The organism is Roseovarius sp. MBR-51 (assembly GCF_053628575.1).
Genome location: NZ_JBRJGQ010000002.1, coordinates 56,847 through 168,076, shown reverse-complemented (window position 1 = coordinate 168,076; position 111,230 = coordinate 56,847). Strand labels below are relative to the sequence as shown.

The window sequence follows — 111,230 nt, the reverse complement described above, 5'->3', positions numbered from 1 at the left end:
GCAATCCGCGGCTTCAAGGCCGAGGGCAAGGCAGTGATCGTCGTCGCTCACCGCCCCGCCGCAATCAAGGAATGCGACATGCTTCTGATGCTCGAAGGTGGTGTCATGCGCGCCTTTGGCCCTCGCGAAAAGGTACTCAAGGAAGTGCTCCAGAACCATGAACAACTGGCCAGTGCGACCAGTGCCGGAGGTGTGCAATGAGCGCCCCCGCCTCCGGTGCATGGTCCGCCCGCAAACCGCTGATCATCGGGCTGATCGGGCTTATTCTTCTCGTGGGTGGATTCGGCACATGGGCGGTCTTCACCCAGATTTCCGGCGCGATCATCGCACCGGGCCGCATCGAGGTAGATCAGAATCGTCAAGTCGTCCAGCATCCCGACGGCGGCGTGGTCTCCGCCATCGAGGTCAAGGAAGGCGACCGCGTTAGCGCCGGTCAGGTGCTCGTTCGCCTTGACCCCACCGACCTGCAATCCGAACTCTCGATCATCGAAAACCAGCTTGCCGAACTCATGGCACGCCGAGGCCGCCTCGAGGCAGAGCGGGATGGGCGCGACACGCTGAAATTCGATCCGTTGCTGATCGAAATCTCGGCCCAGAACAGTGACGCTGACGATCTCATGGCCGGGCAAAAGACCCTCTTCGACGCGCGCGCCCAGACCGTCGTCGCCGAGATTGACCAATTGCACAAACGCCGTAGCCAGATCACAAATCAGATCGACGGCATCGACGCGCAGCAAGTGGCGCTCGCACGGCAACTCGAGCTGATCGAACTGGAGTTGACCGACCAGCAATCACTTTTGGATCGTGGCCTCGCACAAGCCAGTCGCGTCCTCAACCTGCAACGCGAACAGGCGCGGCTCAGCGGCACGATGGGCGATCTTGCCGCACAAAGAGCCGAGGCAGAGGGCCGCATCACCGAAATTGAGATCACCATCCTCAAACTCGGCACCGACCGGCGCGAAGAAGCGATTACCACCCTGCGCGATCTGCAATTCCGCGAGTTGGAATTGCGCGAACAGCGCCGCGCCCTGATCGAACAAATGGGACGGCTCGACATCCCGTCCCCGGTTTCGGGCGTGGTCTACAACCTTCAGGTCTTTGCCCTGCGCTCTGTGATCCGCCCGGCTGATCCGGTCCTTTTCATCGTGCCACAGGACCGCCCTTTGGTGATCAACGCCCGCGTGGACAGCATTCATGTCGACAAGCTCTTTGTCGGGCAGGAAGTGACCCTGCGCTTCTCAGCACTCGATCAACGCACCACGCCAGAACTTTTCGGGCGTGTCACCCAGATTTCCGCTGATGCCTTCGAGGACGAGGCGACGCGCGCCAGCTATTACCGCGCTGAAATCGTGCTGAGCGAAGGCGAACAGGCCCGTCTGCCCGAGGGCACCGCCCTCATTCCCGGCATGCCGGTCGAGGCGTTTATCCGCACCGCCGACCGCACCCCGATCGCCTATCTGGTCAAGCCATTCACCGACTATCTGGCCAAGGCGTTTCGAGAGTAAAAGCGACGTTGTGGCGGCAGGTTGTGACCTGAAGGTGACATTTGCCCCAATCGCTTCCGCGCGGAGTCAATCCCGAAGGGCAGCGCGCAAGTCAGACAGAGTCAGGATTTTCGATTTCCTTCCCCGCGCTCTGCGGCTAGCGTCGCCGCGACACATCCACAAGGGAGACAGAGAGATGAGCCAGTTCGAGAAAAAACTTGCCGAAATGGGCGTGACCCTGCCCAAAGCCCCGGCCCCTGCCGCAAATTACGTGCCCTATGTTCTGGCGGGCGACATGCTCTTTGTCTCAGGCCAGATCGCCAAGGACGGCGACACTTTGCTAACCGGCAAACTCGGCGCTGATCTCGATATACCCGCCGGGGCCGCGGCGGCTCGCGCCTGCGCGATTGCCCTTCTGGCTCAGGTCAAGGCGGCCTGCGGTGGCGATCTCGACCGTCTGGTGCGCGTCGTGAAACTCACAGGTTTCGTCAATTCCACCGCCGACTTCACCCAGCAACCTGCCGTGATCAACGGCGCGTCCGATTTCATCGGCGAGGCGTTGGGAGAGGCGGGCAAACACGCCCGCGCCGCTGTGTCCGCCCCTTCGCTGCCCTTTGGCGTCGCGGTGGAAATCGACGGGATATTCCAAATCAAATGAGCGCCCTCCCCGACGCGTTCCGTCGCCTTCCCCTCGCCCATCGCGGGTTGCATGATCTGACCCAAGGCCGTCCTGAGAATTCCCGCGCAGGCCTCACGGCGGCCATCGCCGCAGGCTACGGGATAGAGATCGACCTGCAACTCAGCCACGACAACCGGGCGATGGTGTTTCACGACTATGACCTTGGCCGCCTCACCGCTGCAAAAGGCCCCATTCGCCAACGCGACGCCGCTGATCTGGCGCGGATTCCGCTCTTGGGCGGCGACGAGGGCATTCCCGACCTGCCCGAAATTCTCAGCCTTGTCGCGGGTCGCGTGCCGCTGCTGATTGAACTCAAGGATCAGCACGGCCAGATGGGCGAGAGCTGCGGCACGCTCGAGGCCGCGACCGCCGCGGCCCTCACCCACTATGACGGTCCCGTCGCCGTCATGTCTTTCAACCCGCATATGGTGGCGCGGATGCTCTCGCTCGCCCCGGACATTCCGCGCGGCATTGTCACCTGCGGCTATACCGCCGAGGATTGGCCCCTCCTGCGTGCTGACACCCGCGACCGCCTGCGCGACATTCCCGATTATGACGCCACCAGCGCCTGCTTTGTCAGCCATGACATCGCCGATCTGGACAGAGCCCGCCTTGACGCTCTGCGCTCTGACGGCTCGACACTCCTTTGCTGGACCGTCCGAAGCCCGCAAGCCGAGTCAGAAGCCCGCAAACGTGCAGACAATATCACCTTTGAGGGCTACCTGCCGGATTTCCCCGCTTGAACCGCCTCCCGCGCGGTCCAGATAACCCAGCGGGCAATGGCAATCGGGGCAAGGGCAGTCACCGCAGATGACGAAAGATCAAATCACCATCACCCTGCACAATCGCCTGTCCGACATAGGGCAGGCGGAATGGGACGCCTGTGCCTGTCCCGAGGCCGCAACCCGCAGGCCAGAGGACCCTTTCACCACCTACCGCTTTCTCGCGGCACTGGAAGACAGCCGCTCGGTTGGGACGGGCAGCGGGTGGCAACCCCATTACCTGAGCGCCGAACAGGACGGCCAGATCATCGCCGTAGCACCGCTTTATCTGAAATCCCATTCTCAGGGCGAATACATCTTCGATCACAACTGGGCCCATGCCTATGAGCGTGCGGGCGGGCGCTACTATCCAAAATTCCAGATCGCCGTGCCCTTCACCCCGGCCACAGGCCGCCGCCTGCTGACCCGTCCCGGCTTCGAGGAAATCGGCCGCGCCGCCTTGATCGAGGGGGCCTTGGATGTGGCGACCCGCAATGGCCTGTCGTCCCTCCACCTCACTTTCTGCACCGAAGAAGAGGCCAACGCAGGCGCAGCCCATGGCCTCCTGCCCCGACGCACGCAGCAATATCACTGGCTCAACCGGAACTACCTGGATTTTGACGCCTTTCTCACCGATCTTTCGTCGCGCAAACGCAAGGCGATCCGCAAGGAACGCGCCCGCGCCGCGGATTTTGGCGGCCAGATCCTGACCCTCACCGGCGATCAGATCCTTCCGGAGCATTGGGATGCAGTCTGGACCTTTTATCAGGATACGGGTGCGCGCAAATGGGGCACGCCCTATCTCACCCGCGCATTTTTCAACCGCGCCCACGAGACCTTACGCGATGACATCCTGCTGATCCTCGCACTGCGCGATGGACAGCCCGTGGCCGGGGCCATGAACCTGATCGGAGCATCGGCACTATATGGCCGGTATTGGGGCTGTATCGAGGATCACCCCTGCCTGCATTTCGAACTCTGTTATTACCGAGCCATCGAATTCGCCATTGAACAGGGGCTTCAAAGAGTAGAGGCTGGCGCACAAGGAGAACACAAACTGGCGCGCGGCTACCTGCCTGTGGTCACGCATTCCCTGCACTGGCTGCGCGATCCGGGTTTTACCGAGGCCGTGGCGCAGTATCTCAAGGCCGAACGTGCCGCCGTCGACGAGGATATCGAGATCCTCACCACCTATGGGCCCTTCCGCAAGACGACACAGGAGGATCACGAATGACCGAAAAACTCAGCGACACCGCCCGCAAGACCACCCTGGAGCCCTTGCTCGGGAATGGCTGGGCCATGACCGAGGGCCGCGACGCGATCCACAAAACCTATAAGTTTGGCGATTTTGTCGAGGCCATGGGCTTTATGACCCGCGCCGCCCTCTGGGCAGAGAAATGGAATCACCATCCCGAATGGTTCAATGTCTACAACCGGGTCGAGGTGACGCTCACCACCCATGACGTGAGCGGTCTCAGCAGCTTGGACGTGAAACTCGCCCGCAAGTTCGATGGGTTGGTGGCGCAGACCTAAAACGAAAACGCCCCGGCACTTGGCCGGGGCGGATCATTTCGTGGTTCAGACAGGCCCCCCTGCCCGGACCTCAATGCTTGCGCAACTTCCGGATTGCCTCCAGTTCCGAGGCACTGATCCCGGTATTGCGTGTGATGGCATCGGGCTTTTGCCCAAACCGCGCCATGTCGATGGCCTGCTCGATCATACGGTCACTCACCAGCCAGTCGAAATCACGGCGCATCTCGTCCATCCGGTCCGCGATGCTGACCAAGGACGCCTCTTCGCCCAGCCCAAGCCGGTTCCCCAAGCGACGGGCGATATGCTCGATCTCGGCCTCGCTCAGCCGAAGCACCTGACCGCTCAAATGCGCCACCATCCGCGCCATCCGGAGCGACACCGCAAGCAAGAGCGGCAGCGCGATCATGCAAAGCACCGTCAGCGCATAGAGGGTAATCTCAAAATTAGTCATGTCTGCCCTCGTCTCAGCGCATCATCGCGCTGTAATCCTGAAAAATACTGTCGGCGATGCGCTTGGCATCCACCGGATAGTTGCCATTGGCGACCGCGTCCTTGATCCGCGAGACGCGTTCGGCGTCAAACGGCGGGCCTTGGTCGACCATCCGCTCGATCACTCCGATCGAGGCAGAGGTGCTGAGCTTGACGGAATCCACGGAACTCACAGGCTGATGCGCTCGCGTGCCGCTGGCACCGCCCGGCGCGCTCTCGGTCGAAACCGGCATCAGCCGCGGTCGCGCGGCGTGGGAAGAGTTGACTGAATCGACCATTGGATCTCTCCGGTGGGACGCCATCGGGGCGCGGTTCTTATAGTCAAGAACGGCGGGGGCTCAGCGGATGTTAGGCCGCACCGTCACTTTGTTGCGCCCCGTCACCGTCACATGCACCACTTGCCCGCTTGCGGCATTGGTCACACGGATTGCCTGCCCCTCCTGTCCGGGCTCTAGCGCGACACCGGCCGCCTCGATCCGAATGCCGCCCACCCCCGTGACGATGGTCACGGGACCGCCCTCCTCCACCTGCCAGTCATGCTCCAGATGTCGCACCAAGAGAGGTTGCCCGGCACCCAGATTGCTCTTGAGGCGGCGACCGATCGCCGTTTCAACGGCCTCCACCAGATCACCCTGAACCTTTGAGGCGATCTCGGCCTCGCGCAGATGCTCTGCCCGCAACACCGTGCCGCGTGGCAGGCTCTCGGCCAGCACCAGCGCGGCCCGCTGCTCCCTGCCGCCAGAGGCGCCCGGCAAACGCGGCGCTGCCTCTCCATCCTCAATGCGGATCACGCGCGTCCAACCGCCCGGCCCGTCACAGCTCAGGCTCACCGCCTGCCAGCCGCCCTGATGCGGTGCAATCTTCGGCGCAACCGGACAGGGGGGATAGGCGCGATGCACCGACAGCACCGGCCGCCCCCCCTGCCCAGCCGCCGTCAGCGCCTGCTCGACAAGCACCTGCACCTCGCGCCCTTCCAGGGCCATAGCCGCCATTGGCAAGAGACACGCCACAGCCAACCCAAATCCGATCCGGATCATAAGCCCGTCTCGACGAAATAGACCCGCAAACCGTTGAAACTCGCCAGCGTGCGGCTTGGGTCCAGCGGACGCAGCGTGGTCCGGCTCTTGTCCAGCGCAACCACTTCCAAGAGACCAAAGCCGTCATTGGGATCATCCACAAACGCAAGGCTGGCCCGCGTCAGGCCATGCCGCCGCCCCAGCGGCACGCTCAGCCCCTCAGACCCGAGCGCCAGACGCGCCTCGGCGGGCTGACAGGCCAGACCATCGAGCATCGCGCGCACCTCCTGCAACACGCCAGCGGTAAGACCCGCCTCGGCACTGCTGCGATTCTGCCCGGCAACAAGACCCGCGACCCCACCGCGCGGCACCGCCGCCTGACGCTCAATCCGGCGTCGCACACCATTGCCATCCGGCCCGATCACCGCCACCTCCAGCGTCAGACGCAGCGTCTTGCCCTGTCGATCCACAGTGATGCTCTGGTTCATCTGATGATCTCCCGCAGCAGGCAGCGATTGGCCGCGCGTGAGCGTGTTATAATCCAGCGACGCCGCCACAGGTGCCGTGGACAGTGGCGCGATCCGCTCCAGATCCGTGTCGGGATGGGCACGCAGCAGCTCCATCAGATCGCGCGCCAATCCCTGCGCCAAGGGCTCAGCCCAGGCCGAGGCCTCAGGCGTCACCCGGATTTGCGGCGGCGTTGCGCTGACTGTCATGCGCCGGCGCGACGCACAGGCCCCGACCGGCATCGGCCCGACCTCTGCCGAGACCCGCACCACCCATTGGCCGTCCTGCAAGGCCGCAGATAGAATCCGATGTGTCAGGATGCGGCCCGTCGGGCGCAAGATCGTCAGATCGGCCGTGATCCGGCCCTTGTCCATGGCGGTATGGCCCTTCAGGCTTGCGCCCCCCGCAAGGGCCGCCGAGACCAGCGCCTCGCCAATCGCGCGGCGACGGGCGGCATCCTGATCAGCGGCAGAGGAGACATAGGCCCGCCCCTCCGCCTCGACCCATAGTGTCGCGTCCTTCGCCTCTGCCGCCGTACAGAACACGGCTCCCAACAGGACCAGAAACCAGAACTGCAAGCGTGTCACATGCCCCCACATGCCTCAGCCTCGCTGACGCACGGCGCGCAGGATATAGCTGACCGTATCGGGATCGAGCGCCATCACCACTTCAAAGGAATCGTCGCCTTTGGGCGTGATCCGCAGTGTGCGCGCGCCCCGGATTTCACCGGCCACCAGCCCGCGCACGGTATCGCTGCGCAACACCTGATCGCGCAACGCGCTCTCGGAGCTGATCTGGAGACCGTGAATTTGCTCGGTCAGATCGCGCATCGCCTCCAGCCGCGCGGCACGGATCGCCATCAGGCGGCGCTCGTTGATCGACGTGCCGGGCTGGGTCGAGACCTGCGACAGACCCAACCCGGTGAATTGCACCGCTTGGGGTACCGTGCCTGCGGCGCTGACCGGCGCACCTGACAGATCGTCCTTGAGTTGCGCCACCGCTTGGGTGCGCGCACTGGCATCATCCGGCAGGGCATCGACCGCGCGCGAAGGGGCCATACAGGCCCCAAGCGGCAACAATGCCAGCGGCAACAGAATGGAACGGAGCATCTTGGGCGACATGGGGAACCTCTTTCGACAGGACCGGACGGGCCGGGTTTTCATCCCTTTGCGTGCAAGGCTCGTGCCACCCCTGAAACCGCCTGTCTCGCGCCCACTCCAACCGCCCGATTTGGCACGCGATTTGCACCCATCCTTGCGATGCGACGCAACACAAGGATCACCCAATGGCCGCGCTGAGCCGTGCCTCACACCGCCCGAATTTCGGGGCTGGCCTGCTGCCCGTGGGGATTCTCGCCATCGTGGCGATGATGGTGCTGCCGCTGCCCTTGGCCCTTCTGGATATCTTCTTTGTTTTCAACATCCTGCTCTCCCTTTTGGTGCTGATGGTCTCGCTCTACAGCTATCGCCCGCTGGATTTCTCATCCTTTCCCTCGGTCCTCTTGATCGCCACCGTGTTCCGCCTCGCGCTCAACGTGGCCTCGACCCGTATCGTTCTGACCTCCGGGCACGAGGGCAGCGGGGCTGCGGGCAAGGTGATCGAAGCCTTTGGCAATTTCGTGATCGCAGGCAATTTCGCCGTCGGTCTGGTCGTCTTTGTCATTCTCGTGATCATCAACCTCATGGTCATCACCAAGGGGGCCGGCCGCGTGTCCGAGGTTTCGGCCCGCTTCACCCTCGACGCCATGCCCGGCAAACAGATGGCCATCGACGCCGATCTCAACGCCGGGATCATGACTCCTGAACAGGCCCGCGCACGCCGCGCCGAAGTCGGCGAAGAGGCTGATTTTTACGGTGCGATGGACGGTGCCTCGAAATTCGTCAAAGGCGACGCGGTCGCCGGTATCCTGATCCTCGCCGCCAATATTCTGGGCGGCATCGTCATTGGCACGTCGCAACACGGGCTCTCGCTCGGACAGGCGGCGGAAACCTATGTGCTCCTGTCCATCGGGGACGGCCTTGTGGCTCAGATCCCCTCGCTCTTGCTCTCCATCGCCACGGCTGTGATCGTCACCCGCGTGGCCTCGACGCAGGATATGGCAGGCCATATCGGCACCCAGATCGGCATGCACCGGGCATGGCTGCCGGTGGCGGCGGTCATGGCCATCATGGGTCTCATTCCCGGCATGCCCAACCTCCTCTTCATCGTGGCGGCTCTCGCAGCAGGCGGCGTGGCCTGGGCCACCCGCAATCAACTCGCCCCCGGCGAGACCGCCGCTCCCGCTCCCGCCCTCGGCGCACCGCCCCGGCGTGCCGCCCTGCCCGCCCCAAGCGGCGCAGGCGCGGGCCAGCCGGGCGCGCGCCCCGACACCAGCGGCGCCATCACCGCCGAAGAGGTGACGGATTATGCCCCCATCACCATCCAGATCGGCTTTGGCCTCATTCCCCTGATCGAAGAGGGCGCAGGCGGCGCGCTCGTGTCGCGCATCACCGGCATCCGGCGCGAGGTCTCGACCGCGATGGGCTTTGTCATCCCCGGCGTCCGCATCCGTGACGACATGAGCCTGCCCGCCAACGCTTACCGCATCCGCATCCGTCAGGCCATCGTGGCCGAGGATCTCGCCTATCCTGACCGCAAGCTGGCGCTGCCCGGCAGCGGCACCACCCGCAAACTGCGCGGAATCGAGGTCAAAGACCCCTCCTTCGGCATGGATGCCGTCTGGATTCAGCCCCATCAACAGACCGAGGCAGAGGCGGATGATTACGTTGTGGTCGAACCCGCCTCCGTGGTCGCCACCCATCTCAGCCAGATGCTCTATGCCCATGCCACCGACCTCTTGGGTGCGGATGATGTGCAGGGTCTCTTGGAGAACCTCGAACGCTCCGCCCCCACGCTGGTCGAATCCGTGGTGCCTAAACTCGTGCCGCTGCATGTTCTGACCGCCGTTCTGCGCGCGCTCTTGCGCGAACGCATGCCCATCGCCGACCTGCCCCGCATCCTCGAGGATCTCGCCGGCATGTCGGCCCGCCTCAGCGAACCACAGGACATGGCCGAGGCGCTGCGCCCTGCGCTCGCCCCGCAACTCCTGCAACAGATCGCGCCGCTCAAAGACAGCCTTTACCTCATCACCCTCGCCCCCGATCTCGAAGATCTGCTGACCCGCTCGCAGCACGACACCGCCGGGTTGATCGTCGAACAGGGGCTGACCCGCCAGATTCTCGGCCAGTTGAACGAGGCCCAGGAATCGCTGGCCGGTCAGGGCCGTCAGGCCGTCGTGGTGGTCTCCGCCGCGCTGCGCCGCGCCTTTGCCGCCTTCCTGCGCACACATGGCGTCGATGCCGTCGTGATGGCCGTCTCCGAATTGCCCGACAACCGCCGTGTCGAAATTGCCGCCAGCATTGGCAGCGCCAGAGCCACCCCGCCCCGGGCGGCAAGCTGAGGATGTGACAGATGAGCACGATAACCTTTCGCGCCCGTGACAGTGTAACCGCTCTTGAACAGGTGCAGCGCCGGTTGGGACCGGATGCGCTGATCCTGTCGAACGACCTGATTGACGGACAGGTGGTGATCACCGCCAGCGACGACGCACCCGAGAGCTTCGCACGGCCGATACCGCGCGTTCGAGCCGTCCCACAGGCGGCTTCGGTCGATCTGATGGTCGACGACCCGATCGCGCCGCCCGCCCCCGGCGTCACAGCGCCAGCCCCGCGGGTCGCAACCCGCCTGCCCAGCTTTCTCAGCCCCAATGCCCCGAACGCCTTTGACCGGATGCTGGGCGAGGCCAAGACGGCAGAGCCCGTGCTCCAGGCACCCGATATCCCGACCCCGATCCCGACCCCGATCCCGCGTCTGCCCGATCCGCTGATCCTGCGCGACCGCCTGCTGAACACACCACGGATCGTCCTCATGGGACCGGCCGGCGCAGGCAAATCGCAGGCGGCGCTGCAATTGGCCTTGATGCGATTGGCCCGCAAACCCGGCACAATCGTAGAATTCTGCTTCTGTGGCACAGGATCGCATAGCGACGGGGCCTTCTTGGCACAGAAATCGCATCTGCTGGGTATGGAAACCCTGTTTGACACCCCCGACCACCTCGCCGCCCCCCAAGGCGGCACTGTCCAGATCGTCGTGATCTCGGGACGCGGTGGCGATGGCCCGGCCCTTGGCCGCGCTGCGCTCTCGCTGCCTGAGGCGCGCGCCGCGCTGGTGATGCCGGGCGGTCTGCGCGCGGACCGGATCACGGCCCTGCACCGCCAATGGGCAGGCCTGACCGAGGCCGCGATCCTCACCGACACACAAGACACGGCGCAGGACGCCGAGGACCGGGCCGCCCTCACCGCCGGTGGGCTCGTACCGCTCTGGGCGTCTGCGCCCGACCAGCTGGTCGAGGGTCTGCGCGTGCTCGAGGATGCCGCCCCCGCCGAACCTGCGAACATCCCCGACCCGATTGAAACCCCGAGCCCGTCCGTCCTCTTTCGCCGTCACGGCTCAGAGCCGGAGGCCCGGTCATGATCGCCCCGCACAGCTATGCTGAACAACAACCCAATCCCAACCGACTGGTCGAGCAACACATGCCGCTGGTGCAGCGGTTGGCGTGGCACTTTCATGGCCGCGTGGGGCGCTTCATCGAAATCGACGATCTACTTCAGGCCGGATATCTGGGGCTGATCGACGCCTCCCAACGCTATTCGGTCTGCGATGGGGTCAGCTTTGCGGCCTATGCCGCGATCCGTATTCGTGGCTCGATCATCGACCATCTGCGCCGCAACTCCAACCTCTGCCGCAACTCGATCACCATGCGCCAAAAGATCGAGGCCACCCGCCGCAAACTCTCGCAAAGACTGGGCCGCGAACCCGAAGTGCCTGAACTGGCCAAATCGCTGGAGATGTCCACCGAGACCTTTCAAGACTGGGAAAACCGGTTTCAAACCAATCAGCTGCAGTCGCTGGACGAGGTCTATACCGATCACTCGATCCTCTTCAGCGACAATGCCGCGACCCCCGAGGACGAGGTTGAGCATCTGCAACTCAAGGCGCTCTTGAAGAACGCGCTCGAAGATCTCCCCGAACGCTCGGCGCTCGTTCTGCAACTCTACTATGTCGAAGAACTCAACGTCTATGAAATCGCCGCGATCCTTGATGTGACCACCGGGCGGGTTTCGCAGATCAAAAAGGCCGCGATCAACCAGTTGCGCGATCTGATGCAGGCACGGCTGCACAGCCACGCGGCGGAATGATCCCACCGGGTCAAACCGCCAGACAGCAGGCTTGGCTCAGCCCGTTTTCCGGGCCTCAGGTTCTGACAATTCCTCGGGCCAGAGGCCCAGAGCAGCCCGCGTTTCGCCAAGGCTCAGACTTGGCCCAAGACGCGGATAGGGCCTGTGCGCGTACCCCGCCGCCGCCAATGCCACACGGACCTCGGCGCGCTGCTCTGCGTCAAGCCGCGCAAGCGTCCGCTCGCAGGGATAGAGACTCTCGACCGCCGCCCCATTGGCCAGGATGAGCGCCTGACGATCCAGCAAAATACAATGATAACCCAGCATCCCAATCAGATGAGCGCGGCGTATGCCCGGCATGCCGACAAATCCCGCGGCAGGGCCGGTGGTGGGTGCCGCCTCCCCTCCCTGATCCGGCAGCGGAAGCCGGTGCTGCGGCGACAGCTTGAGCGGTCGCATGGGATGGCCCGCGCCCAGCGCGCCCACCTCGAACCGGACCGGTGCGACACTGTTTGAGGTGTTCAAATCAAGATCCACCTCCTGCGCTCCAACCCAGATCACCACGCGCTCCTGCCCCGAAGCATCCAGAACATGATCCCCCGCAACCAAAGACTGCACCTTGCTCTCACCCGTCGGGGTCAGGATTGAGGTGCCCGTGACAAACGACAGCGGGGCGTCGGCATCCAGCCGGTAACCGACGGGCGTCACGTCAACCACAAGCGCCATCATCCCGGGCGCATCGGGCACAACATCGGGATAGAGAAACACGGTGTCGCCGCTCATGTCATTCCGAACCATCAGCAGATCCCGCGCCTCACCCGTCAGTTCGAGAACCCCGAAGAGCGACATCCCCGGCTGCGCGCGCCCGGACCCCAGCACGGTGTACCGCGCGCCGTCCAGCACAACATGCGTTCCCACTCCGATGACCGGACCACGCTCCCACAGCACCCCTAGGTGCACACCGCCGATGTCATCCGTCGAGATCGTCGCTTGGGCTAGATGTGGCTGCGCGCCCAATGGCACGCCGTGATAAGTTTGATAGGCCACTTCATAGTCAGCCATGGCAGGTGCCTTTCCGATGTTGAGATGATTGCAGAGAGGTCAGAGCATGGCCGCAACTCACGCTGTGCAAGGCGACCAGTCCGATCAACCAGAGGCGCTCGTCTGCCGGTCACCTCAGTTGTCAGAGTTCCATCCGTCAATCAGGTTTTGCAGATAATCGCCGGTCGAATTGAGCTGCGTGACGATCAATTCCATCTGTGTGAACTGGCCAAGATAGCGCGTGCGCACCTCCTCCGCCCGCAAATCCAACGCCTCAAGTGCGGTGGTCTCGGTGGCAATGGAAGAAGTCAGAGAGCGCTCGCGCTGCTCCAACGCATTCCCATCCGCAAGAAAACCCGACAGATAGGATTGCAGACTGCTGACCATGCTCGGGGCAAAGTCGACCTCAGCCAGATCCGTTTCGGCTGACACCGTCAGCGTGAGACCTCGCATCGGCCCTGATGGCACGCGGTAAGTCCAGTCGCCATTCTCTTGCTCTGCGCCAAACAATGTCACCCCCGACAGGGTGGCAATCCCGGTGGCCGGATCGCGCAACAAGGCAAAGCGACCGGCCTCCGACGTCGTCGCAGGCGTGCCGCTGATCCGCACAGTCTGCCCCGTCAGATCATCACGGATCAACGGATCGAGAAGGGACGGATTGGCCGTCAGAGCCTTGGTGAAACGGTCCGCATCAAGCGTGAGACTCCCGTCGCGCTCGGTCTGAATACCGATATCCGCCAAATGCGTGCCCCGCTCCCCGAACCCCCGTGACAGGACCCGCTCGATCCCGCGCAGCACCCCATCGGCCAGACTGTCGCCCGCCAGATCACCCGCAACACCCGCCTCGCCAAATCCGCGCGCGGTCAGCGTTTTGACAAGGGTCTGCGTCGCATTGATGATATCGACAAAACTCTGCATCACTTCCAGCGAGCCTTCGGCATTGGGACGCGCCGACACCGTGGCATTCACCGTCGTTACCGCAGTCAGGTTCACCGAGAGGCCGGGCAAGAGATCGTCGATCTGATTGCTGGCACGGGTCACGTTGATCCCATTGAAACTCAGTTGTGCATCCTGCGCGCTCTGCACTTGAATTGCACCCGGCCCGGCGCTGATATCAAAGCTGGCGAGCGCCGCATCCGCCCCCGCCGCGACACTCAAACGCAAGGCATTCTGCTCGCCGGTCTCGGATATGATCCCGAGCGAGAATGTCCCGTCCCCCACATCAATCACCCGCGCCGATACGCCCTCAAACGTGCTCAGCGCTTCGGCGATATCGGCCAGGCTGCTGCCGGCCTGAAACGTCACGGTCTGCCCCGGCCGCGCACCGGCGGTGAACACCGGCGGGACATCGTCGGTCCACGCTCCGAAATCAACGGTCAGAACGCCCGCGCCAATCTCTGCCGCAGCGTCGGTAAAGCCGCCAAATTCCAGAACCTGCGCCTGCGCCAACTGCGTCACACCAATTTTCGCAGTCGTCAAATCAACCGCTGCCGGATCGCTGATCGTGACCGATACCGCGCTGGTATCGCTGCCAACAGTGCGCGGCGACAGGTTCCGCATGAGGTCCAAGGCTTCGGTCATCCGATCGGCCTGACCGCGCAACCGATCATAGCCCGACAAGCGCAGCTCGGCCCGGTCGATCCGGTCGGTGATCAACTCACGCCGGGGCGAAATCTCGGCCTGCGTCAGCGAGTCGGACAACTCCGCGATGTTGATGCCGGTGCCGCCTCGATTCAGAGACGTCAGAATATCGTTTTCCATGATATACCCTCTTCGCCCCTGACAACGGCACGATGCCGCAGGCTGTTAGCCCTGCCGCCTCAATAGGTGATCTCAATCTCGATCCGGCGGTTCAACTCGCGGCCTTCAGGTGTCTCGTTGTCGCTGACCGGCATCGATTCACCCCGGCTTGTCGCAGTCAGGCGCTCGGGCTCGATCAACCCCGACCCAGAAAGCTCGCGCACCACCGCAGAGGCCCGCGCTGCGGCCAGCCCCCAATTGTCCTGATAGGTTGATCCACCGCCAAGCGGCACCGTATCGGTATGCCCCGTCACGACGATATTGCTCGCCTCACCCATCGCCGCAAAGGCCAGTCGCGCCATCACATCGCGCGCCCCTTCGGTCAAGTCCGCCCCGCCGGATGGAAAGGCTCCGCCAGCCCCGACAGTGATGATCACCTTGTCTTCGCGCTGCTCGACCGTCACCAGCCCCTCGCCGATTTCCTGCCGCAACGCGACCTGCAATTGCGCATCGGCAATAGCGGCGCTGCGTTCGGCCTTCCCTGCTTCTGCTTGGGTGTCGGCCTCTTTCTGCGCGGCCTCTGCCATCTGCGGCAATGCCTCGGCCAATCCCTCCAGCATCACATCAGAGGTGGATTGCCCCGTGGCCTCTGCGGCCTGCTGCAAGGCCTCGGCCGCCTCGGTCAACTGCGACGGCAGGCTCTCGCCATCGGCCGCCTCAAAGCTCATGACCACCGTGCCATCGCGCGTTTCCACCTTGACCGTCCCCTGCTGCAAGGCCTCTTGCAGCGCTTGCGCCAATTCTGTCGCCTCGGCCTGACCCGGATCGTCGGCGCCCTCGCCTTCGGCAGCCCCCTTGCCCTGCTCCTCCGTCACTGGACGGTCGATTTCGGGGTTCTCGGTCTCGGTCGTGTCCTGCGTCATCTGCTCTGTCACCGACATTTCCGGCGACGGGCTGAACGACAGATCAAGGATCGTCGTGCCCTTGGGCTGCTCCATCACCGGCACCTGCCGCTGGACGCCAAAGGCCATGCTGAGCGATCCCGCCACCATTTTGAACTTGGGCTGGTTGAACTCGGCAAAGGACAGGATCAGAACGAAAAACGCCATCAGGAGCGTGGCGATATCGGCAAAGGTCGCCATCCACGCAGGCGCACCCTTGGGCGGGCATTTCGGACAGTCATCGGGTGGAGATTCGATGGGAACCGGCAGGGGGATGGGTTTGCGCGCCATGGGTCACACCACCTCAGGCTGCCAACAACTTGAGCTGCATCTTGGGCGGCATCACCGCAACCATCTGCTCTTGCACATTGCGCCCGGATTCGCCGCGCGCGATATTACGCAATCCCGCCAAAACCATGTCGCGATAGGCGGCTTCACTCTCGGTGTATCCTTCGAGTTTCGACAGAACCGGGCCAACCATGACATTGGCGATAAACGCGCCGTAAAGCGTGGTCAAAAGCGCCACCGCCATCGCAGGACCGATCGCTTTGGGGTCGGCCATGTTGCCCAACATCTGCACCAGACCAATGAGCGTGCCGATCATGCCCATCGCCGGGGCAATGTCGATCCAGCCGCGCAGCGCCTCATGCACCTCGCCATGACGCACCTTCATCGCCTTGATCTCTTCCGACAATTGCTTGACCAACTTCGACTCATCCGCACCATCGACCAGCATTTGCAGACCCTTGGAAAAGAACTTGTCCGGCACTTCCTGATTTTCAAGCGCCATCAGCCCGCTCTTGCGCGCGACATCCGACAGCTCGACCATCTTGGTGATCAGCTCCTCTTTGCTCGGCGCCTTGGGCATGAACGCCTTGCCCATCGCACCAAAGCTGCGCAGGAAAACCGGCATGGTGCATTTATACATGACCGCAAAGAACGTCCCGCCAAACACGATCAGAATCGAGGCTATGTCGATGAACGGCCCCAGACCACCCGCAGCCAACATCGAGCCAATCACCATTCCCACCGCACCGATCAATCCGATGAGCGAAGCAATATCCATTGGCGGGACTCCCTGAGCAAGCGTGGCGACCGGCAACATACCGGGCCTCGGCAGGGATGGGGCAAGAACCATACCAAGCCAAACACGATTGAGAGAAAAGTATTATATTGTTTTAAATCATATGCTTGTAAGAATTTACCAGAATTCCTGCTCAACATTTTCCGGGGCCGCCGTTGCTCTTGTCAAGCGCTGGGCAGCGTACACCCATCTAGCGCTGGCAAACGTAACAAGCCAAGTCAGGAGACTGAATATGACCACAATTAATACGAACATCAGCGCGATCACTGCACAAGCGAACATGAGCCGCGTCAACGACGATATGAATGCCGCGATGAGCCGCCTGTCCTCAGGCCTGCGCATCAACGCCGCCAAGGACGATGCCGCCGGCATGGCCATCGCGGAAAAGATGACCTCGCAGATCACCGGCCTCAATCAGGCGGTCCGGAACGCCACCGACGGCAAGAACCTGCTGGACACGACCGAGGGCGCACACTCGGAAGTCTCGAACATGCTTCAGCGTCTGCGCGAACTGGCCGTTCAGTCTGCGAACGATACCAACACTGCCTCCGACCGGTCCAACCTCGGCGCAGAAGCCAAGCAGCTCGTGACCGAAATCAACCGCGTCGCCAAAGACACCACCTTCAACGGTATGAACGTCCTCGACGGCTCCTTCTCGGGCAAGCAATTCCAGATCGGCGCTGACTCGGGCCAGGTGCTCAACATCAGCGTGGACAGCGCCGCCGCCACCGATATCGGCGCCCATACGATGATGTCCAACGTGTCACTCGCCGCTGGGGCCGGCACCGCAGACACCGGCATCACTGCCGCATCGACCATCAACATCACCGGCTTTGCCGGTAGCGCCGAACTGACCACCACAGCCGGTCAATCGGCTCAGGAAATGGCCGCTGCCATCAACAACGTCAGCGCCTCGACCGGCGTCACGGCATCCGCCGAGACCAACATGGAACTGTCGGGATTCTCCGCTGCGGACACGGTCACCTTTGACGTCAACGGCGTGAACATCGGCACGATTGCAATCTCCGACACCGGCGACCTGCGCGGCATTGCCAATGCGATCAACAACCAGACTGGCCGGACTGGCGTCACTGCAACGATGGGCGACGACAATTCGACGATCAAACTGACCGACGCCACCGGCGCCGACATCCTGATCGAGGATTTCACAACCGGCACCGGCGCGACCACAATGGCCGCAACAGCGATCAATTCTGACGGCACTGCCGCCGGCGCAACCGCGGGCGTCCATACGGCAACGCTCGACGACACCGACAATGACATGGCCGTCAGCGGTCAGGTGGAACTCAGCTCGACCAAGCAGTTCTCGGTCGGCACCGATGAGGTGACAGCAGGCGAAGTGTTCTTTGAAGGCGCGGCCAACACCTCCGAGCTCAGCTCGGTTGCCGAAATCGACCTGACCACCCAGACCGGCGCCGCCGACGCCCTCAAGGTGATCGACGTCGCTCTGCAAAAGGTCAGCCAGGCCCGGTCCGACCTCGGTGCCGTGTCCAACCGTCTTGACAGCACGATCTCGAACCTGACCAACATCACGGTCAACGTTCAGGCCGCGCGGTCGGGCGTCATGGATGCCGACTTTGCCAAGGAATCATCCGAGATGGCGCGGTCGCAAATTCTGTCCCAGGCCAGCACCGCGATGCTCGCACAGGCCAACCAGTCGGCCGAAGGCGTGCTTTCGCTGCTCCGGTAAACGTCGAAATCTCGACAGTATCGAAAGAACCCCAACGGTATCGTTGGGGTTTTTTCAATTTAATCAAAGAGGGTTACGCGATTTTTCCGCCATTGGATCGACACGCCCGCCAGCGTCGAATTCCGAGTCTTCAGTCTAACGACAAGCCAGATAGGTATTTAAGCAAGAGATTGGAGAAAATACGATGAACATGCAAATTTCTCAGCGCACCGCCCAGACTCAGGGGCTTGTGATGACCGGCCACATGCAACAGGCGATTGCCCTGCTGCAACTGTCCAACACCGACCTGCAGCGCTATATCGAGCAGGAAGCCGAGGAAAACCCCTTCATCGAAGTCGCCCGCTCCGAACGCGCCCTTCCCAGCCTGCCGCATTCCGGTGGTAAGGGCAATGACGGCGACGATGCCAGCGGCCGCATCGCAGATCACCCGCTCTCGCTCTATGCCCATGTCGCGGCCCAGTTCGACCTGATGTTCAACACCGCTCACGACCGCCACATCGCGGATCGCTTTCTCGAGGCGCTCGACGAAAACGGCTGGTTGGGCGAACCGCTGGAAGAGATCGCCTTTGCCTGCGCCCTCGACATGGACGAGGCCGAGCATATGCTCCATGCGGTGCAGGCGGTCGAACCGACCGGCCTCTTTGCCCGCACTCTCTCCGAATGCCTTGCCCTTCAGGCCGAGGATCTGGGGCTGATGACGCCCATCTTTCGCGCCGTTCTCAACAACCTGCCGCGCCTCGCCGCCGCTGATCTCACCGGATTGGCACGGGTCTGCGCCTGTTCGATGGACGATCTGCGCACCACGCTCAAACACCTCCGAAGCCTCAATCCCAAACCGGGGGCCGATTTCCTTATCGGTGACCTGATCGAGCGCGAGCCCGACCTGATCGTGACCCGAAGCGCGACCGGCTGGAGGGTTGATCTCAATCGCTCCACCCTGCCCGCCGTTCTGGTGAACGAGGCCAGCGCCGCCGCCGCCACTCAGGACAAACGCGCCCGCGACTATGTCGGCGAACGCCTTGGCGTCGCCCGCTGGCTGCGCCGCGCAGTCGAGCACCGCAACCAGACCGCCCTAGCGGTCGGTGCGGAAATCGTTCGTCGTCAGGCCGCCTTTCTGGAACATGGCCCGGCCCGCATCGCCCCGATGACTCTGGCCGATGTGGCACAGGCCATCGGCGTGCACGAGAGCACCGTCAGCCGCGTGACCACCGGCATCCTGATGGTGACGCCACAGGGCACCATGGGGCTCAAGCGGTTCTTCAGCACGGCACTGGCCGGGGATGCCGATGGCGAAGGCGGGGCCTCTGCCGCCGCCGTCCGCTACCGCATTCAAAGGATGGTCGCCAACGAAGACCCCGCCAATCCCCTCAGCGATGATGCCATCGCCCAGATGGTCAGCGCCGATGGTCCGGTGCTGGCCCGGCGCACCGTCGCGAAATACCGCGACATGATGCACATTCCCTCGTCGTTTCAGCGCAAACGGCAGGGCAAACTGAACGCGATGTAAAACGCGGCCGGGGCGTCAGCGCGCCTCGGCAAGATCAGGCCGCCCGGCGGCGTGAAAGAACCGCAGCTCCGGGGCCAGCGCGACCATCTGACGATGCAGGTCTCGCTCTGACCGGGCCGCAATCACCCGCCAGAGACGGAATCCGCGCGCCATACGATCCGCACGCACCAGCATCGGTGCCGCGCGCCAGAAATAGATGCAGATCAGCGCCTGAAGCGCGCCCCCCGCCCCCCATCCCAACGGCACACAGAGCACCGACAGCGCCGCCCAGATGGCCAGAGGCGTCCAAAGTCGCATCTGAAGCATATAGAGCGGCGGCACGAGGGCCAGAACCGAGGGCTTCTGCGGTTGGGCATCATAAATATCGTCCGGCCCGACCATCACATCATAATTGCGCAACCGCGCCGCCAGCAATGGCTCGGGCAAGCGCGCGGCTGCATCGGGCAAAGGCATGGCCCGCCACCGTCCAAGGATTGCCGTGCGCGCCAGCACCGGCCAGACCTTTGCATCGCGCCGCATCCAGAGCACGCGCGGGCGCTCGGGGTGTTCCTTGAACCGGGCCAACAGATCCTTGGTCTGCCCATCAACGGCATGTGTATCGACGCGCAGCAGAATGTCACCGGGCCGCAACCCCAGCGCCTTGCCCTGCGGATTGGCCGACGCGAGCGCCAGCACGCCGGGCGCCTGACCTTGGCGCGGGATGTCTATGGGACTCATGTGCAGGTCATCCTATGGAAAGCCAAAGGGATTGGGCTCAACACGCGCCTGCGGCTTCTTGCGCGATGGGGTCTTGGCTACGGATTTGGCCGGCGCGACACTGCTTTGCGCCGCAGATCTCGTCACCTCCGGGCGTTCCGCCAACATCCGGGTCATCGCCAGTTGCAGGTCCGACAGTCCTTGGGCAAATGCCTCGCGCGTTTCCACATGACTGGCTTGCAGGGCCTCCGAGAGACTGCGCAGCATTTGCGGCGCGGCGGGATCTTCTGCCCCGTCGCTCGCTATTGCCTCGCCAAGACGCGCAGCCTCTTGCGTCAACACTGCTTCAAACCGCTCGATGCCGGCGGTCTGTGCCGCCTCAATCGCTGTCACGCTGTTCGACAATCCCTCCAACGCGGTCATTTGCGCCTGCAAATCGCCGACAGATTTGGAAAATACCGTCAGGGCTTCGATCTGGGTGGCGGTCGCCGTGCGCATGTCCGACAAGGTGCGCAGATAGACCAGCCCCGCCAAGGCAACGCAGAGTACCGCAGCCGCCACGACGCCCAGCATCAGTGGCTTCATCCCCTTGGCAAACTTGTCCAGCCGCGCGGCGGCGGCCAAGGTATCGGATGACAGGCGCGCCACGTCCTCGGCGCTGTCATTCGCGGCAGTCGCCGCCTCAAGAGCCAATTGAATGCTGTGTTCCAGCTCGGCGGGTGTGTTGCTCATGCCGCGTTCCTTCGGGTGTTGCAGACGCCGGACACTCCGGCTTTGACCTCACCGTGCAGAGTTCATGCCAAGTCACGCCCTAAAATCTCAGCTCGACAGGCCGTTGACTCAATCAGACCCCAACCCTCGATCGAGAACACAGAATGCATAGCCACACACATATGACCGACACCTTTGCCCCCCGTACCGATAGTCAGCCCCGTTGCGCCAGCCATGGGCATGTCTGTCGTGCCGAGGCTCCTTTCGCACAGGTCTCGATCGGATCACGCAGCTATGAAATCGCCGAGGCCCTCAGAGAAGGGGACCGCCTCGCCTTTCGCACCCATGGCCAACAGGAATGGTGCGCCCTCGACCGGCGCGTGGCCGATGGCTGGGTCGCGATTGCCTCTGACATCCTCTTGCTCGACCCCGATGTGTTGTTCGATTTTCTCCATACCCACGCCGTGCGCGTCAGCACGTCCCAGGAACCGCCCTATGATATGGAATTCGACACGCTCGGGATCAAATGGACAGCACGGCTCTTGCAGGACCGCGATGGCGAGGTCAGCTTTGGTGGCGGCCTCTGGCATCACGCCCGTCTGGGTCTCAAGGCGCCGTCTGACGGGCGCGCCCGCGCGATCATGGTCCTGCTGGCCGCCATGCCCGATGCCCGCCTCCGATTCGAACCCCATATCACACATTGGGCACACCGAATTGCTCAGGGTGTTCGGGTCATTCCGATGATGTGATTCCCATCGGGCGACCCCGTTCAAAGGTGAAATTTTGGGTCACATTTGCGTGATTCCTACTATGGGTTGTAGGCGCTGACGAAAGCACATCCAATCATAGTAGCAGGGCTATCTTTCGATAGCGCTTTACCTTTAGATATGGCTGCTCCGACAGAAAACTCTGCTAAAAGATGCGCAACGAATGCGCCTTGTTTTGCAATCAAAAGAGACAGACCATGAACCGTAGATTCTTTCTGACACTGGCCGCCGTGGGCCTGACACTAGCCCAATCCGTCGCGACCTATGCCGCAGACGAAGAGGTCATTCTGACCGTCAACGACCTGCGCAGCGGACAAACCACAACCTTCACCGAGGCAGATCTTCTCGCCCTGCCGCAACAGAGCTTCGAGACCACGACGATCTGGACCGACACGACGCCCAAGTCGTTCTCCGGCCCCGCGCTCATGGCTGTGCTGGAGGCCGCCGGCAGCGCGCCCGGCACCCTCCGCATCCACGCAATCAACGACTATAACGTGACCTTCCCTGAGGAACGGCTGGAAGATACCGTGCCGATTCTTGCCAACCGGATCGACGGTGCACCCTTCTCGCTGCGTGAAAAAGGTCCGCTTTGGCTGGTGTTCCCCTACGACATCGACACCCGCTTTCAGAGCGAAGAGTACTTCACCCTGAGCGTGTGGCAACTCAAGCAGATCGACATCCTCGCCGAGTGATCCGTGATACACCCTCCCTCCAACGGCACCGGCCCCGACAAGGTCTTTAACACGACCAAGCGTCTTACGGCGCAGATATTGCTGTTTCTGATGCTCATCTCCAGCATCGCGCTGCTGGTCAGCGCGATGGCGTTTCAGCAGCGTCTGGATGCAATCCGCTCGGCCAACACCGACAACGGCGGTTGGGTGGTCGCGCAGCTAGAGGTGGATCACCTCGGCCTGATGCAAAAACTCGACGAGGCCGTGCTTCAGCTCCGCCCCCAGATCAACGTGCCGCTGACCCCGGAAAACCTGGCTAACGTCAAACGCGAGTTCGACATCTTCTACAGCCGTATCGACATCTTCTCCTCGACCCTGCAACGTATGGAGGTCTCCGAGGCGCTGCTCGCGCAGGTGGATCGGCTCAAGGTCACCCGCGAACGGCTGGCCAACCGAATCGACGCGATCACCGTCAACGACCCACAGGCCCTCGAGGCCTTTCGCAAGGCGGTGCATCGCTCCTATCCTACGGTGCGCGACATCACCGTGGCCGGGCTTCAGGAAATCACCACCGAAACCACCCGCGTCCGCCAAGAAGAAAAGCGCCTCTTCGTCCGGTTCTTCGTGCAATCTCTGGTCCTCTTCGTCCTGATGGCGATCGGCGCGGTTCTGGCCGTGCGCCTCTGGCGCGAACTGGAACGGCGCACCGCCGAAACGGGCCGCATCGCAGCCATGCTCTCGACCGCCTTCAATTCGACCCTGAATGCGGTGATCGTGACCGATCCCCAGTCGCGCATCCTCTACAGCAACGTGCGCGCGCACCGCATTCTGGGCTACACGTCCGAAGAGCTCCAGACCATGCGCGCCGAAGACATCGTGGTGCCGGGGGCCCATGATACCGCCGGCCATGACAGCATCAAGGATCTCATTGGCAAGGGATCAATGCTCGGGGCGTGCCGCAATGCGGTCGGGCGCGAAATCCCCGTCGAACTGTCGCTGGTCACGGACCATGACATTTCCGGCCAACCCATCGTCATCATTTTCATCCGTGACGTCTCCGCCCAATTCGAGGCCGCCTCGAACCTCCGTGAGGCTCTGCAACAGGCCGAACAGGCGGCCCGCGCCAAGAGCATGTTCCTCGCCACCATGAGCCATGAGATGCGCACGCCGCTGCATGGGTTGATGGCCTCGCTCGGGCTGATCGAAGAGGCGCAGATGTCCCCCGAAAATCGCGCCCTGCTGAAAACCGCCCGCGATTGCAGCGCGCGCGCGCTCGATCAGGTCGATGACGTACTGGAACTGACCCGGCTGGGCGAGAGCACGGAAACACCCGTGCACTTCGATCCGGCCCGTATTGCCGCCGACATCGTCGACGAATTGCAGCCTTTGGCGTTGAAATCCAACAACCGGATCGACCTGATCACCCAAGGTGCCTTCGACGCCCATCGCTTCGAGGGATTGCCAAGTGCCTTCTCGCGCGCGCTCTACAATCTCGCGGGCAATGCGGTCAAATTCACCACGAGCGGCGTCATCACCATCCGCCTCAGCCTTGGTGGACATGCCCCCGAAGACCTCAATCTTACGGTCGAGGTCGAGGACACCGGCGTCGGCATTGCGCCGGAAAACCAGATACGCATCTTCGAGAGCTTCGAGACCGTTGACCGCAGCGAAGTGAACTCCACCATGGGCAAAGGGCTCGGGCTGCCCATCGCCCGACTGGCCATCGAGCGGCAGGGTGGCGCCCTGAACCTCTTCAGCACGCCCGGCGTCGGGAGCCGCTTCTTCTTCACAATCCCGCTGCGCCTGTCGACTGCCCCGGAACAGGGGCTGACCCCAGTGCCCTCCGACGCCCGGATTGAGATCCAAGACACACCGCGCCGCGTCCTTGTTGTCGATGACAACGACATCAATCTGACCCTGATGACCGAAATGGTGCGCCGCATGGGTCACCACCCCGAAACCGCCCTGAATGGCCAAGAGGCGGTGGACAAGGCGCAGGCCGAGGCTTTTGACGTGATCCTTATGGATTTTTCCATGCCAGTGATGGACGGACCCACCGCGGCTGCGACGATCCGGAAATCTGGTGGTCCGTCTGCCCGGACGGTGATCATCGGCGTGACCGCCCTGATCGGCGCCCATACCGGCGAGGGGCAGGCGTCAGCGATGGACAAAGTTCTGACCAAACCCGTCAGTCAGCAGCATCTGGCCCGCGCCATCCGCGACACCCGGCGCGATCACTCTCACGCAGAGTCCGCCAAAGAACCGGCAGAGCCCCCCCTGACCGAGAGCCGCGGTTCCGCATCCGCCATGCAGGATCTGAGCGCGTTGGTGGGACCGGATACAGCCGTTCGGCTGGTCCGCGCCACGCTCGGCGACGCAGAACTGGCCTTTGCGGCGATGCTCAATCCCGACCTGTCGCTCGACGACAAGGCGCGGATGATTCACAAGGCGGTTGGTTCAACCGGCGTCATCGGCTTGGAAGAGCTCACGGAAACACTCTCAGAGGCGGAAACCTTGGCCCGCGACGGGCGCGATCCCGCCCAGAGCGATCTGGTCGCCGCGGCCAAATCCCTCCTCAACGAGTTTCGCACCGATTTCGCGCCCTACCTGAGCGCCCCAACGGACCGCGACAGCAACACGTCAGAGACTGTCTGACTCGAGACCCAGCTTTTGCATCCGGCTGATGAGCGTGGTCCGCTTCAACCGCAGCATTTCAGCGGCCCGTGTGACCCGCCCTTGGCTCAGTTCCAGCGCCGATTGGATCACCTTGACCTCAACCCGCTGCAACATGGTCCGCAGATCGAGCGAACCGTTCTCCGCCAACATGTCCTTGAGATCGGGCGTGCCCACCGGCAGTGCCTCGACCGATGGTTCGGGTGCAATCGGTGTTGTGGACGGAAAGCTGAGGCGCGGCACCAGGGCGACACGCGCCTCAGCCTCGGTAATGGTCCGGTTGCGGAACAGGATCTGTGCGCGGTCATGGAAATTGCGCAGCTCCCGCACATTGCCCGGCCAGCCATAGGCCATCAAAAGCGCCAGGGCGCCCGGCGTCAACTGGAGCGTGGCACCGCCCCGGTTGCCCTGCTCCATGGCGCGCAGGATCTGCGGAATGTCCTCGGCATGGTCGCAGAGCGCAGGCATGCACAGGCTGAACACCTCGATCCGAAACAACAGGTCCTCCCGGAACCGTTTTTGGACAACATCGTGGTGCAGGTCGCGGTGGGTTGCGCTCAGCAGGCGGAAATTGACGGCAATCGGCTCTCCGCCCCCCACCCGCTGAATGGTCTGGGTCTCCAGCGCGCGCAGCAGCTTGACCTGCACATGCAACGGGGTCTCGCCGATCTCGTCGAGAAAGAGGGTGCCGCCTTCGGCCTGCTCGATCAATCCGATCCGCCGATTGAGCGCCCCGGCGAACGATCCCTTTTCATGTCCAAAAAGTTCGGACTCCAAAAGATCAGCCGGAATGGCTCCGCAATTGACCGGAATCATCGGGCCAGTGCGACCCGACATAAGATGCAGCGCAGTCGCCACCACTTCCTTGCCCGCGCCCGTGGGGCCGGTGATCAAGACAGGGACATCGCTTGGGGCAATGATGTTGATCGTCTGCTTGACCCGCCGCATCACCGGCGAGTCGCCGACCAATAGCGCATCAAGCCGAAGATCAATTGGAAATTGCTCCGTGAGCGAAGACGCCGTCCAATAACTTGTCATAATATACGACCTACTATCCCTTTGGTTATTAACCTTCCTAGCAGCATCTTGCGCACCATCAGAGCGTGCAAAAGGACTCGGGCAACGCTCTAAAGATAGTGATAAGGTCGCGGATACGCGCAGTCGGGATTACTGACGGCGCTTTTGTCCGATTGGACGGTCCGGCATCCGTGGTAGCGCCCCCTCCGGCAGCGCCGAGTCGTCCCAATATTGCACGTCGCCCGCCAGCGTCACGAGCGGCGCGTTGCCCAGAAATCGTCGATCTTCGCGCACCACCGGCGCTTCGAGGCGCGGAGCCATGCGCGGCGGCAGGCTTGGTCCGGGCTGTGTACCGTCAGCGCGTACAAATTGTACATGCTGTACCCCTGCCTGCACCGGCCCGACCGGCCCAAGCCGCGCCAGAACCTTGCGCACCCGCCCCAGATAAGCGGCCCCCCGGCCCGGATCACGCGAATGATAATACCGCGTCGCCCCGTCCCAACTCCCTGTTTCTGAACGTAATTCACTCAGATAGCGGGCCGCATACTCCGTGTTTTGCGCTGGATCGATCATCTCTTCGAGATCGGCGAAATTATCCCCATGCCAGCGATAATTAAGCTGCATACACCCCACATCAAACTCCCGCACCCCACGATTCACCAACTGTCGCAGATGCGTCAGAGCCTCCTCTTTGCTTTGATAATAAAAGGCTTTTCCCCGCACGTTCGAGGTCCAAGCCCAAGCGCGCGCGCCCGACTTGCCCTGCGCACGCCCCGATTCCGTGCGTGCGATAGCGCTCAGCAATCCCTCCGGCAAACCATGCCGTTCCGACGCCTGCGCCGCAAGCGCCTCACAATTCACAGGGGTCGCGAAGGCAAAAACCGGCGCGCAAAGCAGGGCCAGTATCAAGGATATAGCATGTCTCATACCCCCACTTTGCAAGTGGCGGGCCAAATCAGCCTAGGTCACTCCAGAACTTGGGGCGGCCGGAGAAACCATCACATGTCATTGATTTATCTAAGAAAATCAAACAGGCTCTGCTGCGTGATCCGTGCATATGTCTGTTGCGCGGCATCCCGCGTCAGCATTGATTGCTGCAACCGCGTGAGCGCATCCGCGAGATCCAGATCCTCGAGACCGGCAACCGCCCGGTCCATCGCCAGCTTGCGATTGTCGATCACATCTGATTGCCGCGCCGCATCCGCCGACAGCGCTCCCAACTGCGTGCGCTGATCAATCAGGTGATCCGTGGCACTCTGGAGCCGGTCAATCACCGCATCCCGCGTCCGCCCACTCGGCACAATCGCCTGCGTCGCACCTTGGGCATCGCGGGCAGAGACCAAGACACCGCCAGGATCAGGTTCGCTGGAAACCCCTGAAACCGTGATATTCCCCTGTGCAGACAGGCTCAACCCGCCCGTATCCGGGTCAAGCGCAGCACTGATCCCGGTCGTTGCCGTCTGGGCGTTGATCGCCTCAACCGCCCCAGACAGAGCGCCTTGCGCTGCCTCATAGGTGATCGTGGCCTGGCCCAACGGCCCTTCAACGGTCATTGTCCATTCCGCCGGGGCGCGGCTCAACGCCGGTTCAAGGCTCAATTGGCCGTTGCCAGTGGCACTGGCACGTGGCGCGGAACTGGCCGTGGCAAGAGTGCCAAGAAAATCGTCGATCACGGCGAAAACATCGCCGTCCTCAGAACCCATGCGAAACACCGTATCACCGCTCAGTCCGGTGGGCAGGCTAATGGATTCAGATACTTGCAGCCGCGATTGCCCGCCGTCACCCCGATAGATCACGCCGCCTGCCCCATCTCGGAACGGATCGGCTTGCGTGCCGTAGCCGCCAAAGAGCGCGCGACCGCTCTCATCTCGGGCATTGGCCAACCCAAGCAAACTCGCGCGCAGCGCCCTCACCTCGGTGCCGATGCTGTCCCGCTCTGTCGCCGTTGCCGTATCCGATGCCGCGCGCAGCGCCAGTTCTCCGACCCGGCGCATGAGATTGCCAGTCTCGCTCAGGACCGTGTCAGCCTGATCGAGCCGTGCCCCCGCCCGCTCGAGATTGGTCGAATAGCGCTCCAACGCCTGTTTTTGCTCTTGTGCCGCTGACAGGCGCAGAGCCCGCACCGGATCGGCTGAGGGTCGCGGATCGTTGACACCCGACGAAACCTGCGCTTGCAGATCGGAAATCCGGTCATTGACCTGCGACAGGTTGCGTGTGGTGACGTTGTGAAAAAAGGCTGTGCCGATGCTCATTCAATACCTCATATCGCTTGGAGCAGGGTGTCGAACAGCGCACGCGCCACCGACAAAACCTGCGCATTGGCCTGATAGGCCTGTTGCTGTTGCATCAGTTGTGCCGCCTCTGTATCCAGATCGACACCGCTCAGTTCGGATTCCGCGCGCGCGGCGCTTTCAAACTCGGCCTCGGCGGTGGCAGCACGGTTCTGGCTTGCTGTCACCTGCGCACCTGCCCGCTGTTGCAGGCTGGCAAAGCTGGTGGCATAGCCTCCTTGCCCGGTCAGCCCGTCACGCTGGCGCAGATTGGCCAGAGCCTCGATGCTGCGCCCGTCACCGGCACCACCAGCGTTCGGCGATAGGACGTATCTATCGCCCGTGACCCGCCCGCCACCCAGTGTCACCTCCAGGTCGCCAAACTGCGCAGTTCCCGCCGCATCAAGCGTCCGAGAGGCCAGATGTGCGCCACTATCGCGGTCAAAGAGCCCGACCAGACCCGTTGCAGCATCCAATACCCGTAGTTCACGCGTGCGCTCGGTCGCAGGCTTATCGCCGATCTGTCCGGCGAGGCGCAGCGCGCCTGTGCCACCCATCACGACCAAGAGATCTTCATCCGGGATGTTTGCCAATCGCAGCACAGAGCCGCTTGTGCCTGCCTCGCTCTGCACGTCCAACACACGGTCATCGGTTGCTGTCAAACGCAGCGTTCCGTTCACCACCTCGGCGCTAAGACCAAGAGTGTCGAACCCCGCTGCCGCTGCGCCCGATTGGGCATCTATCATCATCTCTCCCGCATGGGCGCTGAAAGAGATTTCCACCCGGCCATAGGTCGTGTTGATATGACCTGTTCCCGGAAAGCTTGGCGGCAGTACAACTCCCCCAGCCGAGACACTGATTGAATGCTCCTGCCCGTTCAGCGTAACAGTAAAGCTGGACGGCAGATTGGCCGCGTCAAACGGCTGGCCAATCACGGTCGTGACCGGTGCATCCCCAACTCCCATACCGAACCGTGCGGCTTCGCCCGCGTCCGCAAGCAAGCGCAGTGCCGAACCATCCAGCGTGCCGCCCTGCGTCTCCAAGATAAGGCGGTTGTTTGCGTCAAAGCGTGCGGTAACCCGCCCTGCTTCGGGACCACTGACCACGGGCGCACCGCCACTCATGCGAATGGCATAGTCCTGCGCCCCAAGGCTCACGCGCATCTGCGCCCCGTCAGGTGGCAGCGCGCTGAGGACCCCACCGGTGATCTGGCTGGCGGGTGCGGTGGCACGCAGATCAGCGGCCAGTGCGCTGGCCATCGCGGCACCAGTGCCAAGCGCCGGGTCGGCTTCGGCGGTCACACTGCGCCCATCTGCTCCGGTGACGGTTATGCGCCGCAGATTAAAATCTCCCGGCCCCGGTTCTGCCGGGGTCAGGATCACTTGCGCACCCGCGGCACTGGTTTGCCGCGCGATGAGCCCATTGGCGAACCCGTCCGTTGCAGCACTCTGCAAGACGCCATTCTCGGATACGCCAAAGGGCGCAGAACCACTCAGGCGCACCGTGCCCGAAATCCGCGCCGCATCCGGTCCGCCCGCACCAAGGCTCACTGTGCCCAGCGTCGCACCATCCGGCGCAAGCCGGGTCAGCGTAACAGGCTCCGCCCCGGAATGGGCGAGCCGTGAAATCGTGATATCGAGCCCATCGTCCTGCACCAGCACAAGACGGCTCCCGTTCGGTGACAACTCAGCCCGGATGCCTGTGCCGCCGGATTGCGCATTGATCGCTGCCTGTAGTCCCGCAGGTCCTACGGCACCAAGGTCCGCCTCAATCGTGACTGGCGTAAGATTCTGTCCAGTCAAGCGCAGGGACAGCACACCGCTTGCCGGCACGTCTACTGAGAGCCGCGTTTCAGCCTCGGCCTGCACCGGAAGACTATCAGCTAACTGTTGTGCAGCCCAAGCCGCATTGGCCCCATCCGGTAGACGCAGCGTGCTTGATTGTGTCGCACCGTCATAGCTTATGACGGTGCCTGGCGTTTCTGTTGCGGGCGAGGTACCCGTCCAAGCCGCGATCCCGCCGACTTGCCCAATAAGGACCGTATGGTCGCCACTGACCGACTGACGCTCAAAGGTCAAACCTCCGTAGGGTGCCGCACCCTCAAGATAGTCGGCATTGTAGGAGGCATCAGGATGGAATCCATTCTCGGACGTCAACAAGGCTGCCGCTTCTGACGCGCTGAGCGGCGGACCCGAGAGCTGCCGGCCATCGCGGGTAAAGACCGAAAGGGTCGCGGCCGGGGCTGCATCCGCGACCACCACACCCACCACAGGGCCCAAATCGGTCACGAGACTGGCAGAGGAGGGCAGCGCCGCGGCGCGCGCCAGCAAGGAGAGGGTGCCACCAGACCCTTCCGCCAAAAACCCGAGATCGCGCAGGCTCTGGCCTGCCGCAGTCTCAACCGCGCCTGAATTGAGGGCATTCGCCAGAGTGGTCGCATCAAGGCCCGCGGGCAAATCGAACACAACCTCACCTTCTGGCATGGTCAGGCTCAAGGTCTGCGGAGCCGCGCCCGGCGGTATAACCAAATCCATTGCTGCAAGGCGCGGCTGAACTGACAATGCCACGTCCGCAGTACCGGCTGGGATTACCCCAACGACGCCAGCGCTCAAAAACTCGACCGGCTCGTCCCCTATGACGCCCGCCAAATCCGTCAGACCCGTGACGTTCGTGGTCAGGGCGGTCGCATTCAGCGCAGCAGTGCCCTGATTGCCGGAAACCGCACTCACGGTCAGCGTGCCTGCTGCAGCAAGTCCTTGGGGATCAGTCAACACCATCATCAGATGGCGCGCCGAAGCGTCCTGCCGCGTCAGCGTGATCCGGTCACCATCGAACGGAACGCCACTCATCTCGATGCGCAGCCCCGGCAGGCTGAGAGTTTCGACACCTAGAGCCAATGTTTGTCCTACCGCGTCGCGTGCCTGCCACTGACCCGTGGGCGCATCATGTACCAACGTCAATGGTCCTTGGGGCATTTGGGTTGCATCAGTGATGACCAACCGCGCAGAGCCAGTGCCTCGCATCAGCGCGCCGGACTCTGCTTCCCATCCCGAAAGAGAAAACAGCGCAGCCCCAGGTTCGCCCACCGGCGTCAGCCCTTTGGAATGCACCGCATTCATTTGCTCAGCCAAACGAGCGGCCCATTGATCGAGATCGGTCCCGGCTTGGGCAATGGCCCCCGCCGCATCGGCCAACCCGCCCAGAACACCCCCACGCGCAATAGTTTGTACCTCGCGAGGGTTCGTATCGGCGGAGGTGACGATCAAACGTCCCTCGCTGCCCAGTTCCAGCCGACCAGAGCGACCCCGTTCAAGGATCAGCGGTCCGCTACCGTCCGCCCCAAGCCGCACCGTTGCGCGCCCTGCGTCATCCAGCGTGACATCCACTGCAACCAGTTCCGACAGATTGACCAGAAGCCGGTCGCGCTGATCCAACAGCGGATTGCGCGCGCCCTCATCCGTGACCTGTGCCAACCGCTCTTGGACTTCGGACAGACTGCTGAGGATGGTATTGGCTTGGTCTACGGCCTGCTGTGTTTCGTCCTGCGCATTGCGCGCCAACACGTCAATCCCCTCAGCCAGATCGGCAACTCCCCCGGCCAGAGCAGTGCCAGCACTCAGAACGGCTTGCCGCATGCCCTGATCGTCCGGGGTCAGCGAAAGGCCATCAAGCGCATCAAAAAATCCATCCAACAGATCCGGCAAGCCGCCATCCCCCGGCAACAGCCGATCTTCGAGCGCCTGCACATGGCTCAGTTGGGTTTGGGCCGCACCAAGTGCGCTTTGGGCATCGCGGCTGCGCGCAGCCACCAAACCGTCAAAGGCGCGGCGGATGTCCGCGACGTCAACGCCCGAACCATATCCAACCTCCTGCATCACCGCATCGCGACGGCGATAGCCTTCGGTATCAATATTGGCGATATTCTCGCCTGTCACACCAAGCGCCGTGCGGTATGCAAGTAGACCGCCGCGCCCGATATCCATCAGATCGACCATGATTTACTCCTGCGATCCACCCAAGTGGCCGGAAAACTGGCGGTAAATAGCCTCGGACAGGCCAAGACCCGCACGCCCCGCCCCCACCTCGGTCAACGTACTGTCCAGCAGGGATTGGGCGGTTTGGGTCGCCGAACTTTCCGTCAACGAGTCTCCAAACGACGCAGCGCGACCGGATTGTAGGATCTGGTTCAGAAAAAGTGCCTCGAACCCCTCAGCGGCCCCGCGCAAGCGATCCTCTTGACGCGCAGCCTTGGCCGCGATCTTGCCGTCTGACAGGCTGGAGGTCTGACCGAGGTCAAAGGGCGTTGAAACCGGTGGCAGGGTCATCTTGGAATGCTCCTCAGATCACGATGAGTTCGGCGCGCAGGGCACCGGCCCGGTGCAATGCCTCGAGGATGGCCACCAGATCGGCCGCACTCGCCCCCACGGCGTTGATGGCATCGACAAGTGAGGCGAGCGAAACGCCCGGATCAAAGACGAAAGCGGGATTGGTTTCTTGCTCCACCGAGATCTCGGTATCCGGTGTCACCACCGCATTGCCCGGAACAACCACGCCACCATCCCGCCCATTGACGACTGTCGCCGCCTGATCGACGTTGAAATCCTCGTTCACCCGCACCGTCAGCGACCCATGCGACACCGCCGCAGGCGTCACCCGCACCATGCCACCGATCACGATCGTGCCCGTGCGCGCATTGACGATGACCTGTGCCGGAGGCGCGGCGGGGTCGACCTCGATATCCTGCAAGAGGCCCATGAAGGGAACGCGCGCCGACGGATCGGAAGGCGCACGCACCCGCACCGAGCTGCCGTCAAAGGCAACGGCCACACCCGCGCCAAACTGTGCATTGATTGCTTCGGCGACGCTGCCCGCTGTCGAGAAATCCGGACGGTTCAGGTTCAGCACGAAATATTCGGTTTCCAGGAACGAGGTCTCGACCATCCGCTCGACTGAGGCGCCGCGCGGCACCCGGCCCACCGTCGGCACATTGACCACCACCGATGACCCGTCGCCACCCGCGACGCCCAGGCCGCCGACCACGAGATTGCCTTGGGCAATGGCGTAAACTTCGCCATCGGCCCCCATCAGAGGCGTCATCAACAACGTGCCACCTTGCAAGGACTTGGCCTTGCCCGCCGTCGACACGGTCACGTCCAAAACCTGACCAGGTTTGAGAAAGGGCGGCAGCTCCGCCGTGACCATCACCGCTGCCGCGTTCTTGGCGTCAAGGTCATTGACCTCCACCTCGAGACCGAGGCGCGAGATGATGGATTGCATGGACTGCCGCGTCAGCCCCGAGTTCCCATCGCCAGAGCCGTTCAGACCAACGACCAGACCATAGCCCACCAAGGGATTGGACCGCACTCCTGCCACATCTGCCAGATCCTTGAGGCGGTCGGCATGCGCCACGCCAGGGATCAGACAGATGGAAAGGAGAAGGGCGCGCAGCATGTCCTGGACCCTCACAGCGGCGACACGGTTTCGAAGGCGCGGCGAAGCCAGCCTTGTTTGGCGGTATCAGCGACATCGCCCGCGCCAACATATTTGATTTCGGCATGGGCGATCCGATCGGAGCGCACCACGTTATCAGCCGAAATATCCGTCGGCCTGACAACGCCACTCAACCGGACATATTCCTGACCGTTGTTGAGCGTGAGCTTCTTCTGACCAACGATTTCCAGATTACCACCCGGCAACACACGCACCACGGAGACCGATACTCGTCCGGTCAGCGAATTGGATTGGGTGGCATTGCCCCGGCCCGCATAGCTGCGCGTGGTGCCGCCCGTCAGGCGCGTGTCATCAAAGCCAAAAGAGAACACATCTGGCACATCCAACTCGAAATTGTCGGTCTTGCTTGACCCCGCAGCCTGCGATTTGGTAGCAGCAAAACGTTCCGAGAATTCAACTGTCAGGATGTCGCCCACGGCACTGGCCCGCCGATCAGCGACGAACAACCCCTTGGAATAGCCGGAATATATCGCGCCTGTAGGCATCAAGCGGGACTGCTGAACTTCTTCTACAGGGTAGACCGGCGCATAAAGCTCGGATTCGGCCTCTTCGATCTGGGTGGAGCATCCAGCCAACGCGATCAGCGCAGCAGAGGTGCAGAATAGACGGTGCATTACAGACCCTTTCAGAGGTTGTTGGCGAGGTAGCTCATCATCTCGTCGGAGGCAGAGATAGAGCGCGAGTTGATTTCATAGGCACGCTGCGCTTCGATCATTTCGACCAGCTCTTGCACCACATTGACGTTTGAAGTTTCCAAGGCACCTTGGATGAGATCACCCATACCATCCTCAATCGGGTTGCCAACGACTGGGGCACCGCTCGCGGTGCTCTCGACCACGAATGTCTCACCCACCGGCTCTAGCCCACGCGGATTGGCGAATTGCGCCAGTGTCAACTGACCCACTTCCTCTGCCTCTACCGCATCGGGCAAGACCACGCTGATGATACCATCGCGGGAAATGCTGACGCTGGTGGCCTCAGCGGGGATCTGGATTTCGGGCTGGACGACATAACCGCTCGACGTGGTCAGAACGCCATCGGCATTCTGCGAGAAGGTGCCGTTCCGGGTGTAACCGATGCGCCCATCTGGCATCAAAACCTGAAAGAACCCCTTGCCATCAATTGCCAGATCGAGCGCGTTGTCAGTCGTGGTCAGGCTGCCTTGGGTATACATCTTCTCGGTGCTGACCAATCGCACGCCAGTGCCAAGCGTCGTCGGGGCGGTCTGTGCCGTGGCCTCGGAGGTCTGCGCTCCAGCCGGACGCACCGTCTGATAGAGCAGCGTCTCGAAATTGGCGCGGTCCCGCTTGAACCCGGTTGTGTTGACGTTGGCCAGGTTGTTGGAAATCACCTGAATGCGGGCCTGCTGGGCATTGAGCCCGGTTTTGGCCACATGCATCACGTTCGAGGACATCGGCTCTGCCTTTCCTGAGGTCACTGTTGATCTCAGGCTGCAAGCCGCGTGCCAGCCCATCCTAGGCTTACGGTCAATGCACAGACAATTTTAGAGCAGGATGTAAACATTGGCCTTTAGCTGACGTGGGCCCCGTGCGATGCGCCGCGCGTAAGCGCTTGGGGCGGATGTCAGCTACAGACCAGCAGTAGCCAAATTTAACCCTCAGGCGCCTGCATCATCCGCGCGCCGCCCTCATCCAGCTCGCGCGCAGTCAACACCATCCGCATGCCCAACTCAAAATTGCGTTGCATCTGCATGGTAGAGAGCAACTCTTCAACCGGGTTGACGTTGCTGCTCTCTAGCGTGCCCTGCAATATCTCGGCCCGCTGATCAGATGGCGGCAAGGCGCCCTCCACTGTCCGAATCTGCCCATCCTCACCCTTGGTCAGCGCAACCCCATCGGGTGGGACCACAGTGGCCAGCACCCCGGCCAGCACCGCCTCACCCTCGGGATCATCGAGCGGCTGAATATAGATCTCGCCAATGTCGGTGATGCGGATGTTGCGATAGGCGGGTACTTGAATGGGCGCCATATCTGGCCCTAGCATCGCATCGCCCGCACCATTGCGTAACGTGCCATCCATCTCTCGCCGAAGATCGCCACGGCGACTCAGCGCCGGATCGCCATTCTCCGGTGAGACATAAAAATAGCCGAGATCGGCAATCGCGACATCCAACTCCTCATCGGTGCGATCCAGTCGACCGGTTTCCTGTGAAAACCCGGCTGGCCCGGATTCGAGTTGAAACGCACGCGTGGTCAACCCCTCCATCATCTGCAGAAACCGCGCCCCACCCTCGTTGGGCAGATCACGACGATAGCCCGGTACAGTCTGGTTAGCGAGGTTCTGTGCCTGCGCCACCTGACTGTCACGGTTCACCCCCAGAGCGTTGAGGGCGGTATAGATCATCCGGTCCATGGCGATGCCCCGCGTTAGCTACGGATATTCAAGACCGTTTCGGCCAATGTCCCGTTGGTCTCAAGCGCCTTGGCCGAGGCCTGGTAATTCCGCTGCGCCATGATCAGATTGACCAACTGTTCGGTCAGGTCCACGTTCGAACGTTCCACCGAACCAGACCGGACCGCGCCAAAACCGCTCGTCCCCGGCACGCCCAAACGCGGCTCACCAGAGTCGCGCGAGGCAAGATAGGTCGCGCTTCCGATGCTTCCAAGCCCTTGAATATCAGAGAAATTCGCCACGGCAACTTGCCCCACGGCCAAAGAGCGCTCTGCCCCATAACTCGCCCAGACCGTCCCGTCATCGCGCACTTCAACCGACGAGAGGTCGAGCCGCCGGCTACCATCCTGCGAGACCGCAATCGCGCCAAAGGCCTCATCGGACACGCGCGAGCCGCTCAGATCAATGCTAAGCGCCTGCGTGCCTAGCGTATAATTCATTGCGCCAAGCCCGCCGGTCTGACTGCCGCCCGCATCAAAGGACAACGCTGCCAATGGGTCCGCAGGCGCAGCAGTGGCCCCATCGACCACGAGTTGCACCGTATAGGCCAGTCCACCATCCAGCGCATCCGGCGCGTCCGACATGACAAAGAACGCCTGGGCGGATATGGCCTGACCTTCGGCGTTGAGTACCGGGATCTGGGTGGTCGCGGCATAGGTGCTGGGATCAGCCGGATCAAAGGGCGCAGCAGGAATGGCCGCCTGCGTTCCCAGACCGCCATTGTTGGCCAGGGACAGGTTGAACGACAAATTAACCGCCGTGGTCGCCTGCGGCGTGCCGGTTTGCTGCGGAATCTGCAGCCGTTCGGTCTGCGTTGTGGACAGCGTATCGCCGTTCTCGGTCGTCGGGAATACTGTCAGGAAATGTCCCGCCGCGTTGGTCACAAACCCGTCTCGGTTCATTCCAAATGCCCCGGCGCGAGTATAGCCGACATCGGCCCCTGCATCCGGCCCCGTGCGGACCTGAAAGAACCCCGGCCCTTGCAAGGAGAGATCCAGCACATTCCCCGTCGCCGTGAGCGAGCCCTGCTTGAAGTCCACCGCGACGCGGCTCACCTCGGTGCCCGACCCGATCTGCGAGGCAGGGCGGCTATAGGGGCTATTCGTATAGATATCCGCGAACTCCGCCCGGCTGCCGTGAAACCCCAAGGTGCCCACGTTGGCAATGTTGTTCGAGGTCACGGAAATATCTGCCTGTGCGGCATTCAGCCCCGAAAGTGCAGTGTGAAAGCTCATTGGTTGTTCCTGTCTAGTCGTTAATGTTTCGATGTTCAGGCCTGATGTCAGGCACGGTTTCCAAATTTCGCCTTAGCGGATCGAGTTGATTTCCAGACTGCTGCGCAACCCGTAGTCCTCAACCCGAAGGGTCATGTCCTGCCCGGACTCGGGCATCTGGACGCCGACCACCCGTGCATAGACAAAGGGTTCAGCAGCCGTGGCACCGTCCACTTCGATCGACACCCGCACAGCGCTCCGCGTCTGAGCGATATCGGACGGCAGATCGTCCCAATCAAACCCCATCAGGCCGGCGGGCTGCGCGCCCATATCCTGACGATGCAATTCGGTGCCGGTTTGTGCGTCGGAGTAGACCACCGTGACCGCGCTCGTGGCCTCTGGAAGGTCGGCAACCCCATGCACGCCGCCGGATGCATCGGGACGCGCCAGCGTGCCCGGCACCAACACCTGCTGCCCCAAGAGCGAAGACGCGGTGGCAATCCGATTACCGCCAATCTGGCTGCTGATTTCACCCAGCGTCGAATTCACGGTATCCAGACCCGCCACCGTCGAGAACTGCGCCATCTGCGCAAGAAACTCGCCGTTCTCCATTGGAGAAAACGGGTCTTGGTTTTGCAATTGTGCCGTCATCAGAGTCAGAAAATCCTGCTGCCCCAAATCACCGCTGCCGGTCCGTGTGGGGGCGGCGGCGGCGGCCGCTGCGGTAGTGAATGTGGCACCTGCGCCGGTTGCAGTGGTTATGTCGACCATCGCGGTGCTCCTTAGCCCTGACCCATCATGACCGTGCGCGCCATCAGCGTGCGCAGGGTCGAGACAGTCTCAAGTATGTTCTGATATTGGCGGCTGGCCTCAACCATTTCGACCATTTCCTCGTCGATATTGACCACGGATTCGTACACAAACCCCTCAGAGTCGGCCATTGGGTGATCGGGTCGATAGGCGCGTACTGGCTCGCGATCAAGCTGGACCACATCGCTCACGCGGGTGGTGGACAGGCCGTGCTGACCGGTTTGATCGGCGTAAACGGTCTCGAATACCGGGCGGAGCGGGCGATAGGCCTCGTCCTTGGTCGTGCTCACCGCCTGCGCATTCGCCATGTTCGAAGCAACGGTGTTGAGCCTCACCATTTGCGCCGACATGGCAGAGCTGGCAACGTCAAAGATATTTCGGATCATCATGGCTTATTCTCCTTTGATCGCTTGGCTCAGTCCTGAGATGCGCCGGTTAAGCAGCGTCAGACTGGTCTGATAGCGCAGACTGTTTTCCGCGAATTCCATCTGCTCCACGGCCAACTCGACCGTATTGCCATCCAGGGACGGGTTGACCGGAACCCGGTAGCCAGCCTGCCCCGCAGTGGAACCGCTGGTCGAAAAATGTCGGGTGTCGCTCGTGGCCAGTGCCCCACCACCAGTCTCCGCATTCAAAACCGACTGAAAGTCCATGTCGCGCGCTTTGAATCCTGGCGTCGCAGCATTTGCGATATTCGAAGCCAGCATCGCACCACGCTGCTCGCGCAGGGTCAGGGCCGAAGAAAAGAGACTCAGGTGATCGCGAAACGCGTCGGTCATTGCGCGGGCTCCTCTTGAGACATGGTGCGCGGTTGGTCCGGTCCTTGCAGGGGCTCTTGCATCACGGATGCCGGGGCCTTGCCCGCATCCCTGCAATTCCGGTGCCAACCGACCCGTCCAAAAGGAAACCCGATGTCAGAGACCGCTTCCCGCCCCGCGTCACGCAAGCCGCTGACCCTGCCGCGTAGCTTTAGCCGTGTGCTGGGTCGCCTTCTGACCATGCCCGCCACCGAGAGCCTGCCACTGGCCTCTGCCGCCTATGCCCAGACGACGGAGCCGATGCAGAGAATTTTGGCGATGCGCCTGCGCCTGCGGCTCTTGCAGGAGGCGCTAGATGCTCCGCGCAAACCCGCGCCGCCCATCAAGATGAACCCCGCCCCCCTGCCGCTCCCAGAACCGGAGCCAGAACCCGAACCCGCTCCGCCCGCCAAACCAGCCAAGACCAGCAAACTTGTCAGTCTTGACCTGGCTGGCGGGGCGCTGAGCATGATGATGAGCGAACTTGGGGGCGCTGACGACGAGGCCGATGATTTTTTTGGCGACGATTGAGTAGCGCTACAGCTCGCTATCTTTGGATAGAACGACTCTCTTTTGCCGATCCGCAAAAACCTTTGCGCGCTTTCCGTTACAGCTTGATCATGGGATTGTGATTGTACTTTCAAGGCTGCCCGGAGATACGGAAATGAAACAGTTGGCACCGCAAATGACCGTGAACAAGACGCATCAGTTTGGACAGGACACCAGTACCCCCCTCCATCTCCCCAGTGGATGGTGGCTTGCCCCAATGCTATTTCTCGGTATCGCGATGTGGTACTGGATCATTTCCGGATTTCTCTCAGTCTTGAACTGACGCTCCCTCCAGAGTTTGTGAACAGTTGCCGCCCGGTCGCCATGAGCGTCCGGGCACACCTTTTTATGGCCGCAGGTGCGACGATCCGATCCCAGATTTCCGCCTTTAGATCTGCCCGCAAGTCTGCGGGCGCGCATCTCGCGGCAACTTTGCGCACCATGTGGCAAACTCCGCCCCCGCACGCTCTTGCACTGCGAGCCGGGCCTTGGCCTCCAGCCCAGCCATGGACACCTCGCGCAGCGCGAGTGCGCCCGACTCCTCAAATGCCGCCGCAAGCGTGAACCATAGCGCAGCTACGTCCATGCGCGGAGGATTTCGCAACTGCGCCTCGACCCGGCCAATCGCGGCAAACTGTCCCGGCACACCAGCTTCGGCCTGCGTGCTCAGATCCGTTATCAACCGATCCGCCAGCTTGGTTCTGGCCGAGTCCGTCAGGCGCTCCAGCATGAGATCACTCAGAGCAATTGCACGAGCTTCACCTGCTAGACGTGCGCGCCACGCCCAATAGGCCGCAGCTTGGTCATCCTGCGGTGTGCCTTGGCCTTTGGCCTGGAGCACAGCAAGATTGACCTGTGCTACGCGATTTCCATTCTGGGCAAGGTCCACAAAAATTGCCGCCGCTGCCGCAAATTGCCCTGAGCGGGCCAACGTGACCGCCTGATCGAATCCAGACCCTGGCTCGGCCTGCGCCATGACCCCCGCCACTGCAAACGCTGACGCAAACACCAAGCGACGCATCTATTTGCCCGCCATCATTACCAGCTGCAGATACATCACCCGCCTCCGGTCGCCCCCTGGGCGTTGTTCATAAACCACCAGTCGATGCCGCTGCGTCTGGGTCATTTCGACCTCGATGCTCACAGTGTCAGGCAGGTGGATATCATGATTGGCCAAAAGGCCCTTTGGGTCGGCGAGAAGCGCCGTGCTGAACGCGCGGTCAATCCAGCTGCGCGCCAAAGCGCGACCAAGGATTTCGGGCAAATGTCGCTCGACGAGTGTGATGTCGCACAGGTTGGTGCTGCGGCGCACAAGCGGAAACTCGTCCGAAGTCCGGGCGGGCGTCACCTGTCCTGCCTCCTTGCGGAGCGTCCTGAACCTCGACAAAGCGCCTGCCAACCTGCCCGTTCCCTTAGATTCCATCTTGCCGATCCTGCGCTTGTCCGCGAACCGATGAACCGGCCCCTTTCGTCGATAACGGCGAAAAACCCGATCAATTTAGGGCGCTTGGCCCGATCCTTGCTTATCAAGGAACATGACCCAACTTTCGCCTCGCACTCGGCTTCTCGCCTTTGTCTTGCCTGCAAGTCTCGGGCCAGTTGTGCTTGGGCTGGCCAGTGTCTGGGTCATGCACCAGACGCCACGCCTTCCGGCCTTTCAACATGAGACCGCCAAGGCCGAGGAGGTCACGCCAAAACCGGACAAACGCGTGTATCTGCCCCTCAACATGCCTGTCACGCTTTCTCTTCCCAACGGGGGCGGGACGCTCACAATGAATTTGGGTATCGCGTTGCGCGAGAAGGGCAGTCTCGCCCTCATGGCCCGTCTCAGCGATCGCCAGCAAGAGGCTCAGGCCGGGTTGGCTGCTGCTGTGCTGCGCACTGCCGAGACGCTCGAACCGGACGCTGGATTGGACGACCTCCGTGTCGCCCTGCCGGAGAGCCTCTTGGAGGCTATGAATGCCCGACTGATCACAATGGGAGAAGAGCCCGCCATTCTCGAAGTTCTCATCCTCGCCTGGGCGCATGCTCCCTGATTGGCAGACTTCTTGCAACCCCGCTTCAGACACAAGCCACTGCAAAGGACCAACCATGATCGCCATGCGCCAGACATTCATTCCCGCCCCCGGCACCGATCCGCACAAGGTCGGGGTCGAGCTTGTCCTTTGTGACGAAAACGGTCGACCGCGTCGTCAGCACGTCTGGGGCTTATTGCGCCTGCTGCGCCGTCGCAGTTGAACCGGAACGCAAAGGCAACCGATGCTCAATCAGACGGCGGCGCGCTTCTGGTGCGCCAGCCGCACATGATGGCGCACGCGTCCCACAAAGACCACGGCGGCAAGTCCACAAATTGCCCAGCCAATTACCAGCGGCGATGGCATCAGCCGTGCGACGCCCATGGCCCAGCTTGGTTGAAGGTAAAGCCCCGCGATCAACGCTCCAGCGAGTGTCAGGAACCAGCGCACCCGGTAGCAAGTGGCGCAGGGGCTACCTTGTCCGATGTTCATCGCCCCGGCCCCACTTTTCGATCACAATTCAAATAGACTAGGTTGGCGCGCCCTTGCCCCGCCTTGCGTGCCGCTTGCGCGGACATGAGATCCACCGCGCGGCGCACAACCTCCAGCGCTTCGGCCAGTAAGGCGATCCGCTCCTGTGCCCCGTCCTCTGCCAGTGCAGCGCCTCCTACAAGCGCAATCACGGCACAGCGCAGGGCATGATCCGCTCGCGAAACGGCCGCCAGATCTCCTGTCTCGACCGCTGAGGTCAATCCCATCGTCAACTGGCGGATTTGATCACCCATGACGCTGTAGGTCATATGCTGCACCACATTCGTCATAGTGCCTGCGACCTGACCTGAGAACCAATCTGCTCCCACGCGCCAAGAATGTCACCCATCGCGGCGGCAGCCTCGGTCAAACGGGCGTCTGTCTCGCCGCGCATGGCCTTGAGCACATGGAAGCGTGCGAATTCATAAAGTTGAAACAGATCGCCCGCCAGATCGCCACCGGCCTCGAAATCGAGACTGGATTGAAGGATGTAAATGGCCGTCAGCACGCGGTTGACGTGATCGGACGGCAGGGCCCGGTCCTCTTGCTGCGTCCGCGCCAGAACGACGAGCGAGCGGTTGAGTTCCCGGAGGGTCACGAAAATAATGTCGTAGGGGTCTGTGACGGCCTCTTGCACGAGGGTCTCGGCCTGACGGTAACGGGAACGGGCGAAGGCGAAACTCATCGAAACTTCCTTTGACATGATTGCCGGGTCTATACATGAAAACGGCAGATCGCGTCCGGGTGTTAGCTCCGGTGGTCATCCCACCGGAGGTTTCGTTTCAAGCCGCTACAGAAGAGCTCGCAAAGGCCCCCGAGGCCAGTGCGCTGACGGCCACGACCATGCCAACTTCTCCACCCGATAGAATGGCGATGCCGCTCATGTCGCGCATGCCCGACAGCACGCCTTGCAACGGGCGCAGCATCACGAGCTGCTGTCCCAGCAGTTCATCCACAGGGATGGCGATACGTGTCTGATTGCTGCTCACAACGACGTAAAGTCGCGCACCCTCGGCCACCTCTGAAGTCTCCGAGACCAGCGGATGCACCGGCACCAAAGCACCTTCGTCGATGTTGAGCATGCGGGTATGGCCAGAAGCGGAAACCGGCAACAGGCGGTCAGTCTGAAGAATGCGATGGATGGCATCAACCGGCAGGACATAGCGCACCTGCCCCACCCTGACGACCATGCCATCCAGAACAATCATATGCTGCGGCACCCGTAGATGGAACCGCACCCCGGCCCCGGCCGGCAGGCTGACACGGCGCAACGCGCCCTTCTTTCGGGCCATCTCATCGCCAAGTTCGGCATAGGCCGCAGCCACCGCTGGTTCAGGACTGTTATCGGTCAACTCAACCCGTACGTGATCGCTCTCGGCAGTAACCGAGATATGGAACCGCGTCGCCGGATGCTCTCCGGCCAGCCGCAGATTGACCAGTGTCTTGAGCGGTCCGCGCAGATCTTCGATCAACATCTGATCAAGCATCGCGTCGCCACCCACATAGGTGACACTGGCGTCGACGCCGATCTTGCGCGCGCGCGTGGCCAAATAGGCCTTGAGTGGGCGCAACAGCACTTCGGCAGGGCGCGACCGTTGCGCTACGCTCTCTTGTTGCAAATGCGACAATTCCGCCGACAACTGCGCGCCGGATTCGCTGATCTCCTGAAGCCGCAGATTATGCTGTTCCAGCCTGTCCCGCAGAACCGAGCGCACCCGTTGTTCCAGATCATCAATGCCCGCTGCGCGCAACGCCTCCATCACATCCTGAACCAGATCGATTGACGCCAGATCCGTCAACTCATGTTCCAACTGCGCATGGCTCGCTGAAATCGCTCCCACCGCTTCGAGCAGGGCGAGGCTATCTTTGGTATCGTTGAGCGGGATCAGATCCATCGTGTCAGGTTCTGCCGCCTCTACCGCAGGAGCTGCGCTTATCCGCAGCGCCCGCGCCATGGCAAGGCGCGACCCCGATGGGTCCAACATCGCCAAACGCTCGATCATGCGGTCTTCTTCCAATGACGAGGCGACGAGGAAATCAAACAGCGTTGCCTTGTCCAGAAAGACCGTGACATTGGTGATCATCCGCACAAGACCTGTGGTGATCCATTCCAGAAAGCCCTGCGCGAGGGCGTCATCATCATTCAGATCGGCGCGCAGCACGTAGAAATGTAGGCCCTCCTTGATGGCCTCATGTGCGGTCTTTACGCTTTCGGGTGACATCACCCGGTGGAATTCTGGCGGAAGACCCAACCGCGTCTCGATGGTCTTGGCGGTCATTACACCGCTGGCCACGAAGCACGCATTGGTGGCCTCCTCGAACATCTTTGCAATCCGCGAGGTATCCGGCGTGTCGCCCTGATCCAAGGCGTCGAACACCAGTTCCATCGTATCGACAAAGCCGCGTCCCATCTGGAGCAGGATCACATCAGGCGTCTTGGCGTCGACGCGGACGCGCGCGAATAGGTCTATCAACGCCATCGTCAGTTCGGACGCTGTGTTGATCCGGTAATTCAAACAGGCAAAATGCACCTGGCGCATCAAGGTCTCAAAGGCAGGAAACCACTCGACCCCCGGCGCGGTCGCCCGCGCATCAAGCCCAAGGCGCAAACTTTGAAGCGTCTCAAAGATGTGATCCGCCGCCCAAGCGCCCAAGAGCTGACTCGGCGCCATGAGATCATCGTCGAAAATCGTCGCAGGCAAACTGCGCTCAACGCTCACTAATTCCTCGTATAGCGATAATTCGGCGACCCGGTATTCAAGGCCGGTGGACTGCTCTGAAAGACGTTGGGCGCTGTCCACCAACCGAACAAACCCCCTCGGCGCAGCCAAATCGGCGATCCGTTCTGCCAGATCCCGACGCTCTGTCGCGCTAGAGGGTGCCGCACCATTCATCTGCATGCCCTGATCGGCAATCAGAGGGTAGAGCGCGGCCATCGCCGTAAAGAATACCTTGCCGTCGGCGACCGGATCACTCGGACCAGTGCTGGGTGTAACAGACGTTCCCTCGGTCTCGAAATCCTGATGATAGCGTGTGCGCAGCGCCCCTATCAGCTCTGTCGTATCCGCGCGCGTGACTGAACCAGACGCACCAAAGGAGTCCAGCTGATCGAGCCATGCTCCAAGATTCATCTGTCGCGCGGCATAGCCGAGATCATCCGCCTGCTTGCGCGCGGCAGCAGGGCTGCGTTCCTCGACCCAGTCGGCGCAGAGCGAAGCCAGCGAGTCGAGGGTTCTGGCCGCCATCTCTGCGAAAATCTGATGATAGGCCGGATCAGGGCGCAGAACCTTACCTTCCGTGACCTCAGCCACGGCTTGGGCCTGCGGCTTGGATGCAAGAGAAGTGATGGCCTTTGACTCTGGTTCTGCGTGCCCTTTCGCCGGATTGTTAATCGGTTCCGCTTCCGGTTCGGCAATCCGTTCTCCCGGCTCTTGGATCGCGTCCGCGTCTGGCGCGACCGCCTCACCGGTCAACAACCGGCGCAAGGCCTCGCTCAGGTCACGCGTGAGCGCCGGGCTGATCGCGCCGGTGGCAAGGAAAGGCTCCAACACAGCCAACCAATCGCCTAGGCGCAATTGCCCTGCAGCGTAACAGAGATTATCCGCCTGCTTCTTCGCTATGGCGGGGCTTGCGCCCTCCGACCACGCCGCGACAAGGGCGTCCAGTGCGGCTAACGTCTTGACCGCCATATCCTTGAAGATCTGGTGATGCACCGGATCGGGGCTCAACAATTTTCCATCGGTGACCTCAGCCACGGTTTTCGCCTGCGGCGCCGGGGCAGTTTCTGGCAAGGGCTCAGGCTCGGACGTTACAGCCTCTTCCGGCTCGGGCTCAGGTTCTGGCTCTGGCTCGGCTTCTTGCTCAGCCTCAGTCTCGGCCTCAGTCTCAGTTTCGGCCTCAGTCTCGAAGACATCATCCAGATCATCATCCTCGAACGCGTCGAAATCTGCGCCATCGCCACCGTCAAGTTGATCCAGCAACCCGGCCAACCCCATATTCAGTGCCGGCATCTTGGGTTTCGGTGCCGGTTCAGGCTCTGGCGCGCAGACGGTCTCAGGCTCAGATGCCTCAAACTCTGCCTCGTCTGCCGGCCCAATCGCCTGCGGTGCGGGCGCTACATCCTCAACAGCGCCCCCGGTCAACTGCCCGATCAAAGATCGCAAATCCTGCTTCAATCCCGCCGTTGGCGCCGGGTCCACATCCGCGCGGGTATCGGCGGTTTCCTCCAGCATCCCGCGCAGCGCATCACCGGTCCGCATCAGGATATCCGTGATCGCACCACTCAGTGCCACGCCCTCGTCGCGCACCAATCCGATGAGATCTTCGGCCAGATGCGCCAACCCTTCGACCTGTGCCAATCCCAGCACGCGTGAGTTACCTTTGAAGGTATGGACCGCCCGGAATAGCGCGCCGATATGCGCGCCCATGTCACCTGCGCCACCCTCAAGGGAATCCAGCGCTGCTTCCATCGCGTCCAGGGACTGTGCGCCGTCATCGGCATACAGCATCCAGATTTCGTCCATCTCATCCATCATGGTGTGACCCGCCCCGTGGGTTGCATTTCGGCCCTCAGGCCCCGACCAGTGCCCGCATCACGCGCGTCAACTCGTCTCCTGTCTTTTCCTCAAGGTCGTGCGACACCGTGCCGGACGGTTTGGATACCACGCCGTCCGCGCCGAGTTCTCGCGCTTTGGCCGCCAGCGGCGAACCTTGCACCGTCACCGAGGACAGCATGCAGATCTTGGCGCGCGTCTTGAGTTTGGCGTGGCGCAGGAACTCCAACCCGTCCATCACTGGCATCTCGATGTCGAGCAGGATCAGATCGAGGTCCGGCAGGTCCGGCAGCTTGTCCAGCGCCTCTTGCCCATTGGCAGCTTGCGCCACCAGCTTGAATTCCTTGCGAGACTTGAGAAAGCTGGAGATGTAGAGCCGCATCATCGCGGCATCGTCCACCACCATTACATTGTAAACCATTGTTCTGTCTCCGAATTTAGGTGTCAGGTCGCGGGCAGCACGAGACCACCCGCCGCCAGGTCAAAAGCCGTGAAAGCCGCGCGCATCAAGATCGAGCGACCCGGACCCATTCCCATTGCGCATCGCTTTGCCGTTGGGCTTGCCGTTGAGCATGGCTTGAATCTGCGCCATCATCTCGGGCGTCAGACCGCTCAGGCCCGTAATCGGCATCGCCGTCGCGGCCCGCCGCAACTTGAACCGACCGATCTCGTCCTTCATTTGCTCGGTGGCCGCGCTCATCTCTGCGGCACCGGCGGCCAGTTCATCCGCCTGCTGGCTGGTATCAAGCGCGGATTTGGCGATTTCGGACATTGCCAGCGAAATCTGCGCCACGCCACGCGACTGCTCTGCGCCCGAGCGGTCGATTTCCTCGACGATATCCTTGACCTGCGTGATCTGCTGCGAAATGCCGGTGAAGGCTTCAGATGTCTCATCGGCGATCCGCACACCGGCGTTGACACGGTTCGATGCATCTTCGATCAAATCCGACGTCTCTCGTGCTGCCTTGGCAGAGCGTCCCGCCAGATTGCGCACCTCTTGCGCCACCACCGCAAAGCCGCGCCCATGCTGACCGGCCCGCGCCGCCTCGACCGCCGCATTGAGCGCTAATAGGTTGGTCTGGAAAGCGATTTCGTCGATCACCTTGATGATCTTGGCAATGTCCTGCGACGAGGTTTTGATGCCATGCATAGCCGTGACCATGTCCTTGATCTTGGCTGCGCCACGATCGGCAAGTCCCACGGCGCTGGTCACGAATTGCGACGCTTTCTGCGTGGCATCGGCATTCGCGCGCACCTGCTGGTCGGTCTGGTTGACAGAGGCCGAGACCTCTTCGACCGAGGCCGAGGCAACCTGAGAATTGGTCGAGAGAGTCTGGCTCGAATGCGCGACCTGATTGACCGTGGTTGCCACCTGATCCACCTGCTCTGCAATCACCGCAAAGGCGCTGTTGAGACTGCCAAAAGCCTGCTCGAAGGACTCGATGACGCTCCGGTATTCGCCCTTGAACTTCGAAAGATCCGCCTGCACGTCGAGATTGCCCGACACGATCGAGTCGGAGAGCGTCCGAATCTCGTTCACGACACCCCGGAAATTGCCGCGCACCTTCTCGATGGTGCGGTTGACGAACGCCTTTTTGCCCGGCAGTTGATCGAATGGTGCGTCGAAATTGCCCTCGCCGAACTCCTCGATCACGGCGAGCGCGGCTTTTTTGGTGTTGATATGAGCCAGCACCATTTCATTCACCATATGCGCAGCGTTCCGGACTTCTTCGAGCTCAAATCCTTCGTTCTCGATGAAAACGTCGATCTCACCCCTTTCATGCTCACTCGCCATGTGCTGCATCTGTGCCAACAGAAGACCAAATTGCTGCTGGGATTGCTTGTTCTTCTGGTCGGCGATGTCTCGGTCCGTCACATCGCGCCATTCCACTAGAACCAATTGATTATGTTCATTTTTATCAACCACTGGCGTCGCCGTGAATTGCAGAGAAACCTTGCCGATCCGAAAGGACCCAAGATGTGGGCGGCTCATGTTGTCCATGATCTGGCGCTGATAGTGGGGGTTCTTGTGGAAGATATCGACGTTCTTCCCAACAACTTCCCGGGCTCGAAAATGCGGAAGATCGAGGCGAATGTCTTCTTCCAACCTATAGAACATCGCAAACGCGGCTTCATTGCAGTACAGGATATTGTAATCCGCATCTGCCACCATGATCGGATTGCCAAGCGACCCAAGCAGGTTGAGCGAAGTCATGCTCTCCAAGAACTCAGCCCCCTTGAGTCTTGGGCTTACGTCGGCGGTCTTTGCAGGCGTTGCATCTGCTTGTGCAGTTTGAATGTTCATCGGTTCATTCCTTTGGGTTTCACCGGCAGCTTCTTCCGGAGAGGGTTGGGGGGCTGATCTCTCTCTTGGCGGGATGGCCGTCGGAAGAGGCGAGCAAATGGGATCCTGCGCTTTGCAGGTCGTTTCGGATTTATACACTGCCATGGTTCAGGCCTCCGCCATCGCAGGCGGCATCAGGGCATCATCCTCGACCAACAGTTTGACATCGAGCAGGATTGCCACCCGCTCTTGCAATCGGCCCAGTCCCATCACCAAACTGCGGCCCTCTGCCCCCGAAAAACTATGCGCGCGGTCGATGTGGCTAGCGGGAATATCCAGTACCTCGTTGACACCATCTACGATCAGCCCAACAGGCGCGTCGCTCACCTGCAACACGATCACGACGGTGCGATCGTCATAGGCCTTTTCTGGCATGCCAAAGCGCAACCGCACATCCATCAGAGGGATCACCTTGCCGCGCAGGTTGATGACGCCCTTGATGTAACGCGGCACGTCCGGCACGCTCATGATGCGTTGCAATCCGACAATCTCAGTCACGACACCAATCGACACGCCATAAAGCTCGGTTCCGACCGGAAAGGTCAGGTACATGGTGTCGATGGAATCCGACGGCTCTGCATGAACCTCGGTCTGCGGGGCGTGCGCATCGGCAAACGCTGTCTTTGACATGGTCAGACTCCTCTCTGAGTGAATCGGGGCGCAGGGGCGGCAGTTGTTCGAACCTGTGCAGATGTCGTGCCAACCGAGGCCAGCAGTTGTGCCGCCATAAGGTCGAGCGGAATCTGTTCCATCGCGCCGCCCTTTTCCCAAGCGCGCGCAGGCATGCCATAGACCAGAGAGCTGGCCTCATCCTGAACAAAGGTCTGCGCCCCTGCCAGTCGCGCGGCCAGCAATCCATTGGCCCCGTCGCTGCCCATTCCGGTCAGCACCGCCGCCGTCAGGCGCGGCGCGGCCACGCGTGCAGCAGACGTCAAAAGTACATCGACCGACGGGATCGAAAAGCAGACCGGATCACCCGCCTCTAGGTCAACCACCAGACCGCCCTGCGCCATTCGCCGAAGCACCATGTGCTGCTTGCCACCCGGCGCGATGAGCGCCAGTCCGGGGCTCAGGCGATCCCCCATCCGCGCCTCGCGCACCTCAATGGCACAGGTCGTGTTGAGCCGTCGGGCAAAGGCCTCGGTGAACCCCTCGGGCATGTGCTGCACGATGACAACGGGCGGGCAATCAGCCGGGAGCGCATGCAGCACCGCGCCCAAGGCCTGCACCCCGCCGGTCGAGGCCCCGAGCGCGATCACCCAATCGCGCGAAGCCGCCGGGGCGAGCGGCACCGCACCGGACTCTGCCGCTGCCCGGTGCGCCTTGGGTAAATTGACCCGCGCCACCGCACGCACGCGCTCGGAAATGGCGCTCAGCGCCAGATGGTCCGCAGTCCCCGGAGCCAGCCCACGCGGCTTGGGCATCACATCGACCGCCCCCGCCTCCAGCGCCTCGATGGTTCGCTTGGCCCCGCGCTGCGTCTGCGAGGAAACCACAATCGTTGGAATCCGCAGTCGCGCGACGGTCTGGCGCAAAAACTCCAACCCTCCCTGCCCCGGCATCTCGAGATCAAGGGTGATGACATCAGGACGACGCCCCAACACAAAGGCACGCGCCTCTTCGGCGCTTCCGGCCTCACCTATTACCTCAATCGCCGGATCGGCACTCAGCGTCCGCGTCAGGAACCGGCGAAACACAAGCGAGTCGTCAACAACAAGGACGCGAATGGGTGCGGCAGCCATGGTCATCACGACCTCCTTCGATAGAGACCGGTCGCGACGGGCTCCCAGAGAGTGCCAAGCTGACGGACAGATTCCGTCACCGACGTCACGAGCCAGCCACCCGGCTCGACGACATCATAAAGCGCATTCACAGTGGCGGCCTGATCGGCTCGGTCGAAATAGTACAGCACGTTGCGGCAGAACACCGCCTGAAAGGGGCGGGTGAACGGATAAGGCGTGGCCTTGAGGTTCATCCGGCGAAACGTACAAACCTTGCGGAGCTCCGGTGCCACCCGGTATTGATCAATGCCGGTGGGCTGAAACCAGCGCTGCACCACCTGCGGATCCGTTTGCGAAAACTGGCGTCGCGGGAAAATCCCCAATTCCGCCCGCTCGACCACCGGATCACTGATGTCCGTGCCCAGAATATGCGTCCGGTTGAGGGCAGATGGGCCCAGCCGAGACGCCAGCATGATCGCGAGCGTATAGGCTTCCTCGCCGGTCGAACTTGCCGCCGACCAGAACCGGAACTCCGGCCGGGTCTGAAGCTCGGGCAGAGCCAGGTCCATGAACTGATCCAGAACCTCGATCTCACGAAAGAAATATGTGTGATTGATTGACGCCGCGTGCAGCACCGCAAGCTGCACCTCCTGTGCGCCCGCCTTGTTCAACTCTTGTGCCAGACGGTTGAGATCAGGCAGATTGAAACGGCGCAGCACCCGGTCCATGCGCTGACGCAAGAGATCGGTTTTGGATGGCGCAAAGGTGATCCCACAGCGCTGGCTCAGCCATTCACGCAGCTGATCGAATCCAGCCTGATCCGCATAGGCCACCATCACCGTTCGCCTCCGATGGCCAGACGTTCACAATCGAGCACCATCGCCACCTCACCCGAAGACAAGAGCGCAAAACCCCAGCTCGCGCGCACCCGCGTCAAGGCCCCCTCAAGCGGCTTCATCACCACTTGCTGACGGTCGAGAATTTCATCAACCGGCACGGCAATCGGCCCGGTACTGGCCTCGAACACGATGAAAACCATCTCCGAGAGCGGTGGCAACTCGGTACGCATGCCCTCAAAGAATTTCTCCAACCGGCACACTGGAATGAACCGATCCCGCAGCCGCAACATCTCGCGGCCACCTTCGGCGGCAAGTGCCAAATGGTCGCCCGCATTGGGTTTGGCAATCTCGGCAATGTCGTCAATCGGTACGCAATAGAGCTGCGTGCCAAGCCGCAAGATCACACTGTCCAGAAAGGCCAGCGATACCGGGATATGCAGCGACACCGTTGTGCCTTTGCCCTCTTCACTCAGTACGCCGATCCGACCACGCAAATCCTTCATCGTTGTGTTGAGAACATCCATGCCCACACCCCGGCCCGACAGTGTCGTCACCGCCTCTGCCGTTGAAAAGCCGGGCTCGAAAATCGCCTTCCAGACCACGGAATCTTCAGGTTCCTCAGTGGCACCGAAGAGACCACGCTCGCGCGCCTTGCTCAGGATCTTGCGACGATTCAGACCACGCCCGTCGTCGATTACCTGAATCCGCACCTCGCTGCCCACCTGCGCCGCCGAGAGCACGATCCGCCCGGCAGGCGACTTTCCTGCGGCCACGCGGTCTTGTGGCGATTCAAGCCCATGATCGGCAGAATTGCGCACCACATGGAGCAGAGGATCATAGAGACGATCCGCCACCAGCTTGTCGATGGCGGTATCCTCGCCACGCAACTCCAGATCAATCTGCTTGCCGGTTTCACGCTGTAGCTCACGCACCATGCGCTTCAGCCGACGAAACACCTCATCCACCGGAATTAGCCGCAACTCGCTGGCGGCATCCTGAACCTCGCCCACGATCATCGACAACCGATGCGCCGCGGCTTCGAACCCTACCAAATCGAGATTGGCCAGTTCCGGCGCATTGATCGTTTCGGATACCGACAATGACAGTTCTCCGACCAGATCCATGAGCCGTCCGATCTTGTCCGAGGACACGCGCAGCAATGCCCCGCCGGACGACGGTTCTGCCACCTGTTCTGCCCGCGCAGTCATCTCTGGTCACCCCAATGAGGGCGCAGCAGTAATGGGGACGCATTCGCCATGGGGTTTGGGTCTCTCTCAACCTGTCAGCATGTTCGCCGGTTACATTTGCACAGAGCAATGCAACCAACGTGCCAGACGAATTATCGACGTCAGGCCGCATCCTCGGCGTTGCCGTCGAAATTGAAGATGCAAACCCCTTCGAACCCGGTGGAGCGGAAGAGAAAGGTCTTCTTCATCGTTTGAATGAACCCCCCGTGCTTCTTCTCGAAATTCTTGAGATCCGCGATCGTCGGAAAGAACAGGTTGACAGAGATGTCCCCTTCCTTGCCGATCATGACGGTCAAGCCCGAGATGCGACATTCCGGAATCGCATTCCCCAGAATCTCCGTGATGAAAGGGGCCGCGATTTGTGCTGCATCGAGGCTAGGAAATTTGAGATGATACGTTTTCGATAACATTTGTGCCTACCAGTTGAGCTCTTCTGAACAAGCAAACGGACCCAAGCCCCAAAATGTGAGCGCGGTCGCAATATATCTCACGAGTATCTTTGGAGCGGACGCGCTCGCTTTTGACGCGAACCGGTTTCGAAAGTATCAGATCATCCAAAGGACAGCATCCGCGCACCATAGGGGTGACGATGCACCGACACCCGACAGCCACATGGCACGCGTTTCGTCGGTATTGCGACGATTCAACGACGCAAGGCGTATCCTTTCTCCGCAAAACAGCGCAGCACGCCCAATAGAGGCCCCAAATGGGCCAAAACCCCGGATGGCACGATCTCTGCTTACTGATTTCATATAGCAATCAAGGAGGTTTCCCATGGCCGACATCTGCATCACCGCCCCGAATTTCCCTCAGGCACAGGCCCTTAAAACCCTGCTTGACGGACGTCGCCTGAATGTCCGCATCGGCTATCAACCCACTTGCCATACGCTGGTTCAAGGCGCCCCCGTGACCGACCAGCGCACGCTGGTCGAACTGGCCCGCAAACTGGGGGCAAAACGGATCGTCGTGATCGAAGGTCAGGCTCCTGACTTTGCTCTGCGCGAAGACATGGGCGGACGCCTGCTGACTGAGTCCCTGCCAGATAGCGGCCTGCCGGCGTTGCGCGATGCCGCCCTGATGGCGTTGGCCGATGTGCTCGCCGCTCCGTTTGGCGCGATGGTTGCCGCCGACCCGCAATCCGGCGCACTCATCGACATGGCACGCCGCGTCGCCCGTTTTGATGTCAGTGTCTTTATCAATGGTCCCACAGGCAGCGGCAAGGAAGTGCTCTCTCGCCTGATTCATCAGGCCTCGCCGCGCGCCGATAAACCCTTTGTCGCCATCAACTGCGCCGCCATTCCAGAAAACATGCTCGAAGCCATTCTCTTTGGCCATGAGAAGGGCGCCTTTACCGGTGCCAACACAGCCAACAAGGGCTATCTGCGCGCGGCCGATGGCGGGACGCTCTTGCTCGACGAAATCTCTGAAATGCCGATGGCGCTTCAAGCCAAATTGCTACGTGTGCTGCAGGAAAAGGTCGTGACCCCGCTCGGCAGCCAGACCGAAACGCCGGTCGACGTGCGCATCCTCGCCACCTCCAACCGCGACATGGACATCGAGATCGCCAAGGGCAATTTCCGCGAAGACCTCTATTACCGGCTCAACGTAGTCCCGCTCGAAACCCTGCCGCTCGCCGCCCGCGCTCAGGATGTGCCGGTTCTGGCCCAAGCGATGCTACGCCGTCACACCCCAGTGGGCCAACCAACGCCGCTTTTGGCCCCGCAGGCCTGCGACATTCTCGCCAACCATTCCTGGCCCGGCAATGTGCGCGAGTTGGAGAACGTCATGCAGCGCGCGCTGGTGCTGGCCGATGGCATGGTGATTGCACCGGAGCACATCATGCTTGTTGCCCGTCCCGTCGCCCTTCCCACCTCACTTGCCGCCTGATCCTGATTTGACATGAGCCTGACCGGCATCTCCTCTTCCGTCAGCATGATGCACGCCTCGCAGGCGGCGCAACGCCCCGACCCCATCGTGCGTCCCAGCCCCACGGCCGAGGCGCAGGGGCCGAACTTTGCCGAACGGTTGGGACAGGCGGTCGAGAGCGTGAACACCCAACAGGGCAAGGCCTCTCAGGCTGCACGCGACTTCGAGACCGGGCGCACCGAAGATCTGGCCGCCGTCATGGTCGAACAACAGGTCGCCTCACTCGGGTTTCAGATGACGATGCAAGTCCGCAACAAGGCCCTGACTGCCTATCGCGACATTATGAATATGCCGGTCTGATCCTCAGACCAGAACCGCAGAAAGACTGACAATGGACGGAACGCAAACCAACCTCCCGGCACAGGCTGGCACCAGCTCGTTGGTACAACGGGCGCGGCTCGCGCTGTCTGGCATGGATGGATTTATCGCACAACCCGCCCTGCGCCGCGCACTCCCTGCCATTGGTGTGCTCTTTGTCGTGACCCTCGGATTGGCCGCTTGGCTGTTACTGGCCCCTGCTGATCGCGTGACACTTCACGCAGGTCTGCCCGAGGCCGAGAAATCCCGCGCTCTTGATGCTCTGACCACCGCAGGTATCGACGCACATCTCGATCCCTCCTCAGGCGCGTTGTCGGTAGCCGCCGACCAGTTTCACAGGGCGCGCATGCTGCTGGCGACCGAAGGTTTGCCAGAAGGGGCGACCGACGGCATGACCGCGATTGACGGAATGCCGATGGGCACCTCCCGCCAGATCGAATCCGCCCGTCTGAGGCGGATGCACGAACTCGACCTTGCACGCTCAATTCAAGAGTTGCGCCCGGTGCGCGCCGCTCGCGTGCATCTGGCCCTACCCGAACGCAGCGCCTTTGTCCGCGACAGCCAGCCGCCCCGCGCCTCAGTCTTTCTTGAACTTGCCCCCGGCATGTCGCTCGATCAGGCGCAGGTGCGCGCCATCGTCAGCCTCGTAGCCGCCGCCGTGCCTGACATGCCGCGCGGCAATGTTTCCGTTGTGGATCAATCCGGCGCGCTGCTCACCAGCCCAGAAGAAGACCCGGTGCAGGCCGAGGCCGATCGCCAGATGCAGCATCAGCGCCGATTGGAAACCGTTTACCGGGACCGAGTCTTGGCGCTTTTGACCCCAATCGTGGGCGTTGGCAACGCCGCCGTCGAAGTGACTGTCGATATGGACTTTACCCGCTCCGAGATCACCAGCGAAGAATATCTGCCCGAGACGGCCCTGCGCAGCGAGCAAAGCAGCACCCAGCAGACCAACGGCGCCAAGGTCGGCGGCATTCCCGGCGCTGTTGCCAATACGCCCCCGAACGAGGCGCAACTGGCCGAGGCCGCAACCCAGGCTCCCCAAGAGGGCGTGACCAACAGCAACACGTCCACCACCCGCAATTACGAGGTCAGCCGCCGCGTCGAAACCCGCCAGCCGCAGACCGCCCACCTCAACCGCGTGCATGCCGCCGTGCTGCTGCACCGCCTGCCCACACCCACCCCCGCCGAGGGCGATGCGCAGACGGCCACCCCCGACGCCGTGCCGCTTGAAGAAATCGAGGCGCTGACACGCTCTGCCATCGGCTTTGACGAAACCCGTGGCGATATCGTCACCGTGGCCAGCGCGCCCTTTGTGGTGGCCCCGTCAATGATCCCCACCGATCACTGGTATGACGCAAGCTGGTTGCCCACTCTGGGTCGCACGTTGGCACAACTCGCCCTCTTCGGGATCATCGTTCTGGGTGTGGTCCGTCCGCTTCTGAACCGCCTACTGCCACCTGTCGGAGCCACCACCGCAACCGGCATGACCTATGGCGACGCTATCGAAGTGCCGCGTGGTGAGAGCCTCTCCGCCCTGCGCCAGCGCCTTGAAACCGCCGCGCCCAATGCCGACGACCTCAACGGCGCGATCACCTATGAGGAAAAGATCGACCTCTTGCGCCAGATGGCCGGGTCAGAGACAAACCGCATCGCAGGCGTCTTCAAGTCCATGATCGCCCCAATCGGTGAGGAGCGGCCATGACGCTCGCGCTGCCCGCCCCTTCCGCCAACAGACCCGGCGCGGACCTGACCCCGGTGCAAAAGGCCGCCATCCTGATGATGGTCTTTGGCGAGGATACCGCCGCCCAGATATTGCGCGCGCTTTCCCCCTCTGAAGTGCAGGTGCTGGGCGAGGCCATGTTCACCGTGCAAGGTGTCGATCACGACACCGTCGATGCCGTGCTCAACGAATTTCTGGGCCTTGTCAGCAATCAGACTGGCCTTGGCATTGGCGCGGGCAACTATGTCCGTCAAGTGCTCGATCAGGCGCTTGGCGCGCATAAGGCGCAATCGGTGCTGTCGCGCATCGTGCCGTCCAACAGCGAGCGCCCGATCGAGATTCTCGACTGGATGGACCCCTCTGCCGTGGCCGAATTGATCCAAGACGAACACCCGCAGATCATGGCACTGGTCATCGCCTCGCTCGATTACGCCCAGGGTGCCGAGGTGCTCAAACTTCTGCCGCCCGAGGCGCAGCCCGAGATCATCCGCCGCATCGCTACGCTGAATACCGTGCAACCCGAGGCGCTGCGCGACCTCGAAGAGGTCATGCGCGCCAAATTCAAGGCCAACACCACCCTGCGCGCCTCGCAGATTGGCGGGGTCAAGGCCGCCGCCAGGATCATGAACTTTACCCGTCAGGACATGGAAGAGCGGATCATGAAAGACATCCGCAAGGACGACAAGAACCTGTCCGAGGACATTCAGGACAATCTCTTTGTGTTTGACTACCTGATCAAATCCGACGAACGCGCCCTGCAAACCGTGCTCCGCGAAATTGAGAGCGAAATGCTGGTACTGGCCCTCAAAGGGGCCAATCCCACCCTGCGCGACAAGCTTTTGAGCTGCATCTCGCAACGTGCAGCCGCCAATATCATGGACGAGATGGAGGCCATGGGCCCGGTCCGCCTGAGCCAGGTTCAAGAGGCCCAGAAGCAGGTCATCACCGTCGCCCGCCGCCTCTCGGATGAGGGCAAGATCACGCTGGCCGGACGCGGCGGCGAAAAGATGGTCTGAGAGGATGAGCGCCATGTCCGCCTCTGGTCAAGCCTCTGACGTCGCCCCCAGCGCCGACGCGCTGACGCCCGAGGATCTCTTGGCGCTGGTGCGCCGCTCTTCGCAACAGTTCCAGCGCCGTGACGCCACCGGTCCTGCCGAAAAGACTGACAGCGGCTTTGCCGCGCATCCGATTGTGCGCCCGTTCCGCGCACCCGTCTCGGAGCCAACCGCAGAAACACCGGAACCGAAGGCTGAAAGCGCAACGCCCGCCGCCACCTTTACGCTCGCGCCACCGCCTGCCACTCTCGACATCGAAGCAGAGCGCCGCGTCGCATGGGCGGAAGGGCACGCGGCCGCAATGCAAGAGATTGAGGCCGCGCGCGCCAAAGCCCGCACCGAGGCATTCGACGAGGCCCGCACAACTGCCGCCCATGAGGTAGCCGAAGCGCGCGACATCTTCGCTGCGACACTCATCCGACTGACCAGCGCCGAGCATGAACGCCTGTCAGACCTGACCGCCAAGTTGGAACAGGCCGTGCGCCAGTTGGCCACCCAGCGCGCGGGGCAAAAGATTGACGAGGCCCCGCGTCCCTTCCTGCGCCGGATCGAAAAGATCACCCATCACATCGCTGCCGGGGCGGAAAACACGGTAGTTCTTATGAATCCCGCTGATCTCATGGCGATCAAGCCGCATCTCAAGGATTTCAGCCCATTGGCCAAGGGGCGGCTTTCTCCCGACATCACCCTCGGACGCGGCGATCTGCGCATCCGCATGGACGATATCACCTTTTCAGACGTGATCGCCGAACGCGATGGAGGTCTGGCATGACCGATTTGCTATCCCGCCTTTCACAGGCGACCAAGAGCATGGCCCAAACACCGCCACCCGGCTATTCAGGTCAGGTGCTGCGCTATGATGGTCTCATCCTCGAATGCGCGGGCTTTCCCGCAAGCCCGGGCACCCGCTGTCGGATCGACACCGAAGATGGCAAGGGTGCCACGGGCGAAATCGTAGGTTTTGCCAATGGCCGCAACCTGCTCTTTCTCGACCAGCCCGGTGCGCGCATCACCCATGGCTGCACCGTGCATAAACTTCCCGGTGGGCATAGCGCCGCAATGGGTGACGCCGTTCTGGGCCGCGTGCTTGACGCCGAAGGCGCGCCGCTCGACGGGTTCAGCCCGCCCGATTGCCCCGACACCCGCCCGCTCTCGGGGCGCGAACAAAACCCCCTCGCGCGTCAGCCTGTGGATGCCCCGCTCGACGTGGGCGTGCGCGTGATCAATGCCGCTCTCACCGTGGGGCGCGGTCAGCGCGTGGGCATCATAGCAGGCTCCGGCGTCGGTAAATCCGTGCTGATCGAGATGATGACGCGCTATACTTCTGCCGATGTGATCGTCGTCGGACTGATCGGCGAGCGTGCCCGCGAAGTGGGCGATTTCGTCTCCAAGGTGATGACCGGCGAAAACCGTGCCAAGACTTGCGTCGTGGCTGTGCCCGCCGACCGCTCGCCGCTTCTGCGCCTGCGCGCGGCACACCGCGCCACCGCCATCGCTGAATATTTCCGCGATCAGGGCAAACAGGTCATGCTGATCATGGACAGCCTCACCCGCGTGGCCCATGCCCGCCGCGAAATCGGTCTGGCGCTTGGCGAACAACCCACCGCCAAGGGCTATACCCCCTCGGTCATCTCGATGATCCCCGGTCTGATCGAGCGCGCCGGTCCCGGCCTGCCCGGTCAGGGCAGCATCACCGCGTTCTACACCATTCTGGCCGATGGCGATGACACCACCAACGATCCCGTTGTGGACACCGCCCGCGCCATTCTCGACGGGCATTTCGTGCTCTCGCGCAATCAGGCGCAGATGGGCATCTACCCCGCCATCGACCTCACCCAATCGGTGAGCCGCGTGATGAAGGACATCGCCGAGAAACCCCACCACGTGGCGGCACTTCGCCTGCGCCGCCTTATTGCACTATATATGGAGAACCGCGACATGATGCTCATGGGTGCCTATTCCCCCGGTCAGGACGCCACGCTTGACGAGGCCGTTGCCCTCTGGCCCCGGATCGAAAACTTCATCCGACAGGACATCCACGAACCCGCCAGCCTTGAAGACAGTATCGCCGCCCTCTGCGCGTTGACAGGCGGTGCCGCATGAGCGCGCGCCAGCACCGCATCCTCACCTTGATGGCCCGTCAGGAAAACCGTGAACTCGGGCATCTTTCGATGCAGCTTGGCCATCTGCGCAGCCGAGAAATGCAGCAATTCGACATGGCCGACCGTCTGGGCCAGATGCTTGATCAGAGTGCGCAGGCTCCGTCCCAGCCGATGACCCCCGGCCAACTCAGCACCGCCCATTTCATGGGCCGCACCCTCGTGCAACAGCTCGAGGCGACGCGCAGCCAGATGGCCCGCACCCGTGAACAGCGTGCGGCGCTGGAACAGGACCTCTCGCAACACCAACGCCGCCAGCAGATTTTGCAAGAACGGGCTGACCTCAGCCGCCGTGCCCAGCTACAGGCCCGCGCCGACGCACAAGACAACGCGGCCCTGCCCCGCCGCACCCGGTAGACGACCAAAGAAAGCAAGATCAGAATAGGCCAGAGGTCGTCCGGCCGGCCAAAACCGTCTCGCAGGACGATGCGGGGCGGCCAGAGTCAGCAAGAGACCCGAAGCCCCTGCTTGGCACAGACCTTGCAGCGATACACCTGACACCCTTCACGGAGCCCCCGGTATGATCGCCTCGGCATTGACAAGCATTCCTGCCCAAACAAGCCCGACCACCGGCCGCGGCAGCATGACACTTGCCGCACCCACCGCCAATAGCGGGGCCGCGCCGGCCCCAGGCTTTACCGCCCTCTTTGACGCAGCCCAAATCAACCTTCAGCACGGTCAACAAGACGCTCAGAATAGCGCCATTCAGAGCACTGATCCGCTCGCTTCTGCGCCCGCGATCCTCCTCAGTTCTCAGACATCCATGCCGACCAACCCTGCGCCCGTGCTTGCATCCGCAACTCAGGTCGTGCCGCGGGATGCTAGTACGATTGAGCCAACACCCACCGCGCCGCACGCCCTTGAAACCACGGCGGAGAATACGGGCCTGAGCCAAGCTCAGATCACCCCCGAACCCGCACCACAGATCGCGGCAGAATCGGACACTCCGCCACACCCCGAACAATCGGACCAACCGATGCCTCGACCGTCCGACTCTAAGATGCCCGAGACGAAGCAAACAGCGCTCGAAAGTGAGCCCTACGACACAGAAGCCCGCGACTTCTCGGACGCTTCGGGGACCACCACCCCCATCCTCTCGCCGATGGCGCTGCCCATCGCCCTCCCTCTTGCACCACAGGCAGTTGCTCACTCGCCTGTGCCAGTGGCACCCAATGCTCTCACTGAGGCCACAGACACCACGGAGTTACCGCCACTTGCGAGCCTCGTCGCCTCTCCCGACCTCGGCGCGCCAGACAATTCCTTCGACGCGGCCAGTGCAATCACCCTGTCTCTGACCACATCTGTCGCCGCGCCGCCCTCTGCGTCCAACGCATCCACACACCCCCAGCCTCTCGATTTCTCAGCCCCCACCTGGCCAGAACAGATGGTGCAGGACATCCGCCAGAGCACCGCCACCAACACCGATAGCCTGACCTTGACGCTCACCCCGGAACGTCTTGGCACTCTGCAGATCCGGCTCGAGATGCAGGACGGTCAGACCCATGTGCATATCGTCACCGAGACGCCCGAGGCCGCGCGCGCCATCGCCGAGGCCCAACCGAAACTGGCCGAGGCCATGGCCCGTGCGGGGCTCGAGATGGGCAATCAATCGACTGGCACAATGGGTGGCTCCGGCACCTCTGGCGGCGATGCCAACACCCGCAACCACGACCAGCCTGCTGCGGACCCTGGTACAAACACCCAGCACTCCGAACCGGATGTGGTGCCGACCCAAACCACGGCCCCGCGCCGTTCCTCACTCTCCTCCATTGATCTGATTGCCTGAGGTTCCCCATGGCCGATGCCGCTCTCCCCAATCTCGACGCCCGCCCCAAGGGCGGCTTCCTCAAGAAAATGCTGGTCTGGCTACTGATGGCGCTGCTCTTGGGTGGCGGTGGCTTTGGCGCGGGCTATTTTGTCTCTGGCGGGCGGTTATCGCCCTCACAAGAGGTGCTTCGCCTTATCGAACTGGAGACTGCAGCCGCAGAGACTGACGCCGGTGCCGAGCCCAAACGAATCCCGCGCGAAAAACCCGAAACGCCGGTGTTTGAAACCCTCTATCACGAGTTCCCAGAGGCTCTGACCACCAATCTCAAGGGCTCGCGCCGCTTTCTTCAGGTCGGCGTCGGCGTCTCCACCCAATATGATGCCAGCGTCATTACCCATATCGAAACCCACGCCATGGCCCTACGCTCTGACATGTTGGCGGTGATCTCGAGCTTTGCCGAAGAGGATGTCGAAGGCACTGCCGGGCGTGAAGCATTGGCCGAGGCGCTCAAAACCGCGATCAACTCCCGGCTTGAGGCACTCGAGGGCTTTGGTGGGATCGAAGGCGTGTTCTTTCCCTCCTTCGTTCTTCAATAGGGGTTGAGCATGGCCAGATCCACCACCAACGCCACCCATAAACTCAGTTCCAACGAGGTTGCAGCCCTTGTCGACGGCCTGCTCGATATGGAGAAAGAGGCCACCCACGGCACAGAGAGCGTCCGTCGCTACAAATTCGGCTCTGACAACCTGTCGATCATGGGCGATTACCATGGGTTGCGCATGGTCAACGAACGCTTCTGCCGCCTCGCACGCCCGGTATTTCTGCCCTTCCTGCGCATGCACCCGCGCATTTCGGCCTTCCCCCCCGAGGTCAAAAGCTTCTCGCAATATTGCGACGAGCTTGAGAATTTTGTCAGCCTCACCACTGCCCGCGTCGATGCGCTGCGCAGCAATCAATTGATCATGTTGCCGCCCAATTTCGTCTCGCTTTTGACAAACGCCTACTACGGCGGCAATATCGCCTATCTGCCGGGCGGGCGCGCGGAGTTCACCGCCAGCGAAAGCCGGGTAATCGAAATCGTGACCAAGGGCGTCTACCGCGCCTTGGAGGCGGCATGGCGTGATCTTGTGCCGCTGACCTTTGCCAGCCCAGTGCATGAGGACAACCTGCAATTCGCCACCTTCGTCGAAAGCGAGGAGAAAGTCGTCTGCTGCTCCTTTATCATCCAATTGCCCGAAGCCGACCCGGCCACGCTCGACCTCATCTATCCTCTACAGGCGCTCAAGCCTATCGCGGCGCGCCTGCGCTCGCGGATGCAGTCCGATCAGGTTGCCGATGACCTGCGTTGGCGCGCCCGCCTGCGCGAGGCGGTGATGGCCGTTCCGCTCAATGTAACGGCGCGACTGGCCGAACCAAATGTACCGCTCAGCGCGCTCACGGGTCTGCGTCCCGGACGGGTGGTGCCGGTCGATCTGGCACCGCGCCCGCAATTGCTCGTCGAAGGCACACCGCTCTTTGACGCCGAGCCCGGCGCTCAGAACGGCCACGCCGCTCTCTCGCTCACCCGCCGCCTAGAACCCTGATAAACCTGATCCTCAAGGAGATCATGCCATGAGCCTGCCCACGGACACCCCCACCATTACAGACCTGCCCGATATGGGACCGCATAATGTCGACTTGGGACTTCTGGCCAATGTCCGAGTCAGCATGACCGTTGAGGTGGGTAATACTCAGATCACGCTGCAAGACCTCTTGCGCCTCAACGAAGGCTCGGTGGTGGAACTTGACCGCATGGCCGGCGATCCGCTCGACATTCTGGTCAATGGCACCCCCATCGCCAAAGGTGAAGTTGTCGTCGTCGGCGAGAAATTTGGCATCCGCTTTGGCGATATCGTCGATCCCAAACAGCGGATCGAGACCGTCTAACTAACCCGTCTGCGTGGCACGAAACCTGCAGGGATTGATCAACCAATCCTTGCAGGAGAGACCCCGTGGAGCTGCTGACACCCGAACGCATTCTGACCCTTGCGGGGTTTCTGGGCGTTCTCGTCCTGATCTGGGCGGCCGTCCGCTTGAACCGCGCACCGCTTGCGGCGCGGTTTGGCGCGGGCCGCACCCTTGAAGTGGCTGAAACCCTCAGCTTGGGCGGTGACGCCCGCGCCATCCTCTTGCGCGCAGAAGGCCAAAGCGTTCTGGTGGTGATGGGCCGCAGATCCGGCACCGCTCTGACGCTCTTGCCCATGGGCCCTGTCGTGGAGGACGTCGCATGATCCGTCGCATTCCGCTTCTGGCACTCGTCCTTCTGCTGCCGTCGCCCCTGCTGGCGCAACAGGGACTGCCCGCGATCACACTTTCGGATGACGGCGGCACCACCTACTCGCTCTCGCTGCAAATCCTCGCCCTAATGACTGCGCTCACGGTCCTGCCCTCGTTGGTTCTGGGCATGACCGCCTTTACCCGCATCATCATTGTCCTGTCGATCCTGCGCCAAGCCATGGGCACACAGCAAACCCCACCCAATCAGGTGCTCATCGCGATCGCCCTCTTCTTGTCCTTCTTCGTCATGCAGCCAGTTCTGACTGACATCTATGAGACGTCGCTCAGCCCCTATCTTGATGGGCAGATGACCCCAGATATCGCCATTCGTGGCGCATGGGACAAACTCTCGACTTTCATGCTCGCGAATACCCGGCAGAACGATCTTCTGATGTTCGCCGAACTGGCAGGTGACGCGCCTTATGCCAGCGATGCCGAAGTGCCGGCCTCGGTCCTCTTGCCCGCCTATATCACCTCCGAACTCAAGACCGCGTTCCAGATCGGCTTTCTTCTCTTTTTGCCCTTTCTGGTGATCGACATGGTGATCGCCTCGATCCTGATGGCGCTTGGCATGATGATGCTGTCACCCATGATCGTGTCGCTACCCTTCAAGCTTCTGCTTTTCGTGCTGGTAGATGGCTGGGCGCTCACCATGGGCTCGCTTGCTTCCAGTTTTCAAGGAGCGCTCTGAGCCATGGACTTTGACGCGAACATAGAACATCTGCGCATGGCCTATTGGAATATCCTGCTCACAGCGGGTCCGGTTCTGCTCATCGCCCTCGCCGTGGGCCTTGTGATCGGCATCCTCCAGGCGGCCACCTCGATCAACGAGGCCACGCTCAGCTTCGTGCCGAAAATGGCCATCGTGATCCTGACCATGGGGCTGATGTCCGGGTTCATGCTCAGCACGATGACCGACTATTTTCTTCAGGTGTTTGACGCCATCGCGACGATCAACTGACATGCTGCCAGATTTCACCCCCTCTGCGACAGGCCTACCAGGGCTTGAACTTACCCAGTTTACAGGGATGGCACTTCAATTCCTGTTTGCCATGCTGCGTATCGGTGCCTTTGTCCTCTCTGCCCCCCTCTTTGCGGCTCGGTTCATTTCGCTGCCAGTGCGTATTATCATCTCGGTCTGCCTGACGATCCCGCTGATGGGTCGGGTACCGATCCCGGCACCCGATGCACTTGCCTCGCTCTCCAGCGTGGTCATCGCCCTGCGCGAACTGGCAATTGGGCTCTCGGCGGGAATGGTGCTGCAAATCCTCTTTGCCGCCGCTGTTATGGCTGGTGACCGGATCGCCAACACCGCCGGCCTGGGCCTTGCGGCACAGGTCGACCCCTCGACCGGCACGCAATCTCCGGTGATCGGCCAGTTCTTCATGCTCTTTCTGCTCGCCATCTTCGTAACCGAAGACGGCCATCTCGCCGTCATCCGCCTGATTCTGGACAGCTATCGAACCATACCCATCGGCACACCGATCAATGGCACGATCCTGATTGACGCTGGCATGGCGGCCACGACCAAGATGTTTCTCGACGCGGCGCAGCTGATGATGCCGGTCGTATCGGTTCTCTTGATCTTGAACATGGTGATCGGCGTGATCACCCGCTCGGCCCCCTCGCTCAATATATTTGCCTTTGGTTTTCCGCTGACCATGACCGCAACGCTACTTTTGCTCTTTCTCACTGTCACAAGCCTTGGTCCCGCCCTTTCCGAGCGGGTGGCACAGGCCTTGCAGCATCTCCTGCAGATGTTGAACGGATTACCCAATGGCTGACGCAGACGACGGACAGGAAAAAACCGAAGAGCCAACCGCGAAGCGCCGCCAAGAGGCGCGCGAGGAAGGCCGGATCACAACCTCTACCGAGGTCTTCGTGCTGGTCACGATGGGTATGGGTGCGCTCATGCTGATGGCCGGGCAATGGGCGCTCCCGGGGCTGGCGGGTCGTTGGGCCACCGGGCTCATCATCGACGGGGTGCAATCGCTCGACGCAATGATGTATGAGCGCACACGCACCATGATGCTCTGGATGCTCGCCGCCGGACCGGGGCTTGGTCTGCCGCTGCTCGCCACAGTCCTGGTGGCGCAGAGCGTCATGGGTGGTCTCAATTTCGCCCCCAAGGCGATCGGCTTCAAGCCGGAGAAAATCAACCCACTGACCGGGTTGGGGCGCATGGCTTCGATGAAATCGCTCGTCGATCTGGGCAAAGCTGTCCTGAAGGTCACTCTCTTGCTCACGGCCGGCATACTCATGCTTTACCCGCTCCTGCCTGCGCTGGAAGGCTCTGCGGCGCTCTCTCCTGGCGATGCCATGGTGCTCTTTGGCACGGCCATGCTGCGGGTGCTGGGCGGACTGCTGATCGGGCTCGTCGTGATCGCCGCGCTCGATCTCGGCTGGCAGATCCACACAAACACCAAATCCATGCGCATGTCCCGGCAGGATATCAAGGATGAATCCAAGGAATCCGAAGGCTCGCCCGAGCAGAAAGGCGCTATGCGCCGACGCCAGATGCAGGCCTCGCGCCGCGCCTCGGAACGCAAGGCTCTGGCCGATGTGCCACTGGCCACCGCCATCATCACCAACCCCACGCATTTCGCCGTCGCCCTGCGCTACGAGCCGGGCACCGATGCCGCACCGCGCATCCTCGCCATGGGCAAGGGCGCGATGGCGCAGGCCGTAATCCGCCGGGGCCGCCGTGCCGGTGTCACCACGCTTCAGGTGCCGCCACTCGCGCGCGCGCTCTACTTTACCGGCGGGATTGGCCGGGAAATCCCCGATGTGCTCTTTGCCGCCGTGGCGGTGATCCTCGCCCATGTCTGGCGTCTGGAACAAGGGCAACCCGCCCCCATGCCCGATGTGGACCTGCCTCCCGACCTTACCCTCGACGAATTCGGTCGCCCCCTCAAATGGAGAACCCAATGACACACCGCCACCGTTCCACAGGTGAGATGATCTCGACCCTTTGCTTCATCGGTGTGGGTTTCTGGTGTCTCGGCACAGCCCTAGATGCGGCACAGCCCAAATCCGCTCTGCTCATTCTGTGCGCCTTCGCCAGCCTTGCAGGAGCGGCACGCCATCTCATCGCGCGCGCGTTTGAACGCACGTGAGGGCGTCCAGTTCTCAGTGCTCCATGCGCAGCAACCCAATTTAAAAACCGTATTCAACAGTCGCTCAGCCATTCAATAGGAAATCCGCAACACCTTTTGCTAGACCTTGACCCGCCCCCACCGTAACTATTGAACTTCACACCGGAATGGCTATCAGATGGACGCGGTTCACGATGCGCGGGGTTGGGGTGCGTAGCAAGGCCGTGATCGACAACAGCGCAGGACAACCCACGCAATGCCCATGAAAATCCTACTTGCCGATGATCACAACCTCTTGGCCGAGGCGGTCGGCAATATGCTCAACGCCCTGCCCGGCAACGAGGCGATCACCACTGATTCCTACGATGGCATCCTCAGCCTGCTGGCCGAGCATTCCGATGTCGATATCGTGCTTCTCGACCTCAAGATGCCCGGTATGGTCGGTCTCGCCAGCGTCAAGAGCGTCATCGAAAAATCCGCCCCGGCCAAGGTGGTGCTCTTCACCGGCATGGTGGACCGGCATTTTCTGCACAGCGCGCTGGAACTCGGCTGCAAGGGGCTGATCCCCAAAACGATGCCGCTGCAATCTCTCAACAGCGTGTTGCAACTGATCATGTCCGGACAAACTTTTGTGCCGATGGATGCAGGCACCACGGGCCACGACAAATCTGGCCCCGATCACGACCTGACCGAAAAGGAACTCTTCGTGCTGCGTCTTGCCGCCGACGGCCTGACCAACAAGGAAATCGCCCGCGACATGGGCACAAACGAGGTGACCGTGAAAATGCACATGCGCGCGATCTGCAAAAAGCTGGGCGCCCGCAACCGCGCCCATGCCGCGATGATCAGCCGCGAGCGCGCGCTTATCTGACGGGGCGACTTCGCAAGTTGGAACAAAGAATGCGTTCTAGGCGATTGGCTTCGTCCACATCCATGACCGCGCGGAACGCGCCGCCTCGCGGCAACTCTCCTGTTGCCCTCCTACTCCGCCCCATCGCCCGCATGAAACACCATCTCGCGCCCCGCGTCATTGGACAGGATCAACACATCCCCCAGAACCTCGACCAAGGTCATTTCGCCCAGCGCAGTGAAATACAGCGCCTCTGCCGCCATTTCGGAACAAGCGCGCTTGGTTGCCACCACATTCTCGGCTGAAAACCACGGATAGGGCGCGGTCTGCCGCCCGGAATAGCCGTTACAGGGGGCCGCACCCGCAAATTCCCCCTCTGCCGGAAACGTCAACGTCGCCTTTGCCGCAAACGCAGCCCCGTCAAGGCTCTCCAGATGCCAGACCGCCTCGGCCCCACCATAGCCCGTCACCGTTTCATCCTTGCAGTAGCCCAGCACCGACAGCGCCATGACCGCCAAAACCAGCCGCATCGCCCTTACCTCAGCGCCAGAATGAGGTCGACCAGCGATCCGATGGCAGGCGCGGCCTGATCCTGCGCGGGATCACGCATCGCCTGCATGCCAATGGCGGAGGCATAGAGAATCCGCGCCATTTCCAGATTGCCGATGTCGCAGGCAGAAAGCAGCCGATGAAGCCGCGCCAAACGAATCTCATCCACCCGCGCCACCGCCTCTGCGGCGACAGGATCGGTCCCGGCCCAGGCCCGGATCGCTGATTCGGCGCGTAAGGTCACGCTCTCGGCCTCTGCGGTGGCGGCCATCGCCTGCGCGCATCCCCGCAGCCGCGCCACCTCTGTGGACGCCTCCGATGCCGCCTCCAGCACGCGCGCGGCCTCGTCCTGCCACAGCGTCAAAAGCGCCGCAGAATAGGCCGGAACATCCGCAAAATGCCAGTAAAACGACCCTTTGGTCGCCCCCAACCGCCGCGCCAAGGGCTCTGCTCCCAGCGCCGCCGGGCCTGTCTCGCACAGCGCCTCGAACCCGGCCAACAGCCAGTCATCTTGGGTCAAGCGGGGGCGGCGCAATGCGGTCATGCCTCAGCCATACGCAGCCCGCCTGCCCCCCGCAAGAGGCGGGACTGTCGCGGGGGGCCTGTAAAACGCCTGTCGCAAAAGTTTTACGCGTCTGTCGCAAACTCTTTGAGAACCGACGTTAGGTGGTGGCCCGACCCAAGGAGGCATCGACCGTGCTCAGCATCGAGAAACTGACCAGAACCTTTGGCCAGAACACCGCCGTCGACAAGGTGTCCTTTACCGTCGAGAAACCGGCGATGATCGGCATCATTGGCCGCTCGGGGGCTGGCAAATCCACCCTCCTGCGGATGATCAACCGCCTGACCGATGCCACCTCTGGCCAGATCCTGTTCGAGGGGCGCGATGTGACCGCGCTCAAGGGCGGCGACAAGCGCGCCTGGCAATCCAACTGCGCCATGATCTTTCAGCAATTCAACCTCGTGCCGCGGATGGATGTGGTCTCGAACGTGCTGCACGGCACATTGAACCGCCGCTCGACCTTCGCCACGATGTTCAACCTCTATCCCGACGCCGATATTCACCGCGCCATCGAAATCCTCGACCGGCTGGGCATCGCCGATCATGCCCCCAAACGCGCCGAGGCGCTGTCGGGCGGCCAGCAACAGCGCGTGGCGATTGCCCGCGCCCTGATGCAGGACCCCAAGATCGTGCTCGCGGATGAACCCATCGCCAGCCTCGATCCGATGAATGCGCAACTGGTCATGGACGACCTGCGCCGCATCCATGAAGAGGACGGGCGCACGGTCATTGCCAACCTGCACACGCTCGACACCGCGCGCCGCTACTGCGACCGGGTGATCGGCATGCTGCATGGCCGCATCGTGTTTGACGGAACCCCGGCGCAACTGACCACCGGTGTCGCGCGCGACATCTACGGTGCCGATGCCTCGTTTTCGGAAGACAGCACCTCGACCTCGATTGAAACGCTCGACCGCAGCACCGCCCGCGCCCGGCGCGAAGCCGAGGCGGCGGTCTGACGACGCCAGAACCACCCATGGCCCGCCGGGGGTGGCGGGTCGCAACCCAACCGGAGAGACATCCATGAAGACTCTACTTGCTGCCATCGTCGCCACCACCGCTCTGGTCAGCCCCGCGCTGGCAGAGGACAAGATCACCGAATTCCGCATCGGCGTTCTTGGCGGTGAAAACGCTCAGGACCGCATGACCTCGAACGAGTGTCTGCGTGTGAAAACCGAGGAATTGCTCGGCGTGCCCACCAAGGTCTTTACCCCCGCCGATTACGACGGCGTGATCCAAGGCCTCTTGGGCGGCACCATCGACGTGGCCTGGCTCGGTGCGTCGGCCTATGCCAAGACCTACCTGACCGATCCCACCGCGGTCGAGCCGGTTCTGGTCAAGGTCAACATGGACGGCTCTTATGGCTATTACGCCGTCGGCTTTACCCGCAAAGAGACCGGCATCACCTCGCTCGCCGACATGAAGGGCAAGACCTTTGGCTTTGGCGATCCGAACTCGACCAGCGGCTATCTGATCCCCTCGATCGAAATCCCTGTCGAAACCGGAGCCAGCATGGACTCGGGCGATTACTTTGGCGAAGTGAAATTCACCGGCGGCCATGAGCAGACCATCGTTGCCGTCGCCAATGGCGATATCGACGCGGGCGTGACCTGGGCCGATGGTCAGGGCGCATGGGAAGACGGCTATAATTCGGGCGCGCTGCGCAAGGCCGTGGACGCGGGCCTTGTCGATATGAACCAGATCGTTGAAATCTGGAAATCCAAACCCATCCCCGAAGGCCCCGTCGTGCTGCGTCAGGCGCTGCCCGAGGATGTGAAACTCAAGGTCACGGGCCTCTGGGCCTCGCTGAAATCCATCGACCCCGATTGCGCGTATGGCGTGCTTCAGGGCGAGGCGCTTGGCTTCATGCCCGTCACCCATGACGCTTATCTCTCGATCATCGAGGCGCGCAAGGCCGCGAACTAAGGCCCAAACGCTGACACCAGACCGGGCCTGCACCCTCGCAGGCCCGGTTTCGCATGACGGGGGACCAGAATGACCGATATGACCGCAGGACAGGCCGCCGCACGGGTTAAATCCGTGCAGGACGCCTATATGGAGATGACCCGGCGCAAACGCCTCTATGGCATGGTGATGCTGGTCGTCTTCATCGCCCTCATGGTCTCGGGCTTTCGCGTGGCGGATGCGCGCAACGCGGGCGGATTTTGGGACGGGATCGGCAATATCTTTCAGTTTCCGGGCGAGGTTCTGTCCGAGGCAGGCCAGAAAATCGCCAATCTGCCGGGGCTGATGGCGAAATTCCTGCCCTCGCTGATCGAGACCGTGAATATCGCCGCCGCCTCTACCCTCTTGGGCGCGCTTGGCGCGGTGATGATCTCGCTCTTGGCCACGCGCGGCCTTGCCAAATGGCCGCGCCTCATTGGCCTTTTCCGCCGCGTGATGGATATCCTGCGCGCGGTGCCCGAGATTGTGATTGCCCTCGTGCTGATCTTCATCCTTGGCGGCGGCCCGGTGCCCGCGATGATCGCCATCGCGCTGCATACCATGGGCGCGCTTGGCAAACTCTTTTCCGAGGTCAATGAAAACGCCAGCCTCAAACCCGTCGAGGGGCTGCAATCGGTGGGGGCATCCTGGGGCCAGCGCATGTGGCTGGGCGTCATCCCGCAGGTGGCGCCCAATTATCTCAGCTACGCGCTCCTGCGGTTCGAAATCAACATCCGCGCCTCTGCCATCCTCGGCTTTGTCGGCTCGGGCGGCATCGGCTATGACCTGAAAAACGCCTTTAGCTGGGGGCAAGGGCGCTATGACGAGGTCGCGGCGATCTTTCTGCTGCTCTTTGGCACCATCGTCCTCTTTGACCAGATTTCCAGCCATTTCCGCAACAAGCTGATCGGCGAGGGCTAAGACCATGAGCATGATGACCGATGTTCTTCCCACCCGCTTTGACGCCACCGCGTTCTTTCGCCGCAAACGGCGACTGGCCTTTGCGTTTCCGGCTGTGATCCTCGCCTATTTTGTCTATATCTTCTTTGCTTTCGACATCCTGGGTCTGGCCGAGCGCGCGCGCCTCGACAACGCCCGCATCCTCGTCGCCGACAGCTACAGCTACAAGACGCATGTCACCCGCGACAACCGCAGCGGCGCGCTCAGCATCGCGATCGAAGGCGAGAACAAGGGCACCTGGCCAGAAGGGCGCAGCCCCGATTGGGTCGACATCCAGAGCCCCGAGCGCACGCTTGTCAGCCTCAAGCACGGCCAAGAGGTGCTGATTGACGGCAATACCATGCGCTATGACGTGCCGGGCTATGGGCTGATCGAGGCCGAGGTCTCGCGCCGCGAGGGTATCAAACTCTCCCTGCCCACCGACACAATCCCAGACTGGATCAGCGCCAGCGATGCCCGCGTCGACATCACCACCGACGCAGGCCGTGTGACCCTGACAAGGGCGCGCACCGAGGTCATGCGCTATCACTTCGGCTGGGAACTCTTCTGGTTCACGCTCGATAGCCCGTTCTATGCCAAGAGCTTGGGGGAATTGGCAACACTTGCGGTGTCCTCCGACCGCATTGTCGAGGGCAAGAGCAACCTCGCCGCCATGGCACATGACGTCTGGAACAACCGCATGTGGCAGCACAAGGACGTGATATGGGCCATCTTCGAGACCATCCTCATGGCCTTTCTCGGCACCATGGGGGCTGGTATCGTCGCCCTGCCGCTGGCCTTTGCCGCAGCGCGCAACTTTTCGCCCTTCATGGCGGTGCGCGCCGCTGTGCGGCGGGTCTTTGACCTCTTGCGCGGGGTCGATGCGCTGATCTGGACGCTGGTGCTGGCGCGCGCCTTTGGCCCCGGCCCGATGACCGGCGCGCTGGCCATCCTGCTGACCGACACCGGCACTTTCGGCAAACTCTTTTCCGAGGCGCTGGAGAACATCGATAAAAATCAGATTGAAGGCGTGCAATCGACCGGGGCCAAACCGCTGCAACGCTATCGGTTCGGCGTGATCCCCCAGATCACGCCCGTCCTGCTCAGCCAATTGCTCTATTACCTCGAATCCAACACCCGAAGCGCCACCGTGATCGGAGCCATCACCGGCGGCGGCATCGGCCTCTTGCTCACCCAGGCGATGATCACACAAAAGGACTGGGAAGAGGTCAGCTATTACATCATCCTCATTCTGATGATGGTGATGCTGATGGACACCCTGTCCGGCTGGCTGCGCCGCAAACTCATCACTTCGGACGACAGCGGGCACTGAAAGGGCGGATTTGAGTATTTGATCCATAAAGAAACAGCCCTCGGTATTCTTCTTGGACCAAATACTCCCGCCGGAGGCCCGAAACCCTGATGGAGCGCACCATGCCCCGATTGCAGGCCGACAAGGCCCTGATTCACCCTGATTGCGAGATCACCGATTGCGAATTCGGCATCTATACAGAGGTCGGGCGCGACAGTCGCCTCGCGCATGTGGCGATGGGGGATTATTCCTATTGCGACCGGTCCTGCGATCTAGCCAATGCCGAAATCGGCAAATTCGCCAATATCGCAAGCTTTGTGCGGATCGGGGCCACCGATCACCCGCTCGACCGCGCCAGCCTGCACCACTTTCTCTATCGCTCGGCCAGCTATTGGCCAGACGCGCCTGACGATGCGCATTGGTTCGACAAACGCCGCGCCCGCGTGGCGCGGATCGGCCATGACACATGGATCGGCCATAATGCGCAAGTGAAGCCCGAGATCACCGTGGGCCATGGCGCGGTGATTGCTGCGGGCGCCGTGGTCACGCATGACGTGGCCCCCTATACGATCGTCGCGGGCGTGCCCGCCCAACCGCTGCGCCCGCGCCTCGCCCCTGCCGTGGCAGAGCGCATGATGGCGCTTGCATGGTGGGATTGGGATCACGTTCGCCTGCGGGAAACCTTGGACGATTTCCGCAGCCTGAATGCCGAGGCGTTTCTCGAAAAGCACGGCGGTTGAGCACGAAAAAAGGCGACCACTCAGGGTCGCCTTGGGATGCTGAAATCGCGGGATGAAAAAGGCAGGTGGAATGGCCTTGCTGATAGGCGCGCCAGATGACAGCGCCGTGACAAGTCGCGCTTTTTTACAAATCCGCCAGCGTCAGCGTGATCCGGTCCCCGGCAAACCAGGTGCGGCCATATTCGATGGGCCGCCCCTCGGGGTCCACATTGACCGCTATGGTGCGCAGGATCGGCGCGCCGGGGCTGAGCGCCAGATGCCCAGCCTGCATCGGGCTTGCCAGTTTCGCGTTGAGCCGGGTCGAGGCGCGGGTGAAATCCGCCACCCCCTGTTCGGCCAGCGCCGCCGTCACCGATCTCAGCCGCCCCAGCGCCTCGGGCAGGCCGGGAAACCGCGCCGCCGGAAAGGTGCTGCGAAAGAGTGCCACGGGCACGCCGTCCGCCAGCGACAGCCCGTCAAAGACATGCACAGCACCGCCGGGCGGCAGGCCCAGCGCCTCGGCCTCGGCGGCATCGGCGCTGCGGGTTTCCAGCGCCAGAATTTCCTTGGTCGGCAACCGCCCGGCAGCCTGCAAGTTGCGGTGAAACCGCACCCGTCGGCCAATCGGATATTCGGTCGGGCGATGCGCCACGAACACGCCCGCTCCGCGCCGGCTAAAGATCATCCCCGCCTCGGCCAAGGCCCCGAGCGCGCGGCGCACCGTATGGCGATTGACGCCGAAACGCCCCGCCAGCGCCGCCTCGGTCGGCAGCTTGTCTCCGGGCCCATAGCGCCCCGCCGCAATATCGCCGCTCAGGCTGTCATGGATCGCCCGCCAGAGCGCGTCAGGTTTTTCTCGGCTCATGTCACAGAAGTTTCACCTGTTGCGGCCTTGCTAGGGGCCGGGGTTTCGCGTATAGATTTGTCTAGTTGTATAGTAATATCGACAACTTCGCAAGATGTCCAGCAAGGTATCCGCATGAGCAAAGAAACCGAGCGCAAAGGCTGGATGGGCCTCTTGGCACGCGCCCCCGCCGAAGAGGTGCATCGCCTCTGGTCCGAGAGCGGGCTGGCCCCCGACCACGCTTACTTGCGCGCCCCCGAAGTGGGCGGAGTGATGGTGCGGGGCCGCGCGGGGGCCACCGGGGCCGCCTTTAACCTTGGCGAAATGACCGTCACCCGTTGCGCCCTGCAACTGGGCGATGGCCGCGTCGGTCACGGCTATGTGCAGGGCCGCGACAAGCGTCACGCCATGCAAGCCGCCTTACTTGACGCGCTGATGCAGGGAGCCGAGGCCGAGATGATCCGCACCCAAATCCTCACACCCTTGACCGAGGCCGAGACCACCCGTCGCCAGACCCGCGCCGCCCGCGCGGCGGCGACCAAGGTCGATTTCTTCACCCTTGTGCGCGGAGAGGATTGATGCAGACCGAGGCCCTGACCGGCGGTTTTACCAACGCCCCGACCCAAGCCGCCGAGGCGTTTCGCGCGGTGATGCGGGCCATGGCCCGCCCCGGCACCATCGAGCGGATCATGGGGGCTCTGCCCCCCGCACCGCTCTCAAACGCCACCGGTGCTGTGATCCTCACCTTGTGTGATCCCGAAACGCCGGTGCATCTGGCGGGGGCAAGCGATACCCCAATGGTGCGCAACTGGATCACCTTTCACACCGGCGCGCCGCTGGTGGACCGCGCCCGCGCCAGCTTTGCGCTCGGGTCGTGGCAGGCGCTCTTGCCCCTCACCGACTATCCCATCGGCAGCGGCGAATACCCTGACCGCTCGACCACCCTGATTGTCGAGATGCCCGCGCTCACGCAAACCGGCGCGCGCCTCGCCGGACCGGGGATTGAAACCACCGCCGCCCTCTCGCTGCCCGAGAGCACCGCCTTTCAGCGCAACGCGGCGCTCTATCCCTTGGGGCTAGATTTCCTCTTCACCTCAAGCGATCACCTCGCGGCCCTGCCGCGCTCAACCCGCGTGGAGGGCCACTAGATGTATGTCGCAGTCAAAGGCGGCGAACGCGCCATCGACAACGCCCATGCCTGGCTCGCTGAAGAGCGGCGCGGCGACACCAACATCGCCGAATTATCCGTGGCGCAAATCCGCGAACAACTTAGCCTCGCCGTCAACCGCGTCATGGCCGAAGGCTCGCTCTATGATCCAGACCTCGCCGCGCTCGCCATCAAACAGGCGCGCGGCGATCTGATCGAGGCGATTTTCCTGATCCGCGCCTATCGCACCACCCTGCCCCGCTTTGGCGCGTCACATCCGGTGGAGACCGCCGCCATGCGGTGTGACCGGCGCATCTCGGCCACGTTCAAGGATGCGCCGGGCGGGCAAGTACTTGGCCCGACCTTTGACTACACCCACCGCCTCTTGGATTTCAAACTGGCGGCCGAAGGCGAAACGCCTGCGGCCCCGACAGCAACACCCAGCCCCGGCCCCACGCCGCATATCATGGGCTATCTCGACCGCGAGGGGCTGATCCAGCAAGAAAACCCAAGCGATACCACGCCCCCCGACCTCACCCGCGAACCGATGCAATTGCCGGCCTCCCGCGCGCTGCGGCTTCAGGCGCTCACACGCGGCGATGAGGGGTTCATCCTATCGCTCGCCTATTCCACCCAGCGCGGCTATGCCCGCAATCACGCCTTTGTGGGGGAATTACGCATCGGCGCGGTGGCTGTGGAAATGGACATCCCCGAACTGGGTTTTGCGATTGAGTTGGGCGAAATCACCCTCACCGAATGTGAGACGGTGAACCAATTCAAAGGCTCCAAGACCGAGCCGCCACAATTCACCCGTGGCTATGGGCTGGTCTTTGGCCAGACCGAGCGCAAGGCCATCGCCATGGCGCTCGTGGACCGCGCGCTACGCTGGCGGGAACTGGGCGAAGAGAACCAAGGCGCACCCGCACAGGACGAGGAATTCGTCCTCATGCATGCCGACAACATTCAGGCGACGGGTTTTCTCGAACATATCAAGCTGCCGCATTACGTCGATTTCCAGTCCGAATTGGAACTGGTGCGCAAACTCCGCCGCGATGCCGAGGGCGCAGCCCACCGGGAGGCGGCGGAATGAGTATTTTTGCCATAAAGAAGCAGGTCCAGCCATGACCCTCATCGTCTTTGACATCGGCAATGTCCTCTTGCGCTGGGACCCGCAGGCGGCCTTTCGTCATGCCCTGGACAGCGACGCCGAGATTGACGCGCTGCTGACAGAGGTCGAATTCTACGACTGGAATTATGAACAGGACCGGGGCCGGAGCCGGGCCGAGGCGGTGGCGACGATTGCCGCCCACTGGCCACACCATGCAGACCTCATGGACGGCTATTTCGACCGCTTCGGCCTGACCATCCAGAACCGCATCCAAGGGTCATGGGACATCGCCACCACGCTCAAGGATAGCGGCCACCGCCTCTGGGCGCTCACCAATTTTTCGGCCGACACCTGGCCGCAGGCGCTCCACCTGCATCCCGACCTGACCACGCTGTTCGAGGGCATCGTCGTGTCGGGGCACGAGCGCATGGTCAAACCCGACCGTGAGATTTTCGATCTCCTCTGCACCCGCGCCAATGCCGCACCCGAGGCGTGTTATTTCATCGACGACAGCGCCGACAACGTGGCCGGTGCCCGCGCCGCTGGCTGGCAGGCGCATCACTTCACCGGGCCCGAGGGCCTGCACGCCGACCTGCGTGACCGGGGGCTTTTATGACCGATTACAACTTTGCCTATCTCGATGAGCAGACCAAACGCATGATCCGCCGCGCCATTCTCAAGGCGCTGGCGATCCCCGGCTATCAGGTGCCCTTTGCCAGCCGCGAAATGCCGATGCCTTATGGCTGGGGCACCGGCGGCGTGCAGGTCTCTGCCGCCTGCCTCACCCCCGGCGACACGTTCAAGGTGATCGACCAAGGGGCGGACGATACCACCAACGCCGTCTCGATCCGCAAGTTCTTTGAGAAGACCGCAGGTGTCGCCACCACCGAGCAAACGGCACAGGCCAGCCTCATCCAGACCCGGCACCGCATCCCCGAGGAACCGCTGACCGAGGATCAGATCCTCGTCTATCAGGTGCCGATCCCCGAACCGCTGCGGTTTCTCGAACCCTCCGAGGTCGAGACCCGCAAGATGCACGCGCTCGAGGAATATGGCCTCATGCATGTCAAACTCTACGAAGACATCAGCCAGCACGGGGCCATCGCCACCGCCTATGCCTATCCGGTCAAGGTCGAGGGGCGCTATGTGATGGACCCCTCCCCGATCCCCAAATTCGATAACCCCAAACTGAGCATGGCCGCGATCCAGCTTTTCGGCGCGGGGCGCGAGCAGCGCATCTATGCCCTGCCCCCCTATACCCAAGTCATCAGCCTCGATTTCGAGGATCACCCGTTCGAGGCCACCAAGGCCGCGCATGATTGCGACCTCTGCGGCGCGGCTGACAGCTATCTTGACGAGGTCATCATGGATGACGCGGGCGGGCGCATGTTCGTCTGCTCTGACACCGATTATTGCCGGTCGCGGCGCGCGGCGGGCCATGTGGGTGCCCAAGGTGCCCCCTATGAGGAGGCCACGACGTGACCCCGCTTCTCAACGTGCGCGATCTCGCCAAATTCTACGGGTCCCGGCGCGGCTGCGAGGGCGTCAGCTTTGATCTCTGGCCGGGCGAGGTGATGGGCATTGTCGGCGAGAGCGGATCGGGCAAATCCACGCTTCTGTCCTGCCTTGCCGGGCACCTGCCGCCCGACCGGGGCGAGGTGATCTTTGACACGCGCGGCCACGGTCCCCGCGACACGCTCACCATGTCAGAGCCTGAACGCCGGATGCTCATGCGCACCGATTGGGCCTTTGTCCATCAGCACGCCCGCGATGGGCTGCGCATGGGGGTTTCGGCGGGCGGCAATGTGGGCGAACGCCTGATGGCCGTCGGCGCGCGGCATTACGGGCAGATCCGCGATCAGGCGATCGACTGGCTTGGCCGGGTCGAGATTGCCGCCGACCGCATCGATGACAAACCGCAGGCGTTCTCGGGTGGCATGCAGCAACGCCTGCAAATCGCCCGCAACCTTGTGACCGGCCCGCGCCTTGTGTTTATGGACGAACCCACCGGCGGACTTGATGTCAGCGTGCAGGCGCGGCTCTTGGACCTTTTGCGCGGGCTTGTGCGCGAAATGGGGCTCTCGGCCATTATCGTCACGCATGATCTGGCGGTGGTGCGCCTGCTCGCGGATCGGCTGATGGTGATGAAGGATGGCCGCGTGGTCGAAGAAGGCCTGACCGATCAGGTGCTCGACGACCCGCAACACGGCTATACGCAACTGCTTGTTTCCAGCGTATTGCAGGTCTGACCGCAGGAAAGGATACGCGCGATGATCACCTATTACGCCAAGGACCAGACCGGATTGCGCAAGGTGCCAGACTTGGGCGACGCCCCCGTGCTCTGGATCGACATGCTCTCTCCGGATGCGCAAGACCTGGCGCAGATGTCCGGGCGTCTCGGCATCGCCCTGCCCAGCCGCGAGGATCAGGAGGAGATCGAGCAATCCTCGCGCCTCTATCTCGAAGAGGGTGTGCCGGTGATGACCGCCCTGCTGCCCGCGCGCAACGACGCAGGCGAAACCATTGTCGGCCCGGTGTCTTTTGTGCTCATGACCGACCGGCTGGTGACGCTCCGCCACCATAGCCCGCGCCCCTTTACCACCTATCCCGACAAGGCCGGAAAATCCTCATACGGCTGCGCCAGTACAGAGGCGGTGCTGATTGGCCTGATCGAGGAAATCATCGACCGGCTGGCCGATATCATCGAACAGACCGGCCGCGATATCGACGCGCTGTCCAAGCGCATCTTTGGCGACAAGCCCCTCAATACCGCCGCTTACCGCACCGCGCTGCGCGACATCGGTCAGGCCGACGGGCGCGTCATGCAAATCCGCGAGAGCCTGATGACGCTCGAGCGCCTGCTTGGCTTTCTCATGCCAGTGATCGAGGCGCGACGCAGCGCCAAGGCCCTGCGCGGCGCGCTCAAATCGCAATATCGCGACGTGCGCGCGATCACCGAACAGGCAGGCTATCTGCAACAGAAAACTGGCTTCATGCTCGATGCGGCCCTGGGCCTCATCACCATCGAACAAAACGCCATCATCAAGATTTTCTCAGTGGCGGCGGTGGCCTTTCTGCCGCCCACGCTGGTGGCCTCCATCTACGGCATGAATTTCGAGGTCATGCCGGAACTGTCCTGGCCCTTCGGCTATCCGATGGCGCTTGGGCTCATGGCGCTGTCGGCGCTGGTGCCGCTCTGGATTTTCCGCCGCCGCGGCTGGTTATGAACATGGGAGACCCGCAATGATCGAGATCGACGGCCTGAGCAAGAGCTTTACCCTGCACAATCAGGGCGGCGCGGTCATTCCGGTGATGGCCGGCGCGCATCTGCACGTGGCCCCCGGCGACTGCGTGGCTCTGACCGGCTCTTCCGGCGCGGGCAAATCCACCCTCATGCGGATGATCTATGGCAATTACCGCGCCAATGCGGGCCGCATTCTGGTGGGTGACACCGATGTCGCCCGCGCCGCCCCGCGCGAGATCATCCAACTCCGCCGTCACACTCTGGGCTATGTCAGCCAGTTCCTGCGCGTCGTGCCGCGCGTGCCCACCCGCGACGTGGTGGCCGAACCGCTCTTGATCCTTGGCACCCCGCGCGAGGCGGCCTTGGCCCGCGCCGAGGCGCTGCTTGCGCGCCTCAACATCCCCGAACGGCTCTGGTCGCTCAGCCCCACTACCTTTTCGGGCGGCGAGCAGCAGCGCGTCAATATCGCGCGCGGCTTTGCCCATGACTTTCCAGCCCTCTTGCTCGATGAACCCACCGCCAGCCTTGACGCCACCAACCGCGAGGTGGTGCTGACCCTCATCGAAGAAGCCAAGGCGCGCGGCGCGGCCATCGTCGGCATTTTCCACGACGAGGCCGCGCGCGCCCGCGTCTGCGACCGAGAGGTGGATGTGACCGCCTTCACCCCGGCGCGCGCGGCATGACGCGCGGCCGCCTCATCGCCGTGGTCGGCCCTTCGGGTGTGGGCAAGGACACGCTGATGCGCGCCATGATCGCAGAGCGCCCCGGCCTGCGCCGCGTGCGCCGTGTCATCACCCGCCCCCCCGACCCCGAGGGCGAAGGCCATGAAGCGGTGAGCGAGACCGAATTCGACGCCCGCCTCAAGGAGGGCGGCTTTGCGCTCCACTGGCGCGCGCATGGCCTGCGCTACGGTATTCCCGTGGGCATCTGCCTTGATCTGGCGGCGGGGCGCGACCTGCTCGTGAACCTCTCGCGCGGCGTCCTGCCCGAGGCTCAGGCGCGGTTCAAGCCGTTCTTGATCCTGCACCTGACCGCCACGCCGCAGGTGCTGGCCGCCCGCCTTGACGCGCGCGGGCGCGAAACCCCGCAGGACATCACCGAACGGCTGACCGGCGCGGATCTTGCCCTGCCCGAGGGGGTCGGCCCGGTCGTGACCCTCGACACCGACGCGCCCCTGCCCCGGCTGACCAAGTCGGCGCTCAAATCCATCTATGCGGTGAGGGTCTGACGGTGGATCAGATGAAACCGCCCCGCCCCATCCTCGCCCATCAGCGACAGCGCGTCGATCACATAGGGGCGCGGCAGATGCCCGCCGATCAGCCCCTCCAGCGCCGCCTTGATCCCCGGCAATTCCCCCTTGGGCCGCTTGCCCGTGAGCGTGATGTGAAACCGGAATTCCTCCATCACATAGGGATAACCCCAGCGCAGCAACAGCGCGTCTTGCGCGGGGCTCAGACCCCCCGCCCGTCGCCGCGCCACTTGCGCCTCGCTCAAGGGCGCGCGCCACGGCTCGAACGCCGCCACGGCCCGCGCGGCCAAGCCGCTCAAAGCGCCCTGATCCCCCACCGGCACCAGCGCCAGAAACCGGCCAAGCGCCGCAATCTCCAACCCCTCCAGCGTGACCGCCGCCTCGCCTGCGCAAAACCGCTCGAAGGCCGCGATCAACGACGCCTCCCTTTGTCCCTCGGCCAGAGCAAACGGCGGCTTGATCGTCGCATGCAGCCCGTACTTGCGCGGGGTCTCGGTGATCTCGGCCACCGGTGCCGGCAGGCCCGGCACCTCTGGATGCGCCACGGTACAGCCCTGCGCGGCGTCCCATCCCAACCACGCCGCGCCAAGGGCGGCAAATTCCCCCTCGGGGGGCGTGACATAAACAGCGTAGCGGTGAAAATCCATGATCTCTCTCGTCGGGTTGCCGTGACGTGCCAAGAAAGCGTGACATCCCAATGACAGAAGACATCATTCTCGCCAATGCCCTCCTCGTTCTGCCGACCGAGGTGATCCGCGGCGCGCTGCGTCTCCGGGGCGGTAAGATCGCCGCCATCGACAGCGGCGCAGCCCTGCAGCCCGGTGCGGTGGATTGCGGCGGCGATTACCTCGCCCCCGGTCTGATCGAGCTGCACACCGACAATCTGGAGCGCCACATCCAACCCCGCCCCAAGGTGGATTGGCCACACAATGCCGCCATCCTCGCCCATGATGCGGAACTGGCCAGCGTTGGCATCACCACCGTCTTTGACGCGATGCGCGTGGGCTCCATCCCCACCGGCGTCGGGCGCTACAGCAAATATGCGCGTGGCCTCGCCAACGAACTCCTCAGCCTGCGCGCCGAGGATGCGCTCAAGATCAGCCACTTCCTGCATCTTCGCGCCGAGGTCTGCTCGGAAACGCTGGAAGAGGAGATGGAGCAATTCGGCCCCGACGACCGCGTCGGCATCGTCAGCCTGATGGACCACACGCCCGGTCAGCGCCAGTTCCGCGACATCACGAAACTCGAGGAGTATATGAAGGGCAAACATGCCCTCACCGACGCGGAATTCGACCAGCATGTCGCCCAACTCAAGGCGCTGCGCGCCGCCCATGGCGATCGCCACGAGGCCGCCGCCGTGGCCCACGCCGCGCGCTATGGTGCGGTGCTGGCAAGCCATGATGACACCACCGCGGCACAGGTGGCGGTGTCGCAAGGCTACGGCATCTGCCTCGCAGAGTTTCCCACCACGGTTGAGGCCGCAAGCGCCTGCCATGCCCATGCCATCAGCGTCATTATGGGGGCGCCCAATCTCATTCGGGGCGGCTCGCATTCCGGCAATGTCGCGGCGGGGGACCTGGCCGACATGGGCTATCTCGACATCCTCTCTTCGGATTACGTGCCCTCCGCGCTGCTTTTGGGCGCTGTGCAACTGGGCGCACGCTGGGGCGACATGGCGCGCGGGCTTGCCACCGTCACCGCCAATCCCGCCCGCGCCGTGGGCCTCTCGGATCGTGGCCAACTGGCGGTTGACGCCCGCGCCGATCTCATCCGCTTTCGCCTGCGCAGCGATGCCCCGGCGCTGCGCGGTGTCTGGTCGCAGGGTCGCCGCGTCGCCTGAGCCCGCTTTGACAAGGGCCAAATCGGGGCGCATAACAGGCGCGAATTCAATCGCTTGCGCCGGAGGCCCCGATGACCCAGCCGCTTTTCACCCTGCCCCAACCGCACCTCGTGCCGATCACCGGCACGGATCAGGGCTATCCGGTGCAGCGCATCTTCTGCGTCGGGCGCAACTATGCCGCCCACGCGCTCGAAATGGGCAATGAGGTGGACCGCGAAGCGCCTTTCTACTTCAACAAGGCGCCGCAAACCCTCTGCCTGAGTGGCTCCAGCATCCCCTACCCGCTCGAAACCTCGGATTGCCATCACGAGATGGAATTTGTCGTGGCCCTCAGCGCCCCCGCCTTTCGCGTCAGCACGGCGGACGCAATGGATGCGGTCTACGGCTATGCCTGCGGCATCGACCTCACCCGCCGCGACCTGCAAGGCGTGGCCAAGGAAAAGCGCCGCCCCTGGGACATCGGCAAGGATTTCGAAAACGCTTCGATCATCGCCCCGCTTACCCCCAAATCCGAGTTTGGTGCCATCGCGGACCAAACCATCCGCCTCTCTGTGGACGGGCGCACCGTGCAAGAGGCGACGCTGGCCGATATGATCTGGTCCGTGCCCGAAATCATCGCGCATCTGTCGCGCTTTTATCACCTCGCCCCCGGCGACCTGATCTATACTGGCACGCCCGCAGGTGTCGGCCCCGTGCTGCCCGGCAATACGCTCTTGGGTGAAATCGACGGTCTGGCCCCGCTTACCCTCACCATCACTGCCGCAGAGTAGACCCGATGACCGAAGCCGCCCAAGGCCGCCTGCAATATGTGCCGGTCACACTCTTTACCATTGTGATGGGTCTTTGCGGCTTTACCCTCGCGCTCCGCGCGGGCGAAAACTCCCTTGGCCTCACGCACGTGGCCTCTTCGGCGGCGCATTGGCTGACCATGGCAGTCTTTGCCGCCGTGGCGCTTGGCTATCTCGCCAAGGCGCTCCTCCACCCTGCCGCCGTCACCGCAGAATGGCGACACCCGGTCAAACTCGCCTTTTTCCCGGCGATTTCCATCGCGCTGGTGCTGATGTCCATCGTCATGCTGGTCCCCGCGCCGGGGATTGCGCATGTGATGTGGCTGATTGCTGTGCCCATGCAACTGGTCCTGACCCTCGCCGTGGTCAGCGGCTGGATCAGCGCCCGCGCCTTTCAACACGGGCACCTCTCGCCCGCGTGGTTCATTCCGGCGGTGGGCAATGTGATCGTGGCCATCGCCGGGGTGCCGCTCGGCTACCCGGAAATAAGCTGGTTCTTCACCAGCGTCGGCCTCATCTTCTGGATTGTCCTGCTGACGCTGGTGATGAACCGCCTGATCTTTCACGATCCCCTGCCCGAGCGTTTGCAACCCTCGCTGGTGATCCTGATCGCGCCCCCTGCGGTGGGCTTCCTCGCTTGGGTGGAACTGGTGGGCGGGGTCGATGCCTTTGCCCGCGTGCTCCTCAATTGCGCTTATCTCTTCACGCTCATTGTCGCGGTGCAACTCCCCAAGCTCTTGAAGTTGCAATTCTCTCTCGCCTTCTGGGCGCTCAGCTTTCCCATGGCAGGCGTCACCATCGCGAGCTTCAGCTATGCAAACGCAGTCGGCTCTCCGGGACACCGCCTGATCGGCCTAGCCCTTCTCGCGGCCCTCTGCGTGATCATCGCGGCGCTCCTCTGGCGCACGCTCAAAGCCCTGCGCGCCGGCGTGATCTTTCAACCCGATTGAACGGCTGAGCCAAGCACCCACCCGTTCCTCTGCAGTCATGTCCTCGGCTTAAAGCTCAGCTGGCTCCCTGCGCCGTGATCCACGCGAGCACGACATAGCGCCCGGTCTTGGCCAGAGTGACGAGTGGCACGAAGAGCCAGATCGGTGTGCGCATGACCCCGGCGACCACCGTAAAAGCATCACCCAAGGGCGCCCAACTAAGCAGGAGCGTCCAGACGCCCCATCGCGCGTACCAGTCCTGCGCGCGCGCCATCTGAGCGTCATTTGCCGGAAACCAGCGCCGATGTCGAAACCGCTCGATACCTCTGCCCATGACATAATTGACCACGGCGCCCAGCGTGTTGCCAATGCTGGCCACAACGACAAGCCACGTGAGTGATACCGTACCAGCAAGTTGCAGCCCGACAAACACCACTTCGGATTGAAAGGGCAGGATGGTTGCCGCGCCAAAGGCTGCCAGGAACAACCCGGCCAATTGCGCGAAAACGCCCGAATCCATCACGCTCATGCGCGACAGGTCCGGGCGGTACTGAAAGGCCAGCCCGGGAGATTACTCCTGTTCGGCATAGGCCTCTTGTCGGTCACTCGGAACATCACGCGGCGGGCGGCCGATGACATCCTTGAGATCCGCCAATTCGATGAAATTATCCGCCTGACGGCGCAATTCATCCGAGATCATCGGCGGTTGGCTTCGGATGGTCGACACGACCGAGACGCGCACGCCCTGACGCTGAAGGCTCTCGACGAGAGGGCGAAAATCGCCATCGCCCGAGAAGAGCACGATATGATCGACGCGCGGCGCGAGTTCCATCGCGTCCACGGTCAGTTCGATATCCATATTGCCCTTGACCTTGCGGCGTCCTTGGCTGTCGGTATATTCCTTGGCCGGTTTGGTGACCATAGAATAGCCGTTGTAATGCAACCAATCGACCAAAGGCCGGATTGGCGAATACTCGTCATTCTCAAGCAGGGCGGTGTAGTAAAAGGCGCGCAGCAATTTGCCGCGACGCATGAACTCGGATCTCAGCAACTTGTAATCAATGTCGAACCCAAGCGCCTTGCCAGCCGCGTAAAGGTTTGAACCATCAATGAACAAGGCCAAACGCTCGTCCTTGTAAAACATCTTAAATGTCCTTCCGAATGGTCATGTCATGCCTAGGAGTGGTGAGTGGTGTGAGTGATGAAGGCAGAACAAGTAACTCGATGAATTAGGGGTTTCGAATTCTGCATGCAAGTGCATGTTACGTTCAGAAAGGATATGAGTCTGATGACGTTAGATCAACACTGCTTGATCGCCATGGGTGGAAACTTGCCGTTCGGCGAGATGAGCCCCGACGTTACCCTGTCGGACGCGCTTGCGCTCTTGCGCGAGAACGGGGCTGAAATCCTCGCGGTCAGCCGCTATTTTCGCACCCCTGCCTTTCCTGCGGGGGCGGGGCCGGATTTCGTCAATGCGGCAGCAGTTCTTCGCTACCCCGGCCCCGCAGAGGCCGCGCTGGCCCTCTTGCACCGGGTCGAGGCGGCGTTTGGGCGGAGACGGGCCACCCGGTGGGGACAGCGTACGCTCGACCTTGATCTGATCGCCATCGGACCGCAAATCCTGCCGGACCGGGCGGGATTCGAGGCGTGGCGCGGTCTCTCGCTTGAGGTGCAGCAAGCGCGAGCACCCGACCATCTGATCCTGCCACATCCGCGCGTTCAAGAGCGCGCGTTTGTGCTGGTGCCGTTGGCGGATGTGGCCCCGGATTGGGTGCATCCGGTCTTGGGGCGCACGGTACGGCAGATGTTGGACGACCTGCCGCAAGCCCAGCGGGATGAGGTGAAAGTGCTTTGATTCTCTGCTTGTAAATCCCGGCTTGACAGCCTAAATACAAGGCTTCTTAAAATCTGCCCCTAACCCTTCCGGAGGTCGTATGGCCCGCGTTACCACAGAAGATTGCGTTGACAAGGTTCCGAACCGTTTTGATCTGGTGATGCTTGCTGCACACCGCGCCCGCGAAATTACAGCGGGATCGCCGCTGACGGTGGATCGTGACAACGACAAGAACCCGGTCGTGGCGCTGCGCGAAATTGCCGAGGAAACCCAGTCGGCGGACGACCTGCGAGAGCGCCTGATCGAATCGAATCAGACCCAGATCGAGGTGGATGAACCCGAAGAGGATTCCATGGCCCTGTTGATGGGTGGCGACGTGGACAAGCCCGACACCGACGACATGTCGGAAGAAAAGCTGCTGCGCGCCCTGATGGAAGCACAGGGTCAGGGCTGAGCCTCGACCCTCTTTGCCCGCTCAGCCAAGGCGCATAGCAGATGATCGCCGTCGACGACCTGATCACGCTGGTGCGCCATTACAATCCCCGCACAGACGAGGCGCTCATTCGCGCGGCCTATGATTTTGGCCGCGCGATGCATGAGGGGCAATTTCGCCACTCGGGCGAGCCCTACTTCACCCATCCTGTTGCCGTGGCTGCGATCCTGACCGAGCAACGGCTGGATGATGCGACGATCATCACCGCTCTATTGCATGACACGATCGAGGACACCAAAGCGTCCTATCAGATTGTCGCAGACAAGTTTGGTCGTGAAGTGGCCGATTTGGTGGATGGCGTCACCAAGCTGACCAATCTGCAACTCAGCAGCTCCGAGACCAAACAGGCCGAGAATTTCCGCAAACTCTTCATGGCGATGTCCAAAGATTTGCGGGTCATTCTGGTCAAACTCGCCGACCGCCTGCACAACATGCGCACAATCAAGGCCATGCGCCCGGAAAAACAAGCGCAGAAGGCGCGCGAGACCATGGATATCTATGGGCCGCTGGCGGGCCGCATGGGTATGCAGTGGATGCGCGAGGAGCTGGAGGATCTGGCCTTTCGGGTGCTCAACCCCGAGGCGCGGGCCAGCATCATCCGCCGGTTCATCACCTTGCAACGCGAAACCGGAGACGTAGTCGAGCGGATCACCAGCGATATGCGGCACGAGTTGGACAAGGCCGGAATCATGGCCGATGTCTTTGGCCGTGCCAAGAAACCCTATTCGATCTGGCGCAAGATGCAGGAAAAGGAGATGGGCTTTTCACGCCTGTCGGATATCTACGGCTTTCGCGTGATCACCCGGTCCGAGAATGACTGTTACCGCGCTCTGGGGGCGATCCACCAACGCTGGCGCGCCGTGCCGGGGCGGTTCAAGGATTATATCAGCCAACCGAAATCCAATGGCTACCGCAGCATTCACACCACCGTGTCGGGTCGGGATGGCAAACGGGTCGAGGTGCAGATTCGCACGCAGGCAATGCACGACGTGGCCGAAACGGGCGTGGCCGCGCATTGGTCTTATCGCGACGGGGTGCGCTCCGAGAACCCCTTTGCCGTCGATCCCGCCAAGTGGATTTCCTCCGTCAGCGAACAGTTCGACGCCGAAGAAGATCACGAGGATTTTCTGGAAGCAGTCAAGCTCGAGATGTATGCGGATCAGGTGTTTTGTTTCACGCCCAAAGGCGATGTGATCAAGCTCCCACGGGGCGCGACACCGATTGATTTTGCCTATGCCATTCACACGCGGATCGGCCATGCTTGCGTTGGGGCAAAGGTGGACGGTATGCGCGTGCCGCTCTGGACGCGCGTCAAGAACGGTCAGTCGGTCGAGGTGATTACCGCCGACGGGCAGACGCCGCAAGCCACCTGGCTCGATATTGCTACCACCGGCAAGGCGCGCGCCGCCATCCGCCGCGCCTTGCGCGAGTTGGACCGCGACCGCTATATCAAACTCGGGCGGGAATTGGCGCGCTCGGCCTTTGAGCATGTCGGCAAAAAGGCAACCGACAAGGCGCTCGAAGCCGCCGCGCGCACGCTGCGCCTGAAAAACGCCGATGAGGTGCGCGCGCGATTGGGCAGCGCCGAATTGACGGCGCATCAGGTGCTGAACGCCGTTTATCCGGATCTGGTGCCTGAGGCGGGGAATGAGGTGACGCGTGACCGCGCGGTGATCGGCCTAAAGGCGGATCAGAGCTTTGAGCGGGCGCGCTGTTGCCAGCCTTTGCCGGGCGAGCGGATTGTCGGCATCACCTATCGCGGGCGCGGCGTCGTCATCCACGCAATCGACTGCGAGACCCTGTCGCAATATGACCAACAGCCGGATCGTTGGATGGACCTGCATTGGCACACCGGTACGCATCCGGCGGCCTATGACGTGACACTTGACCTCACGATCGGAAATGACGCCGGGGTGCTGGGGCGGATTTGCACCTTGATCGGCGAGCAGAAGGCCAATATCTCGGATCTGACATTCGTTGACCGGAAACCGGATTTCTATCGTCTATTGATTGATGTCGAGTTGCGCGATGCCGAGCATTTGCACGGCGTGCTCTCGGCGCTAGATGCGGAAAGCGATGTCGCCGCAGTAGAGCGCTATCGTGATCCGTCCCGTGTAGGGGCGGGCTGAGCAATTAACCCTAGGAGCCGCACAAGTGGTTTTCAAACGTCGTGACAGACGCCCCTTGTGGAAAGTGATCGCCGATTTTTTCTGGCCCAAAGGCGGGTGGGCGCGCGCATTTACCTATGTCAAACACCGGCTGCACCGCCTGCCTGATCCACCCGACCGTATCGCTCGCGGGATCTTTGCCGGAGTTTTCACCACATTCACACCGTTTTACGGTCTGCACTTCATTGTCGCGGGCACGATTGCCCTCATTCTACGCGGCAATATCCCAGCGGCCTTGTTGGGCACCTTCTTTGGCAATCCGCTGACCTATGTGCCGATTGGGGTGATTTCGCTTCAGACGGGGCACGCGATCCTTGGTCGCAGCACGCTGGCAGAGGATGAAATCAGCCGCTCGCTTGGGGGCAAGTTTCTCGATGCAGGTGATGACCTCAAGAACAACTTTCTTGCCATATTCATGGATCACACAGCAGATTGGCATAACCTGAAAGTATTCTATGACGAGGTGTTCTTGCCATATTTGGTGGGGGGCATCGTGCCGGGAATCGTGACGGCACTTGCGGCCTATTACATCAGCCTGCCTGTGATCACCGCCTATCAGCACCGGCGCAAGGGTGTCCTAAAGGCAAAATGGACAGCGATGAAGGAAAAAAAAATCGCCAAGGAAAAACAGGCGCACAAGGCTGACGAGGCGCGAAAACCGGACTAGGTTACGCCTCGAGTCGCGGATCAATCACGGGAGAGGCCGATGTCGGCAGGAAAGAAGCTACGCCTTGGCGTCAATATTGACCATGTGGCCACAGTGCGCAATGCACGCGGCGGGACCTATCCTGATCCCTTGCGCGCCGCGAAATTGGCCGAAGAGGCCGGGGCGGATGGCATCACCGCGCATCTGCGCGAGGACCGGCGACACATCTCGGACGCAGACATTGATGGGTTGATGGAAGTGCTGACGGTGCCGCTCAACTTTGAGATGGCAGCGACTGAAGAGATGCAGCGTATCGCCTTGCGGCATAAGCCACATGCGGTGTGCATCGTACCGGAAAAGCGCGAGGAGCGCACGACCGAAGGCGGCCTGGAAGTGGCACGCGAGGAAAACCGGCTGGCGCATTACTTAGCACCATTGCGTGCGGCAGGTTGCCGGGTGTCTATTTTCATCGCTGCCGATAAACGCCAGATCGAAGCCGCGCACCGGATCGGGGCCGAGGTGATCGAATTGCACACCGGCGCCTATTGCGACGCCCATGCCGAGGGACATTTTGACGTCCGCGACCGTGAGTTGGAGGGGCTGCGCGAAATGTCGGCCTATGCCCAATCGCTGGGGCTGGAGGTGCATGCGGGGCATGGTTTGAACTATGAAACCGTGAAGCCGGTCGCAGCCTTTCCCGAGGTGATGGAGCTCAACATCGGGCATTTCCTGATTGGCGAGGCGATTTTTCGCGGGCTGCAACCGGCGATTGCGGAAATGCGGCGACTGATGGACGAGGCGCGCAATGTCTGAGCCGCTGGGATTTCTCTCCGCCGCGCTTGCCTTTACCGTCATTGCGGCCTCTCCCGGTCCAGCTAATCTGGCGGCGGCGAGTGTGGCCATGACGGCGGGGCGGGCCAAGGGTATGCGGTTTGCGCTTGGTCTGGGACTTGGTCTCTTTTCCTGGGGGGTGCTGGCCGCGATGGGGCTCGGCGCGGTCCTGCAATCTAGCGGATGGGCGTTGAGCGTCCTCAAAATTCTGGGGGCGGGCTATCTTTTATGGTTGGCCCTGCAATCCCTGCGGGCCGCGCGGATTGGAAACAGCACGCTGGCTGAACGCGCCGCGCCAAGCCGTCTGTTCTGGTCCGGGCTGATGCTGAACCTTTCGAACCCCAAGGCGGTCTTTGCCTGGATGGCGACGCTGTCACTTGGGCTTGGGGGCAGTGGACAGGAGTTTCTGCCGCTGATGCTGCTCTGTGGTTTGATCGGTTTGATCAATTACGTTGTTTGGGTCACGTTCTTTTCAACCGGGGTGATGATGCGGGGCTACCTGCGCGCGCGCCGCTGGATTGATGCGACGGTCGGCTTGTTGCTTGGTGCGGCAGGGGTTTCCCTGCTTCGGTCGTCGGCCTCTCAATGAGGCTGGGCTGATGTTTCGCGTCATTGCCGTTCTATGCTTGGCGTTCATTGCGATCTGGCAGTTGGAGGAGCAACGCCGAGGTTTGGCATTATCCCCTTTAACCGTATCGGAAACGCCGGTTACGCGTTATGCGCAGCCCGGCGCTGACGGGCCGGTGGTTGTCGTGGCGCATGGCTTTGCCGGGTCGCGCCAGATGATGCAGGCCTATAGCCTTGACCTGGCGCGGGCGGGATACCGAGTCTGGGCGTTTGATTTCGAAGGGCATGGGCGCAACGGCGTGCCGATGTCGGGCGATGTGACGCGCATCGACGGCACGACGCGGCTGCTGATCGAGCAGACGCAACGCGTGGTCGCGGCGGCGGTGACACAAGAGGGCTACCCAGGCAAGGTCGCGCTCTTGGGACATTCCATGGCGACCGATATCATCATCCGCACCGCGCTTGAGGAGGACCGGGTTGGGCCGGTGGTGGCGATATCCGCGTTCTCTCAGGCGGTGACGGCCACCGCGCCGGATAACCTCTTGCTGATCAGCGGCGCGTGGGAGGTGGGATTGCGCGGCTTTGCCCGCGAGGCGGTGGCGATGGTCACACCCGGCGCGGGCGAGGGTGAGACTGTGCAGGCAGAGGCCGTCACGCGCCGCGCGGTGGTGGCACCATGGGCTGAGCATGTGGCGGTGCTGCATAGCCGTGTGGGCCGGGCCGAGGCGATTGACTGGCTTGATGCCGCCTATGGGCGCGCGAGCGATGTCGCGGTGCGGGCGACGGGGCCGTGGTTTCTGGCGCTGATGGCTGCGATTGTGGCGCTCGCGGCACCACTGGCGCGGCTCTTGCCGCAGAGCGCGCCGCCCGCGCCGGGGGCCTTGCGCGGGGGGCAATTCACACTTGTTCTCTTGGTGCCTGCGCTGCTTGCGCCGCTTTTGGCGGTGCAGGTGGAAACCCGGCTCTTGCCGGTCTTGGTGGCGGATTATCTGGCGCTCCATCTGGCGCTCTACGGGGTGATTCAGTTGGCTTTGATGTGGCACTTGGGGCGGCGTCCCATCGGGTTTCGTCTGGTCGCGGTGCTGGCGCTGCTGGTCTGGGGCCTTGGCGTCTTTGGCGTGGCGCTCGATCGTTATGGGGCGAATTTCTGGCCCACGCCTGAGCGGTTGACAATCATCGCAGCGCTGAGCCTTGGGGCGCTCCCGTTCATGCTGGCGGATGCGGTTTTGACGCGCGGCGCGCCGCTCTGGCAGAGGCTGGTGGCGCGGGGGGGATTTCTGGCCTCGCTGGGTCTGGCCATCCTGCTCGACACCGAGCGGTTGTTCTTCCTTGCGATGATTGCGCCGGTGATTCTCCTCTTTTTCCTGATATTCGGGCTGATGGGTCGTAGGGTGGCGGCACGGGCGGGGGCGATGAGCGCAGGTCTGGCTCTTGGTCTCATCCTCGCATGGGCGCTTGGCGTAAGTTTTCCGCTCTTTGCACCGGGGGTGACGGGATGATCTTGGGGATTGGCACGGATCTGGCGAATATCGAGCGGATCGCGCGCACGCTCGAGCGGTTTGGTGACCGATTTCGCAACCGGGTCTTTACCGATGTCGAACAGGCCAAGGCCGAGCGCCGCGCCGATGTGGCAGGCACCTATGCCAAGCGGTGGGCAGCCAAGGAAGCCTGTTCCAAGGCGCTTGGCACCGGACTGCGCATGGGCATCGCGTGGAAGGATATGGCGGTCACCAACCTGCCCACGGGCCAGCCGGTGATGCAGGTTTCGGGCTGGGCCGCGACACGTCTGGCCGAGATGACACCGCCGGGACATGAAGCGATCATCCATGTGACGCTGACCGATGATCACCCTTGGGCGCAGGCCTTTGTGGTGATAGAGGCACGGCCCGTTGAACGGTCTGCTTGACACCTCCGCCCCGGCCCCGCATGTAGCGCCGGTGAGGTAGCGGAGGACGCCAAATGGCCGCCGAAGGCAAAACATCGAGCTCTATCTGGGAAACCGTCAAGACGGTGTTCTGGGCCCTTGTGATCGCAGGGCTGTTTCGCACGCTCTTCTTTCAGCCGTTCTGGATTCCTTCAGGGTCTATGAAGGACACGCTGCTGATCGGTGACTTCCTCTTTGTGAACAAGATGGCCTATGGCTATTCCTACGCCTCGTGCCCCTCGATCCGCTTCGCGGGGCTGGATATCGACGCTCAAAAGATCTGCGGCTTCATCGACGGCGACAACACCCGGATTTTTGGCTCAGAGCCGGAGCGCGGCGATATCATCGTCTTCCGGCAACCGACTGATGGCACCGATTTCATCAAGCGGGTCATTGGCCTGCCAGGGGATCGCATTCAAATGAAGGATGGCGTGCTGCATATCAACGAGGCCGCCGTCGGGCTGGAACCGGCCGGTGATTTCGTTGAAGAATTCGCACGCCAAGGGCCAATGGGCATCCGTCCGCGCTGCGAGAATGGCGTGGTGGGGGAAGGGGCCGATTGCATCAAATCGCGCCAGATCGAGACCCTGCCAAATGGCCGATCGCATGCGATCCTCAATATCGGCGATCAGCGGGCGGATAACACGGGCGTCTTTACCGTTCCGGCCGGGCATTACTTCTTCATGGGCGACAACCGCGACAATTCCACGGATTCACGCTTTCCGCAGGCGGTTGGCGGCGTGGGCTTTGTTCCCTTCGAGAACCTGATCGGGCGGGCCAATCGGGTGGTGTTCTCGTCGGCAGGTAGTTCCATGTTGGCATTTTGGACATGGCGCAGCGACCGCTTCTTCAAGAGGTTGGATTGAAGCTTTCGGCCGAGATAAGGGCGTTTCAGGCGCGGCTTGGGCATGAGTTCACTGCGACTGAACTTCTCATTCGGGCGCTGACCCATTCGTCGATGGTCACGCCCAACCGTGATGACAATCAGAGGCTGGAGTTTTTGGGCGACCGCGTGCTTGGGCTGGTGATGTCCGAGGCGCTGCTGTCGCAGGACAAAGGCGCGACCGAAGGGCAACTTGCGCCGCGCTTCAATGCGCTGGTGCGCAAGGAGGCCTGCGCCGATGTCGCGCGCGAGATCGATCTTGGCGCGGTGCTCAAGCTCGGGCGCTCCGAAATGCTTTCTGGCGGGCGGCGCAAAGAGGCACTCTTGGGTGATGCCATGGAGGCGGTGATTGCCGCGATCTATCTCGACGCCGGATTTGACGCGGCGCGCGCGGTTGTTCTCCGGCTCTGGGGCGCGCGGATCGGCGAGGTCAAGGATGACGCGCGCGACGCCAAGACAGCGCTTCAGGAATGGGCGCAGGCGCGGGGGCTTCCGCCGCCCGACTACGTTGAACTGCGCCGCAAGGGACCGGATCACGCGCCGGTTTTCACCATTTCTGCTCAGTTGAAGAGCGGTGAAAGCGCCGAGGCGACGGCTGGCTCCAAGCGGCAAGCAGAGCAAACGGCAGCCAAGGCGCTCTTGGCCCGGCTGCAGACCGATTGAGACCCTGCGCGGGGCTGCGATCTCGGCATCCGCCGAAAGACCGTGCCTAGATCATCTGGGGACGTGTCGCACAGCGCGGAACCTGCTCCCAAACACCCAAGATGACACGTTTGCCGACGCCCTCACCTGATGGTCATGAATGAGGCTGTAGCCACACCTTTGTTCCCTTTGGCTGTGGGAACTGACGCTCGGCTCTGGTCGTGGCGCGGCAAATCGGCTAGAGCCTGTCAATCACAACAGTCGAGACCCATCCCATGACCACGCGCGCCGGATTTATTGCCCTGATCGGAGAGCCCAACGCGGGCAAATCCACCCTGCTGAACCGCATGGTGGGGGCCAAGGTCAGCATCGTCACCCACAAGGTACAGACCACGCGCGCGCGCATCCGGGGTGTGGCGATGGAGGGGCAGAGCCAGTTGGTGTTCGTGGACACGCCCGGTCTCTTTCAGCCGCGCCGCAGGCTGGACCGCGCGATGGTTGCGGCCGCTTGGGGCGGGGCTGCGGATGCCGATGTGGTGATCCTTCTGATCGAGGCGCATCGCGGCGTGACCGAAGGGGTGGAGCGCATCTTGGAAGGGCTGAGCGGCATTGCCAAGGGCCGCAAGGTGGCGCTGGCCATCAACAAGATCGACCGGGTGCAGGCGCAGGTTTTGCTGGCGCTGACCAAGGATATGAACGAGCGGCTGCCCTTCGTGAAAACCTTTCTGATCTCGGCAGAAAAGGGCCATGGGGTTGAGGACTTGCGGCATTGGCTGGCGGGCGAAGTGCCCGAGGGGCCATGGCTCTACCCTGAGGATCAGATCGCCGATCTGCCGATGCGGATGATCGCCGCCGAGATGACGCGCGAAAAGCTGACGCTGCGGCTGCATCAGGAATTGCCCTATCAATTGACCGTCGAGACCGACCACTGGGAAGAGCGCAAAGATGGGTCCGCCCGGATTGATCAGGTGGTCTATGTGATGCGCGACGGGCACAAGGGCATCGTTCTGGGCAACAAGGGCGAGACGATCAAGGCTGTCTCCAAGGCGGCACGCGAGGAGTTGGAAGAATTCCTTGGCCGCCGCATTCACCTCTTCCTACAAGTCAAGGTGCGGGAAAACTGGCAGGAAGAATCCGAGCGCTATTCTGAAATGGGGCTGGATTTCAAGGACGGAAACTAGGTCCATGTGCTTGGTTTTATTTGACAAAATACGCAAATTCGACCGCACGGCAGGGGCGGGAACCGAGGTTGCATGGCCCGGCTAACCGCGCGCTTCTGGGTTGATGCCTATCTGGCAAGGCTCAGGTTGGCGGATATCCCCGCCTTTGTGGTGGCGCATGGCGATGACACCGGCGGTGCGGTTCTGGTCAAGCTCAACACGCTGGATGGAAAAGCGAATGTTTCTCAACGCTCTATCGACCTTATGAGCGGCGCGCGGGTCTGGATTACCTTGGCCGAGGGCGCGGAATCCGAGGTGGATGCGGCGATTGCCCGGCAAAAGGGCTATGATCCCGACCTCTGGGTGATCGAGGTGGAGGACCGGGAGGGGCGACACCTGCTCGATCAGGATGGTTTGGCGGGGTGAGGGCCGATGGATTGGCGCGATCAGGGTATTCTTCTGAGCAGTCGCCGACATGGGGAAACCTCTGTAATCATTGAAGTTTTCACGCCTGAGCGGGGGCGACATGCGGGGGTTGTACGCGGTGGCGCGTCGCGCAGGATGGCCCCTGTGCTGCAACCGGGCGCGCAACTTGATGTGGAATGGCGCGCGCGGCTCGAGGATCATATTGGCACATTCCGGGTTGAGCCTTTGAAATCAAGGGCTTGGACCATAGGCGACCGGTTGGCGCTGGCCGGGTTGAACGCGGTCTGTGCGCTCTTGCTCTTTGTGCTGCCCGAGCGCGAGGCACATGCGGAGCTTTATCGCAAAACATTGATTTTGCTTGATCTTTTGGATCAGCCCGAGATCTGGACGCTGGCCTATCTCAATTGGGAATTGGCGTTGTTGGAGGAGATGGGCTTTGGTCTCGACCTGCGGCGCTGTGCGGTTCTGGGGGAAAAGGCCAATGATCTCAGTTACATATCGCCAAAAACCGGGCGTGCGGTGTCACGGGCCGGGGCGGGGGAGTGGGCAGACCGGCTGTTGCCGCTGCCGCCCTGTCTGATGGGGCATGGCCCGGCACCGGATGCGGAAATCCTGCAAGGGTTTGAAGTAACAGGACATTTCCTGAGAAATCACCTCGCCCCGCAAATGGGCAACCGGCCCCTGCCAGAGGCGCGGGCGCGCTATGTGGCGCGGTTCGCGGCAGAGGTGGCGCGGGGCTGAGCCGCATGTAAGCTCTGTAAGGTTTGCCCCTCGATTTTGTAAGGTCTGGGGCCGTTAGAGCGGGTCGCGTCCGATCGGAGTCACATCGCCCCGGCCCCCGGGTCGGGGCCTCCACGCGGCCTCGGCGAGGTCCCGGGTCAAGCCCGGGACGGGTGTGTTTTCGATGGAGCGCAACACGCCCTAAAGCAGCATCACCCCACGCCGGATCAGGTTGAGCCCCGCAATCAGCAGCACCCAGAGGGTGATCTTGCGAAAGGTCGCCTGATCGAATCGGTCCTGAAGGCGAAAGCCGATCCAGATGCCAAGAAGCGCCGGGGCGACCATCGCCAGAGAGAGCGGCACCGTTTCGGTGCGCAACACCCCCGATCCGATATGCGAGCCAAGCAGCACCAACGCGCCCAAACCATAGATCACGCCCTGCACCCGCATCTGTTCGGTTTTCTCGGTGCCGCGCGCGATCAGCATGGCGACGGTGGGCGGACCCCAGATGCCCGAGAGGCCGCCAAAGAGACCGGCAAGCGCCCCCATACCCGCCTCACCCTTGATCCCCGGCTCCGGCGGCAGGCGCAATCCGCGTCCCATGAGCGTGGAGACAGCATAAAGCGTGATCAGCGGGCCAATGAAGAGCAACATCGCAGAGGGTGGCAGCATCGGCACCAGCTGTGCCGCAAAGACCATAACCACGCCACCAGCGATCAGGAACACCCGGAAATGTGTGATCGAGGCAAGGGCGGCGAGAGCACCTTGGCGCAGCGCCTGCCAGAGGTTTGTGGCCAGCGTCGGCAGAATCAGCCCTGCCAGCGCCAGTTCGGGAGGCATCATCGTGCTGAGACCCGCGATCATCACCGTGGGCATGGCAAAGCCCACCACCCCCTTGACCATCCCGGCGCAGACCGCCACGGTGAAGGCCATGGCCCAGCCCCAGATTGGGCCTATGTCGAAAAACGCTTCCATGGCACCGTCTTAGGGTATTTCCGGAATCGCGCGAAACAGGGAAATGTTGCGGCGGACGGGATTGCAGGCATTTTTGACAACATGCGGGGACAGGTGCCGTCTGAAACGGGGCGCTGTGGGGCATAGCGCCGCAGCGCAGTATTTCAACACGCAATTTTAGAACAAAACCCTGCGACAAAAAGCATAATAGTTGCGCTGCACCTGCATAATAGATAAAAGGCACCAGATCAGGAAAAGGATGCGATTCATGGCACGTGACGGACAGGATCTTGCGATGGCACAGCCGATCATTCTGGGCGACCTTCTGGCCTTGACCCGTGTGGCAGTGGCTCCGACCGAAGCCTTGCTGGAGCGGGCCACTGACGCTGTGCGTGCGCTGGTCACTGCCGAGGGGCGCGTGGCGGGGGCGGCCATCGAGGCGCATCAGACAGCGGCACATGGGCTGGCATGGCTCGCCACCTATGTCGAAGCGCTGCGGCAAATGCAGGCCTGGGCCACGCGGCTCGAGGAAAAGGATCAGTTTGGTGAGGTCGAGCAACTGATCCTGCAAATCGCATTCGGAGAATATCTGAGCCAGATCGCGGGCGGCATCCAGATGAACCAAGGCGAGATGGTGCGGCTTCAGGATCTTGGCCTCAGCCCCGACGATGCGCATCTGCTGATGGACCCGGCTGCCACAATGCTGATGCAGGCGGGCAATACCCAAGCTGCGCGCAGCCGGTTGGTGGATTTGATGCAGGAGCGGTCCGCCGAGATCACGGTGGGGCGGACAGGGCTGGATGATGAGCTGGAAATGATCCGCGAACAGTTCCGGCGCTTTTCGATGGAAAAGGTCGAGCCCTATGCGCATGATTGGCATCTCAAGGATGAGCTCATCCCGATGGAGATCATCGAGGAATTGGCGGAAATGGGCGTCTTTGGCTTGACCATTCCCGAGGAATTCGGCGGTTTTGGGTTGAGCAAGGCGTCGATGGTTGTGGTCTCGGAAGAGTTGAGCCGGGGCTATATCGGGGTTGGCTCTCTGGGCACCCGCTCTGAGATTGCCGCCGAGTTGATCCTGTGTGGGGGAACTGAGGAACAAAAGGCCCATTGGTTGCCCAAGCTGGCCAGCGCCGAGATCCTGCCGACGGCGGTTTTCACCGAGCCCAACACCGGGTCGGATCTGGGCAGTCTGCGCACCCGTGCTGTCAAGGACGAGGCTGGCGACTGGAAGGTCACGGGCAACAAGACATGGATCACCCATGCCGCGCGCACCCATGTCATGACGCTCTTGGCGCGCACCGTGCCGGACACCACCGATCACCGGGGGCTGTCGATGTTTCTTGCCGAGAAAACCCCCGGCACCGATGACGCGCCATTCCCAACTCCCGGCATGACCGGCGGCGAGATCGAGGTTTTGGGCTATCGTGGCATGAAGGAATACGAACTGGGGTTCGATAATTTTCACATCAAGGGCGAGAACCTGTTGGGCGGTGAAGAAGGCAAGGGGTTCAAGCAGTTGATGGAGACCTTTGAGTCTGCTCGCATTCAGACCGCAGCCCGCGCCGTGGGCGTCGCGCAATCGGCGCTGGATGTGGCGATGAAATATGCGCAGGACCGCAAACAGTTCGGCCGCGCGTTGATCGAGTTTCCGCGTGTGTCGGGCAAGCTCGCGATGATGGCGGTCGAAATCATGGTGGCGCGGCAACTGACCTATTTCTCGGCCTGGGAAAAGGATCACGGGCGGCGCTGTGACCTTGAGGCGGGGATGGCCAAGCTCTTGGGAGCGCGGGTGGCTTGGGCTGCGGCGGATAACGGATTGCAGATCCACGGCGGCAACGGTTTTGCGCTGGAATACACGATCAGTCGGATTCTCTGTGACGCGCGCATTCTCAATATTTTCGAGGGCGCGGCCGAGATTCAGGCACAGGTGATCGCACGTCGGCTACTGGGGTAAATGGGGCGAACGAGGCGGCGGAGGACACCCCGCAATTTCCCGCCTCACCCTTTACCTGCCGCCTCCCCTGCCTTACCTCTAGACCCAAGCAGGAGATGCGCGATGACCAAGCCCCCCCTTACCCTCTACCTCGCCGCGCCGCGCGGCTTTTGCGCCGGTGTGGACCGCGCCATCAAGATCGTGGAAATGGCGCTCGCGAAATGGGGGGCGCCGGTCTATGTGCGCCATGAGATCGTGCATAACAAATACGTGGTCGATGACCTGCGCGCCAAGGGGGCCGTGTTCGTCGAGGAATTGGATGAGTGCCCCACCGACCGGCCCGTGATCTTTTCCGCCCATGGCGTGCCGAAATCCGTCCCGTCTGAGGCCGCAGCGCGCCGGATGCTCTATGTAGATGCCACCTGCCCGCTGGTCAGCAAGGTGCATATCGAGGCAGAGCGGCACCATGAGAACGGGCTGCAAATCGTGATGATCGGTCATGCCGGCCACCCCGAAACCGTGGGCACCATGGGGCAATTGCCCGATGGTGAGGTGCTCTTGGTCGAGACCCCCGCTGATGTGGCCACGCTCGCCGTGCGCGACGCGGCCCGCCTTGCCTTTGTCACCCAGACCACCCTCTCGGTCGATGACACCGCCGAGGTGGTCGCGACGCTTCAGGCGCGGTTCCCGGCGATTGTCGGCCCGCATAAGGAAGACATCTGTTACGCCACCACCAACCGTCAAGAGGCGGTCAAGGCCATGGCGGAACGGGCAGAGGCGATGCTCGTCGTGGGCGCGCCCAATTCGTCCAACTCCAAACGTCTGGTCGAGGTTGGCGCGCGCGCGGGTTGCGCCTATGCCCAGCTGGTGCAACGCGCCACCGACATCGACTGGCGCGCGCTCGACGGTATCCGCAGCATGGGCATCACCGCTGGGGCCTCAGCGCCGGAAGTGTTGGTCAACGAGGTGATCGACGCCTTCCGCGCCCGCTATGACGTGACCGTCGAAGTCATCGAAACCGCGCAGGAAACCGTTGAGTTCAAGGTGCCGAGGGTGCTCCGCGCGCCCGCGTGAGGTGGGGTGGCAGGGAGAGGGGTCAGATGACCGCAGGTCCCGCCACATTCACAGAAATTGAACCAGCCCTCTGCGCGTTAAATCATTGATATCGTGTCTCGGTGACTTACTTGATCGGCTGAAAAGACACGATCCCCCGCTCTCCGCGCTTTATTCAACCAGCAGCCAGTGCAGGCCTTTCTGCGCCAGTCGGAGTCGGTGGAAACGACCTTTTTGACCGAGATCAGACCGCCACAGGCGGAAAACCGAAACCAAGACACGGGAAACGCGCATGACCACGACCTCTTGTATGACCTGGGCCATTCTGGGGGCCGCCGGTGGTGCTGGCTTCGGCCTCTTTGCGGCGCCTCTCCTCTACATCCTGATCAATCTGTCCTCGGACGGCGTGACATTTGGCGAAACCGCACGCTTTGCCGTCGCCAACGGGGCCACTTGGGGTGTCGTTGGCCTCTTCGCAGGTATCTTTTTTTGGGTGGTCAATAGGGTGCAAAATCCGCCCAAAGAGGATTGATCTTGATCGCCTGACGGCGCGGGAAAACATCGGGCGCATGCCCCCGTCTGCGTCGCGCAACCGGACCCGCCCCTCACTCATTATCCCGCAGCCACGCAGGGCGCAGGACCACGATGGTGGGCCGGTCGGGCAAGGTGCGCAAGGAGACTTCAATCTCGCTGACACCGGGGCGCGAGATGGCGAAATCCCCCTCCATCCCCGCCAGAAACCGCTCCAGCGTGCTATCGCCAAACCAATGCATCGGCAAGACAATCGAGGCCTTCACGCGCCTCAGCACATTCATCATATCGGCGATATTCATGGTGAACCCGCCATCGACCGGGGCCATCACCACATCCATCCGGCCAAGAGCGGCATATTGATCATCCGACGGCTCGTGATGCAGATGGCCCAGATGGGCGATGCAGAGCCCCTCGGCCTCAAAGATGAAAATCGAATTGCCATTGGCCTCCACCCCGCCACCCGAGCGGATATCGGTCGGCACATTGCGCACGAGGAGCGTGTCCAGATCAAGGTGATGCTCGATCCCCTCGCCATACGCGCCCCATCCCGGCAGAACATGCGGAATCGCCGGATCGGGAAAGGCGGTCCAATGGGTGTCATGGGCATGGTTCATGGTGACAATATCCGGGATCAGATCGGCACTGCCGATAAATCCGGTGAAATCCGTAATCGCATTATACCCGCCCGCCTGAATGAGAAACGAAGCATGGGCGATATAGCGCAGCCGCACGGTATACTCGGGCAGAGCCGCGCGGAAACTGGCCCGGTGCAGATATTCCAGCCCCGGCGTCGCATCGGCCAAGGCGATGCAATGGCTCGGGCGGCGGTCCTGCGCGGAAGCGGGTGCGGCCAGCAAGAGGACAAACAAGACAAGTCGGATCATCGGCACTCCTCCCTTTTGTAGAGAGGAAGATAGCACGGATTGGTGCGCGGTCAGGGTTTTGGCGGCTAACCGCGGCGGGACAGCATCGAAGCTGCTGAAAAATCAATCGCCAGTGGCCTGAAGCGGACATTGGCCCCAACTGGTGAGACGCGCGGGGCCCGTCCGCCGGGTGGGCGCTGCGACTTGGTCGGCTGGCATTTTATATCTGCCAAACACTCCCGCGATTTCAAGAGACTGCACCGTTGCAAAAGCGCCCGCCCGTCACGCCAGAGGCGTGCCGAGTTAAAGTGGCGCACCTACGGTGCGACGGGGCGGGTCATGCCGGAGGCATGCCTTCGGCATGACCGCTCCGCGGCGGCGCGTGCCGCGCCTTGAGTCCGCGCTTTGGAGATTGGGGCAAATGTCCCCTTGAGGTCAAATCACCCCACATCTGTCCGTCCCCGCCGGTCCGCCCGCAGCGCGGCATAGAGAACATGCGTCCGCCAACGCCCGTTGATCTGCAAATAGCTTTGCGCGACGCCCTCGTACTTGAACCCGCATTTTTCCAGCAGCGCCCGCGACGCTTGGTTTTCCGGCAGACAGGCCGCCTCGATCCGGCTCAGATCCAGCCGGTCAAAGGCATGATGCACGACCCCTGCGATGGCCTCCTGCATATAGCCCTGCCGCGCAAAGGGCTGTCCGATCCAATAACCCAGCGTGCCCGCCTGCGCCGGTCCGCGCCGGATGTTGTCCAGAGTGATTGCTCCCAAAAGCGCCTGATCCTCGCGTCGGATCAAGAAGAGCGGCATCGCACTGCCGTTGGCAATCGAGCGTTGCGCCCACCAGACCCGATTGGAAAACCCCTTGCGCGCCAGATGATCCGAAGCCCAGAGCGGCTCCCACGGGGTGAGGAAATCCGCACTGTCTGCCCGCAAACTGCTCCAGTTGCGAAAATCACCGATCACCGGCTGCCGCAAGGTCAGACGCTCTGTCTCGATCCTGAGCTTGCGGCGCGGCAAGAGCATCATCAGGCGGCGCGCCTCGCATCAAGAGCGGCCAGCGTCGGGGCCCGCTCGACCGGGCCATAGAGCGCCAAGGCAGAGGGCGCGCGCGCCACTGTGCTCTCGGCCAACCGCTTGACATCCGCCAGCGTCACGGCGTCGATCCGCTCCACCACTTCCGGCAGGTCCGGCACCCGGCCCCAGATTTGCAGCATCCGCGCCAAGCGCTCGGCGCGGTTGCTCGGGCTTTCCAGCCCCATCAGCAACCCGGCCTTCATCTGTGCCCGCGCCCGCTCTATCTCGGCGGCACTCATATCCGCGGCGGCGCGTTTCATCTCGTCGATGGTGATCCCTGCCAGATCGCCCAGTTGCTCTGCCGATGTGCCCGCGTAGATCGTCATCATCCCGGTGTCGGAATAGGCCCCGGCCTGCGCATAGATCGAATAGCAGAGGCCCCGCCGCTCGCGGATCTCCTGAAACAGCCTCGACGACATCGACCCGCCAAGGGCCGAGGCATAGATCTGCGCGGTGTAGATATCGGGATGCGCGTAATCCGGGCTCTCAAACGCCAGCGCGAAATGCGCCTGCTCCAGATCCTTGACATGCCGGGTTTCGCCGCCCTGAAAACGTGCGGTCGGCGGCTCGATCGCATCGCTCGGGATCATGTCGCCAAACATGCCCTCGGCCATGCGCACCAGCGCGTCATGGTCCACCGCTCCCGCCGCCGACAGAACCATCTGACCGGGCCGGTAATACTGATCCACGAACCGCTCCAGATCAGGGCGGTCAAAGCCGCGCACCCGCTCTTCCGCCCCCAGAATGGTGCGGCCCAGCGGGTGATCGGGATAGGCCTTTTCCTGCAACCAGTCGAAAATGATATCGTCGGGCGTGTCCGCCGCCTGCCCGATCTCTTGCAGGATCACGCCGCGCTCCACCTCGATCTCGCGCGGATCGAACACCGGATTGCGCAGGATATCCGCCACCACGTCAAGGGCCAGCGGCACATCCTCCTTGAGCACACGCACGTAATAGGCCGTGACCTCGCGGCTGGTGTAGGCGTTGATATAGCCGCCCACATCCTCAATCGCCTCGGCAATCTGCAAGGCCGAGCGCCGCTGGGTCCCTTTGAAGGCCATATGCTCCAGAAAATGCGCGATGCCGTTCTGGCTGGCCTCTTCATGGCGCGCCCCGGCCAGAACCCAGACGCCAATCGCCGCCGATTGCAGGCCGGGCATATATTCCGAGACGATGCGAAACCCGTTGGGCAGGGTGGTCAGTTGGACACTCAATGGGCAATCCGTTCCTTGATGACTGTTTCAATAGCATGCAGATCGTTCTCGACCCGCGTCACGCGTTCGTCCCGCTCATACAGGTCCGCCATACGCTCGGGCAAGGGGGGGTGAATCCCGCTCGCCTCCTCGACCGCCGCCGGGAATTTCGCAGGGTGCGCCGTGGCCAGCGTGATCATCGGGACGCCGGGGCTACGCTGCGCCTCGGCCACATGCACGCCCACAGCACTATGCGGACAGAGCAATTCACCGCTTGCGGCCCATGTATTCCGGATCGCGGCGCGGGTCTGATCCACGTCACAGCGCCCGCTATCGAAGGTCTCGCGCAGCGCCTCCAGCGCGCCTTGGCTCACCGTGAACCCGCCTGCCTTCAACTCGTCCATCACCTGCGCCACAGCGCCGCCATCCTGCCCATAGGCATAGAAAAGCGCGCGTTCAAAGTTGGAACTCACCTGAATATCCATCGAGGGGCTGATCGAGGGGGCCACGCCATCGGGCCGATAGTCCCCGGTGCTCAGACACCGGTGCAGAATATCGTTCTGATTGGTCGCCACCACCAGCCGGTCGATCGGCAGGCCCATCCGCTTGGCGATATAGCCCGCGAACACGTCGCCGAAATTGCCCGTGGGCACAGTGAAACTGACCTTGCGGTCCGGCGCGCCGAGGCTCACGGCAGAGGTGAAATAATACACCACCTGCGCCAGAACCCGCGCCCAGTTGATGCTGTTCACACCCGCCAGCCGCACGCCATCGCGGAACTCGAAATCGTTGAACATGTCCTTGACGCGCGCCTGCGCATCGTCGAAATGCCCATCGATGGCCAGCGCATGCACGTTGCCCTCGACCGGCGTCGTCATCTGCCGGCGCTGCACCTCGCTGACGCGCCCATGCGGATAGAGGATGAACACATCAACCGCATCGAGGCCGCGAAACGCCTCGATCGCCGCCGACCCGGTATCGCCGCTTGTGGCCCCCACGATGCTCACCCGATTGCCCGAGCGTTTGAGCGAAAACTCGAACATCTGCCCGATGAGCTGCATGGCGAAATCCTTGAACGCCAGCGTTGGGCCGTGGAACAGTTCCAGCAGGAAATGCCCCGGCGCAAGCTGCTTGAGCGGTGCCCGTGCCGCATGACCAAACCCCGCATAGGCCCGTGCGATGATTCCGTGAAACTCCTCGTCGGTAAAGGCATCGCCGATGAACGGCCGCATCACCCGGAACGCGGCCTCCTCATAGCTCACCCCTTCGAGCCCGCGCATGTCCGCATGGCTCATCTGCGGAATGCTCTCAGGCAGATAAAGCCCGCCATCGCGCGCCAACCCGGTCAGCATCGCCTCTTCGAAACTCAGCGTGGGCGCGCGGCCCCGTGTCGAGATGTATTTCACGTTTTGCCTTTCTCTGTCTGCCGCATGCGCCAGATGAAAACCCCGGTCATCGCAGCCCATATGGCGGCCAGCGAAAACCATGTGATCGCGTAACTCAGGTGATCGTTGGGAATACCGCTGGTGTCCACCGGCAAGGGCGACACGCCCACCTCCGGCACCGACAGCGCCCGCGCAACGATCAGCATCGGCTCGGTGCCCAGAACCTCGGCCATCTGCGCGATATCGCGGGCAAACCAGATATTGCCCGCCACGTCGTTCTCAGGCGTTGAACTCAGCCGCTCGTCGGGCCAGTGCAGATTGCCGGTCACGGTGATCTCGCCGTCGGGCGGGGCCGAAATATCGGCACTCACCTTGACGAACCCACGATCCAGCAGCACCCGCCGCGTGCCTGTATCGAGCGCAGAAATCACCCGATAACCTGCACCAATCTGCTTTTGGCTGACCAGCACGCGCAGCGCCGCGTCGCCAATCTGGCCCGTCACGGCGACCGGCAGATAGCGGTCGTCGGTCGGGTCCACCGCCTCGGGCAAATCCACCGGCGTCGCGGCGATATGTGCCGCGATATCCGCCAGCACGACCTCTTTCCACGCCAGCCGCTCGACCTGCCATTTGCCCAAGCCAACCAGCACCGCCACACCGGCGATGCCAAAGATCAGGGGGATCAGGATGCTTTTCCGCATGTCTCACTCTCAAAAGGAAAATGCGGGGAAAGGAAACCCCCCGCATCTTCGTCTTGGTTCAAATCCTCGGGCGCGCCGAGCACTGATCTTTCTCAGAACACTGGTTAGCTGCCCCAGATATAGACTGCAGCAAAAAGGAAGAGCCAGACCACATCCACAAAGTGCCAGTACCAGGCGGCGGCCTCAAAACCCACATGCTGCTCAGGTGTGAAATGCCCCCGCATCACCCGAAGCAGGCAGACAAAGAGGAAAATCGTGCCGATCACAACATGCGCACCGTGGAACCCGGTCGCCATGAAGAAGTTGGCACCGTAGATATTCCCGGAGAAACCAAAGGCCGCGTGGCTGTATTCATAGACCTGGAACACGGTAAAGATCGCGCCCAGCGCAATCGCGATGATCAGCCCGCGCTTGACGTCCTGCCGGTTGTCCTCATGCACCAGCGCGTGGTGCGCCCAAGTGGCGGCACAGCCCGAGCACAAGAGGATCAGCGTGTTGATCAGCGGCAGGTGCCAGGGATCAAAGGTCTCGATCCCGGCGGGCGGCCAGACCCCATCGACCATCGGTGAGTTTTCACCCATCGGGTACATGGCATGCTTGAAAAAGCTCCAGAACCACGCGGCGAAAAACATCACCTCGGACATGATGAACATGATGAAGCCATAACGCAGACCGATCCGCACGACGGGCGTGTGATCGCCGGTCTGACCCTCGTTCACCACATCGGCCCACCAGCCGAACATGACGTAGAGCACGCCGACGACGCCCGCCAAAAGCATCCAAGGCCCGTGGTCATGGAAAAACAGGACAGCCCCGAAGAGCATGACGAACCCCGCCAGCGCGCCCAGCAGCGGCCAGATGGAGGGGGGCAGAATGTGGTAATCGTGGTTCTTTTCGTGTGCCATCTTTATCTTATCCCTCGTCGAAGGCTCAGTTCAGGTTTTTATCGTTGTTGGTCCCCTGCTCTAGAGCGGCTTGCTCCTCGGGCAGGTCAATCTCGTGAAACGTATAGGACAGCGTGATCGTGTGGACATACTGTCCTTCACGGTCGCTGACAATCTCGGGGTCAACGTAAAAGGTCACAGGCATCTGCACCCGCTCGCCCGGCTGTAGCACCTGTTGCTCGAAACAGAAACAGTCGATCTTGGTGAAAAAGCCGCCCGCCTCGTAAGGCGTCACGTTATAGCTGGCCGATCCGGCCACGACACGGTCAGTGGGGTTATACGCCTCGTAAAACGCGAGCCCGGTCTCGCCGATGCGCAACTCCATCTGGCGCTCCATCGGCTTGAACTCCCACGGCATGCCGCGTTCCTTGCTGGCGTCGAACCGAATCTTGACGGTCTGTTCCAGCACATCGTCGCTTGCCACTTCCGATACGCCCGTCGCCCCGCCAAAGCCGGTCACACGGCAAAACCAGTCGTAGAACGGCACAGACGCCCAAGCAAGGCCGCCCATCAGCACAACCACACCCACGGTTTGGGTTACCGTCTTGAGCTTTGGGTCCATCGCCATCAGTCCGCCCCCTGTTCGATCTTGGGCACCGCGAAATCTTCATTCGAGACCTTGGCAATCGTCATCCCGAACACCAGCGCCACAAATCCCGCCAGCACAAGCCCAAGGCCCAGATTGCGGCCAAACCGGCGCTTGTGCAGCTCATGTTCCTCGCGAAAGCTCATGTCCATCCCCCAAGGCCCAGACCGCTCAGCGCTGCCTCGGCCAGAATGGCCGTGAAATGCGCAAAGAGATACCAGAGCGACAGCCGGAACGCCCGCTTTTCAACGCGGTAATTGTCCGCCTCTGCCTGATCTTCATCGCGCCGCCAGATGGCAATCGCGTCCCGCAGGAAGAGCGCGTTAAACACCACCGCGACCGCGAGATAAACCGGCCCACCGATGCCGGTGAATGCCGCGCCAATTGCCAGCGCCGCCAAGAGCACAGTGTAGACAAGGATATGCACCCGCGTGGCGCGCCGCCCATGCGTGACGGTCAGCATCGGCACGCCCGCCGTGTCGTAATCGCCGCGCATGAAGAGCGCCAGCGCCCAGAAATGCGGCGGCGTCCACATGAAGATGAGCGCGAACATCAACACCGATTCAAGGCTCACAGAGCCCGTCGCCGCCGCCCAGCCGATCATCGGAGGGAACGCCCCCGCAGCCCCGCCAATGACGATATTCTGTGGCGTCCAGCGTTTGAGCCCAATCGTATAGATCACCACATAAAAGAAAATCGTAAAGGCCAGAAGGCCCGCCGCCAGCGCATTCGTGGCCAGCCACAGCATGACAACCGACATCACCGCCAGCGTGATGCCAAAGGCAAAGGCTTCGTCGCGCGTGACCTTGCCCGCCGGAATCGGCCGCTTCTGCGTCCGCTTCATCAGCGCGTCGATGTCGGATTCCCACCACATGTTGAGCGCGCCCGAGGCGCCCCCGCCCACGGCAATGAACAGGATTGCGGCAAAGCCGATCACCGGATGCACGCCCACTGGCGCTGCCAAGAGGCCCACCAGTGCTGTGAACACCACCAGCGTCATCACGCGCGGCTTGAGCAGGGCAAAGAAATCGCCAAAGCCTGCCTCACCCTCTTGGGTGTGGCTTACGGGGCTGGCTGTATTCAGGCTTGCATCGCTCATTTCGGTCTCCTGCCACGATGCGCAGGATCTGCGCACCCCGGACCTGCTGGATAGGGTGCGCGGGGACCGCGCACCACTCTCGTCTTAGTCAGCCTGCGCCACGTCAACGCTGCGCGGCGTTCCGGCATATTCCTCGATCGCCCCATCCAGCCACTCGGCATAGGCCTCTTCGCTCACCACTTTGACGGTGATCGGCATATAGGCATGCGCCTGACCGCAGAGTTCCGAACACTGACCGAAATAGATGCCCTCTTTCTCGGCCTTGAACCAGAGCTGCGCCAGACGTCCCGGCACCGCGTCCTGCTTCACGCCAAAGGCGGGGATGGTCCAGCTATGGATCACATCGGCCCCGGTGACGGTCATCACCACGGTCTTGCCCACGGGCACAACAACGGATGTGTCGGTCGCCAGCAGGAACTCATCCTTGCTGAAACCGGCCTCGACCAATTGTGCCTCGACCTCCGGCGTCATACGATTGTCGCCACCCGTCGCCGGCGCGCCGATCATATAGCTGTCAAAGGCGAAATCGTGGTCGGTGTATTCATAGCCCCAGTACCACTGATAGCCCGTGACCTTGATGTTGATCTCCCCCTCGGGGATCTCTTGCTGCTTGAACAGGATCGGCAGAGAGAACGCGCCGATGAACACAAGGATAACAATCGGGATGATCGTCCAAGCGATTTCGACCGGCGAATTATGGGTAAAGGTCGCCGGGTTCGCATTCGCGCGGCGATTGTAGCGCACCGCAGCAATCGCGAGCAGCGCAGTCACAAACAGCACGATGGCGATGATGATGATGTTGATCGTGCCGTCCAGCCATTGCAAATCCCGCGCAAGTTCGGTTGCCGCCGGCTGAAAGCCCATCTTGCCGTCAACGGGCTTTCCTACGATCTCAAGCCCCTCTTGAGCCATGGCAGGAAGGGTGAAGAAGGCGGTCAGAGCCGCCGTAAGGCTGGAAGTTAGTCGCATTTTACACCCTGATCGGTTGAAGCGGTTCATGTCTTTTTGCGAGGGACACCCCGCCACCGGGCGGAATCCCATTGTCTCGGTGTCGTCTAAAACCATATTCTGCCTGAAACGACAAGAAAGACCATTGCGGCAAACGGACGCTTTTTTGATTTAAATCAAATTAAGGCCCGTCCCAGACCGCGCCGGAGAGAAAGAAACCCGA

Annotated in this window: 123 protein-coding genes (2 of these 123 cut by a window edge); 69 read left to right on the top strand and 54 right to left on the bottom strand. The window is 62.2% G+C overall.

Translation table 11 applies throughout. The features are described 5' to 3' along the window. From ACSSVY_RS03340 to ACSSVY_RS03315, 6 genes are all read left to right on the top strand, one after another. Positions 1-201, top strand: partial view of a type I secretion system permease/ATPase gene (locus ACSSVY_RS03340; protein ID WP_454268025.1) — the 3' portion only. 1,533 nt of this gene lie to the left of the window's left edge; the window shows 201 of its 1,734 coding nt (coding positions 1,534-1,734); its start codon lies off the left edge, out of view; the stop codon is at positions 199-201. Next, entirely contained in the window at positions 198-1,505 is a 1,308-nt protein-coding gene (locus tag ACSSVY_RS03335) for an HlyD family type I secretion periplasmic adaptor subunit (protein WP_454268024.1), read from the top strand. Before ACSSVY_RS03340 ends, ACSSVY_RS03335 begins: the two co-directional genes overlap by 4 nt. 175 nt (positions 1,506-1,680) lie before the next feature. Beyond that, entirely contained in the window at positions 1,681-2,142 is a 462-nt protein-coding gene (locus tag ACSSVY_RS03330; protein WP_297781200.1) for a RidA family protein, read from the top strand. Further along, positions 2,139-2,906 carry a glycerophosphodiester phosphodiesterase family protein gene (locus ACSSVY_RS03325; protein WP_454268023.1) on the top strand — a complete coding sequence of 256 codons (768 nt, stop codon included), beginning with the start codon at positions 2,139-2,141 and terminating at the stop codon, positions 2,904-2,906. Before ACSSVY_RS03330 ends, ACSSVY_RS03325 begins: the two co-directional genes overlap by 4 nt. Before the next feature lie 67 nt (positions 2,907-2,973). After that, a complete protein-coding gene (locus tag ACSSVY_RS03320) occupies positions 2,974-4,158 on the top strand; it encodes a GNAT family N-acetyltransferase (protein WP_454268022.1) in 1,185 nt (394 codons plus the stop codon). Continuing rightward, positions 4,155-4,457, top strand: coding sequence for a 4a-hydroxytetrahydrobiopterin dehydratase (locus ACSSVY_RS03315; RefSeq protein ID WP_454268021.1), 303 nt, complete (start codon positions 4,155-4,157; stop codon positions 4,455-4,457). The genes ACSSVY_RS03320 and ACSSVY_RS03315 overlap by 4 nt, the downstream gene beginning before the upstream one ends. Positions 4,458-4,527: 70 nt before the next feature. Here the strand turns inward: ACSSVY_RS03315 and ACSSVY_RS03310 are convergent, their stop codons facing one another. The 5 genes from ACSSVY_RS03310 to ACSSVY_RS03290 are packed head-to-tail and all read right to left on the bottom strand — an operon-like array spanning position 4,528 to position 7,578. Beyond that, a complete protein-coding gene (locus ACSSVY_RS03310; protein WP_454268020.1) occupies positions 4,528-4,908 on the bottom strand; it encodes a hypothetical protein in 381 nt (126 codons plus the stop codon). 13 nt (positions 4,909-4,921) lie between these two features. Then, positions 4,922-5,224 carry a flagellar biosynthesis anti-sigma factor FlgM gene (flgM, locus tag ACSSVY_RS03305; protein WP_009815688.1) on the bottom strand — a complete coding sequence of 101 codons (303 nt, stop codon included), beginning with the start codon at positions 5,222-5,224 and terminating at the stop codon, positions 4,922-4,924. Positions 5,225-5,284: 60 nt separating this feature from the next. Then, positions 5,285-5,983 carry a flagellar basal body P-ring formation chaperone FlgA gene (gene flgA, locus ACSSVY_RS03300; RefSeq protein ID WP_454268019.1) on the bottom strand — a complete coding sequence of 233 codons (699 nt, stop codon included), beginning with the start codon at positions 5,981-5,983 and terminating at the stop codon, positions 5,285-5,287. Continuing rightward, positions 5,980-7,068, bottom strand: coding sequence for a flagellar assembly protein T N-terminal domain-containing protein (locus ACSSVY_RS03295; protein ID WP_454268018.1), 1,089 nt, complete (start codon positions 7,066-7,068; stop codon positions 5,980-5,982). Before ACSSVY_RS03295 ends, flgA begins: the two co-directional genes overlap by 4 nt. 3 nt (positions 7,069-7,071) lie before the next feature. Further along, positions 7,072-7,578, bottom strand: a complete 507-nt coding sequence (locus tag ACSSVY_RS03290) for an LPP20 family lipoprotein (protein ID WP_454268017.1) — start codon at positions 7,576-7,578, stop codon at positions 7,072-7,074. 176 nt (positions 7,579-7,754) lie between these two features. Here ACSSVY_RS03290 and flhA point away from each other — a divergent pair, with 176 nt between their 5' ends. From flhA to ACSSVY_RS03275, 3 genes are read left to right on the top strand one after another with little or no spacing between them, the layout of a single operon-like run. After that, complete coding sequence (gene flhA / locus ACSSVY_RS03285; RefSeq protein WP_454268016.1) at positions 7,755-9,908, top strand: flagellar biosynthesis protein FlhA; 2,154 nt, start codon at positions 7,755-7,757, stop codon at positions 9,906-9,908. An 11-nt stretch (positions 9,909-9,919) separates the two neighbouring features. After that, positions 9,920-10,981: a hypothetical protein gene (locus ACSSVY_RS03280; protein WP_454268015.1), complete on the top strand. Its 1,062-nt coding sequence runs from the start codon at positions 9,920-9,922 to the stop codon at positions 10,979-10,981. After that, positions 10,978-11,706 (top strand): sigma-70 family RNA polymerase sigma factor, encoded by a 729-nt coding sequence (locus ACSSVY_RS03275; RefSeq protein WP_454268014.1) that lies wholly within the window; start codon positions 10,978-10,980, stop codon positions 11,704-11,706. Before ACSSVY_RS03280 ends, ACSSVY_RS03275 begins: the two co-directional genes overlap by 4 nt. Before the next feature lie 36 nt (positions 11,707-11,742). Here the strand turns inward: ACSSVY_RS03275 and ACSSVY_RS03270 are convergent, their stop codons facing one another. From ACSSVY_RS03270 to ACSSVY_RS03255, 4 genes are all read right to left on the bottom strand, one after another. After that, the gene (locus ACSSVY_RS03270; protein ID WP_454268013.1) at positions 11,743-12,747 is read right to left on the bottom strand and encodes a Hint domain-containing protein; all 1,005 of its coding nucleotides are present in this window, start codon (positions 12,745-12,747) and stop codon (positions 11,743-11,745) included. Positions 12,748-12,861: 114 nt separating this feature from the next. Beyond that, positions 12,862-14,487: a flagellar filament capping protein FliD gene (gene fliD / locus ACSSVY_RS03265; protein WP_454268012.1), complete on the bottom strand. Its 1,626-nt coding sequence runs from the start codon at positions 14,485-14,487 to the stop codon at positions 12,862-12,864. Between the two features lie 59 nt (positions 14,488-14,546). After that, the gene (locus ACSSVY_RS03260; RefSeq protein WP_454268011.1) at positions 14,547-15,698 is read right to left on the bottom strand and encodes a flagellar motor protein MotB; all 1,152 of its coding nucleotides are present in this window, start codon (positions 15,696-15,698) and stop codon (positions 14,547-14,549) included. A 13-nt stretch (positions 15,699-15,711) separates the two neighbouring features. Continuing rightward, positions 15,712-16,473 carry a motility protein A gene (locus ACSSVY_RS03255; RefSeq protein WP_454268010.1) on the bottom strand — a complete coding sequence of 254 codons (762 nt, stop codon included), beginning with the start codon at positions 16,471-16,473 and terminating at the stop codon, positions 15,712-15,714. Positions 16,474-16,723: 250 nt separating this feature from the next. Here ACSSVY_RS03255 and ACSSVY_RS03250 point away from each other — a divergent pair, with 250 nt between their 5' ends. Both ACSSVY_RS03250 and rpoN read left to right on the top strand, forming a co-directional pair. Beyond that, the gene (locus ACSSVY_RS03250; RefSeq protein ID WP_454268009.1) at positions 16,724-18,202 is read left to right on the top strand and encodes a flagellin N-terminal helical domain-containing protein; all 1,479 of its coding nucleotides are present in this window, start codon (positions 16,724-16,726) and stop codon (positions 18,200-18,202) included. A 184-nt stretch (positions 18,203-18,386) separates the two neighbouring features. Continuing rightward, complete coding sequence (gene rpoN / locus ACSSVY_RS03245) at positions 18,387-19,709, top strand: RNA polymerase factor sigma-54 (RefSeq protein WP_454268008.1); 1,323 nt, start codon at positions 18,387-18,389, stop codon at positions 19,707-19,709. Between the two features lie 15 nt (positions 19,710-19,724). On the opposite strand, the gene ACSSVY_RS03240 is transcribed toward rpoN, so the two are convergent. Together ACSSVY_RS03240 and ACSSVY_RS03235 are read right to left on the bottom strand one after the other, a co-directional pair. Then, a complete protein-coding gene (locus ACSSVY_RS03240) occupies positions 19,725-20,426 on the bottom strand; it encodes a hypothetical protein (RefSeq protein WP_454268007.1) in 702 nt (233 codons plus the stop codon). A 12-nt stretch (positions 20,427-20,438) separates the two neighbouring features. After that, complete coding sequence (locus ACSSVY_RS03235) at positions 20,439-21,137, bottom strand: hypothetical protein (RefSeq protein ID WP_454268006.1); 699 nt, start codon at positions 21,135-21,137, stop codon at positions 20,439-20,441. Positions 21,138-21,298: 161 nt separating this feature from the next. Here ACSSVY_RS03235 and ACSSVY_RS03230 point away from each other — a divergent pair, with 161 nt between their 5' ends. The 3 genes from ACSSVY_RS03230 to ACSSVY_RS03220 all read left to right on the top strand — a co-directional run bounded on the left by ACSSVY_RS03230 (position 21,299) and on the right by ACSSVY_RS03220 (position 25,209). Continuing rightward, positions 21,299-21,865: a hypothetical protein gene (locus ACSSVY_RS03230; RefSeq protein WP_454268005.1), complete on the top strand. Its 567-nt coding sequence runs from the start codon at positions 21,299-21,301 to the stop codon at positions 21,863-21,865. Positions 21,866-22,080: 215 nt separating this feature from the next. After that, positions 22,081-22,575 carry an oxidoreductase gene (locus ACSSVY_RS03225; RefSeq protein WP_454268004.1) on the top strand — a complete coding sequence of 165 codons (495 nt, stop codon included), beginning with the start codon at positions 22,081-22,083 and terminating at the stop codon, positions 22,573-22,575. 3 nt (positions 22,576-22,578) lie between these two features. Then, positions 22,579-25,209 carry an ATP-binding protein gene (locus ACSSVY_RS03220; protein WP_454268003.1) on the top strand — a complete coding sequence of 877 codons (2,631 nt, stop codon included), beginning with the start codon at positions 22,579-22,581 and terminating at the stop codon, positions 25,207-25,209. Here ACSSVY_RS03220 and ACSSVY_RS03215 read toward each other — a convergent pair. The 13 genes from ACSSVY_RS03215 to flgB form a co-directional block, all read right to left on the bottom strand. Next, entirely contained in the window at positions 25,195-26,265 is a 1,071-nt protein-coding gene (locus ACSSVY_RS03215) for a sigma 54-interacting transcriptional regulator (RefSeq protein WP_454268002.1), read from the bottom strand. The two genes, ACSSVY_RS03220 and ACSSVY_RS03215, sit on opposite strands and share 15 nt — an antisense overlap. Before the next feature lie 129 nt (positions 26,266-26,394). Continuing rightward, complete coding sequence (locus tag ACSSVY_RS03210; protein ID WP_454268001.1) at positions 26,395-27,171, bottom strand: transglycosylase SLT domain-containing protein; 777 nt, start codon at positions 27,169-27,171, stop codon at positions 26,395-26,397. An 86-nt stretch (positions 27,172-27,257) separates the two neighbouring features. Beyond that, positions 27,258-28,496 (bottom strand): flagellar hook-associated protein FlgL, encoded by a 1,239-nt coding sequence (gene flgL / locus ACSSVY_RS03205; protein WP_454268000.1) that lies wholly within the window; start codon positions 28,494-28,496, stop codon positions 27,258-27,260. An 8-nt stretch (positions 28,497-28,504) separates the two neighbouring features. After that, positions 28,505-32,509, bottom strand: coding sequence for a flagellar hook-associated protein FlgK (gene flgK / locus ACSSVY_RS03200; protein ID WP_454267999.1), 4,005 nt, complete (start codon positions 32,507-32,509; stop codon positions 28,505-28,507). Between the two features lie 3 nt (positions 32,510-32,512). Next, positions 32,513-32,839: a rod-binding protein gene (locus ACSSVY_RS03195; protein ID WP_296430020.1), complete on the bottom strand. Its 327-nt coding sequence runs from the start codon at positions 32,837-32,839 to the stop codon at positions 32,513-32,515. A gap of 13 nt (positions 32,840-32,852) precedes the next feature. Beyond that, the gene (locus ACSSVY_RS03190) at positions 32,853-33,965 is read right to left on the bottom strand and encodes a flagellar basal body P-ring protein FlgI (RefSeq protein WP_454267998.1); all 1,113 of its coding nucleotides are present in this window, start codon (positions 33,963-33,965) and stop codon (positions 32,853-32,855) included. A gap of 11 nt (positions 33,966-33,976) precedes the next feature. Then, positions 33,977-34,639 carry a flagellar basal body L-ring protein FlgH gene (locus tag ACSSVY_RS03185; protein ID WP_454267997.1) on the bottom strand — a complete coding sequence of 221 codons (663 nt, stop codon included), beginning with the start codon at positions 34,637-34,639 and terminating at the stop codon, positions 33,977-33,979. An 11-nt stretch (positions 34,640-34,650) separates the two neighbouring features. Next, on the bottom strand, positions 34,651-35,439 hold the full coding sequence (gene flgG / locus ACSSVY_RS03180; protein ID WP_454268226.1) for a flagellar basal-body rod protein FlgG: 789 nt from the start codon (positions 35,437-35,439) through the stop codon (positions 34,651-34,653). Between the two features lie 197 nt (positions 35,440-35,636). After that, a complete protein-coding gene (locus ACSSVY_RS03175) occupies positions 35,637-36,398 on the bottom strand; it encodes a flagellar basal body rod C-terminal domain-containing protein (RefSeq protein WP_454267996.1) in 762 nt (253 codons plus the stop codon). A 14-nt stretch (positions 36,399-36,412) separates the two neighbouring features. After that, positions 36,413-37,672, bottom strand: a complete 1,260-nt coding sequence (locus ACSSVY_RS03170) for a flagellar hook protein FlgE (RefSeq protein ID WP_454267995.1) — start codon at positions 37,670-37,672, stop codon at positions 36,413-36,415. Between the two features lie 72 nt (positions 37,673-37,744). Further along, positions 37,745-38,422 carry a flagellar hook assembly protein FlgD gene (locus ACSSVY_RS03165; RefSeq protein ID WP_454267994.1) on the bottom strand — a complete coding sequence of 226 codons (678 nt, stop codon included), beginning with the start codon at positions 38,420-38,422 and terminating at the stop codon, positions 37,745-37,747. A gap of 11 nt (positions 38,423-38,433) precedes the next feature. Then, positions 38,434-38,850: a flagellar basal body rod protein FlgC gene (flgC, locus tag ACSSVY_RS03160; protein WP_454267993.1), complete on the bottom strand. Its 417-nt coding sequence runs from the start codon at positions 38,848-38,850 to the stop codon at positions 38,434-38,436. Positions 38,851-38,853: 3 nt separating this feature from the next. Beyond that, positions 38,854-39,240 carry a flagellar basal body rod protein FlgB gene (flgB, locus tag ACSSVY_RS03155; protein WP_454267992.1) on the bottom strand — a complete coding sequence of 129 codons (387 nt, stop codon included), beginning with the start codon at positions 39,238-39,240 and terminating at the stop codon, positions 38,854-38,856. A gap of 132 nt (positions 39,241-39,372) precedes the next feature. Between flgB and ACSSVY_RS03150 the strand changes: the two genes are divergently transcribed. Beyond that, a complete protein-coding gene (locus ACSSVY_RS03150) occupies positions 39,373-39,789 on the top strand; it encodes a hypothetical protein (RefSeq protein ID WP_454267991.1) in 417 nt (138 codons plus the stop codon). A gap of 406 nt (positions 39,790-40,195) precedes the next feature. Here the strand turns inward: ACSSVY_RS03150 and ACSSVY_RS03145 are convergent, their stop codons facing one another. Further along, positions 40,196-40,828, bottom strand: coding sequence for a hypothetical protein (locus ACSSVY_RS03145; RefSeq protein ID WP_454267990.1), 633 nt, complete (start codon positions 40,826-40,828; stop codon positions 40,196-40,198). Further along, entirely contained in the window at positions 40,829-41,155 is a 327-nt protein-coding gene (locus ACSSVY_RS03140) for a hypothetical protein (RefSeq protein WP_454267989.1), read from the bottom strand. It abuts the gene before it with no gap. A 187-nt stretch (positions 41,156-41,342) separates the two neighbouring features. Between ACSSVY_RS03140 and ACSSVY_RS03135 the strand changes: the two genes are divergently transcribed. Beyond that, positions 41,343-41,843, top strand: coding sequence for a hypothetical protein (locus ACSSVY_RS03135; protein WP_454267988.1), 501 nt, complete (start codon positions 41,343-41,345; stop codon positions 41,841-41,843). A 55-nt stretch (positions 41,844-41,898) separates the two neighbouring features. Continuing rightward, positions 41,899-42,045 carry a hypothetical protein gene (locus ACSSVY_RS03130; protein WP_454267987.1) on the top strand — a complete coding sequence of 49 codons (147 nt, stop codon included), beginning with the start codon at positions 41,899-41,901 and terminating at the stop codon, positions 42,043-42,045. Positions 42,046-42,074: 29 nt separating this feature from the next. Here ACSSVY_RS03130 and ACSSVY_RS03125 read toward each other — a convergent pair whose 3' ends face one another. The 11 genes from ACSSVY_RS03125 to ACSSVY_RS03075 form a co-directional block, all read right to left on the bottom strand. After that, positions 42,075-42,314: a hypothetical protein gene (locus tag ACSSVY_RS03125; RefSeq protein ID WP_454267986.1), complete on the bottom strand. Its 240-nt coding sequence runs from the start codon at positions 42,312-42,314 to the stop codon at positions 42,075-42,077. Next, positions 42,311-42,622 (bottom strand): hypothetical protein, encoded by a 312-nt coding sequence (locus ACSSVY_RS03120; RefSeq protein WP_454267985.1) that lies wholly within the window; start codon positions 42,620-42,622, stop codon positions 42,311-42,313. Before ACSSVY_RS03120 ends, ACSSVY_RS03125 begins: the two co-directional genes overlap by 4 nt. Before the next feature lie 17 nt (positions 42,623-42,639). Next, positions 42,640-43,038 carry a flagellar export chaperone FliS gene (locus ACSSVY_RS03115; RefSeq protein ID WP_045682424.1) on the bottom strand — a complete coding sequence of 133 codons (399 nt, stop codon included), beginning with the start codon at positions 43,036-43,038 and terminating at the stop codon, positions 42,640-42,642. Positions 43,039-43,135: 97 nt separating this feature from the next. Next, the gene (locus tag ACSSVY_RS03110) at positions 43,136-46,888 is read right to left on the bottom strand and encodes a chemotaxis protein CheW (protein ID WP_454267984.1); all 3,753 of its coding nucleotides are present in this window, start codon (positions 46,886-46,888) and stop codon (positions 43,136-43,138) included. Between the two features lie 34 nt (positions 46,889-46,922). Beyond that, on the bottom strand, positions 46,923-47,327 hold the full coding sequence (locus ACSSVY_RS03105; protein ID WP_454267983.1) for a response regulator: 405 nt from the start codon (positions 47,325-47,327) through the stop codon (positions 46,923-46,925). 60 nt (positions 47,328-47,387) lie between these two features. Further along, entirely contained in the window at positions 47,388-49,211 is a 1,824-nt protein-coding gene (locus ACSSVY_RS03100) for a methyl-accepting chemotaxis protein (RefSeq protein ID WP_454267982.1), read from the bottom strand. Between the two features lie 147 nt (positions 49,212-49,358). Continuing rightward, positions 49,359-49,880, bottom strand: a complete 522-nt coding sequence (locus ACSSVY_RS03095) for a chemotaxis protein CheW (protein ID WP_454267981.1) — start codon at positions 49,878-49,880, stop codon at positions 49,359-49,361. 2 nt (positions 49,881-49,882) lie between these two features. Continuing rightward, a complete protein-coding gene (cheB, locus tag ACSSVY_RS03090) occupies positions 49,883-50,998 on the bottom strand; it encodes a chemotaxis-specific protein-glutamate methyltransferase CheB (protein WP_454267980.1) in 1,116 nt (371 codons plus the stop codon). Continuing rightward, positions 50,998-51,807: a CheR family methyltransferase gene (locus ACSSVY_RS03085; protein WP_454267979.1), complete on the bottom strand. Its 810-nt coding sequence runs from the start codon at positions 51,805-51,807 to the stop codon at positions 50,998-51,000. The genes cheB and ACSSVY_RS03085 overlap by 1 nt, the downstream gene beginning before the upstream one ends. After that, positions 51,807-53,018 (bottom strand): chemotaxis protein CheA, encoded by a 1,212-nt coding sequence (locus tag ACSSVY_RS03080; RefSeq protein ID WP_454267978.1) that lies wholly within the window; start codon positions 53,016-53,018, stop codon positions 51,807-51,809. Before ACSSVY_RS03080 ends, ACSSVY_RS03085 begins: the two co-directional genes overlap by 1 nt. Before the next feature lie 140 nt (positions 53,019-53,158). Continuing rightward, the gene (locus ACSSVY_RS03075) at positions 53,159-53,353 is read right to left on the bottom strand and encodes a hypothetical protein (protein WP_454267977.1); all 195 of its coding nucleotides are present in this window, start codon (positions 53,351-53,353) and stop codon (positions 53,159-53,161) included. A gap of 478 nt (positions 53,354-53,831) precedes the next feature. Between ACSSVY_RS03075 and ACSSVY_RS03070 the strand changes: the two genes are divergently transcribed. From ACSSVY_RS03070 to ACSSVY_RS02985, 18 genes are all read left to right on the top strand, one after another. Further along, the gene (locus ACSSVY_RS03070; RefSeq protein ID WP_454267976.1) at positions 53,832-54,944 is read left to right on the top strand and encodes a sigma-54 interaction domain-containing protein; all 1,113 of its coding nucleotides are present in this window, start codon (positions 53,832-53,834) and stop codon (positions 54,942-54,944) included. Between the two features lie 45 nt (positions 54,945-54,989). After that, complete coding sequence (fliE, locus tag ACSSVY_RS03065; protein WP_454267975.1) at positions 54,990-55,283, top strand: flagellar hook-basal body complex protein FliE; 294 nt, start codon at positions 54,990-54,992, stop codon at positions 55,281-55,283. A gap of 31 nt (positions 55,284-55,314) precedes the next feature. Continuing rightward, entirely contained in the window at positions 55,315-57,006 is a 1,692-nt protein-coding gene (gene fliF / locus ACSSVY_RS03060) for a flagellar basal-body MS-ring/collar protein FliF (protein WP_454267974.1), read from the top strand. Then, positions 57,003-58,040: a flagellar motor switch protein FliG gene (gene fliG / locus ACSSVY_RS03055; RefSeq protein ID WP_454267973.1), complete on the top strand. Its 1,038-nt coding sequence runs from the start codon at positions 57,003-57,005 to the stop codon at positions 58,038-58,040. Before fliF ends, fliG begins: the two co-directional genes overlap by 4 nt. A gap of 13 nt (positions 58,041-58,053) precedes the next feature. Continuing rightward, positions 58,054-58,851: a FliH/SctL family protein gene (locus tag ACSSVY_RS03050; RefSeq protein WP_454267972.1), complete on the top strand. Its 798-nt coding sequence runs from the start codon at positions 58,054-58,056 to the stop codon at positions 58,849-58,851. Beyond that, positions 58,848-60,182 (top strand): FliI/YscN family ATPase, encoded by a 1,335-nt coding sequence (locus ACSSVY_RS03045; protein WP_454267971.1) that lies wholly within the window; start codon positions 58,848-58,850, stop codon positions 60,180-60,182. Before ACSSVY_RS03050 ends, ACSSVY_RS03045 begins: the two co-directional genes overlap by 4 nt. After that, positions 60,179-60,595 carry a hypothetical protein gene (locus ACSSVY_RS03040; protein ID WP_454267970.1) on the top strand — a complete coding sequence of 139 codons (417 nt, stop codon included), beginning with the start codon at positions 60,179-60,181 and terminating at the stop codon, positions 60,593-60,595. Before ACSSVY_RS03045 ends, ACSSVY_RS03040 begins: the two co-directional genes overlap by 4 nt. A gap of 226 nt (positions 60,596-60,821) precedes the next feature. After that, positions 60,822-62,024 (top strand): flagellar hook-length control protein FliK, encoded by a 1,203-nt coding sequence (locus tag ACSSVY_RS03035; RefSeq protein WP_454267969.1) that lies wholly within the window; start codon positions 60,822-60,824, stop codon positions 62,022-62,024. Between the two features lie 8 nt (positions 62,025-62,032). Beyond that, the gene (locus ACSSVY_RS03030; protein ID WP_454267968.1) at positions 62,033-62,602 is read left to right on the top strand and encodes a flagellar basal body-associated FliL family protein; all 570 of its coding nucleotides are present in this window, start codon (positions 62,033-62,035) and stop codon (positions 62,600-62,602) included. Between the two features lie 9 nt (positions 62,603-62,611). Then, a complete protein-coding gene (gene fliM, locus ACSSVY_RS03025; RefSeq protein ID WP_454267967.1) occupies positions 62,612-63,589 on the top strand; it encodes a flagellar motor switch protein FliM in 978 nt (325 codons plus the stop codon). Positions 63,590-63,662: 73 nt separating this feature from the next. Then, the gene (gene fliN, locus ACSSVY_RS03020) at positions 63,663-63,932 is read left to right on the top strand and encodes a flagellar motor switch protein FliN (RefSeq protein WP_045682536.1); all 270 of its coding nucleotides are present in this window, start codon (positions 63,663-63,665) and stop codon (positions 63,930-63,932) included. 65 nt (positions 63,933-63,997) lie between these two features. Then, entirely contained in the window at positions 63,998-64,276 is a 279-nt protein-coding gene (locus ACSSVY_RS03015) for a hypothetical protein (RefSeq protein ID WP_454267966.1), read from the top strand. Next, positions 64,273-65,013, top strand: coding sequence for a flagellar type III secretion system pore protein FliP (gene fliP / locus ACSSVY_RS03010; RefSeq protein WP_454267965.1), 741 nt, complete (start codon positions 64,273-64,275; stop codon positions 65,011-65,013). Before ACSSVY_RS03015 ends, fliP begins: the two co-directional genes overlap by 4 nt. Before the next feature lie 3 nt (positions 65,014-65,016). Next, on the top strand, positions 65,017-65,283 hold the full coding sequence (fliQ, locus tag ACSSVY_RS03005) for a flagellar biosynthesis protein FliQ (protein ID WP_454267964.1): 267 nt from the start codon (positions 65,017-65,019) through the stop codon (positions 65,281-65,283). 67 nt (positions 65,284-65,350) lie between these two features. Further along, positions 65,351-66,106 (top strand): flagellar biosynthetic protein FliR, encoded by a 756-nt coding sequence (fliR, locus tag ACSSVY_RS03000; protein WP_454267963.1) that lies wholly within the window; start codon positions 65,351-65,353, stop codon positions 66,104-66,106. Then, a complete protein-coding gene (locus ACSSVY_RS02995) occupies positions 66,099-67,253 on the top strand; it encodes an EscU/YscU/HrcU family type III secretion system export apparatus switch protein (RefSeq protein WP_454267962.1) in 1,155 nt (384 codons plus the stop codon). Before fliR ends, ACSSVY_RS02995 begins: the two co-directional genes overlap by 8 nt. After that, positions 67,250-67,438 carry a hypothetical protein gene (locus tag ACSSVY_RS02990; protein ID WP_454267961.1) on the top strand — a complete coding sequence of 63 codons (189 nt, stop codon included), beginning with the start codon at positions 67,250-67,252 and terminating at the stop codon, positions 67,436-67,438. The genes ACSSVY_RS02995 and ACSSVY_RS02990 overlap by 4 nt, the downstream gene beginning before the upstream one ends. A gap of 241 nt (positions 67,439-67,679) precedes the next feature. Next, a complete protein-coding gene (locus ACSSVY_RS02985; protein ID WP_045682540.1) occupies positions 67,680-68,288 on the top strand; it encodes a LuxR C-terminal-related transcriptional regulator in 609 nt (202 codons plus the stop codon). A gap of 110 nt (positions 68,289-68,398) precedes the next feature. Here the strand turns inward: ACSSVY_RS02985 and ACSSVY_RS02980 are convergent, their stop codons facing one another. Then, positions 68,399-68,797, bottom strand: coding sequence for an META domain-containing protein (locus ACSSVY_RS02980; RefSeq protein WP_454267960.1), 399 nt, complete (start codon positions 68,795-68,797; stop codon positions 68,399-68,401). A gap of 5 nt (positions 68,798-68,802) precedes the next feature. Then, entirely contained in the window at positions 68,803-69,360 is a 558-nt protein-coding gene (locus ACSSVY_RS02975) for a TetR/AcrR family transcriptional regulator (protein WP_454267959.1), read from the bottom strand. A gap of 152 nt (positions 69,361-69,512) precedes the next feature. Between ACSSVY_RS02975 and phnC the strand changes: the two genes are divergently transcribed. The 5 genes from phnC (at position 69,513) to ACSSVY_RS02950 (ending at position 74,313) form a co-directional block, all read left to right on the top strand. Next, positions 69,513-70,337 (top strand): phosphonate ABC transporter ATP-binding protein, encoded by an 825-nt coding sequence (phnC, locus tag ACSSVY_RS02970; protein WP_454268225.1) that lies wholly within the window; start codon positions 69,513-69,515, stop codon positions 70,335-70,337. 64 nt (positions 70,338-70,401) lie between these two features. Further along, the gene (gene phnD, locus ACSSVY_RS02965) at positions 70,402-71,304 is read left to right on the top strand and encodes a phosphonate ABC transporter substrate-binding protein (RefSeq protein ID WP_454267958.1); all 903 of its coding nucleotides are present in this window, start codon (positions 70,402-70,404) and stop codon (positions 71,302-71,304) included. A 69-nt stretch (positions 71,305-71,373) separates the two neighbouring features. Next, on the top strand, positions 71,374-72,243 hold the full coding sequence (gene phnE, locus ACSSVY_RS02960) for a phosphonate ABC transporter, permease protein PhnE (RefSeq protein WP_454267957.1): 870 nt from the start codon (positions 71,374-71,376) through the stop codon (positions 72,241-72,243). Positions 72,244-72,247: 4 nt separating this feature from the next. Continuing rightward, positions 72,248-73,594, top strand: a complete 1,347-nt coding sequence (gene phnE / locus ACSSVY_RS02955; protein ID WP_454267956.1) for a phosphonate ABC transporter, permease protein PhnE — start codon at positions 72,248-72,250, stop codon at positions 73,592-73,594. 101 nt (positions 73,595-73,695) lie between these two features. Beyond that, complete coding sequence (locus tag ACSSVY_RS02950; protein WP_454267955.1) at positions 73,696-74,313, top strand: chloramphenicol acetyltransferase; 618 nt, start codon at positions 73,696-73,698, stop codon at positions 74,311-74,313. A 124-nt stretch (positions 74,314-74,437) separates the two neighbouring features. On the opposite strand, the gene phnF is transcribed toward ACSSVY_RS02950, so the two are convergent. Further along, positions 74,438-75,157, bottom strand: coding sequence for a phosphonate metabolism transcriptional regulator PhnF (gene phnF, locus ACSSVY_RS02945; RefSeq protein WP_454267954.1), 720 nt, complete (start codon positions 75,155-75,157; stop codon positions 74,438-74,440). 114 nt (positions 75,158-75,271) lie between these two features. Between phnF and phnG the strand changes: the two genes are divergently transcribed. Genes phnG through phnN form a run of 9 tightly spaced genes read left to right on the top strand, consistent with a single transcriptional unit; the run spans position 75,272 to position 81,863 of the window. Continuing rightward, positions 75,272-75,715 (top strand): phosphonate C-P lyase system protein PhnG, encoded by a 444-nt coding sequence (gene phnG / locus ACSSVY_RS02940; RefSeq protein WP_454267953.1) that lies wholly within the window; start codon positions 75,272-75,274, stop codon positions 75,713-75,715. Continuing rightward, positions 75,715-76,284, top strand: coding sequence for a phosphonate C-P lyase system protein PhnH (phnH, locus tag ACSSVY_RS02935; RefSeq protein WP_454267952.1), 570 nt, complete (start codon positions 75,715-75,717; stop codon positions 76,282-76,284). Before phnG ends, phnH begins: the two co-directional genes overlap by 1 nt. After that, positions 76,285-77,373 (top strand): carbon-phosphorus lyase complex subunit PhnI, encoded by a 1,089-nt coding sequence (locus tag ACSSVY_RS02930; RefSeq protein ID WP_454267951.1) that lies wholly within the window; start codon positions 76,285-76,287, stop codon positions 77,371-77,373. A 31-nt stretch (positions 77,374-77,404) separates the two neighbouring features. Then, entirely contained in the window at positions 77,405-78,007 is a 603-nt protein-coding gene (locus ACSSVY_RS02925) for an HAD family hydrolase (RefSeq protein ID WP_454267950.1), read from the top strand. Then, the gene (locus tag ACSSVY_RS02920; RefSeq protein WP_454267949.1) at positions 78,004-78,873 is read left to right on the top strand and encodes an alpha-D-ribose 1-methylphosphonate 5-phosphate C-P-lyase PhnJ; all 870 of its coding nucleotides are present in this window, start codon (positions 78,004-78,006) and stop codon (positions 78,871-78,873) included. The genes ACSSVY_RS02925 and ACSSVY_RS02920 overlap by 4 nt, the downstream gene beginning before the upstream one ends. Beyond that, positions 78,870-79,640, top strand: a complete 771-nt coding sequence (gene phnK / locus ACSSVY_RS02915; protein ID WP_454267947.1) for a phosphonate C-P lyase system protein PhnK — start codon at positions 78,870-78,872, stop codon at positions 79,638-79,640. The genes ACSSVY_RS02920 and phnK overlap by 4 nt, the downstream gene beginning before the upstream one ends. A 21-nt stretch (positions 79,641-79,661) precedes the next feature. Further along, positions 79,662-80,618, top strand: coding sequence for a magnesium transporter CorA family protein (locus ACSSVY_RS02910; RefSeq protein ID WP_454267946.1), 957 nt, complete (start codon positions 79,662-79,664; stop codon positions 80,616-80,618). Positions 80,619-80,634: 16 nt separating this feature from the next. Beyond that, positions 80,635-81,318 carry a phosphonate C-P lyase system protein PhnL gene (gene phnL / locus ACSSVY_RS02905; RefSeq protein WP_454267945.1) on the top strand — a complete coding sequence of 228 codons (684 nt, stop codon included), beginning with the start codon at positions 80,635-80,637 and terminating at the stop codon, positions 81,316-81,318. Next, a complete protein-coding gene (phnN, locus tag ACSSVY_RS02900; RefSeq protein ID WP_454267944.1) occupies positions 81,315-81,863 on the top strand; it encodes a phosphonate metabolism protein/1,5-bisphosphokinase (PRPP-forming) PhnN in 549 nt (182 codons plus the stop codon). Before phnL ends, phnN begins: the two co-directional genes overlap by 4 nt. Here phnN and ACSSVY_RS02895 read toward each other — a convergent pair. Continuing rightward, a complete protein-coding gene (locus ACSSVY_RS02895) occupies positions 81,845-82,531 on the bottom strand; it encodes a DUF1045 domain-containing protein (RefSeq protein ID WP_454267942.1) in 687 nt (228 codons plus the stop codon). The two genes, phnN and ACSSVY_RS02895, sit on opposite strands and share 19 nt — an antisense overlap. Positions 82,532-82,581: 50 nt before the next feature. Between ACSSVY_RS02895 and ACSSVY_RS02890 the strand changes: the two genes are divergently transcribed. The 3 genes from ACSSVY_RS02890 (at position 82,582) to ACSSVY_RS02880 (ending at position 85,462) form a co-directional block, all read left to right on the top strand. Continuing rightward, a complete protein-coding gene (locus tag ACSSVY_RS02890) occupies positions 82,582-83,724 on the top strand; it encodes an alpha-D-ribose 1-methylphosphonate 5-triphosphate diphosphatase (protein ID WP_454267940.1) in 1,143 nt (380 codons plus the stop codon). A 71-nt stretch (positions 83,725-83,795) separates the two neighbouring features. After that, complete coding sequence (locus tag ACSSVY_RS02885; protein ID WP_454267939.1) at positions 83,796-84,494, top strand: fumarylacetoacetate hydrolase family protein; 699 nt, start codon at positions 83,796-83,798, stop codon at positions 84,492-84,494. Positions 84,495-84,499: 5 nt separating this feature from the next. Continuing rightward, the gene (locus ACSSVY_RS02880; RefSeq protein WP_454267938.1) at positions 84,500-85,462 is read left to right on the top strand and encodes an SLAC1 anion channel family protein; all 963 of its coding nucleotides are present in this window, start codon (positions 84,500-84,502) and stop codon (positions 85,460-85,462) included. 55 nt (positions 85,463-85,517) lie between these two features. On the opposite strand, the gene ACSSVY_RS02875 is transcribed toward ACSSVY_RS02880, so the two are convergent. Then, complete coding sequence (locus ACSSVY_RS02875) at positions 85,518-85,970, bottom strand: YqaA family protein (RefSeq protein WP_454267937.1); 453 nt, start codon at positions 85,968-85,970, stop codon at positions 85,518-85,520. 42 nt (positions 85,971-86,012) lie between these two features. Continuing rightward, entirely contained in the window at positions 86,013-86,585 is a 573-nt protein-coding gene (locus ACSSVY_RS02870) for a LabA-like NYN domain-containing protein (RefSeq protein ID WP_009815714.1), read from the bottom strand. 144 nt (positions 86,586-86,729) lie between these two features. Between ACSSVY_RS02870 and folK the strand changes: the two genes are divergently transcribed. From folK to recO, 13 genes are all read left to right on the top strand, one after another. Continuing rightward, on the top strand, positions 86,730-87,296 hold the full coding sequence (folK, locus tag ACSSVY_RS02865) for a 2-amino-4-hydroxy-6-hydroxymethyldihydropteridine diphosphokinase (protein ID WP_454267936.1): 567 nt from the start codon (positions 86,730-86,732) through the stop codon (positions 87,294-87,296). Positions 87,297-87,375: 79 nt separating this feature from the next. Next, on the top strand, positions 87,376-87,729 hold the full coding sequence (rpoZ, locus tag ACSSVY_RS02860; protein WP_296629767.1) for a DNA-directed RNA polymerase subunit omega: 354 nt from the start codon (positions 87,376-87,378) through the stop codon (positions 87,727-87,729). A gap of 41 nt (positions 87,730-87,770) precedes the next feature. Continuing rightward, on the top strand, positions 87,771-89,897 hold the full coding sequence (locus ACSSVY_RS02855; RefSeq protein WP_454267934.1) for a RelA/SpoT family protein: 2,127 nt from the start codon (positions 87,771-87,773) through the stop codon (positions 89,895-89,897). Between the two features lie 25 nt (positions 89,898-89,922). Then, on the top strand, positions 89,923-90,603 hold the full coding sequence (locus ACSSVY_RS02850) for a DUF2062 domain-containing protein (RefSeq protein ID WP_454267933.1): 681 nt from the start codon (positions 89,923-89,925) through the stop codon (positions 90,601-90,603). A 39-nt stretch (positions 90,604-90,642) separates the two neighbouring features. Then, positions 90,643-91,395, top strand: a complete 753-nt coding sequence (locus ACSSVY_RS02845; RefSeq protein WP_454267931.1) for a pyridoxine 5'-phosphate synthase — start codon at positions 90,643-90,645, stop codon at positions 91,393-91,395. After that, on the top strand, positions 91,388-92,002 hold the full coding sequence (locus ACSSVY_RS02840) for a LysE family translocator (RefSeq protein WP_454267929.1): 615 nt from the start codon (positions 91,388-91,390) through the stop codon (positions 92,000-92,002). Before ACSSVY_RS02845 ends, ACSSVY_RS02840 begins: the two co-directional genes overlap by 8 nt. 10 nt (positions 92,003-92,012) lie before the next feature. After that, a complete protein-coding gene (locus tag ACSSVY_RS02835; protein ID WP_454267928.1) occupies positions 92,013-93,479 on the top strand; it encodes an alpha/beta hydrolase in 1,467 nt (488 codons plus the stop codon). Next, entirely contained in the window at positions 93,476-93,886 is a 411-nt protein-coding gene (gene acpS / locus ACSSVY_RS02830; protein ID WP_454267927.1) for a holo-ACP synthase, read from the top strand. Before ACSSVY_RS02835 ends, acpS begins: the two co-directional genes overlap by 4 nt. Positions 93,887-93,939: 53 nt before the next feature. Next, positions 93,940-94,770 carry a signal peptidase I gene (lepB, locus tag ACSSVY_RS02825; protein ID WP_454267926.1) on the top strand — a complete coding sequence of 277 codons (831 nt, stop codon included), beginning with the start codon at positions 93,940-93,942 and terminating at the stop codon, positions 94,768-94,770. After that, positions 94,767-95,450, top strand: coding sequence for a ribonuclease III (gene rnc, locus ACSSVY_RS02820; RefSeq protein WP_454267924.1), 684 nt, complete (start codon positions 94,767-94,769; stop codon positions 95,448-95,450). The genes lepB and rnc overlap by 4 nt, the downstream gene beginning before the upstream one ends. A gap of 254 nt (positions 95,451-95,704) precedes the next feature. Beyond that, complete coding sequence (gene era, locus ACSSVY_RS02815) at positions 95,705-96,610, top strand: GTPase Era (protein WP_454267923.1); 906 nt, start codon at positions 95,705-95,707, stop codon at positions 96,608-96,610. Between the two features lie 72 nt (positions 96,611-96,682). Then, complete coding sequence (locus ACSSVY_RS02810; RefSeq protein WP_454267921.1) at positions 96,683-97,015, top strand: DUF1491 family protein; 333 nt, start codon at positions 96,683-96,685, stop codon at positions 97,013-97,015. 6 nt (positions 97,016-97,021) lie between these two features. Further along, positions 97,022-97,756: a DNA repair protein RecO gene (gene recO, locus ACSSVY_RS02805; protein ID WP_454267919.1), complete on the top strand. Its 735-nt coding sequence runs from the start codon at positions 97,022-97,024 to the stop codon at positions 97,754-97,756. A 180-nt stretch (positions 97,757-97,936) separates the two neighbouring features. Here recO and ACSSVY_RS02800 read toward each other — a convergent pair whose 3' ends face one another. Continuing rightward, positions 97,937-98,710 (bottom strand): sulfite exporter TauE/SafE family protein, encoded by a 774-nt coding sequence (locus tag ACSSVY_RS02800; protein WP_454267918.1) that lies wholly within the window; start codon positions 98,708-98,710, stop codon positions 97,937-97,939. A 247-nt stretch (positions 98,711-98,957) separates the two neighbouring features. Here ACSSVY_RS02800 and ACSSVY_RS02795 point away from each other — a divergent pair, with 247 nt between their 5' ends. The 3 genes from ACSSVY_RS02795 (at position 98,958) to ACSSVY_RS02785 (ending at position 102,210) form a co-directional block, all read left to right on the top strand. Next, positions 98,958-100,646, top strand: a complete 1,689-nt coding sequence (locus ACSSVY_RS02795) for an acyl-CoA dehydrogenase family protein (protein ID WP_454267916.1) — start codon at positions 98,958-98,960, stop codon at positions 100,644-100,646. 102 nt (positions 100,647-100,748) lie between these two features. Beyond that, positions 100,749-101,699 (top strand): 4-hydroxy-3-methylbut-2-enyl diphosphate reductase, encoded by a 951-nt coding sequence (ispH, locus tag ACSSVY_RS02790; protein WP_454267914.1) that lies wholly within the window; start codon positions 100,749-100,751, stop codon positions 101,697-101,699. Positions 101,700-101,970: 271 nt separating this feature from the next. After that, positions 101,971-102,210, top strand: a complete 240-nt coding sequence (locus tag ACSSVY_RS02785; RefSeq protein ID WP_454267913.1) for a hypothetical protein — start codon at positions 101,971-101,973, stop codon at positions 102,208-102,210. A gap of 73 nt (positions 102,211-102,283) precedes the next feature. On the opposite strand, the gene ACSSVY_RS02780 is transcribed toward ACSSVY_RS02785, so the two are convergent. The 10 genes from ACSSVY_RS02780 to coxB form a co-directional block, all read right to left on the bottom strand. Then, complete coding sequence (locus tag ACSSVY_RS02780) at positions 102,284-103,096, bottom strand: MBL fold metallo-hydrolase (protein WP_454267912.1); 813 nt, start codon at positions 103,094-103,096, stop codon at positions 102,284-102,286. A gap of 419 nt (positions 103,097-103,515) precedes the next feature. Further along, positions 103,516-104,100, bottom strand: coding sequence for a GNAT family N-acetyltransferase (locus ACSSVY_RS02775; protein WP_454268224.1), 585 nt, complete (start codon positions 104,098-104,100; stop codon positions 103,516-103,518). Positions 104,101-104,102: 2 nt separating this feature from the next. Next, positions 104,103-105,365, bottom strand: a complete 1,263-nt coding sequence (locus tag ACSSVY_RS02770) for a M16 family metallopeptidase (RefSeq protein WP_454267911.1) — start codon at positions 105,363-105,365, stop codon at positions 104,103-104,105. Beyond that, positions 105,362-106,750, bottom strand: a complete 1,389-nt coding sequence (gene thrC, locus ACSSVY_RS02765; RefSeq protein WP_454267910.1) for a threonine synthase — start codon at positions 106,748-106,750, stop codon at positions 105,362-105,364. The genes ACSSVY_RS02770 and thrC overlap by 4 nt, the downstream gene beginning before the upstream one ends. Further along, on the bottom strand, positions 106,747-107,430 hold the full coding sequence (locus ACSSVY_RS02760; protein ID WP_454267908.1) for an SURF1 family protein: 684 nt from the start codon (positions 107,428-107,430) through the stop codon (positions 106,747-106,749). The genes thrC and ACSSVY_RS02760 overlap by 4 nt, the downstream gene beginning before the upstream one ends. Before the next feature lie 104 nt (positions 107,431-107,534). Continuing rightward, positions 107,535-108,335, bottom strand: a complete 801-nt coding sequence (locus tag ACSSVY_RS02755; RefSeq protein ID WP_454267906.1) for a cytochrome c oxidase subunit 3 — start codon at positions 108,333-108,335, stop codon at positions 107,535-107,537. A gap of 25 nt (positions 108,336-108,360) precedes the next feature. Next, positions 108,361-108,942, bottom strand: a complete 582-nt coding sequence (locus ACSSVY_RS02750) for a cytochrome c oxidase assembly protein (RefSeq protein ID WP_454267905.1) — start codon at positions 108,940-108,942, stop codon at positions 108,361-108,363. After that, positions 108,942-109,106 carry a hypothetical protein gene (locus tag ACSSVY_RS02745; RefSeq protein ID WP_040650841.1) on the bottom strand — a complete coding sequence of 55 codons (165 nt, stop codon included), beginning with the start codon at positions 109,104-109,106 and terminating at the stop codon, positions 108,942-108,944. The genes ACSSVY_RS02750 and ACSSVY_RS02745 overlap by 1 nt, the downstream gene beginning before the upstream one ends. Beyond that, positions 109,103-110,059 carry a heme o synthase gene (gene cyoE / locus ACSSVY_RS02740; RefSeq protein WP_454267903.1) on the bottom strand — a complete coding sequence of 319 codons (957 nt, stop codon included), beginning with the start codon at positions 110,057-110,059 and terminating at the stop codon, positions 109,103-109,105. Before cyoE ends, ACSSVY_RS02745 begins: the two co-directional genes overlap by 4 nt. An 84-nt stretch (positions 110,060-110,143) precedes the next feature. Continuing rightward, complete coding sequence (gene coxB / locus ACSSVY_RS02735) at positions 110,144-111,028, bottom strand: cytochrome c oxidase subunit II (RefSeq protein WP_454267901.1); 885 nt, start codon at positions 111,026-111,028, stop codon at positions 110,144-110,146. A 201-nt stretch (positions 111,029-111,229) separates the two neighbouring features. Between coxB and tldD the strand changes: the two genes are divergently transcribed. After that, a protein-coding gene (tldD, locus tag ACSSVY_RS02730; protein ID WP_454267900.1) for a metalloprotease TldD crosses the window boundary here: on the top strand, position 111,230 shows a 1-nt sliver of it. The gene runs 1,421 nt beyond the window's last position; a 1-nt sliver of its 1,422-nt coding sequence is all that appears in the window; the start codon is cut by the window's right edge — 1 of its three bases falls inside, at position 111,230; the stop codon falls past the right edge of the window.

Bases quoted from the DNA above. Each gene is read 5' to 3' on its own strand.
- ACSSVY_RS03235 (WP_454268006.1), bottom strand. From the start codon at position 21,137: ATGAGCAACACACCCGCCGAGCTGGAACACAGCATTCAATTGGCTCTT.
- ACSSVY_RS03335 (WP_454268024.1), top strand. From the start codon at position 198: ATGAGCGCCCCCGCCTCCGGTGCATGGTCCGCCCGCAAACCGCTGATC.
- ACSSVY_RS03100 (WP_454267982.1), bottom strand. From the start codon at position 49,211: ATGAACATTCAAACTGCACAAGCAGATGCAACGCCTGCAAAGACCGCC.
- flgK (WP_454267999.1), bottom strand. From the start codon at position 32,509: ATGGTCGATCTGATGGATATCGGGCGCGGCGGTCTACTTGCATACCGC.
- ACSSVY_RS03040 (WP_454267970.1), top strand. From the start codon at position 60,179: ATGAGCGCGCGCCAGCACCGCATCCTCACCTTGATGGCCCGTCAGGAA.
- phnH (WP_454267952.1), top strand. From the start codon at position 75,715: ATGCAGACCGAGGCCCTGACCGGCGGTTTTACCAACGCCCCGACCCAA.
- ACSSVY_RS02875 (WP_454267937.1), bottom strand. From the start codon at position 85,970: ATGAGCGTGATGGATTCGGGCGTTTTCGCGCAATTGGCCGGGTTGTTC.
- ACSSVY_RS03230 (WP_454268005.1), top strand. From the start codon at position 21,299: ATGACCGACACCTTTGCCCCCCGTACCGATAGTCAGCCCCGTTGCGCC.
- cheB (WP_454267980.1), bottom strand. From the start codon at position 50,998: ATGACCATGGCTGCCGCACCCATTCGCGTCCTTGTTGTTGACGACTCG.
- phnE (WP_454267956.1), top strand. From the start codon at position 72,248: ATGAGCATGATGACCGATGTTCTTCCCACCCGCTTTGACGCCACCGCG.
- ACSSVY_RS03280 (WP_454268015.1), top strand. From the start codon at position 9,920: ATGAGCACGATAACCTTTCGCGCCCGTGACAGTGTAACCGCTCTTGAA.
- ACSSVY_RS02745 (WP_040650841.1), bottom strand. From the start codon at position 109,106: ATGAGCTTTCGCGAGGAACATGAGCTGCACAAGCGCCGGTTTGGCCGC.
- rpoN (WP_454268008.1), top strand. From the start codon at position 18,387: ATGAACATGCAAATTTCTCAGCGCACCGCCCAGACTCAGGGGCTTGTG.
- ACSSVY_RS03045 (WP_454267971.1), top strand. From the start codon at position 58,848: ATGACCGATTTGCTATCCCGCCTTTCACAGGCGACCAAGAGCATGGCC.
- fliN (WP_045682536.1), top strand. From the start codon at position 63,663: ATGGGACCGCATAATGTCGACTTGGGACTTCTGGCCAATGTCCGAGTC.
- ACSSVY_RS02890 (WP_454267940.1), top strand. From the start codon at position 82,582: ATGACAGAAGACATCATTCTCGCCAATGCCCTCCTCGTTCTGCCGACC.
- ACSSVY_RS03240 (WP_454268007.1), bottom strand. From the start codon at position 20,426: ATGAGTCCCATAGACATCCCGCGCCAAGGTCAGGCGCCCGGCGTGCTG.
- flgM (WP_009815688.1), bottom strand. From the start codon at position 5,224: ATGGTCGATTCAGTCAACTCTTCCCACGCCGCGCGACCGCGGCTGATG.
- ACSSVY_RS03330 (WP_297781200.1), top strand. From the start codon at position 1,681: ATGAGCCAGTTCGAGAAAAAACTTGCCGAAATGGGCGTGACCCTGCCC.
- ACSSVY_RS03120 (WP_454267985.1), bottom strand. From the start codon at position 42,622: ATGACCTACAGCGTCATGGGTGATCAAATCCGCCAGTTGACGATGGGA.
- phnL (WP_454267945.1), top strand. From the start codon at position 80,635: ATGATCGAGATCGACGGCCTGAGCAAGAGCTTTACCCTGCACAATCAG.
- fliQ (WP_454267964.1), top strand. From the start codon at position 65,017: ATGGACTTTGACGCGAACATAGAACATCTGCGCATGGCCTATTGGAAT.
- ACSSVY_RS03070 (WP_454267976.1), top strand. From the start codon at position 53,832: ATGGCCGACATCTGCATCACCGCCCCGAATTTCCCTCAGGCACAGGCC.
- ACSSVY_RS02760 (WP_454267908.1), bottom strand. From the start codon at position 107,430: ATGCGGAAAAGCATCCTGATCCCCCTGATCTTTGGCATCGCCGGTGTG.
- ACSSVY_RS03135 (WP_454267988.1), top strand. From the start codon at position 41,343: ATGACCCAACTTTCGCCTCGCACTCGGCTTCTCGCCTTTGTCTTGCCT.
- folK (WP_454267936.1), top strand. From the start codon at position 86,730: ATGACGTTAGATCAACACTGCTTGATCGCCATGGGTGGAAACTTGCCG.
- flgG (WP_454268226.1), bottom strand. From the start codon at position 35,439: ATGTCCTCGAACGTGATGCATGTGGCCAAAACCGGGCTCAATGCCCAG.
- ACSSVY_RS03210 (WP_454268001.1), bottom strand. From the start codon at position 27,171: ATGAGACATGCTATATCCTTGATACTGGCCCTGCTTTGCGCGCCGGTT.
- phnN (WP_454267944.1), top strand. From the start codon at position 81,315: ATGACGCGCGGCCGCCTCATCGCCGTGGTCGGCCCTTCGGGTGTGGGC.
- fliD (WP_454268012.1), bottom strand. From the start codon at position 14,487: ATGGAAAACGATATTCTGACGTCTCTGAATCGAGGCGGCACCGGCATC.
- ACSSVY_RS03190 (WP_454267998.1), bottom strand. From the start codon at position 33,965: ATGCTGCGCGCCCTTCTCCTTTCCATCTGTCTGATCCCTGGCGTGGCG.
- ACSSVY_RS02775 (WP_454268224.1), bottom strand. From the start codon at position 104,100: ATGCTCTTGCCGCGCCGCAAGCTCAGGATCGAGACAGAGCGTCTGACC.
- ACSSVY_RS03115 (WP_045682424.1), bottom strand. From the start codon at position 43,038: ATGAGTTTCGCCTTCGCCCGTTCCCGTTACCGTCAGGCCGAGACCCTC.
- ACSSVY_RS03225 (WP_454268004.1), top strand. From the start codon at position 22,081: ATGAACCGTAGATTCTTTCTGACACTGGCCGCCGTGGGCCTGACACTA.
- fliE (WP_454267975.1), top strand. From the start codon at position 54,990: ATGATGCACGCCTCGCAGGCGGCGCAACGCCCCGACCCCATCGTGCGT.
- ACSSVY_RS03320 (WP_454268022.1), top strand. From the start codon at position 2,974: ATGACGAAAGATCAAATCACCATCACCCTGCACAATCGCCTGTCCGAC.
- ACSSVY_RS02930 (WP_454267951.1), top strand. From the start codon at position 76,285: ATGTATGTCGCAGTCAAAGGCGGCGAACGCGCCATCGACAACGCCCAT.
- ACSSVY_RS03275 (WP_454268014.1), top strand. From the start codon at position 10,978: ATGATCGCCCCGCACAGCTATGCTGAACAACAACCCAATCCCAACCGA.
- ACSSVY_RS02800 (WP_454267918.1), bottom strand. From the start codon at position 98,710: ATGGAAGCGTTTTTCGACATAGGCCCAATCTGGGGCTGGGCCATGGCC.
- ACSSVY_RS03085 (WP_454267979.1), bottom strand. From the start codon at position 51,807: ATGGTGGCCTATGCGGATCAGGCTGGATTCGATCAGCTGCGTGAATGG.
- flhA (WP_454268016.1), top strand. From the start codon at position 7,755: ATGGCCGCGCTGAGCCGTGCCTCACACCGCCCGAATTTCGGGGCTGGC.
- ACSSVY_RS03145 (WP_454267990.1), bottom strand. From the start codon at position 40,828: ATGCGTCGCTTGGTGTTTGCGTCAGCGTTTGCAGTGGCGGGGGTCATG.
- phnG (WP_454267953.1), top strand. From the start codon at position 75,272: ATGAGCAAAGAAACCGAGCGCAAAGGCTGGATGGGCCTCTTGGCACGC.
- ACSSVY_RS02980 (WP_454267960.1), bottom strand. From the start codon at position 68,797: ATGCGGCTGGTTTTGGCGGTCATGGCGCTGTCGGTGCTGGGCTACTGC.
- ACSSVY_RS03125 (WP_454267986.1), bottom strand. From the start codon at position 42,314: ATGAACATCGGACAAGGTAGCCCCTGCGCCACTTGCTACCGGGTGCGC.
- ACSSVY_RS02985 (WP_045682540.1), top strand. From the start codon at position 67,680: ATGAAAATCCTACTTGCCGATGATCACAACCTCTTGGCCGAGGCGGTC.
- ACSSVY_RS03130 (WP_454267987.1), top strand. From the start codon at position 41,899: ATGATCGCCATGCGCCAGACATTCATTCCCGCCCCCGGCACCGATCCG.
- ACSSVY_RS03175 (WP_454267996.1), bottom strand. From the start codon at position 36,398: ATGGACCGGATGATCTATACCGCCCTCAACGCTCTGGGGGTGAACCGT.
- fliF (WP_454267974.1), top strand. From the start codon at position 55,315: ATGGACGGAACGCAAACCAACCTCCCGGCACAGGCTGGCACCAGCTCG.
- ACSSVY_RS02885 (WP_454267939.1), top strand. From the start codon at position 83,796: ATGACCCAGCCGCTTTTCACCCTGCCCCAACCGCACCTCGTGCCGATC.
- fliR (WP_454267963.1), top strand. From the start codon at position 65,351: ATGGCACTTCAATTCCTGTTTGCCATGCTGCGTATCGGTGCCTTTGTC.
- ACSSVY_RS03195 (WP_296430020.1), bottom strand. From the start codon at position 32,839: ATGACCCTGCCACCGGTTTCAACGCCCTTTGACCTCGGTCAGACCTCC.
- ACSSVY_RS02845 (WP_454267931.1), top strand. From the start codon at position 90,643: ATGTCGGCAGGAAAGAAGCTACGCCTTGGCGTCAATATTGACCATGTG.
- ACSSVY_RS03030 (WP_454267968.1), top strand. From the start codon at position 62,033: ATGGCCGATGCCGCTCTCCCCAATCTCGACGCCCGCCCCAAGGGCGGC.
- ACSSVY_RS03035 (WP_454267969.1), top strand. From the start codon at position 60,822: ATGACACTTGCCGCACCCACCGCCAATAGCGGGGCCGCGCCGGCCCCA.
- ACSSVY_RS02950 (WP_454267955.1), top strand. From the start codon at position 73,696: ATGCCCCGATTGCAGGCCGACAAGGCCCTGATTCACCCTGATTGCGAG.
- flgL (WP_454268000.1), bottom strand. From the start codon at position 28,496: ATGAGCATCGGCACAGCCTTTTTTCACAACGTCACCACACGCAACCTG.
- ACSSVY_RS03095 (WP_454267981.1), bottom strand. From the start codon at position 49,880: ATGTCAAAGACAGCGTTTGCCGATGCGCACGCCCCGCAGACCGAGGTT.
- flgC (WP_454267993.1), bottom strand. From the start codon at position 38,850: ATGATGATCCGAAATATCTTTGACGTTGCCAGCTCTGCCATGTCGGCG.
- ispH (WP_454267914.1), top strand. From the start codon at position 100,749: ATGACCAAGCCCCCCCTTACCCTCTACCTCGCCGCGCCGCGCGGCTTT.
- flgA (WP_454268019.1), bottom strand. From the start codon at position 5,983: ATGATCCGGATCGGATTTGGGTTGGCTGTGGCGTGTCTCTTGCCAATG.
- ACSSVY_RS03170 (WP_454267995.1), bottom strand. From the start codon at position 37,672: ATGAGCTTTCACACTGCACTTTCGGGGCTGAATGCCGCACAGGCAGAT.
- rpoZ (WP_296629767.1), top strand. From the start codon at position 87,376: ATGGCCCGCGTTACCACAGAAGATTGCGTTGACAAGGTTCCGAACCGT.
- era (WP_454267923.1), top strand. From the start codon at position 95,705: ATGACCACGCGCGCCGGATTTATTGCCCTGATCGGAGAGCCCAACGCG.
- ACSSVY_RS02750 (WP_454267905.1), bottom strand. From the start codon at position 108,942: ATGGCGATGGACCCAAAGCTCAAGACGGTAACCCAAACCGTGGGTGTG.
- ACSSVY_RS03165 (WP_454267994.1), bottom strand. From the start codon at position 38,422: ATGGTCGACATAACCACTGCAACCGGCGCAGGTGCCACATTCACTACC.
- ACSSVY_RS02795 (WP_454267916.1), top strand. From the start codon at position 98,958: ATGGCACGTGACGGACAGGATCTTGCGATGGCACAGCCGATCATTCTG.
- recO (WP_454267919.1), top strand. From the start codon at position 97,022: ATGGATTGGCGCGATCAGGGTATTCTTCTGAGCAGTCGCCGACATGGG.
- acpS (WP_454267927.1), top strand. From the start codon at position 93,476: ATGATCTTGGGGATTGGCACGGATCTGGCGAATATCGAGCGGATCGCG.
- ACSSVY_RS02975 (WP_454267959.1), bottom strand. From the start codon at position 69,360: ATGACCGCATTGCGCCGCCCCCGCTTGACCCAAGATGACTGGCTGTTG.
- cyoE (WP_454267903.1), bottom strand. From the start codon at position 110,059: ATGAGCGATGCAAGCCTGAATACAGCCAGCCCCGTAAGCCACACCCAA.
- phnD (WP_454267958.1), top strand. From the start codon at position 70,402: ATGAAGACTCTACTTGCTGCCATCGTCGCCACCACCGCTCTGGTCAGC.
- ACSSVY_RS03260 (WP_454268011.1), bottom strand. From the start codon at position 15,698: ATGGCGCGCAAACCCATCCCCCTGCCGGTTCCCATCGAATCTCCACCC.
- ACSSVY_RS02755 (WP_454267906.1), bottom strand. From the start codon at position 108,335: ATGGCACACGAAAAGAACCACGATTACCACATTCTGCCCCCCTCCATC.
- ACSSVY_RS02895 (WP_454267942.1), bottom strand. From the start codon at position 82,531: ATGGATTTTCACCGCTACGCTGTTTATGTCACGCCCCCCGAGGGGGAA.
- ACSSVY_RS03215 (WP_454268002.1), bottom strand. From the start codon at position 26,265: ATGACAAGTTATTGGACGGCGTCTTCGCTCACGGAGCAATTTCCAATT.
- ACSSVY_RS03315 (WP_454268021.1), top strand. From the start codon at position 4,155: ATGACCGAAAAACTCAGCGACACCGCCCGCAAGACCACCCTGGAGCCC.
- ACSSVY_RS02995 (WP_454267962.1), top strand. From the start codon at position 66,099: ATGGCTGACGCAGACGACGGACAGGAAAAAACCGAAGAGCCAACCGCG.
- phnF (WP_454267954.1), bottom strand. From the start codon at position 75,157: ATGAGCCGAGAAAAACCTGACGCGCTCTGGCGGGCGATCCATGACAGC.
- ACSSVY_RS02920 (WP_454267949.1), top strand. From the start codon at position 78,004: ATGACCGATTACAACTTTGCCTATCTCGATGAGCAGACCAAACGCATG.
- ACSSVY_RS03105 (WP_454267983.1), bottom strand. From the start codon at position 47,327: ATGGTTTACAATGTAATGGTGGTGGACGATGCCGCGATGATGCGGCTC.
- ACSSVY_RS03290 (WP_454268017.1), bottom strand. From the start codon at position 7,578: ATGCTCCGTTCCATTCTGTTGCCGCTGGCATTGTTGCCGCTTGGGGCC.
- ACSSVY_RS02925 (WP_454267950.1), top strand. From the start codon at position 77,405: ATGACCCTCATCGTCTTTGACATCGGCAATGTCCTCTTGCGCTGGGAC.
- ACSSVY_RS02780 (WP_454267912.1), bottom strand. From the start codon at position 103,096: ATGATCCGACTTGTCTTGTTTGTCCTCTTGCTGGCCGCACCCGCTTCC.
- fliG (WP_454267973.1), top strand. From the start codon at position 57,003: ATGACGCTCGCGCTGCCCGCCCCTTCCGCCAACAGACCCGGCGCGGAC.
- ACSSVY_RS03310 (WP_454268020.1), bottom strand. From the start codon at position 4,908: ATGACTAATTTTGAGATTACCCTCTATGCGCTGACGGTGCTTTGCATG.
- ACSSVY_RS03080 (WP_454267978.1), bottom strand. From the start codon at position 53,018: ATGACTGCGCGGGCAGAACAGGTGGCAGAACCGTCGTCCGGCGGGGCA.
- ACSSVY_RS03250 (WP_454268009.1), top strand. From the start codon at position 16,724: ATGACCACAATTAATACGAACATCAGCGCGATCACTGCACAAGCGAAC.
- lepB (WP_454267926.1), top strand. From the start codon at position 93,940: ATGGCCGCCGAAGGCAAAACATCGAGCTCTATCTGGGAAACCGTCAAG.
- ACSSVY_RS03255 (WP_454268010.1), bottom strand. From the start codon at position 16,473: ATGGATATTGCTTCGCTCATCGGATTGATCGGTGCGGTGGGAATGGTG.
- ACSSVY_RS02835 (WP_454267928.1), top strand. From the start codon at position 92,013: ATGTTTCGCGTCATTGCCGTTCTATGCTTGGCGTTCATTGCGATCTGG.
- flgB (WP_454267992.1), bottom strand. From the start codon at position 39,240: ATGACCGACGCGTTTCGCGATCACCTGAGTCTCTTTTCTTCGGCCCTG.
- ACSSVY_RS02785 (WP_454267913.1), top strand. From the start codon at position 101,971: ATGACCACGACCTCTTGTATGACCTGGGCCATTCTGGGGGCCGCCGGT.
- ACSSVY_RS03110 (WP_454267984.1), bottom strand. From the start codon at position 46,888: ATGATGGATGAGATGGACGAAATCTGGATGCTGTATGCCGATGACGGC.
- ACSSVY_RS03150 (WP_454267991.1), top strand. From the start codon at position 39,373: ATGTCAGAGACCGCTTCCCGCCCCGCGTCACGCAAGCCGCTGACCCTG.
- ACSSVY_RS03270 (WP_454268013.1), bottom strand. From the start codon at position 12,747: ATGGCTGACTATGAAGTGGCCTATCAAACTTATCACGGCGTGCCATTG.
- ACSSVY_RS03325 (WP_454268023.1), top strand. From the start codon at position 2,139: ATGAGCGCCCTCCCCGACGCGTTCCGTCGCCTTCCCCTCGCCCATCGC.
- ACSSVY_RS02840 (WP_454267929.1), top strand. From the start codon at position 91,388: ATGTCTGAGCCGCTGGGATTTCTCTCCGCCGCGCTTGCCTTTACCGTC.
- ACSSVY_RS02855 (WP_454267934.1), top strand. From the start codon at position 87,771: ATGATCGCCGTCGACGACCTGATCACGCTGGTGCGCCATTACAATCCC.
- ACSSVY_RS03185 (WP_454267997.1), bottom strand. From the start codon at position 34,639: ATGCACCGTCTATTCTGCACCTCTGCTGCGCTGATCGCGTTGGCTGGA.
- fliM (WP_454267967.1), top strand. From the start codon at position 62,612: ATGGCCAGATCCACCACCAACGCCACCCATAAACTCAGTTCCAACGAG.
- ACSSVY_RS02810 (WP_454267921.1), top strand. From the start codon at position 96,683: ATGGCCCGGCTAACCGCGCGCTTCTGGGTTGATGCCTATCTGGCAAGG.
- ACSSVY_RS02880 (WP_454267938.1), top strand. From the start codon at position 84,500: ATGACCGAAGCCGCCCAAGGCCGCCTGCAATATGTGCCGGTCACACTC.
- ACSSVY_RS02910 (WP_454267946.1), top strand. From the start codon at position 79,662: ATGATCACCTATTACGCCAAGGACCAGACCGGATTGCGCAAGGTGCCA.
- ACSSVY_RS02870 (WP_009815714.1), bottom strand. From the start codon at position 86,585: ATGTTTTACAAGGACGAGCGTTTGGCCTTGTTCATTGATGGTTCAAAC.
- coxB (WP_454267901.1), bottom strand. From the start codon at position 111,028: ATGCGACTAACTTCCAGCCTTACGGCGGCTCTGACCGCCTTCTTCACC.
- ACSSVY_RS02990 (WP_454267961.1), top strand. From the start codon at position 67,250: ATGACACACCGCCACCGTTCCACAGGTGAGATGATCTCGACCCTTTGC.
- fliP (WP_454267965.1), top strand. From the start codon at position 64,273: ATGATCCGTCGCATTCCGCTTCTGGCACTCGTCCTTCTGCTGCCGTCG.
- ACSSVY_RS03050 (WP_454267972.1), top strand. From the start codon at position 58,054: ATGTCCGCCTCTGGTCAAGCCTCTGACGTCGCCCCCAGCGCCGACGCG.
- phnE (WP_454267957.1), top strand. From the start codon at position 71,374: ATGACCGATATGACCGCAGGACAGGCCGCCGCACGGGTTAAATCCGTG.
- ACSSVY_RS03295 (WP_454268018.1), bottom strand. From the start codon at position 7,068: ATGTGGGGGCATGTGACACGCTTGCAGTTCTGGTTTCTGGTCCTGTTG.